The 81,496-nt window shown below is 48.1% G+C and carries 56 protein-coding genes, 2 pseudogenes and 2 riboswitches; of the genes and pseudogenes, 26 read left to right on the forward strand and 32 right to left on the reverse strand.

Annotated elements, in window-relative coordinates; all coding sequences use genetic code 11:
- The first annotated feature begins 600 nt into the window (after positions 1-600).
- From ACYQ2M_RS16115 to thiC, 3 genes are all read left to right on the forward strand, one after another.
- Positions 601-2,025 carry a trimethylamine methyltransferase family protein gene (locus ACYQ2M_RS16115; RefSeq protein WP_459917391.1) on the forward strand — a complete coding sequence of 475 codons (1,425 nt, stop codon included), beginning with the start codon at positions 601-603 and terminating at the stop codon, positions 2,023-2,025.
- A 240-nt stretch (positions 2,026-2,265) separates the two neighbouring features.
- Positions 2,266-2,366: riboswitch (TPP riboswitch) on the forward strand.
- 313 nt (positions 2,367-2,679) lie between these two features.
- Positions 2,680-3,360 carry a thiamine phosphate synthase gene (thiE, locus tag ACYQ2M_RS16120; RefSeq protein ID WP_459917392.1) on the forward strand — a complete coding sequence of 227 codons (681 nt, stop codon included), beginning with the start codon at positions 2,680-2,682 and terminating at the stop codon, positions 3,358-3,360.
- 3 nt (positions 3,361-3,363) lie between these two features.
- Positions 3,364-4,650, forward strand: a complete 1,287-nt coding sequence (gene thiC / locus ACYQ2M_RS16125) for a phosphomethylpyrimidine synthase ThiC (RefSeq protein ID WP_459917393.1) — start codon at positions 3,364-3,366, stop codon at positions 4,648-4,650.
- A gap of 71 nt (positions 4,651-4,721) precedes the next feature.
- On the opposite strand, the gene ACYQ2M_RS16130 is transcribed toward thiC, so the two are convergent.
- The 9 genes from ACYQ2M_RS16130 to ACYQ2M_RS16170 all read right to left on the reverse strand — a co-directional run bounded on the left by ACYQ2M_RS16130 (position 4,722) and on the right by ACYQ2M_RS16170 (position 17,871).
- Positions 4,722-5,087 carry a hypothetical protein gene (locus tag ACYQ2M_RS16130; RefSeq protein WP_459917446.1) on the reverse strand — a complete coding sequence of 122 codons (366 nt, stop codon included), beginning with the start codon at positions 5,085-5,087 and terminating at the stop codon, positions 4,722-4,724.
- 50 nt (positions 5,088-5,137) lie between these two features.
- On the reverse strand, positions 5,138-5,452 hold the full coding sequence (locus ACYQ2M_RS16135; RefSeq protein ID WP_459917394.1) for a hypothetical protein: 315 nt from the start codon (positions 5,450-5,452) through the stop codon (positions 5,138-5,140).
- Between the two features lie 115 nt (positions 5,453-5,567).
- The gene (locus ACYQ2M_RS16140) at positions 5,568-7,562 is read right to left on the reverse strand and encodes a methyl-accepting chemotaxis protein (protein ID WP_459917395.1); all 1,995 of its coding nucleotides are present in this window, start codon (positions 7,560-7,562) and stop codon (positions 5,568-5,570) included.
- A 526-nt stretch (positions 7,563-8,088) separates the two neighbouring features.
- Positions 8,089-9,804: a sigma-54 dependent transcriptional regulator gene (locus ACYQ2M_RS16145; protein WP_459917396.1), complete on the reverse strand. Its 1,716-nt coding sequence runs from the start codon at positions 9,802-9,804 to the stop codon at positions 8,089-8,091.
- Positions 9,779-11,257 carry a GAF domain-containing sensor histidine kinase gene (locus ACYQ2M_RS16150; protein WP_459917444.1) on the reverse strand — a complete coding sequence of 493 codons (1,479 nt, stop codon included), beginning with the start codon at positions 11,255-11,257 and terminating at the stop codon, positions 9,779-9,781. The genes ACYQ2M_RS16145 and ACYQ2M_RS16150 overlap by 26 nt, the downstream gene beginning before the upstream one ends.
- A complete protein-coding gene (locus ACYQ2M_RS16155; RefSeq protein WP_459917397.1) occupies positions 11,254-11,607 on the reverse strand; it encodes a hypothetical protein in 354 nt (117 codons plus the stop codon). The genes ACYQ2M_RS16150 and ACYQ2M_RS16155 overlap by 4 nt, the downstream gene beginning before the upstream one ends.
- 537 nt (positions 11,608-12,144) lie before the next feature.
- Positions 12,145-13,974, reverse strand: coding sequence for a sigma 54-interacting transcriptional regulator (locus ACYQ2M_RS16160; protein WP_459917398.1), 1,830 nt, complete (start codon positions 13,972-13,974; stop codon positions 12,145-12,147).
- A gap of 316 nt (positions 13,975-14,290) precedes the next feature.
- The gene (locus tag ACYQ2M_RS16165; protein ID WP_459917399.1) at positions 14,291-16,093 is read right to left on the reverse strand and encodes an acyl-CoA dehydrogenase; all 1,803 of its coding nucleotides are present in this window, start codon (positions 16,091-16,093) and stop codon (positions 14,291-14,293) included.
- A 407-nt stretch (positions 16,094-16,500) separates the two neighbouring features.
- A complete protein-coding gene (locus tag ACYQ2M_RS16170) occupies positions 16,501-17,871 on the reverse strand; it encodes an acetyl-CoA hydrolase/transferase family protein (RefSeq protein WP_459917400.1) in 1,371 nt (456 codons plus the stop codon).
- A 441-nt stretch (positions 17,872-18,312) separates the two neighbouring features.
- On the opposite strand from ACYQ2M_RS16170, the gene ACYQ2M_RS16175 reads away from it, so the two are divergent.
- Complete coding sequence (locus ACYQ2M_RS16175) at positions 18,313-19,134, forward strand: Rossmann-like domain-containing protein (RefSeq protein WP_459917401.1); 822 nt, start codon at positions 18,313-18,315, stop codon at positions 19,132-19,134.
- 493 nt (positions 19,135-19,627) lie between these two features.
- Here the strand turns inward: ACYQ2M_RS16175 and ACYQ2M_RS16180 are convergent, their stop codons facing one another.
- The 17 genes and pseudogenes from ACYQ2M_RS16180 to ACYQ2M_RS16260 all read right to left on the reverse strand — a co-directional run bounded on the left by ACYQ2M_RS16180 (position 19,628) and on the right by ACYQ2M_RS16260 (position 45,598).
- A complete protein-coding gene (locus tag ACYQ2M_RS16180) occupies positions 19,628-21,895 on the reverse strand; it encodes a TRAP transporter permease (RefSeq protein ID WP_459917402.1) in 2,268 nt (755 codons plus the stop codon).
- 26 nt (positions 21,896-21,921) lie between these two features.
- Entirely contained in the window at positions 21,922-22,413 is a 492-nt protein-coding gene (locus tag ACYQ2M_RS16185) for a DUF1850 domain-containing protein (protein WP_459917403.1), read from the reverse strand.
- 64 nt (positions 22,414-22,477) lie between these two features.
- On the reverse strand, positions 22,478-23,449 hold the full coding sequence (locus ACYQ2M_RS16190) for a TAXI family TRAP transporter solute-binding subunit (protein WP_459917404.1): 972 nt from the start codon (positions 23,447-23,449) through the stop codon (positions 22,478-22,480).
- Between the two features lie 347 nt (positions 23,450-23,796).
- Positions 23,797-27,126 (reverse strand): transporter substrate-binding domain-containing protein, encoded by a 3,330-nt coding sequence (locus ACYQ2M_RS16195; protein WP_459917405.1) that lies wholly within the window; start codon positions 27,124-27,126, stop codon positions 23,797-23,799.
- Between the two features lie 465 nt (positions 27,127-27,591).
- Positions 27,592-28,095, reverse strand: a complete 504-nt coding sequence (locus ACYQ2M_RS16200; RefSeq protein WP_459917406.1) for a tetratricopeptide repeat protein — start codon at positions 28,093-28,095, stop codon at positions 27,592-27,594.
- Positions 28,092-30,392, reverse strand: coding sequence for a penicillin-binding protein 1B (gene mrcB / locus ACYQ2M_RS16205; RefSeq protein ID WP_459917407.1), 2,301 nt, complete (start codon positions 30,390-30,392; stop codon positions 28,092-28,094). The genes ACYQ2M_RS16200 and mrcB overlap by 4 nt, the downstream gene beginning before the upstream one ends.
- A 155-nt stretch (positions 30,393-30,547) precedes the next feature.
- Positions 30,548-32,863: a response regulator gene (locus ACYQ2M_RS16210; RefSeq protein WP_459917408.1), complete on the reverse strand. Its 2,316-nt coding sequence runs from the start codon at positions 32,861-32,863 to the stop codon at positions 30,548-30,550.
- 103 nt (positions 32,864-32,966) lie between these two features.
- Positions 32,967-34,052, reverse strand: coding sequence for a chemotaxis-specific protein-glutamate methyltransferase CheB (gene cheB, locus ACYQ2M_RS16215; protein ID WP_459917409.1), 1,086 nt, complete (start codon positions 34,050-34,052; stop codon positions 32,967-32,969).
- Positions 34,053-34,068: 16 nt separating this feature from the next.
- Positions 34,069-36,408, reverse strand: coding sequence for a hybrid sensor histidine kinase/response regulator (locus tag ACYQ2M_RS16220; protein WP_459917410.1), 2,340 nt, complete (start codon positions 36,406-36,408; stop codon positions 34,069-34,071).
- Positions 36,409-36,422: 14 nt separating this feature from the next.
- Positions 36,423-38,579: a methyl-accepting chemotaxis protein gene (locus tag ACYQ2M_RS16225; RefSeq protein ID WP_459917411.1), complete on the reverse strand. Its 2,157-nt coding sequence runs from the start codon at positions 38,577-38,579 to the stop codon at positions 36,423-36,425.
- Positions 38,580-38,643: 64 nt separating this feature from the next.
- A complete protein-coding gene (locus tag ACYQ2M_RS16230) occupies positions 38,644-39,267 on the reverse strand; it encodes a chemotaxis protein CheW (protein WP_459917412.1) in 624 nt (207 codons plus the stop codon).
- A complete protein-coding gene (locus ACYQ2M_RS16235; protein WP_459917445.1) occupies positions 39,257-40,021 on the reverse strand; it encodes a tetratricopeptide repeat protein in 765 nt (254 codons plus the stop codon). Before ACYQ2M_RS16235 ends, ACYQ2M_RS16230 begins: the two co-directional genes overlap by 11 nt.
- 12 nt (positions 40,022-40,033) lie before the next feature.
- Positions 40,034-40,795 (reverse strand): annotated as a pseudogene (locus ACYQ2M_RS16240) (CheR family methyltransferase); the annotation flags it as partial.
- Positions 40,795-41,271, reverse strand: a complete 477-nt coding sequence (locus tag ACYQ2M_RS16245; RefSeq protein ID WP_459917413.1) for a chemotaxis protein CheW — start codon at positions 41,269-41,271, stop codon at positions 40,795-40,797. The pseudogene ACYQ2M_RS16240 and the gene ACYQ2M_RS16245, both read right to left, overlap by 1 nt.
- A 595-nt stretch (positions 41,272-41,866) precedes the next feature.
- Positions 41,867-42,523, reverse strand: coding sequence for a response regulator (locus ACYQ2M_RS16250; protein WP_459917414.1), 657 nt, complete (start codon positions 42,521-42,523; stop codon positions 41,867-41,869).
- On the reverse strand, positions 42,510-43,955 hold the full coding sequence (locus tag ACYQ2M_RS16255; protein ID WP_459917415.1) for an ATP-binding protein: 1,446 nt from the start codon (positions 43,953-43,955) through the stop codon (positions 42,510-42,512). The genes ACYQ2M_RS16250 and ACYQ2M_RS16255 overlap by 14 nt, the downstream gene beginning before the upstream one ends.
- Entirely contained in the window at positions 43,952-45,598 is a 1,647-nt protein-coding gene (locus tag ACYQ2M_RS16260) for an ABC transporter substrate-binding protein (protein WP_459917416.1), read from the reverse strand. The genes ACYQ2M_RS16255 and ACYQ2M_RS16260 overlap by 4 nt, the downstream gene beginning before the upstream one ends.
- Positions 45,599-46,025: 427 nt before the next feature.
- Between ACYQ2M_RS16260 and ACYQ2M_RS16265 the strand changes: the two genes are divergently transcribed.
- The 3 genes from ACYQ2M_RS16265 to amt all read left to right on the forward strand — a co-directional run bounded on the left by ACYQ2M_RS16265 (position 46,026) and on the right by amt (position 51,136).
- Positions 46,026-46,712, forward strand: coding sequence for an MBL fold metallo-hydrolase (locus ACYQ2M_RS16265; protein WP_459917417.1), 687 nt, complete (start codon positions 46,026-46,028; stop codon positions 46,710-46,712).
- A gap of 114 nt (positions 46,713-46,826) precedes the next feature.
- Positions 46,827-47,102 carry a hypothetical protein gene (locus tag ACYQ2M_RS16270; protein ID WP_459917418.1) on the forward strand — a complete coding sequence of 92 codons (276 nt, stop codon included), beginning with the start codon at positions 46,827-46,829 and terminating at the stop codon, positions 47,100-47,102.
- A gap of 545 nt (positions 47,103-47,647) precedes the next feature.
- A complete protein-coding gene (amt, locus tag ACYQ2M_RS16275; protein ID WP_459917419.1) occupies positions 47,648-51,136 on the forward strand; it encodes an ammonium transporter in 3,489 nt (1,162 codons plus the stop codon).
- A gap of 40 nt (positions 51,137-51,176) precedes the next feature.
- Here the strand turns inward: amt and ACYQ2M_RS16280 are convergent, their stop codons facing one another.
- On the reverse strand, positions 51,177-52,145 hold the full coding sequence (locus ACYQ2M_RS16280; protein WP_459917420.1) for a SphA family protein: 969 nt from the start codon (positions 52,143-52,145) through the stop codon (positions 51,177-51,179).
- A gap of 523 nt (positions 52,146-52,668) precedes the next feature.
- On the opposite strand from ACYQ2M_RS16280, the gene ACYQ2M_RS16285 reads away from it, so the two are divergent.
- The 12 genes from ACYQ2M_RS16285 to ACYQ2M_RS16340 all read left to right on the forward strand — a co-directional run bounded on the left by ACYQ2M_RS16285 (position 52,669) and on the right by ACYQ2M_RS16340 (position 66,097).
- A complete protein-coding gene (locus tag ACYQ2M_RS16285; protein WP_459917421.1) occupies positions 52,669-54,042 on the forward strand; it encodes a TrpB-like pyridoxal phosphate-dependent enzyme in 1,374 nt (457 codons plus the stop codon).
- A gap of 128 nt (positions 54,043-54,170) precedes the next feature.
- Entirely contained in the window at positions 54,171-54,431 is a 261-nt protein-coding gene (locus ACYQ2M_RS16290; RefSeq protein WP_459917422.1) for a hypothetical protein, read from the forward strand.
- Between the two features lie 129 nt (positions 54,432-54,560).
- The gene (locus tag ACYQ2M_RS16295; protein ID WP_459917423.1) at positions 54,561-55,910 is read left to right on the forward strand and encodes a 4Fe-4S dicluster domain-containing protein; all 1,350 of its coding nucleotides are present in this window, start codon (positions 54,561-54,563) and stop codon (positions 55,908-55,910) included.
- A complete protein-coding gene (locus ACYQ2M_RS16300; RefSeq protein WP_459917424.1) occupies positions 55,907-57,058 on the forward strand; it encodes an NADH:ubiquinone reductase (Na(+)-transporting) subunit B in 1,152 nt (383 codons plus the stop codon). Before ACYQ2M_RS16295 ends, ACYQ2M_RS16300 begins: the two co-directional genes overlap by 4 nt.
- Complete coding sequence (locus ACYQ2M_RS16305; protein WP_459917425.1) at positions 57,051-57,755, forward strand: FMN-binding protein; 705 nt, start codon at positions 57,051-57,053, stop codon at positions 57,753-57,755. Before ACYQ2M_RS16300 ends, ACYQ2M_RS16305 begins: the two co-directional genes overlap by 8 nt.
- A 322-nt stretch (positions 57,756-58,077) precedes the next feature.
- The gene (locus ACYQ2M_RS16310; protein WP_459917426.1) at positions 58,078-58,719 is read left to right on the forward strand and encodes an NADH:ubiquinone reductase (Na(+)-transporting) subunit D; all 642 of its coding nucleotides are present in this window, start codon (positions 58,078-58,080) and stop codon (positions 58,717-58,719) included.
- Between the two features lie 9 nt (positions 58,720-58,728).
- Complete coding sequence (gene nqrE, locus ACYQ2M_RS16315) at positions 58,729-59,337, forward strand: NADH:ubiquinone reductase (Na(+)-transporting) subunit E (protein ID WP_459917427.1); 609 nt, start codon at positions 58,729-58,731, stop codon at positions 59,335-59,337.
- Positions 59,338-59,413: 76 nt separating this feature from the next.
- Positions 59,414-60,628 (forward strand): NADH:ubiquinone reductase (Na(+)-transporting) subunit F, encoded by a 1,215-nt coding sequence (nqrF, locus tag ACYQ2M_RS16320; protein ID WP_459917428.1) that lies wholly within the window; start codon positions 59,414-59,416, stop codon positions 60,626-60,628.
- Between the two features lie 542 nt (positions 60,629-61,170).
- The gene (locus tag ACYQ2M_RS16325; protein WP_459917429.1) at positions 61,171-63,324 is read left to right on the forward strand and encodes an LOG family protein; all 2,154 of its coding nucleotides are present in this window, start codon (positions 61,171-61,173) and stop codon (positions 63,322-63,324) included.
- Positions 63,325-64,203: 879 nt separating this feature from the next.
- Entirely contained in the window at positions 64,204-64,701 is a 498-nt protein-coding gene (locus ACYQ2M_RS16330) for a Crp/Fnr family transcriptional regulator (protein WP_459917430.1), read from the forward strand.
- A 359-nt stretch (positions 64,702-65,060) separates the two neighbouring features.
- The gene (locus tag ACYQ2M_RS16335; RefSeq protein WP_459917431.1) at positions 65,061-65,528 is read left to right on the forward strand and encodes a universal stress protein; all 468 of its coding nucleotides are present in this window, start codon (positions 65,061-65,063) and stop codon (positions 65,526-65,528) included.
- A gap of 17 nt (positions 65,529-65,545) precedes the next feature.
- Entirely contained in the window at positions 65,546-66,097 is a 552-nt protein-coding gene (locus ACYQ2M_RS16340; protein ID WP_459917432.1) for a GAF domain-containing protein, read from the forward strand.
- Between the two features lie 133 nt (positions 66,098-66,230).
- On the opposite strand, the gene ACYQ2M_RS16345 is transcribed toward ACYQ2M_RS16340, so the two are convergent.
- Positions 66,231-68,054: an aldehyde ferredoxin oxidoreductase family protein gene (locus ACYQ2M_RS16345; RefSeq protein WP_459917433.1), complete on the reverse strand. Its 1,824-nt coding sequence runs from the start codon at positions 68,052-68,054 to the stop codon at positions 66,231-66,233.
- Positions 68,055-68,376: 322 nt separating this feature from the next.
- Here ACYQ2M_RS16345 and ACYQ2M_RS16350 point away from each other — a divergent pair, with 322 nt between their 5' ends.
- A complete protein-coding gene (locus ACYQ2M_RS16350; protein ID WP_459917434.1) occupies positions 68,377-69,264 on the forward strand; it encodes a sugar phosphate isomerase/epimerase family protein in 888 nt (295 codons plus the stop codon).
- A gap of 105 nt (positions 69,265-69,369) precedes the next feature.
- Here ACYQ2M_RS16350 and uvrA read toward each other — a convergent pair whose 3' ends face one another.
- The 3 genes from uvrA to ACYQ2M_RS16365 all read right to left on the reverse strand — a co-directional run bounded on the left by uvrA (position 69,370) and on the right by ACYQ2M_RS16365 (position 75,120).
- Positions 69,370-72,291 carry an excinuclease ABC subunit UvrA gene (gene uvrA, locus ACYQ2M_RS16355; RefSeq protein ID WP_459917435.1) on the reverse strand — a complete coding sequence of 974 codons (2,922 nt, stop codon included), beginning with the start codon at positions 72,289-72,291 and terminating at the stop codon, positions 69,370-69,372.
- 282 nt (positions 72,292-72,573) lie between these two features.
- A complete protein-coding gene (locus ACYQ2M_RS16360; RefSeq protein ID WP_459917436.1) occupies positions 72,574-73,776 on the reverse strand; it encodes a trans-sulfuration enzyme family protein in 1,203 nt (400 codons plus the stop codon).
- A gap of 96 nt (positions 73,777-73,872) precedes the next feature.
- Entirely contained in the window at positions 73,873-75,120 is a 1,248-nt protein-coding gene (locus ACYQ2M_RS16365; protein WP_459917437.1) for a methyltransferase domain-containing protein, read from the reverse strand.
- Positions 75,121-75,517: 397 nt separating this feature from the next.
- Here ACYQ2M_RS16365 and ACYQ2M_RS16370 point away from each other — a divergent pair, with 397 nt between their 5' ends.
- The 3 genes and pseudogenes from ACYQ2M_RS16370 to ACYQ2M_RS16380 form a co-directional block, all read left to right on the forward strand.
- A complete protein-coding gene (locus ACYQ2M_RS16370) occupies positions 75,518-75,895 on the forward strand; it encodes an ArsR/SmtB family transcription factor (protein WP_459917438.1) in 378 nt (125 codons plus the stop codon).
- 59 nt (positions 75,896-75,954) lie between these two features.
- Positions 75,955-77,025, forward strand: a complete 1,071-nt coding sequence (locus ACYQ2M_RS16375) for an SO_0444 family Cu/Zn efflux transporter (protein ID WP_459917439.1) — start codon at positions 75,955-75,957, stop codon at positions 77,023-77,025.
- A gap of 65 nt (positions 77,026-77,090) precedes the next feature.
- Positions 77,091-77,375: pseudogene (locus tag ACYQ2M_RS16380) on the forward strand (ArsC family (seleno)protein); the annotation flags it as partial.
- A gap of 315 nt (positions 77,376-77,690) precedes the next feature.
- Here the strand turns inward: ACYQ2M_RS16380 and ACYQ2M_RS16385 are convergent.
- Complete coding sequence (locus ACYQ2M_RS16385) at positions 77,691-78,872, reverse strand: BaiN/RdsA family NAD(P)/FAD-dependent oxidoreductase (protein WP_459917440.1); 1,182 nt, start codon at positions 78,870-78,872, stop codon at positions 77,691-77,693.
- A 395-nt stretch (positions 78,873-79,267) separates the two neighbouring features.
- Here ACYQ2M_RS16385 and ACYQ2M_RS16390 point away from each other — a divergent pair, with 395 nt between their 5' ends.
- The 3 genes from ACYQ2M_RS16390 to ACYQ2M_RS16400 all read left to right on the forward strand — a co-directional run bounded on the left by ACYQ2M_RS16390 (position 79,268) and on the right by ACYQ2M_RS16400 (position 81,473).
- Entirely contained in the window at positions 79,268-79,501 is a 234-nt protein-coding gene (locus ACYQ2M_RS16390) for a glutaredoxin family protein (protein ID WP_459917441.1), read from the forward strand.
- 197 nt (positions 79,502-79,698) lie between these two features.
- A riboswitch (TPP riboswitch) is annotated at positions 79,699-79,810 on the forward strand.
- A 188-nt stretch (positions 79,811-79,998) separates the two neighbouring features.
- Positions 79,999-80,733 carry an ABC transporter ATP-binding protein gene (locus tag ACYQ2M_RS16395; RefSeq protein ID WP_459917442.1) on the forward strand — a complete coding sequence of 245 codons (735 nt, stop codon included), beginning with the start codon at positions 79,999-80,001 and terminating at the stop codon, positions 80,731-80,733.
- Positions 80,730-81,473 (forward strand): ABC transporter permease, encoded by a 744-nt coding sequence (locus tag ACYQ2M_RS16400; protein WP_459917443.1) that lies wholly within the window; start codon positions 80,730-80,732, stop codon positions 81,471-81,473. Before ACYQ2M_RS16395 ends, ACYQ2M_RS16400 begins: the two co-directional genes overlap by 4 nt.
- Positions 81,474-81,496 lie beyond the last annotated feature (23 nt).

Raw genomic sequence — 81,496 nt, forward strand, 5'->3', positions numbered from 1 at the left:
CCCCAAACTGATAAAACAAAAAATTGAATATGGAATAAGACTATTGGGAATCCCCATCATTTATATTTTTCAAACAACCGCTCAAGAGTCCCAAATGACGGGCGTTTCAATCAAAAAATAAACTTGCACAAATGCATATCAGTAAAAAAAAAATTTGACAAGCACAAAAAAATATGTATGTAACTATTTATGAGTATAATCCTCAATAACAGGAGTTAATCAGTAGGGGGCGTTGGGCAATGAAATCAAATTTCGTCACCATTCATTCAAAACACTTAAATTGTAGTGGTTATAACGGATTTTTTTGGGAGGGACTGGGCATAAATTTTTAAAATAATTGATGTGGTAAATAATGGCCTGATACGCCCAAAAGCCTTTGAATGAATTATTGGTCAATTTTAAATGGCAGCTTATCCATGATTATATGGCGTTTTGCCTATTGAACCAACCCCTCCCTCAAATCCGTTATAATCAGAAATTTTAATGTTTATATGTGATATATTAATTTAGTATTTACACGCTATGGTGAACATAGTAGTTATGCTCCATTATCTGGCTCTTTGGTTAACGCAAAAATTGCTTTAAATGGAGTATTGTGCAATGGCACACAATCAATATCCGTCAAGTTCCGCCGAGGAAATCCTGGATGATTCTCGATTTCGGCTTATACACAATGCCACCATGGCCATCCTTGAAAAACGGGGGATCCGGGTAGAATCCCCGAGACTGGTGGAATTTGCCACCCGACACGGCATCAGAAGTGATGGGAATATCCTTTTTTTCACCGAAGCCCAGGTGGAAACGGCCATTGCCCAGACTCCGGGCAGCTTTACCTTGCTGGCCCGTAATCCGTCTTTCCATGTAAACTTTGATCTGGATTCTGTTTTTTACGGCATGGGCAGATCCGCTCCTTTTATCATGCCCCCCACGGGAAAGCGACGTCAGGCCACCTGCCGGGATTATGTGGACACCATGAAGCTGGGGCAAATGCTGGATGCCATTGCCCTGGTCGGGACCCTGGTTTATCCCATGGGCCTTCCCACGGAACGGCTTTACGAATTCATGATGGCAGCCCAGATCCTTTATTCTGATAAGCCTTACATTGTGTCGTGCATTGATGATTTGAAATTGCTGTGTCGGGCCTTTGACGTAACGCTGGACGAGCTTCAAAGTTCTCCTGACAAGGTATTTGCCCAGGCAACCATTAATACCCTGTCTCCCCTGGCCCTGGCCGGGGATCAGGGGGAAATGCTCATGGCCATGGCCCGTCATAACATTGCCATATGCATATCTCCCTGCCCGTCGGCGGGCATGACTGGTCCCTGTTCCGTCATGGGGAATGTGGTTCTTAATAATTGTGAAGTGTTAAGCACACTTGTTCTGATTCAGTTGATTCAGCCGGGACTGCCTGTTTTTTATGGCGCGTTTCCCTGTGGTACGGACATGCGCTCCATGTGTGTTACCCTGGGAGGACCGGAGAGCCGAACCATGGCAGATCTGGCTGCGGATGTGGCCAAGCGCTATGGGCTCCTTACCCGGGGTAATGTGGGCATGAACGATTCCCAGGAGTGTGATTTCCATGCCGGCGCGGAGTCCATGTTTAACTTTGTGTGTGACACCCGGAACCGCATCAATTTCCTCCCCGGCTGCGGTATCCTGGCGGGTTTTGCTTCGGCCTCCCGGGAGAAGCTGATCATGGATGCGGAACTGGCCGATTATGTCCGGGGGTACACGGCATTTAGAGAAAGCCGACTGGATTCCCTTGATAATGTGGTGGATCTGCTTGTTAATTTAGGACCCCATGATAGTTTTATGACAAGTCCACACACACTTGCTGGATTTAAAACCGAACTGTTTCATCCCCGACTGTTTCCCCGGACCAACTATGACAAATGGGCTGCCCGGGAAAAATCCCTGGTTCAGCAGGCCTCGGACCGGGCAGATGAAATGCTGGCGGCCTATACCCTCCCGCCCATTGATCTGAATCTGAAAAAAGAATTGGAACAGATTGTGCTCAATTCTTAGACAATCAAAGGCAGTCTGAATATAAATACCTTTGCCAACCGGATAAGACCCTGGAATCCGATATGAGCCTTATATCTTTGGTTAGTTCATCAGGCATATGATGCGTTTTTTTAATCATAAATATACTGTGCCCTGTGATCCTTATCAAGGTAGATTGTAAAAATTGGCCAAGGCCTTATAGAATAACGATTTTAAAAAAATATTGACAAATTAGACTGAAAATTTCATACTTGTTGAAATTTTGTTTGCTGGGGGGGCTGTAAAAAGCTGAGAAGGTTAAAACCTGACCCTTGGAACCTGATACGGTTAATGCCGGCGTAGGGAAGCTATGGACATCTCGCAAGTCACTTCATATATTTTCCAAGAGAATTCCATTCCATTCCATTCACATCGTCATTTCCTGACCTGACAAGGCCAGATCCGTAGAGGTTCTTTTTGTTAACCGGCAGGGAGAGTTGTATCCGGGCGGGGGCAGCCTTGTATTATGGGCATTATTATCAAAAAATTCCGATTTTTATGGATATGGATGAATAATGTACATGCCGAACCCGTTGGTTTCGCCGAATAGGATGCCTGGCCCATAAAATAACTAAATCCCTCGTTTTTATAAAAATAAGGTCCGGAAACTGGATACTTGAGTCAAAGGATAGGGAAATGAAAGATACTGAAAATGTTAATCCTCAGGGAAAAATGGCCTTGCCCCAGGGAATTTATGGTATATTGGCGGAAAAATTTTCCCGGGGAAGGGACAATGTCACCGTGGCCCGACTCATGATTGAGGGGGGCATTGATATCATACAATACCGGGAAAAGCGCCATGAAAAAACCATGCAGAAGATGTATGAGGAATGTATGGCCATCCGGGAAATTACCTGGCAGGCGAAAATTCCTTTCATCGTCAATGATTTTGCCGATCTGGCCATGATGGTAAAGGCCGATGGGGTTCATGTGGGGCAGGATGATCTGCCGGTGAAGGCGTTGCGAAATCTGGTGGGGACTAAAATGATGATCGGGTGTTCCACCAACTGCCCGGATCATGCAAAAAAAGCCATTAAAGATGGGGCAGATCACATCGGGGTGGGACCGATTTTTGCCACCCGGACCAAAGAGGATGCCGCTGATGTTGTGGGCTTGTCCTATCTTCATCATGTTGCCACCCGGTATACCATTCCCTTTGCTGCCATTGGCGGGATTAAAAAGGACAACCTTGCAGAAGTCGTGGCAACGGGTGCCCGGTGCATCTGCCTTGTAAGTGAGATTGTGGGGGCAGACGATATTCCTGCCACCATCCGAGAAATAAAAAAAATATACAATGACTCAATTGAAGGAATATAAAAAATGAGCACATATACCACCCAGATGGACGCTGCCAGAAAAGGCATTGTAACCCCCCAGATGACAGATGTACTTGCCATGGAAAGGATTTCCGAAAAAGACCTTCTGGCGGGAATTGCCGCAGGAGAGATTACCCTGCCTGCCAATATTCACCATAAAAATCTCAAGGGCATTGCCATTGGCAGGGGATTAACGACCAAGGTGAATGTCAATCTCGGGGTGTCAAAAGACTGCTGTCATTTTGACCTGGAGCTTGATAAAGCCGACATGGCCGTTGCCATGAAGGCGCATTCGGTGATGGATCTTTCTGTCTCGGGGGATACCCGGGCCTTTAGAAAAAAGCTGGTGGAGAAAATGCCCGTGATGATCGGCACGGTTCCCATATACGACACCCTTACCCGTACGGGAAAAAAGGGGGAAGAGATCACCCTTGAAGAGTGGTTTGAAACCGTTGAGATACATGCGGCGGACGGGATTGATTTTATCACCATCCATGCAGGTTTAACCCAGAAAGTGGTGCAGAGTATCCACACCAATCCCAGACTTACAGGGGTGGTGAGCCGGGGCGGGGCCATTCTCATGGAATGGATGATTAAAAATAAAAAAGAAAATCCCTTTTATGAGCATTTTGACAGGCTTTTGGATATCTGTGAAAAAAATGATATCTGCATCAGCCTTGGCGATGGCCTGCGCCCTGGCTGTCTGAAAGACGCCACGGACGGTCCCCAGATTGAAGAGTTGATTACCCTGGGGGAACTGACCAAAAGCGCTTGGAAAAAGAACGTACAGGTAATGATCGAAGGGCCGGGCCATGTGCCGTTGAATGAGATTGAAATGAACATGAAGCTTCAGAAAAAGCTCTGCCACAATGCTCCTTTTTATGTGCTGGGGCCCCTGGTGACGGATATTGCACCGGGATATGATCACATCACCTCTGCCATTGGCGGCGCTTTGGCTGCCATGCACGGGGCAGATTTTCTCTGTTATGTCACCCCGGCGGAGCATCTGCGCCTGCCTGAGCTTTCCGATGTGAAAGAGGGGATCATGGCTTCCCGCATTGCAGCCCATGCTGCTGATATTGCCAAGGGCATCCCCGGGGCCATGGAGCCTGATATCAAAATGGGCAAGGCTCGGTTTGAACTGGATTGGGAGGGACAGTTTGAAGTTGCCATGGACCCTGAGAAGGCCCGGGCATATCGGGCATCTTCCCAGCCGGAAGAGGAGTCTGTGTGCACCATGTGCGGGGAATTTTGCGCGGTTAAGCGAAGCCGTGATATGCTTGCTTCATAACGGTCATGGCCTGTTTGGCCATGTTCTGCAGAATATCAATGTCGGGGCCCCGGAACTGTGCCTTATGCTTTTCATTGAGGTGAAGGGGATTTCGAAGGGGAGGACTCGATGGACCTGTTGTCAAGAATATTTCGAATAGTTATTAATAGATCGTCATTTGATACGGGTTTCATTAAAATTTTGTCAGGTTTAGTCTGACCAGCCATTCCGTTGAGGGCTTTGATGCTGTTGGCATAGGAACTGACCCGATAACCATAACGGCTCAGTATCTGCTCAAGCATCACAAGAATGGTTTTTTCATCATCAACCACAAGAATGCTCTCTTGCCCATTAAGTTGATGGCCGGGATGATGCTTGGCAGACAGTCTTTGTTTGGTGGGGCTAATTTCAGGAAGATACACAAAAAAAGATGTGCCTTTGTCGGGTTTGCTGTGCACTATGATTTCACCATGATAATTTTTCACAATACCATGAACAACGGCAAGCCCTAACCCGGTTCCTTTACCTTTTTCCTTGGTTGTAAAATAAGGTCAAAAATCCTTTTAATTGTATGAGTATCCATTCCTTTACCCGTGTCTGTAATTTCAAGGCAAATTCTTGCATGTTCGTGAATAACAAGCTCCCTTTTTTCAAGGTGATTTTTGTAAAAGGTCAGTTGCTTTTCCACTTTTTTTTGTTTTAATACGATTTGTTTTTGTTCTAATTTTTGAAATGCTAATTTGGACAATTGGTTTGCCATTAAGAATAGCATTTCGCCGAATATACTTGTAACAAGATCTTTGCCAAATTTAAAATTTAGCACCCTTCACATCAGCCCCCAAAGTACGTTGCATTTTTGGAGCAATCGTTCCTGAAAGATTAGGATGATTGCTCCAAGAAGTGTAAACTGGCAAGTGAGGCAAGTGAAGGATGCCCCCTTAGAAATTGGTAAAATTCTCATCCTCGTCAAAAGGGATCACCTCATTTGGCTTGACCTCATTTGAACCATGGCTCAGCATTTTTCCTTTTTGCTGTTGAATTGTGCGGGGATTGTTGCTGGTGGGTTTCATCTGTCTTGGGCGGGCGACAGGCTGATTTAATGCGTTGCTCTGGTTACGGTTGCCCGTAACAATAATGACCAAATCCTCCACATACTTTTTGAGTTGTTCTGCCTGGGCGCTCATTTCCTCTGATGCAGACGCAGACTCTTCGGCATTGGCTGCATTTTGCTGGACGACCTTATCCATTTCGGTGATGGCAATGTTGACCTGACTGATCCCATTGGATTGTTCCCGGGATGCTTGACTGATTTCAGATACCAGGTTGGCGACTTTTGTAGTGCTGTTTGCCATCTTAAGAAAGGCTTCATTGGTGGTGGAGACCAGAACAGAACCATCGTTGACTTTTTTAACGGTCCCTTCGATGAGTTCCGAGGTGTTTTTGGCCGCTTGGGCGGCTTTCATGGCCAGATTTCTTACTTCATCGGCCACCACGGCAAAACCAGCACCGGCTTCACCTGCCCGGGCAGCTTCCACAGCTGCATTCAGGGCCAGAAGATTAGTCTGAAATGCAATTTCATCAATGGTTTTAATAATCTTGGAAGTGTCTTCACTGGCCTTTGAGATCTCCTCCATGGATTGGATTAAATCGTGCATGGAGGTGTTCGCGGTGTTCACCACATGGCCTGCCTCTTCCATGAGAGAATTGGCAATACCCGCGTTTTCTGCATTGCTTTTTGTCATGGAGGACATCTCTTCCATGGACGAAGAGGTCTCCTCAATGGAGGCTGCCTGTTCAGATGAACCTTCGGCCAGGGACTGGCTGGCAGAGGAGACCTGGCCCGAGGCCGAGGCAACTTGGTCGGAGCCTTCATTTAGACCTGCAATGATGCGATTAATTGGTTTTGTGATGCTGCGGGTTATGACAAATGTCACAAGAATACCCAGTACAAGGGCTATGATAAGTCCGATTATCATGATGGTGGAGGCAAGGGAAAGGGCGCTCATGGTTTCCTTGGCAATTGTTTGTGTGGATTCCATGCCTGTATGGGCTACGACATCACAGGTATCGGTGACACTATTTCCTGCAATGGTTCTTTGTTCTGCCAGTTTTTCCAGTGTAAGCCAGTTTTCCAGGAAGTCGATCATGGCCTGATTGTAGGAAGTTCCGGCCATTTTGATTTCATCAATTCGCTTGTGATCCTCGGAACGGAAGGTTATTTTTTTCAGTGCTGCAATTTCGTTGTTTATTTTTGGAAAATATCCCATGGCATCTTTCATTATTTCAGGGCTGCGCAGGGCCTGGGATTTGAAGGCTCCGATTCTGGCCTCATGTCCATAATCAATGACATTGTTGATCATGGTTACTTTGGACAGTCTTTCAAGGATAGCCTTGCTGTTTCCTTCATTTCCAGCGTTTATTTCCTCTGTCAACTTCTCATTTTGACCAGACAGATAGGCTTTGCAATTGTCCATGTATTTCTCGGCAGATGCGTTCAGCGCTTCTCTGTTGGCGGCTATTTGTTTATTGAGATCAAAGGTTTGCTGGATCAGGGCTTCGTATGTGTCAAGGGCTTTGGTGCCATCCTGAAGAAGGATTCCCAGTTCTTTTAAATGGGGTGATGCGGTCTGAAGGGTGTGACCTTTTTCCAGAGATGCGTGCGTCTTTTTGAGATTTTCCTGGGTTTTTTTGTAGAAGGTTTCCTTTGCTGTATATCCATATCCCCTCATTTCAAACATCACGCCATTGACAGCCCCTTTTAGCTCCATGGCCACAGCCACCTCCGGCACATACTCACGACCCAGCGTGGTGGCTTGATTTCCCACTTTATCCATGTTCCAGATGGCCATAGAACCCAGTGCCATGGCAATTATTATGAGAAGGGCAAAACCTGAGGCAATTTTTAAACCTAAACCTAAACTGAAATTTTTCATTGGAATCCTTATTAATTTGAATTGTTCTGAAAAGAAAGGCTCATTTCGTGTTTCAGGGGTCTTGGATGCACAGTGGTAAGTTCTCAATAAACCAGGGCAATAAAGCATGATTAGATCTTTACTTACCCGGCATCATTAAGATTTGGATCTTGAAAATATCTTGTTTGCCCCAATTTATTGAGAGCTTATGCTCATAATTTTTAACCTCTTTAAATTATTGTAAATTTTTGTGACATTCACCTGGTCGCCTGCATGATCGGATAATTTTAAATAGTTACATGTGAGTTTAAAAATAAGACCCCTAATTTAACAAAGCCAAAAACAAATATCTTGAATTTGCAATTTGTATGCAAAACATAGGAAAAATATTTAATAAAGTTTTTTATTTTTTTTGTCAGATTGTTGAGGTAGCTATAAGTAATTGTAAGTGGTTATAGGTATCTATATGGGAGGCATGTCCTGGGGAGGGGGGGTAAAAAGTGTGCGCGGCACACCTGTGCGCGGCACATAACTGTGCACTGCACAGTTATGTTATTTGATATTCCTCAATCTTTCGATAGATTGTTCTGCGGCCGATGCCGAGCAGACGGGCCGCTTTGGATTTATTTCCGTCCGTTTGTGCCAATGCGTTACATATGTCTTCTTTGGTGACAGTTGATTTTTTTGAGCATAAGGTTTGTTCTTTGTTTAAATGTTCTTTTAATTCCAAAGGTAGATGTTCTACCAGCATGGTCTCCCCCTGACATAAAACAAAACCATGTTCTATTGCATGATTCAACTCTCTTATGTTTCCGGGCCAGGAATAATTCATAAAGGCAGTCATTACCTCATTGGACAGTCCGTTAATCTTTTTTTTGAACCGGGAATTGAACACATCCAAAAAGTGTTGTGACAAAAGAGGTATATCTTCACGTCTTTGGGCAAGTGAAGGAATCGGAAGCTCCACAACCTTGATCCGGTAATATAAATCTTCTCTGAACTCGCCATTTTTAACCTTTTTCTTTAGATTGCAATTTGTAGCAGAAATAATGCGTACATTAATTTTTATCGGGATTGAATCCCCAACCCTTTCGATTTCCTGTTCCTGGAGCACCCTTAATAGTTTAAGCTGGATTGAAGGAGAAATATCGCCGATTTCATCCAGAAAAATTGACCCCTTGTCTGCCATTTCAAATCGACCCTTCTTGTTATTAACAGCACCTGTAAATGCGCCTTTAACATGTCCGAACAATTCACTTTCAAGAAGATTTTCAGCAAGGGCACTGCAATTTATTTTTACAAAAGGGCCTTTTTTAAGGATACTGTTATAATGAATGGCATTGGCCACAAGTTCTTTGCCTGTTCCGGTTTCACCGGTAATCAAAACGGTACTGTCGGTTTCTGCTAGATTGTCCAGGATGGTATAAATTTTTTGCATTCGGCTGCTTTTTCCGATGATACGGTGAAACTGATGTCGCTCTTTCAATTGGGATTCAAGATGGGTAAGTCTTGTAATATCCCTTACAACAAGGACAGCTCCAAGGGAGTTAATCCCGTCATCTTTGAGGGGTGAACTGGTTAAAAGCACTACCTGCTGCGGGTTGTCGGAATGCCTGCATTCAATTCGAATTTCCTCGGTTGTTTTTTTTGTTTTCAACGTTTCTTTTAAAAGTTCAATGCAGGATCTGCTACAATCTGTTGGAATCTCTTCAATATTTTTCCCAATGATATTTTTCATGGAAAATTTGCAGATATGATTTGCCGCCTCATTGACTTCAATCACCTGTAGGGTATTGTCCACCGTGATAATCCCATCTTTTAAACTTCTGAAGATGGCCTCCATATTACGACGAACCCTTAGATTCTCCGATTCCAGCTGCCTTTTATTGTCCAAAAGTGTTTTGTGTCGAAGTCCATGATGGATGATGCGTAAAAGAGTCTCCTTTCGAATGGGTTTGGCAATATAGTCAAAGGCACCAAGTCGGACGGCTTCTGCTGAGGTTTCAAGATTGGGTTCCCCGGTTATCATGATAACCGGGCAATCAAACCCCTTGTTTTTTATTTCATGGAGAAGAGCAATGCCGGTGTGGCCCCCAAGGATAATATCGGTAATTATCAGATCCGGCTTAGTGTTTGAAATGATTTTAAGCGCTGAATCATAGTCCATGGCCGTCATTACCTCATAGTCCTGTTCCCCAAGAATCATTTCAAAGGCAAAACGGATATTTTCTTCATCATCAACCACAAGAATTTTGGATTTCACATTTCCCCCTTGATGGCCATTTGGTGTTGTTGATCGGCAGGTCGATCATGACTTTTGTATACTGATTTGATTGGCTTTCAAACCTGAGTTTTCCTCCATGGGCTTTGATGATGCCATGGCTGACGGAAAGCCCTAATCCTGTTCCCTCCCCATGGGGTTTGGTGGAAAAAAAAGGATCAACAACGCGATTGATATGGTTTGGAGCAATTCCTGTGCCCCTGTCATAAAAGGTTATGCGGACATATTCATTGTTCCCGATCTTAATGATTTCTCCAATTATTTCGAGAGTTTTATTTTTATGAAAGCCTGTGTGTCTTGTATTTAACGCATACCGGGCATTGCTGAGAATATTCAAAAAAACCTGTTGAATTTCCTGGCTGCGCGCTTTGATTTTCGGCAGATCAGAGGGAATGTTTACCGATAAATGTATACCATCCTTATGGATTTGTTTTTCCACAAGCTCAAGTGCCGCTTGCAGGATATCTTTTATATGGACTGGACCATGTTCTTCTTTTTTATCCCTTGCAAATGAAAGCAGGTTTTTGACAATATTTCCAATGCGTTCTCCTTCGTGGATGATTCGTTCGGGAATTTTCTTGTCTCCGCCAAGTTTGTGGAATTTATCCGTAAGAATTTCAGCAAGACTTATAATGCTGGTAATTGGATTATTGATCTCATGGGCAACACCGGCGGCAAGTTCACCCAGGGAAGCAAGACGGTCTGCACGCAGGGTCTCTGCCTGAATATATTTTTTTTCGGTAATATCTCTTATGGCGACGACAGATTTCATAACTCCGTCTGCTTCCTGGAAGGGAGAAAAAACAACATCATATTGTTTTTGATTTAAAGGAGGTGTCTCCAGTTGGTGAATACGATTCTTACCCAGGGTCTTTTGCATAAGGCAGAATTCGCAAGGTTTTTTCCGTTGAAAAATGCCTTGATAACATTTTTTGCCGGTCAGCTTTCCAAATGTTTTTTTGGAAACCATATTTTGAAATTCAATGAGGTAGTCCTTGTTGACAATGTACAGACTGTCTCCAATGGCATTTAAAACACTTTGGAGTTTTTCATGTTCGGTACGCAAGAAATTTTTAGCCTGGCGAAGATTTTTCTGGGCACGGATTGCCATAATGCCATGGGATATATCATTTGCAAGCTCCTCTAAAAGTTCTGCCTCTTCAACACCAAAGGCATCCTCTTCGGCAGCATAAATACACAAAGAGCCAAAGACTTGACTGTCGAACACCAGCGGTAAAGCAATGCCTGAAAGGAGTCCTTGCTCTTTTGCTAATTTTTCCCAGGGAATAAAATTAGGGTCAGACGAGATTTTAGGGCAGATAATCGGTTTGCACTCCCGAATTGACCTCCCTGCAGGGCCTTGCCCCCATTTTGTATCAGCCCAGGTAACCTGCAGGTTGTCAAGAAACTCCTGTCCAAAACCATACCGGGCTATGGGCCGTACGTTTTTTCTTTGTCATGGACGGCATATCCTATCCATGCAAACCTGTAATTTCCTTTTGTAACAAGGAGATGGCAGATATGATTAAGAATTTGAGTTTCATTTTTTGCGTGCCCGATAATTCTGTTGGTTTCGGTGAGCAACCTCAATGCCCTACTGGTTTTACGTACAGCTTCCTGGGCCAACTTATTTTCGGTGATGTCCCGCAAAAGTGCATGGGACAAAGAAACCCCATTCATTTCTATTGATGTAAGCATCACTTCTACAGGAAATTTTTCGTCATTGGCACGTTTCCATGTCCATTCAAATCGATGATTTCCGTGGATATAAGCCCGTTTACTCATTTCAATATATTTATCCTTTGATCCATCAACCAATCTATTTCAATGGTAGACCAAAAACTTGTGATTCCTTTATTTGTTGTAGAGGTTTATTATCACAGTAAAATAAAAAAATGAAGCCTGCCTCTGACACAAGGTGGCCGACACTGTGATCAAGCTCAGCTTTTCATTGAGTTAAAAGGGATTCTAATAGTGGCGGACAAAGATAGCTTTGATACTCAACGTTCGGGCTTCATTTCAAGGCTGGCGTTTTTATATGCGCCAACGGGGTCAGGCTTGTGTTATTGTGTTTTTGACAATATCCTGTGCTTCAAGACAGAGTGTTACAAAAGCGCTAATAACGCAAGCCTGACCCCACCACGAAAGGCGAACACCGAGAGTTGAGTTTGATGTTAAAAATATCTCGGATAGTTTTGCCCAATGCCTGTGGCAAATTCATGTGCTAAGGGAGTTAGCCGTTTTTAAGGATGATGGGTCAGGGCAAATGGAGGAGAGAACAGCACGGTCATTTGGGAAGGGGGGCAGGGATGGAAGGTGATATTATTCCAGATTGTATTTTTTCATTTTGGTGAAAAGGGTCTTGCGGTGGATACCAAGGTAAGCAGCGGTTTTTGATTTAAGCCATCTATTATCTTCCAGTGCTTTGGTAATCAGGCGTTTTTCCACAGTGTCCAGCATGGCGTTAAGATTCATCTCCCCTTTGTTTGCATCCATGTCATGGGTGGCAAGTGCCATGTCTTTTTTATGCTCGGGCTCTGAAAATGTGTCAAGAAATTCACATTCGTTTAAGGTTACATAACGGTCCAGGGTATTTTGCAGTTCCCGAACATTGCCCGGCCAGCTATGGTTAATAAAGGCATCCATGACATGTTTGTCTATGGTGGGAATAAGATTTTTATCGTATTTGGATAAAAAATGGTCAATCAGCAGGGGCAGGTCCTCTTTTCGTTCCCTTAAGGGGGGCAGTTTGATGGGGATAATATTAATCCTGTAGAAAAAATCCTCCCGCATGAGCCCCTGTTGTACCAGCTGCTTCAGATTCTTATTGGTGGCAGCCACAATGCGTAGATTTGGTTTTTTCAATTGATTGCCACCCACCGGGGTAAAACCACCTCCTTCAATGCTTCTTAACAGCTTTACCTGTATATTCAGGCCGATGTCCCCGATTTCATCCAGAAAGAGCGTTCCCTTGTCGGCAATGTCCAGAAATCCATTTTTATCCTTGTCCGCGCCGGTGAAAGCACCCTTGCGGTATCCGAAAAATTCACTTTCAATGATATGTTCACTGATGGCGGCACAGTTTACCGGCACAAACCGCTGACTGGAACGGGCGCTGAGTTTATGTATGGCACTGGCAACCAGCTCTTTACCCGTGCCGGATTCACCGGAAATAATAACATGGGCATCGCTGGCAGCGGCCCTTAAAATAAGATCGTATACGCTCTGCATGGCCGTACTTTTACCGATGATGTCTCCGAATCTGTAGCGATCCTTCATCACGGAACGGAGAATTTTATTTTCGCTTCGATAATAATTGACATTTTCAGCAATTTTTTCTTCCCGCTGCTTGCGGTCGGTGATATCCATCATGATGGTCTGGACACCGGAGATTTTATCAAACCGGCTGTAGCTCGGGGATTGAATCACCGAGTACCAACGGCCGTCCCGGGGGCTTTTATCTTCTCTTTTGGACACCTCCCCCATGAAGACATCCTTTAATCGACACCAGGGGCAGGGAAACTTCAGTCCATGCACCACCCGATAGCATTTTTCCCCCACAGCATTGTAGCCCACCCGGGCCGTCAGTGTGGTATTCATGAAGGTGATTTTGTAATCCCAGGAAAGGGTGAAAATAAAACCTTCAAAGGCACTGACAATGCCTTTTAGCCGGGATTCACTCTCGCTTAATCTTTTTTCTGCTATTTTACGCTGGGTGATATCCATGAAGGAGGCAATGCTCCGGGTGGTTTCGGGAATCATGCCCACTTTCATGTATATATTTTTTATGTCCCCGTCTTTATTGAAGATCCGGCACTCGTACTCGGTGGGGATGTCCGGGATTCCTTTTCGACGACCATAGTGATAATACTGCATTTTTTTATTGTCTTCGGGAATGACAAATTCCGACCATCGCATGGCATTTTCAATCTCATTTTTATCATAGCCGGTCAGAGCCGCGAACTGGGCATTGGCAAAGAGGATCAGCATGTCCTTGTCAATGATGATGGTGCCTGAACCCGTGTTTTCAAAGACACTTCGATACATCTCTTTTTCCTGGCGAATGATTTCCAGCTGTTCATTCACCGCTGTATCAGGGGCAGTATCCAGGGCACACGGCATGTTATTTTCATGATTTTTGGAGGTATTCATGGCCAACATCATTAGCATGGTATTGTAAAAAATCAAGTATAAACAAAAAATTAGGTTTTATCCCAACTACTGGGCTTGATAACTAGATAGAGCACTCATCACAACCGCTGTAGCAACGGGATCAGGCTTGTGTCATTGTACTTTTGAAAAGCGCAGGGTATTTGAGGATAAACCTGTCCGCATTTTCTGCGCTTTAGACCGGCAAGGGCCGCCCCACGGTCCGGGGTCGGATCCACTGATCGTAGGGGGCGGCTTAATACCCGTTTTAGTATTCGTTGCTTCAACGGTTGATATGCTATTTTTTTGAAAAAAAGTATTATTTGCCGCCAAAGGCCGCATCATCCATTTCTGCTGCAACGGCATCGCCTTTTCGGATGGCCTCCAGCCGTCCCCGGGTGATGGGCAAAATGGTGTTGATAAAAAATCGAGCCGTCTGCACCTGTCCCTGGTAAAAAGCGGTGTCTTTTTTCTTTACCCCTATTTTGGGCGCGGCCACACCGGCCCGCCACAACAGCATCCAGGCCATGACCAGATCCCCGGTGACCTCCATGAAGGGATGGGAGAAGGCAAAGGCCTCCAGCACTTTTCCCGACTGGGGCATGTGGGCAAGGTGGTTTGCTGTTTCCTTATATGCTTCAAAAAATATTTCCAGGGATTGGGCCAGACCGTCAACCTGTTCCACGGTTTTGGATACCGTGATCACCCGCTGAATCTGATCCAGAAAATGCTTGAACGGTTCCCCGTTGTACATGGTCAGTTTGCGGCCCATGAGATCCATGGACTGGATGCCGTTGGTGCCTTCATAGAGCATGAAAATTCTGGAATCACGCAACAGCTGGGCTACGGGAAATTCCTCTATGAATCCATAACCGCCGTATATCTGGATGCCGTGGTTGCAGACTTCAAAGGCCTTGTCTGTGACATATCCCTTGATGATGGGGGTTAATACCTCAAGCAGGGTGGAAATCTGCTGTTTTTCCGTTTCATCAGCAGCAATGGCCATACGGTCGTGGCATAACCCGCCATAATACACCAGGCTTCGCATGCCCTCCACCCAGGCTTTCATCATGAGCAGCTGCCGTTTTACATCGGGATGATTGATGATGGATACGGCCTTGGCGCCCGCAGGGTCGGTGAGGCCCTTGCTTTGCACACGGTCTCTGGCATAATTGACGGCATATATATAGGATGCCGAGGCATTGGCAAATCCCTGTAGCCCCACCATTTGCCGGGCCTCGTTCATCATTAGAAACATGGCGGCCATGCCCTTGTTTTTTTCCCCAAGCAAGGTGGCCTTGCATTGCCCCTTGCCTCCCAGTTCCAGGGAACAGGTGGCAGAGCCATGGAGTCCCATTTTTTCTTCAATGCCTGTACAAACAACATTGTTGAATTCACCGGGGGTGCCATCCTCATTTAATCGAAATTTGGGTGCCAGGAAAAGAGAAATACCCTTGATGCCCGCCGGTGCATCTTCCAGACGAGCCAGTACCGGATGGATAATATTTTCTGTCAGATCATGCTCGCCGCCGGAAATGAAAATTTTATTCCCTTCAAGTGAGTATGTGCCGTCGCCATTGTCTTTGGCAATGGTGGAAACCGCTGCCAGGTCTGATCCTGCATCGGGCTCGGTGAGCAGCATTGTACCTGCCCATTTGCCGGACAGCATATTTTTAAGATAGGTTTCTTTTTGATCCTCGGTGCCGAAGGCCTTCACCAGCATTGCGGCCCCATGGGTCAACAGATTGTACAGCATAAATGAATTGCAGGCCCCGTAAAAATACTCGTTGGCGGCCATGGCCACGCTTTTGGGCATGCCCTGTCCCCCCCATCGGGGCTCATCGGTCATTGCCAGCCATTCGCCATCATTGTATGTTTCCATGGCCTTGTGAAACCCTTCGGGAACTTTTACATCACCATTATTAAAGGTACATCCCTCATCACTGGGTTTTTGAAGGGGCAGCATCTCTTTCACCGCCAGATTTCTGGCTTCAGATACGATGAGATCAATGGTTTTTCTACCAAATTCGCTGAAGTGTTCTGCCTTTGTTAAGTTTTCAACTTCCAGTTGTTCGTGGAGTACAAAATCAATGTCTCTTCGATCTGCAATGAGTTGTGCCATTTTGTTTTTTCCTTTTATTTTTATATGAAACTCCGTCCAACATCCTGTAATGATAAGCGTTTCAACTTTCGCTGTGGCAGGTGGTTACTGCCATGTATGTTCTATGAAACTCCGTACAAAAGTTTGGAATTATAGGGGGATTTTTTTTCGTTATGGCTGATCTTTACAGCCATGTGGCTTTATATGAAAAGGTAGCCTTCAAGTCTACCTCAGCAGAGCCTGCGGCGGGCGATGAGACCGGCCCGTTCGGACCCAAAGGCGATCAGTCCATTTGCCCTGCCGGGCGTTAAGAAGCGCAGGCTGTTTGAGGACAAACCTGCCCGCAGTTTCTGCGCTTTAGACCGCCAGAGCTAAAGGGCCCCCGACGGTCCTCCGGGGTCGGTCCGATCGTTCGCCGTTAAATCAGATCAGGCGGCCGCGTTGATACGATTCTTCCGGTTCTGGTTTACCCAGATGTTCATTTTTTCAGCTTCCCGGATCAGTTCGTCCCGGAAATCAGGATGGGCAATGCTGATGAGAGCTTCGGCCCGTTCCCAGGTGGATTTTCCCTTGAGATTGACTTTGCCGAACTCCGTCACCACATACTGGGTAATGGTGCGGGGCAGGGTGACGATGCTGCCGGGATCAAAAACCGGTCGGATGCGGGAACTTACCGTGCCGTCCTTGGCCGTCACCGTGGAGGAGAGACAGATAAAGGATTTTCCGCCCTGGGAATGGAAAGCCCCGTAAGCAAAATCAAATTGTCCCCCGGTACCGGTGATGTGGCGAAATCCTGAAGACTCGGAAGAGACCTGACCGTAAAGATCCACTTCAATGGCGTTGTTGATGGAGACCACATTGTCATTGGCGGAAATATGGGCAAGGTTGTTGGTGTAACCCACGGAATAGCTGGCACATACAGGATTTCTGTCTATGAAATCATAGAGTTCCTGGCTTCCAAGGGCAAAGGTGTAGACCATGCGTCCCGGGTCCAGAGTCTTTTTTAAATTGGTGATCCTGCCTGCCTTGAACATCTCCAGATAGGAATCTGCAAGCATCTCCGTGTGAACTCCCAGATCCTTGAGATCCGACTGTGAAATCAGTTTGCCCACAGCATTGGGCAATCCGCCGATGCCAAGCTGGATGCATGCGCCGTCCCGGATCTCTGAAACAATGAAATCGGCAATTTTACGGTCGGTTTCGGTGATGGGGGGTGCACCGATGGTTAAGATGGGCTTATTATCCGATTCCACAACGTAATCCACTTCAGAGATGTGAAGAGATTCTCCTGTGCCGCCCAGGCAAAGGGGAAGGGTTTCATTGACCTCCACAATGACGGTTTTCGCGTTTTCAATGATGGCTCGCTGGAAAGAGTTTGCCACACCAAAATTAAAATTACCAAACGCGTCCATGGGGGTGGTGCGAACCATGCAGACGTCGGTGACAAGGTTTCCTTCATAATGGGAGGGCCCTTCGTTGTAAATAAAGGGAATATAATGGCAGTTGCCGTTGTCGTGGTTTTTCCGGTCTCCGCTGCTGAAGTGCCAGTTGTTATAGATCAACCGGCCCTGGGCCTTGTCTGCCATGGCCACCTGGGCTTTGCCGGGGAATGCCAGTGCCCTTATTTTAACATCCTGGAGTTCGTTCACTCGCTGTGCCAGGGCGGCATCAAGGGTTTCCGGGCTTGCGGCAAAGCCACCATAGTCAATCCAGTCCCCTGATTTCACCACCTGAACTGCTTTTTGTGCACTTGTTGTTTTTGCCTGGTATTCTCCATAAATTTTTGATAAAAAACTCATCTGGATAACTTCCTCCTGTTACGATGCGAGTGTTCAGAGTTGGATGCAACCCACAGAATGCCCTGTTCCGGAGTTGGCGCTGATTTTTTTATGATTCTGTAATGCAATAGGAATGCCATGTGGAAATATAAATTTTAAGCTATTGTATTTAAAGGATAAATAATATCTGGTGGTTTTGTCCTGTTTCCCCGGGCCAATGCAATCATCCAGGTAGAGGCGTGGTGAAATCACCACATTAAAAATGATTGGTTGATACAAACTTCTGATATTAAAAGGTATATGATTGAGTGTGGTGATATCGCCACGTTTTGAAGAGAAATGGCCCCATGGTACAAAACGAACAGTTGTCAATGGTGCTGGGGCTCGACTCGTGGAGAAAAAATCGTTAAAATCAATGATCAAGTCAAATCGTCATTCAGGTGAAAACAAGGAGTTGGTGTCATGGATATGAAAGATGAGTTTAAAAAAATTGTAACCACCATGGCCGAGAGGTTTACCCTGCCGCCCATTGAACGGATGTTTTTTCCACCGCTCTATGCCGGGGGGCAGCCGAGAAATGCCGAGTTCATGGCCATGGGCCTTGAAGGGGGAGCTGCCGGCATCAGTTTTGTCTTGATCGGGAATGAAAAATCGGCAGCAGCATACAATAAACTTAAGGAAGAGGATTTCCTGGGAAAAGATCCGACCTCTTTTGCCCTTGAGTTTGGAACCGATGATCCTGTAAAAGAAATGGTGGGCCTTGCCGCCATCAATGCCATTTCCCATTTTGCCATGGAAAAGATGAAGGTGGAGGTGGATACCACCAGTGATTCTCTTGGTCTTCTTGATCTTTCACCGGAAGATAAAATCGGCATGGTGGGGCTTTTCATGCCCCTCATGGCAGAGGTTAAAAAGACCGGGGCAAAACTTGTGATCCTTGAAAAAAAGGCGGCCCTGATACAAAAATTTCCCCAACTGAACATCACTCTGGACCCTTCAGAACTCAAATCCTGCAATAAAATTCTCTGCACCAGTACCACGGTGTTAAACAATTCCCTGGATGAGATTATGGTCCATTGTGCACCCGATGCCTTTGTTTCCATAGTGGGTCCCACTGCCGGATATTTTCCTGATCCTGTTTTTGCAAGGGGGGTGGATGTGGTGGGGGGCCGCATGGTAAAAGACAGTGAGGTTTTTTTTGAACTGTTGGCCCGGGGAGAAAAATGGGGGAATGCCACCCGGAAGGTCTGTTTTCAGAAACGTACTTATAGGTCCGTCATTTAAGATGGGCTATGGGCAACCGTCCTGGAATGCCAGCGGGGGCAGCACAATGGGGCGCACTCCCATTTTCCCGCTTTGCTCACAATATGGTTTATTTGTCATAATTGGCGAGACCAACGGGGTCAGGCTTGTGTTATTGTGATTTTGTCAAGAACCTGTGTTTAAAGGCAAATTTAAACAAGAGCGCCAATAACGCAAGCCTGACCCCTCCCTGTTAAGCAGCGTCAAGCCGGGAAAATGGGAATGCGCCCGCACAATGTTAGCCTGAGCCCACCCCCACTGATCCGGCCAAGTCAGCACCAAACAGGTTTGCTGAGTTTCTTGCCAAAATAACACAAAAATCAGAGATAAGAATCTAAAAAATCAATGGGCCATGAACCGGTCAACTTCCGGCCATGACCCATTTTCAGTTTTAACTGGTACGCCCCCCTGGTTGCTTCAATCCATCGGAAAAATTTTGCAGGTGAGCAGGTCAGATCCCATGCCAGCCAAGGTTTTATCCTTCAACCGCAGTTGGCAATGGCACACTCTCCTCCTTTAAGAATTTGGGAATGAGCACCGATAATACCAGCACTGCACCCACGATGATAACCTTTATATCGTTGGAGACCAGAAGAAGCCCTCCGATGGTGAGCATGGATTTGCCGAGGAAGCTGATTTCACTGCGGAAATGGCCGATGTAGGCCGCAGACAGGGAAATTACGCCAAGCACGCCGCTGACCATGGCAATGGTGAATTCGGTCCAGGTGAAGTTGATGAACAGCATGCTCGGGGCATAGACAAACATGAAGGGCACCAGGGCCTTGCCCATGGAGAGTCGGAAGGCTGTGACACCGGTTTTCATGGGATCTGCCCCGCCGATACCGGCACCGGCATAGGCGGCCAGGGCCACAGGCGGTGTGACGTCGGCAAGCACTCCGTAATAGAATACAAAAAAGTGGGTGGCCACCAGGGGAACTCCAAGGTTGTCCAGGGCTGGTCCTGCAATGGATGCCAGGATGATGTAACAGGGGGTTGTCGGGATGCCGGCCCCCATGACGATGCAGGCAATGGCCACCATGATAAGGCCAAAGAACAACGTGGACCCATGAACGGTGATTAGACCAAAGGGCACCCAGGAAGAGAGGGTCTCTCCCATGGACGAGGCGATCTGCAGCACTGCACCGGAGAACTTAAATCCCATGCCGGTGAGGGTGATCATGCCCAGAATAAATCCCACGCAGGCACAGGCGGCACCAATGGCTAGGGCATAGCGTGCACCTTCGTCCAGGCCATTGGCAATACGTTTGGGGGTCAGGGTGTTGCTGTCGTCCAGGTCGCCGATGCCCATTTTCTTTGTTATGGGGGGAATCCAGGAGCAGACAATGGTGAGTATGATACCCCAGAAGGCCGCAAGATAGGGGGTAAACTGCATCAACAGCAGGGTCACCATGACGGTGAGGGGAATCATGAGGTGCCAGGAACGTTTGAGCACATTGAGAAACTGGGGAATCTGTTCCTTTGCCATGCCCTTGAGCCCCAGACGTTTGGCTTCCATGTGCACCATGCTGATGCAGGCAAGATAGTGAAACATGGCCGGGATGATGGCAATGAGGATGATCTCGTTGTAGGGGATGCCCAGCATTTCGGTCATAACAAAGGCCGATGCGCCCATGATGGGGGGTGTCACCTGGCCACCGCAGGAGGAAGATGCCTCAACGGCCGAGGCAAATTCTGCGGAAAATCCGTTCTTTTTCATCATGGGGATGGTGAAGGAGCCGGTGGTGGCGGTGTTGGCAATGGGAGATCCTGAGATCATGCCGAAAAAACCGGAGGAAACTACGGATACCTTGGCAGGGCCACCGGCATATTTCCCGGCAAGGATCATGGCAAGATCAATGAATAGCTGCCCCAGGCCCGATGCCTGGGCCATGACGCCAAATAGCACAAAATGGAAGACATAGGTGGCCACAACACCCACAGCCACGCCGTAGATACCCTCGGTGCCCAGGTACAGATGTTCCACAATGCGTACAATGTCGTAGCCCCGGTGGCCGAGAACCCCGGGAAGCCAGGGACCCAGAAGTCCGTAAAGCATGGCAAGACCGCCGATGACCGGAAGGGTGTTGCCCATGACCCGGCGGCAGGCCTCGGTGACCATGATGATGGCCAGAAGGCCCATGACATACTCTTCAATCTGGGGGAAGCCAATGTTGACGATGAAGATCTGCTTGAAAAAAATGATGAGGTACAGCGATATACCGCCAGCAGCAATGGCCAGGGGCCAGTCGGCAAAGGAGAGTTCATCGCCTTCTCCCTTGAACTGGCGCAGGGGAAGAGCCGTAAGGGCAATGAAAAAGATAATGGCCGTGATGCCTACTTCCAGGCCCAGGGAGATTTCGCCTGCAAACCGGTTGATGAGCTGCCAGACCAGAAACAGGTAAAAAAGGGCAAAACAGGTGCCGAATCCCCAGTCATGGATGGGGTTACCTGGTTTTCTTCTGGGAAACACCAGAAATACCAGTCCCAGTACAAAGGACAGATGCACCGTCCGGTGTATTACCTCGTTGAGCAGGCCAAAACCCGCCGTGTAAACATGGAAAAGACTTAACAGGATGCATAGCACTCCGGTTATCTTTGCGGTAATTCCGCTCAGATTCCGAAAGTTGGACTCCGCATCGTATTTTTTGACAATGGCCTCCACGTCTGCGGCATCCATCTGCCGTTCTTCTTCCTCTGTCGGTGGCCTGTCTGATTTCAGATGATTATCAACATCCACAGTCATATTATTTTCCTCTTGATTGTTGGTTATCACCGACAGGTGCCGGCAGGGGTTATATCCAGCAGGAGGGCCTGATCCTCCCATTGGTTTAAATCAATGACCCGGTCCGGAAGGTGCAGCCGGTTTTTGTAATTTCGGTCTGTACGCACCACCAGCCTTGGGATTTTTCTTTCCATGTGCAGGATGAACTTGCCGTCCCGCTGTTCCCATCTGGTGGCATTGGTTTCCTGGTCGCTGTAGGGGAGACCGGCACAATGGGATTCAAAAATTTCGGACGTTTGGCAGATGCCCCCGGTGTCGATCCGATAGATGTCCTGAACCGGGGTTCGGGTCACCGAATGAATAAAGGACAATGAAAAGATGTCAGATTTCGCCATGTGCACGGCTGCCAGAAGGGTCATGCCGGGGTACTGCCGGATGGTCAGGCAGTATCCCGGTGAGTGGGGTGTCTTTGTTTCCCCAGATGAGGGAATACAGGCGCTGACCATGGGCATCATTATCAGCAGCAGGATCAATATCATCAGAACCTGCGATCCTGACAACGAGTTTGTATGGAATAAGACGCCTGTATGCCTGGATCTCATTTTACTTGATGAGCCCTTTTTCACGGTAGTATTTTTCAGCACCGGGATGCAGGGGTACAGACACGGACTCCAGAGCCGTCTCAAGGGAAATTTCTTTACCCTTAACATGAACCTTGGCAAGGGTTTCCGTGTTTTCATATAATGCCTTTACCACATTGTAAGCCGTGGCATCGTCCAGACCTGCATGGGTGGCCCAGATGGCGCGTACGGCAATTGTTTTCACATCTTCGGTTTGACCTTTGTAGGTGTTGGCCGGCAGGATGGTGTTGGCATAATAGGGCTGAACCTTCTGCAGTTCCGCAATGGCAGGGCCGGTGAGGGGAATAATTTTAATCTCATGGTAGTTGGCAAGCTCCAGGATGGAGGCAGTGGGGGTACCAGCGGTGATAAGGGACGCATCCAGGTTCCCGTCTTTGATTTTTTCAACGGACTGGGAAAAGGATGAGTAGTCTTCGGCAAGGGATTTACGATCCATTCCATGGGCTACCATGAGATCGCCCAGGAGCTGCCACTGACCGGAACCGGGGGAACCGGAAGACACAGAATGTCCTTTGATGTCGGCGAAGGTGTTAATGCCGGAGTTGGCACGCACAACTATCTGAACGGCTTCGGGATAAAGAGCTCCCAGTGCACGGAGGTTTTTGAGATCTTTGCCTTCAAATTGTTTGATGCCTTTGTAGGCGGCGTCCAGGATATCGGCTGCCACAAAGGCGGACTCAATGCCGCCACGGCTTAACAAGGTGGCGTTGGCCACGGAGGCGTTGCCGGTTTCTGCTGTGGCGGACAGTTTCTTGTCACCAATGACCACCTTGTTGGAGATCATCTGGGCTAGCATACCACCCAGGGGGTAGTAGGTGCCGCCGGTACCGCCGGTGGCGATACCAAAAAAGATTCGATCAGCGGAAAAGGCTGTTGCCGAGGTCAAAAGGGTCATGCAGAACAGTGTGCAGATAATGAGACTGATTTTTTTCATACCAAAAATTCTCCTGTGTACAATAATGAATGGTTAACTGCAAAATCGGACTTGTCTGTATGTAAAACGTCCTGTTTTATATATACAGAGACGAGTTGCCGCTGGATTTTCAGGGTTTGGTTCGGCCCCCCCGATGAATTAATCATCGGGGCTAAGCTTGCTATATATGCATAGTAAGGTCGTTGCGAAAAATATAGGCTGGGAATTATCCTACTTTTTCAGCACCACGGAGGGTGGCCGAATCTTCTATTTTGATCCTTGCATGTAAATTACATGAATTGGACATCCATTGTAAATTCCCCAAAAGGATAAATCTCATGGGGCCATTAGTGTTTAAAGACTTATGGTCACAAGTGACTATATTTTTCCTGATCCAGAACCTGGCGTACCGTTCGGGTTAACTGCTCAAACCCAAGGGGCTTTTCCATGTAGTGCCTTGCGCCGATACGAACAGCCTCCTCTTTGCTCATTCTTTCACTGAATCCTGTGCAGACAATAATGGGCATTGTCGAACGAACGGCCAGAACGGCTTGGATCAATTGATCTCCGGTCATTTGCGGCATGGTCATATCCGTGATCAGAAGGTCAAAAGAGTCCGGACTCCGGGTTAGGAGCTCCAGCGCTTGAACGGGATCTTCTTTTATGGTGATATCATAACCCTTCCTTTCAAGCATCTTTTTTACCAAGTCAAGGATCATCCGTTCGTCATCCACCAGCAAAATTCGTTCATTACCATCTGGAATGCCCTCATCCAGAGGAGGCGTTGTAATCTGGGCCGTACCGGTAAAAACAGGGAATTGAATCGTGAAGGCCGTTCCGTGATCCGGTTCACTTTTAACTGTAATAAAGCCTTTATGAGCCAGGACCACTCCGGAGACAATAGCAAGTCCCATGCCGGTTCCCTTACCAACCTCTTTGGTCGTGAAATAAGGGTCAAATATTCGTTTCCGCATCTTTGAAGGCATTCCTGTTCCGGTATCTGCAATCACCAGTTGTAAATATTTTTTCGTCGGCAAATGTTGATATTTCAGGACACCTTTTCCATTTTTATCCGTATGGAGACTTAATTCATTAGAATCAATAATTGAGTCACCTGGAGTAATTTGGGTTTCACCCGGAGTAATATCTGATTCTTCCCGATCAATGGTTGATAAGTGGACGGTTAAGCGCCCCCCTGCCGCCTCCATGGCATGGGCCGCATTGGTACACAAATTCAGCAGCAACTGATGGAGTTGCGTGGCATCTGCAAATATCATCTCATTATGCGTCGTTATTTCCGTCTGGATATCGATGGTGGCAGGAAGAAGGGATCGGATCAGTTTCAAAGAGTCTTTGACCAGTGTCTCCATGCAAACAGGTTCTTTCTTTTCTTCCGTTTGCCGGCTGAAGCGAAGCAACTGCTGGACAACCTCTTTGGCCCTATTACAGCCTTCCTGGGCCCTTGAAAGTCTGTCATAGACTACTTCCGGTTCCGTTTTTTCTTCAATGGCCAGATCAATAAACCCCATGATAATGCCTAAAATATTGTTGAAATCGTGGGCAATTCCCCCTGCCAGGGTTCCGATGCTCTCCATTTTTTGAGATTGATGGAGCTGGCGTACCAATTTTTTTTTTTCACGGTCATTTAAAATTCGTTGGGTTTCATCGCTGTAAACCATTGCAATCTCATCTGCAGGTAAACAATAAATAAAATATTTTCGCCATCCGGATATTCTGTCATCTTTATAATAAGATACCGGAAGGGTCCGGGGCTCTCCGGTTTGGTGAACCTGTTGAAAAAGAGAGATTAATCCCATCTCTTTATATCCGGGAAATATGTCGGAAACCCGTTGTCCAATGAGTGTCTCCCTGGAAATATTTTCAATTTGCTCGACAGATCGGTTACACTTCGCAAAAATAAAATCGCGTCCGTCGTCCACGACAGTGTAAACAACTACACCGTTATTCGTGAATTCAAAAATATCACGGTATCGTTCTTCACTCTCTTTTAAGGCCTTCTGGGCTTTTTTACGCTCATTTACTTCAAGGGAAAGACGACGATTCCAGAGGAGTATCCCGCCAATAATAAGGGCAAAAGCTGCACTGCCGCCTAATATCCACTGTCTTAGAATCTGCCAGTCGATTCCTTTTTCATAGCGAACCGGGCTCCATTTCTGGTTGATCTGTTCATGTTGTTCCGGGGTGATCGAGTTAATGGCCTTGTTCAATAGACCTAAAAAGGTCAGTTCTTCTCCGGTTACCCCCAATCGTATGGAGACTTCAGGAGCCTGAAAAGGGGCTGCAATTTTCAAATGGGGCAGCTGCTTGTCAGCGATGAGGTGTCCGGCAATTTTCAGATCGCAGATGGTTGCAGCAGAGGTACCGTTGGATGTCGACAGCAGGGCGTCAAGTGGCGTTGACGCAGGGAGAATACGGATATCTGGATAAACAGAATGAATATGATCGGATATGATGGAATTTTTAACCGTGGAAACGGTTTTTCCCATTAGTTGACGGATCCCCTCAATATAGGGCGTTTCAACCCGGTTGACGATAACATGGGATGCTGTATACAATTTTTCGCTGAAATGGATGTCTGGATAGTGTTCCGGTATTGCCATTCCGATAAAAAGATCAAAATTTCTGTTTTGAAGCGCATCATTGATGTCTCTCTGGGAAATAAAGTCCGGTTTGAAAAACACACCGAGGCGTTCGGCCAGGATGTCAAGGTAATCAAAGACAATACCGGATAAGCGACTATCATTTTTAAAGACATAAGGTTGCTGATGAAGGGCCACCGCCAGGTGGCGGACAGGATGATCCCGGAGCCACTCTTCCTCCATGGGGGTCATGCGGATCTGTCTGTTTCGTTGACTAAATACCCGTTCTTTAGGATTTGGAATCCATATCTCTTCAATGGAGACCAACTCCTGGTGGGAAATTTGCCCAAAGCCTTTATCCACTTCTTGCAGCAGATCCCCATGTTGTTTTAAAACACCCGCTCTGAATTTCTGACGTCCATGCCTTTCGTTCATTCGATCATACTTACCGGTCAATCCCATGTTTGAGAGTATTCTTGACGTCATGTAGGGCACGGCAAAAAACGCATCGATTTCCTGTTTTTCAATGGCATCCACCATGTGCTGGGTTGTCTGGTAGGGGAGAACGATCAGGCCGGGATAATTTTTTTTTAAATAGGATTCATGAAAGGTTTTATTTACGACTCCGACTTTTTTTCCGTTAAAACCCTCAATCCGGCTAAAAGAGGGACCTTTAGCGGGAAAATACAGGCTGGCATCGCTTTCATAATAACTTTGTGAAAAAGCCATCCAGCCCGCCCGCTTATTGGAATAATACAATCCGGCATGAATGTCCGCTTTGCCGTTTTTTAGCAGTTTGAGCGTATCAACCCAGTATGTTGGTAAAAATTGGATTTTTCTTCCGGTTTTTTCGGACCAGAGCCGCCAAATGTCCACCAACAATCCCACAGGACGACCTTCTCTGTCCAGAAAAGTGAGGGGGGGCATGTTGTTATGCATCGCTATTTTTAACACATTGGGGAGGGTCTCTTGGGGTGAAAAAGTCCATTTTTTCTCGATGAAATTACGTTCATCGGCTGAAATCATCTCCATTCCATCTTTGGTGATCTCTGGGATGTCTGCTTTGTTTTTTGACACCCCGATGACAAGCCCTTTCATATCCTTAATCGTGCTTTTCTGTGAAGCGCCAACAGGGAGTATGCATATCCCCAAAAGAGTGCCAACAACAAAAGCCGTAAATACAAAGGAAAAACATCGGGCAGACATCGCTCTTGAGAGAACCAAGGAAAACAGATTCTGAATACATCTATACAACATGGCACAGCCTTATTTGTTCACCGGAAGGGCGACAACTTGAAGATTTTTCTTATATCATAGCCCATCTTTTTGACGGCGAGATGTGCTTGCTATAATTTCAATGGCTTATGATTATTGAATGGTGTGTTGTGGCACTGCATCTGTTGAATTTTCTTCATAAATCATTGAAAATGATAAGCTTTTATTACACCATTTTTTCAAAATAATCCATCTATTTTAATATATGGGAATCTTGTTGCACGACCTTGTGGCGTAGCAATGTAGTCGTCACGGACAGAGGGCTTTTTCAGATGATTTGAAACATTTTTACCAGGATGTCATGGCCGCTTCCTGGGTCCGTCCTTGTTTTTCCAATGCATTGGCAATCACTTGCCAGTTCTTTTTTTTAAGGGATGGGCTGCTGGCTGACAGGGAGTTGGATTTTCTTGCCAGGGACTCGGCCTGGCTGTATTGGCCCTGCATGGCCCTGGCCTTTGCCATGAGGTGCCAGACCAAAGGATCCTGGCCGTCAACATTCAGGGCACGTTCCAGGGTCTGGAAGGCGGCTTCTGGCCGGCGGAGGTTCAATTGTTTTCGGGCCTTACCGATAAGCGTATCCAGAATGGGCGGTCGCCTCTTTTCATGGGGAGCCAGAGGCTTTTTTTTACCCATCTGGGGAAGGCTTTCAGGTATGGTTTGGGGGGGTGGGCTACCGATTTCCGGAGGCAAATGGGTCCGGGGAATAGATACCACCCGGTGATCGGCACATGATGCCGTAAAAAATAAAATTATTAATAGAATAATCCACCGGATGGATGAAAACAGTTTCATTTAAAAACCTCCTTTAACCAGTTCATAATATTCCCGGGCTTCAGTTTTTCGGGAAATAGTGTTTCTTTCTTTTCCCGGAACCGGGAGTCCCGGGTACAGGGACGGTATCCCTCCGGCACCGACCCCCGGATAAATGGAACAGACATGGCATTGGGGCAGTCTTCATCCGTTCGCATTCCGGTTTCAGGATCAATGATTCCCCATTCAACATTTTCCGGAACGGCCAGGACCAGGGGGGAGTTGGGAATCGTTGACATGAGTCGGCCAAAGACCTGCAAGGCACCGGTGGCACCGGTGAGACCGCAGGAGCGGTTGTCGTCCCGGCCAATCCAGACCACGGCCAGGCGACTACCTGAGAATCCTGCAAACCAGCTGTCCCGGAGGCCATTGGAGGTCCCGGTCTTCCCGGCAAAGGCAAGATTCAAAGATACCCAGCTGGCCAGGGATTTCCCGGTTCCCTGGGAAACCGCGCCCTGGAGTATTTTGTTCAATAAAAATACGGCTCCGGGATCCAGGCGCTGCTCAATTCTCAGTTGATACCGCTGAAGACGCTCACCGTCGGGCCTGTAAATTACCCGGATGGCCCGGGCAGGGGTGAAAAATCCCCCTGAAGCCAGGGTATGATAAATTCGGGCCACCTGGACCGGTGACATTTCGATACTGCCCAGAAGCATGGAAGGCAACCAGGGCTTTGGGGGGGGCTGTCCCATTTTTTTCAGGGTATCTGCAATTGCATCAAGGCCCAGGTCCATGCCCAGTCTCACAGTGGAGATATTATAGGAATTGGCCAGGGCCCGATAGAGATTAACATTGCCGTGGGATTTTTTGCCATAATTTTCCGGTTTCCAGAAACTGCCGTCGGAATTCTTTATTTTTATGGGAGCGTCACTGACTGGGGTAAGCATGGTAAACATGTCCGGCTGGGCCAGGGCAGTATAATAAATGGCTGGCTTAACAAGAGAACCTATGGGACGCATGGCATCCAGGGCACGGTTAAAGCCCCCATTTCTGGACTGCCTTCCCCCCACCAGTGCCTGGATTTCGTTGGAGGCCCTGGACGTCACAACCAGGCCGGTCTCAAGGTGTTTGTCCCTTTTTGTAAGGAATCCAGCCACCGCCTGTTCAGCGGCCAGCTGAACCTGGGGATCCAAAGTGGTGAATATCCGCAACCCCATGCTCCCAAGATCAGCTTCATTATACTCTTTTAAAAGTTGGCGTTTGGCTAGGTCCAGATAATGGGGAAACGGAGAATATCCAAAGCGTGGTTTTTCAATCACATTCAGCGGAGCTGCCAGGGCATTTTTAAGGCCCTTTGGGGAAAGCAGTCCCTGTTCTGCCATCAGGGTCAAAACAAGGTTTCGCCGTTTTTTTGACCGGTCTGGATAGGCCCTGGGATTATAACGGGATGGCCCCTTTAGCATTCCCACCAGCAGGGCCATCTCATGGGGGGCAAGGTCAGCCAGAGACTTGCCGAAATAAAAGTCGGCAGCTAGGCCAAATCCGTGGATGGCCCGTTTTCCATCCTGTCCCAGGTAGACCTCGTTTATATATGCTTCGAGAATCTGCTCCTTGGAAAAGTGAAGCTCCAGGGCCGCGGCCATGAAAGCTTCATTGATCTTCCGAACAAGGGATTTCTCCCGGGTGAGGAAAAAGTTTTTGGCCAGCTGCTGGGTCAAGGTACTTGCCCCCTGGGTCAAACTTTGGTTTTTCAGGTTGACCATGATGGCACGGAAGATGGATTTTGGATCAATGCCGTGATGGGTATAAAAATTTCTGTCCTCCACGGCAATAATGGCCTTACCCAGCAGGGAAGGCAGGCGGTCTTGGGTGACCAGAACCCGGTCTTCCATGGACGAGGGGTAAAACCGGCCAATCACCACCGGATCCAGGCGAACCATTTCCCTGAATGCCCCGGTCACAGGATTTCTCACATCAACCACCTGATTGGTTTTTATGCGGATGCGGAGGCGGTGCCTGTCAACTTGCTCATCCCCGAAATCAAAGGACCGGCAGAACAGGTCAAAGGTATTCTGCCTTCGAGTATAGGTGCCAGGGGTTTTGAGGCTTTTTTGATTCTTCCTCTGCTGATACCCCATGAGGATCAACTCCTTTTCAAACAGGTCCGGTACCAGATGCATGGCGGGATAAATTTCCAGGGGCCTGGCATAGACCAAGGCTGGAAGTTCCCATAACCGGCCCTGGAACCGTTCCTGGACCAGGCCATCGAATTTATAAAAATATCCCATAAAAAGGGCAGTACAACCCATCAGAACCAGTATTAAAATTATCTTTTTCATTTTTGCCCCATATTCTTATCCCATCATAACAACCTAAAATTCATAGATGGGTATCAGAATATGGCCATCCAGGCAACATTGAACTGTTCATCCGTCTGGCTCACTTTCTGTGGTATGCCCCATGACCCCCAGGGGTAAAAGCCCGATTGAAAAATCTACTCGTATAGAACCTTTCTGACAATTATTGCCAGATCTTTTTGGGAGAATGGTTTCTGAAGGAAGTGCACCCCTTCGTCAAGAACGCCATGGTGGGCGATGGTATTACTCGTGTATCCGGACATGAAGATGCGCTTGAGGTTCGGGTAAATGGATTGCAGCCTGTTGGCCAGTTCAAGGCCGTTCATTTCAGGCATGATCACGTCCGTTACGACCAAGTGTATTTCTCCGGCATATTCTTCGGCCAGCCTGATTGCCCCTTCTGGTGTGTCTTGTGTCAACACGATGTAGTTCAATTTATCAAGTATTAGTCGGGCAAGTTTTAGAATTGATGGGTCATCCTCCACAATCAGGATGGTTTCTCCGTGGCCTGCCAGAATTTTTTCTGTGTTTTCCTTCGGGATATTGACGGCATTGCCTTTATGGCGGGCCAGGTAAATTTTGATGGTTGTCCCTATGCCCGGTTCACTATAGACGTTAATGAACCCGTTGTTTTGTTTGACAATGCCGTAGACCGTCGATAATCCAAGCCCCGTGCCTTTATCCAAATCCTTTGTGGTGAAAAATGGTTCAAAAATATTGTTCAATATTTCTTTGTCTATGCCGCAGCCATTGTCGCTTACGGCCAGCATGACAAACTCTCCTGGAATAAAACCGTGATGATCGGCACAGTAGGCTGCGTCAAAAGACATGATTTTTGTTTCTATGGTAATCTTGCCTACTCCAGTAATGGCGTCCCGGGCGTTGACGCACAGGTTGACCAGTATCTGGTCAATCTGGGATGGATCCATTTTGATGGACCACAGATCCGCCCCCGGGGACCAGGCAAAATCGATATCCTCACCGATAAGACGCCGGAGCATTTTAATCATATTTTCCACATTCTTGTTCAGGTCAAGGACCTTTGGGGCAATGGTCTGCTTACGGGCAAAGGCCAACAGGTGCCGGGTGATGTCCGTTGCACGTTTTGTAGCCTTGAGGATTTCTTTGAGGTTGGTACGTACTGGCTCGGTCAGGTCCTCATCCACCATGGCAAGTTCGGTGAAACCCATGATTACGCTGAGTACATTGTTGTAATCATGCGCCACCCCGCCTGCCAGACGTCCCACGGATTCCATCTTTTGAGTCTGGCGGAGCTGATCTTCGAGGCTTTGGCGCTTTTTTGCCTGTTTATCCCTTTGCAGCGTTGCGTTCAGGAGAGGCGCAAGATGGCCGGCGATGGCCTCCATTAACCGGACATCGCTCTTGTCATAGTCCGTCTCTTTATTGGCAACCAGCAGATTGCCGATGACGTTTCCACTGTGAATTATGGGGACATTCAGCGTTCTTGTTATTTTAATATGGCCTTCTGGCACCTGTAATGGTTCGTTGGAATACAATGGCTTTTCCTTGATAAGAGATTGGCCCCAGATCCCTGTCCATGACTTGCGGGAGAACTTGATATCCTTCTCCTGGATTTTGCACTCTTCCCAGATGTCCTTTGTTATGGAAGGGCACACCAATGCCCCATCCTCGTCGATGTACCCAAAGATACCATACTTGCTTATTAAAGCCGTTAATACAATATTTAAAACATCTTTGAACAACTCATCGTCGGGCGAAGTAATAAAGACTTGGGAAATCTGATTCTTGATGGCCAGCTCATTTTCGGAACGCCGCAGCGCTTTTTCAATGCTTTTTCTCTCCTCGATTTCTTTTTGCAAGTGAAGGTTGGATTTTGAAAGCTCAGAGGTTCTTTCCAGTACCCGTTTTTCCAGCTCTTCCTTGATTTGTTCAAGCTCCTGGTTGGCCTTTTTAAAATCATTGTTTTTTTGAATGGCGGCTTCATAGGTGGAGAGCAAAAGGTCGATCATCTGTATTCGTTCGGAAGATAAAAAATATTCTTTCTTCCTGAAAAATATTTTAACTCCCATCTGGGACGTGACACCTTTTCTCATTTCCATGTTGATGATGGTGTATTTGATTTGGGAAAGCATTAATTTTTCGTCAAAGGGCTTGATAATAAAATTGTTGGCCCCGCAAACCAGTCCGTTGATAACATCCTCCGGTTCGGAAAGGCTTGTCAAAAGAATCACCGGGATATCTTTCAGCTTATTGTTATTCTTGATCTTTTCACAAAGTTCGTACCCATTCATCCTTGGCATGATAATGTCTGATATAATGATGTCGGGCCTGAAATCATTCAACATGGCAAAGGCCTGCTCACCGTCTTCAGCAATTAAAACCTTGTAGCCGTTATGTTCCAGAAAATATTGAATTTCCATAGCCTGGGTGGGGCTGTCCTCTACTACTAATAAAGAGACATCATTTTTCATAATTCACTCCTTTCTTGGAGGTTCAGCTTGTTGCATTTTTATCAGGGCCTCAGATGTTTTTGCATTTATTGCTTATTTTTTAATATCAAGAGATATCAGCTTCTCAGCCGGATTTGAAGGCAAATTGATTGGGTCTGATTTCCTTATCAACCAAACTTGTCAGTGCTTTGGCGATGTGTTTTGGAGAATATACATACATGGCAGCATCACGTTTTATCGCCTCTCCCGCCATGCCGTGTACCAGCGAGCTTTCTTTGTTCTGGGCAAAGGTAACGGCTCCTTTGTCCCTCATTATTTTCAGCCCGTCGGCCCCGTCTTTACCCATGCCCGTAAGCAGGACACCTGCCGCAGACGGGCCATATATATCTGCTACGCTCCGGAAGAGAAAGGATATGGAGGGTCGGGAACTGTTTTCCGGTTTGGCGCTGCTCAAACGTATCCGGTCTGGGTACTGGACTCCCATGTGATAACCATCCGGTGCAAAATAGATGTGACCCGGAAGCAGAATCTTTCCGTGGGAGGCAAGGTGAATGGCAGAACCCGTGGTTTGGCCAAGCCAGTTTACCAAGCAGTCTATGAACCCCCTTGATATGTGCTGGACAATCAATATGGGGATGGGAAAATTTTCAGGTATTTTCAAAAGAATTTCTTTCAATACAGGGGGACCGCCTGCGGACGCACCCATGGCTATAATACTTATGTTGCTATGCTTTGCCGCGGGCCTGATCTCTGGCTGTTTCACCCTTGGCCTTTCTGTCATTTCCTTCATGGGCTTATGACGCCTGACCATGGTTATTTCCGACATTAATTTTACATTTTGAAGCAGTTCTTCATAATCACGTTCATGGTCCGGATGGTCTATCCCCCATGGTTTATTTAAAATGCTGACCGCACCCGCTTCCATGGCGCGGAATACCACGGTAGTCTCTTTAACATCGTGGATTGCGCTCATAATAATGATGGGCACTGGGTTACTTTCCATAATTATGCGGGTTGCCTCGAACCCGTCCATTTGGGGCATATCAATGTCCATTAAGATTACATCCGGATGCGTTGTTTTTGCTAAGGCCACCGCCTCTTTGCCGTTTTCGGCAATTCCCACGATCGTGGTTTCATCGTCTGAATCCAGCAGATATTTTAGATACTCCATGGTTGTGTGTGAATCATCGGCTATTAAAACTTTAATCATGGCAATTTCCTGATTGCTATATATATTTTTTAATTACGTCCAATAGATTGCTCTGGTCAAAGCTGCTCTTGACAATGTATGCATTCGCACCGACATCAATTCCCCGCTCACGGTCTTCCCGGGAATGAAGCGCTGTCACCAGTATTACGGGCAAATTACCAAGTGTCTTGTCCTCACGGATTTTTTCGGTGAGCACAAGCCCATTCATCCTGGGCATGTCAATATCCGATACTAATAAATCGTATTTAGTTGCCTTGAGTTCTGTGAGCGCCTCAAGGCCGTCTGTTACTGTCTTTACCTGGTACCCAGCTGACTCCAGAATGCTTTTTAAGAGCATGCGTGAGGTAATGGAATCTTCGGCAACCAGCACAGATATCTGTGCTGCTTCCGTGCTTACAGTTACCCTTGCTGCCATGGGGCTCAGCTGCATTGCAGATTTTATCAAGTCTGTGACGTTCAGGATGGGTACCACCTTTCTGTTTCCCAGAACCGTTGCTCCGTGGATGTTTCTGACCCGGGAGAGTTGATTTCCAAGACTCTTAAACAGGATTTCCTCCTCACCCAGGACATGGTCCAGGCTGAATGCAATCCGTTTCTCCCGGGTTCCCAGAACCATTGCCGGAATTAATTTTGATGGGGATGCTTTTTTTCTGTGCGGGATTTCCAGAACCTCATCAAGGCGAACCATAGGAACCGTTTGCCCGTTTAAGGGGATGGTCTCCCTGTTTTCAACGGTTTTAACATCATTGGCATTGATTCTTACCACCTGGCCAATATTTGCTGTGGGAACAACAAATTGCTGGTTGCCTGCCTCCACCAGGATTCCCCTGAAGGTGGCAAGGGTTATGGGAAGAAGCGCCCGGATTGTCGTCCCCTCACCGGGGCGGCTTTCAACGGATACCTCACCGCCGAGCCTTTCAACTTTTTCGCGAACGATGGCCATACCCAGGCCCCTTCCAGAAATATCCGTTACGATTGAGCTTGTGGTTACCTCTGATTGAAAAATAAGATTAACGGCCTCTTTTTCGGAAAGTCCACTTGCGACCTGCCTGGATATAATTTTTTTCTCAATGGCCGCTTCTTTTAATTGTTCTATGTCAATTCCCCCGCCATCATCGGAGATTGAAATTTCGATCCTGTCACCCTTTACCTGGCTGATTATGATCTTAATGGTTCCCGTTTTCGGCTTTTTATTTTTCTTTCTCAACTCGTATTTTTCAATTCCGTGATCCACGCAATTGCGCAATAAATGTATGAGCGGGTCTTTCATCTCCTCTAGGATTTTCCTGTCAATTTCAATCTCTCCTCCCTCCATTGAGACCTTGACGTTCTTGTTTTGATCCCGGGAAAGATCCCGCACGATTTTGGGAATAATTTCAAGAAAACTTGAGAAGGGCAGCATCAACACCGTTTTCATGTCTTTGAGCAGCCTGTCCACCAGCTCACCGATCAGTCGATTATCCTGATCGGCTGACTTGGCAAGAGAAAAGAGCCTGGCTTCAAATATGCTGGACTGATTTTGGTTGGACTCGACAAGCTCCATCAGCTTGGATGCAGACTTCATAGCCGATTTTTCCTGGCTGCCCGACTCCCCATATTTTTTAATAATCTGCGTTAAGACACGCGTAGCATCTGTAATTTTGGTCCAGTCCTTTTTCCATAACTCCAGCATTTCAATGATGTTCTGAAGTTCATTCTTGTGTTGATTCGCCAGAAGCTTCGCCTGAAGCATTTCCTCGGCTTGCAGCATGAGCAAATCCAGTTTCCTTAAGGAGACCCTTACCGTTTGTGCCTTGTCTTTGGGACGGTCAGTTTTTTTTAAAGTTTCTTCGGAAGATTTCTGGAGGGGAGGGATGTCTTCTTTATGGCTCTCTTCCATTTTCATGGGCGAAATAGTCTCTTTGGCAGGATCGGGTTCCTTGTCAACAGGTTGAGTTTCACCCACGCTTGTTTCTGAACAGAGAGCGTTGATTTGTTCCACAATTTCCATTGCCTGATTCTTATCAACCCTTGGAGCTTTGCTGCCAAGCCTGCCAGCAAAATTGGCCAATGTGTCGGTTGCATAATGAAGCGTATCCATCATTTCAGGTAAGATTTTTATTTTTTTTCTTTTCAATGCCGAAAAGACATTCTCAAGGGCTTTTGTGATTTTTTCTATCTCCGGCAGACTGGCCGAGCGGGAGGCCCCTTTCAGGCTGTGAGCCTGTCGGAACATGGATTCAATCACTTCATCCCAGGCTTCACCGGCAGGCATTTTTTCCAGCTTGATCAGGTCGGAGCTCAGATCCCTCAGACGTTCTTCAGCTTCGATTTTAAATGCCGCCTGAAGTTTTTTCAGCAGATCGATATTGCCCATGCGGTTTCCCCGTTTTATGCATCAAATTTATACCATTCCATTACCTGCTTAAGTTTCTGACCAAGCTCGTTCAGGTTCTGGACCGCCGTTTCAAGCTGTCTGGTGCCGGCGTCGTTTTGGGCGCAGGCTTCTTTGATGTCCATCATTATAGTTCCTATCTGGTCCATTCCCACCAATTGCTGCTGACTCGACGCCGCGATTTGAATGGCTGACTGAACCGCTTCTGTAATACTGCCGGTAAGAGTAGAGATTGCCAGTCCTGATTGCTTGGCCTGCTTTACTCCCGTTTCAACGGTCTTGCTTCCCTCTTCGGTTACCATGACCGCCTTTCCGGTGGCCCTTTGAATTTCATTGAGTATGACACGTACCCTTTTTGTGGCCTGCTTGGATTGTTTTGCCAGATCCTTGATTTCCTGGGCCACAACGGAAAAGCCCTTGCCCATATCACCGGCTTTAACCGCTTCAATGGAGGCGTTAACCGCCAGCAAATTTGTCTGCTCGGCAATGTCGTCCACCGTGGCGATAATCTCCCCGATGGCCTGGCTCTGTTCGCTCAAAATTACAATGGACTCTGCAATGGAGGTCATCTGGACTTTTATCCGGCCCATTCCATCAATGGTTTCATCCGTGGCCTTTTTGCCGTCAATTGATATTTGCTGGGCCTTTTGTGCACCCTCGGAAACGGCCTTTGACTTTTTATTGGTGAGATTCGCAGTCTGCCTTACCTCCTCCACGGTGGTGGTGGTTTCATTGGCCGATGTTGCCGTCTCCGACACACTGGAGGCAAGCTGGGTTACCGTGGTGGCAATTTCAGAAGTGGAAGAGGAAAGGACATTAACCGCTTCCTTTAATGCGCCGGTCTGTTTTTGAAGATTTCTGGTCATGGCAGCCAGGGCATTGCCCAGCACATCCTTTGTTGATTTAGGAATTACTTCAATATTTAAATAGCCTTGGGATATCTTTTTTGCCACTTCAGCCTGTTCCTGAATATTTTTGATCATATCGACCAGTGCGTTGCCCAGCACATCCTTTGGGGATTTTGGCCTTACTTCAATATTTAAATGGCCTTGGGATATCTTTTTTGCCACTTCAGCCTGTTCCTGCATGCTTTTTTTCATGTTCCTAAACGCATCTGCCAGTTGCCCGATCTCATCTTTTTGTATAATTTTCATCTCATGGTCAAGGTCGCCATTGGAGATTTCCTGTGCGATTACAGTAATTCTATCGATGGGAATAGCGATGGCTCTGATAATGATATATGAGATGAATATTCCTAAAATAATGATGACAACGGTGCCGCCTATCATCAGATTGATTGCCAAGTTCATCTCATTTAGCATTTTAGCCTTCTGGTCAGTCCTTGCATCGGCACAAGTATTCTCCACCGATCTTGCGGCGTTCACCATTATCTCTAAATTTGCATTGAGTCTTTTGTTCAGTTCATTGTAGGTTAAAAATGCATCTTGGTACTTCTCGGCATTAACGATAATTTGCTCGACCATTTTCTTGTTTTCTTCTTTATTAAAATGGGTTTTAAGGGCATTTGCCTGTTTGATGATGCTTTCTATGTTTTTAATTACCTGTTGAGACGATATTATGTCGTTGCTCAAGATGAAGTCTTTTTCATTCTGCCTGCATTCAAGCATCCACTCGATTATCCGGTTGGCAGCATCCGCCTTGCTTGCATTTTGCACGCGTAACTGGGAGTATTCTTTTCTTTCGTTTTCTCTTAATGCAATGGCTATTTTTTCAAGTTCATGGGCCACTTGGACCATATTGGCTTCTTGTTCTTTCTGCTTTATTTCAATATCCAGGTAGCCATGAAAGGCTTTACCATAATTATCAACGGCAGCTACCACTTCCTCCATCTGGATTTTGTTGGCATCCTGTGTAAATTTTGCTTTGGTCTCCTTGGCTTGTTTCCTCATTTCCTCCAGTCTGCTAAAAACATCATCTAAATCCTGCTGATTATGCCGCAGGATATAGTTCTTCTCTGACCTACGCACCTCAAGATTATATTTAACCAGACGGTTGACGTCGTCCGCCTTGTTAACTCGGTCCTTCACGGCAATCAGTCCGGAGGAACCTAAATACGCCACCCCTGCCGCAAGAAGCATAATGATGAAAAACCCAAATCCGATTTTCATGCTTATTTTCATGTTTTTGAACATTTGCTCCTCTCCTTTTTTAAAAATTAGAACCGGCAAGCAACAATCCTGGGAATGCACCCCAATCCTAACCAACCTCTTCGTGCACGATTATTTTGGGATCGGATATTATTTTTGCCGCATCAAGAACAATGATCCTGTCCTCTAAAACGCCCTTGAGATATTCCCTGCCGATTCCGGTTAACGTCGGCAGCGGGGGTTGAATTTCATTTGCCCGGACGGAGCGAATGCCTATTATGCTGTCAGATAGAATACCGAACCTGTTAAACTCTGAATTTATGATGATAATTTTATTGAAGTCGGCAATTCCCTTGTCGGGCAGGCCAAAGAATTTTTTGAAGTCTAAGATTGAAAGAATACTTCCACGTAGATTGATGATCCCCAGGACAAAGTCCGGAGTGCACGGTATGGGGGTGAATTCCTTTAACGGATAAACTTCGCTGATGTATTTGGATTCAATTGCATAATTCTCATGGGCCAGGATAAATTCCACCACTGCAATTTCCTCCTCTTTTTCCTCAATGGGTTTTGCCTTCCTGGAGAGCACTTCAGCTCTTTTTTTAAGGATTTTGATTCTTTCCTCCGGGGCCACTGCAAATCCTTGTTCAATGGCAGTCTTTGACACGTCCAGGCGGCGATGGAGTTGCTTCCAGTGTGTTTTTTTAGAATTTATATCATCATCATTGGTCATTTACTGCCCCCTGACTGGATAAGGATTTGAGAATTTTTTTGAGCTGGCCTGCTGTTATTCCCCCTGATTCAGGCAATATCTCCTCTGTTTGCAGTTTGCCCAAAAGTGAAGTGGCAGTATCAAAATTTTTTTTTGATTCTTTCAGCTTACCCAGCTGGCGGTTGATATTTCCCAGGGAGAAATAGGCAAGCACGAAGTTATAGTCGAGATAGAGTACCTTTTTCAGCGCGACCACCGCCTCCTCCACCCGGCCCTGCTCGGCCATGATGGTTGATAATAGATAATGGAAGGACGGATTAAGTTTATCAGCGTGGATCGCATTCTCACACCACTTGGCTGCTTTGGCAAGGTATCCTTTATTGGCGTATGCCCGCGCTAACAAGATCATGGCATTGATGTCGTTTGGGCGGTGTGACAATAATTCATGGAGAGATTCGACGGCCTCAGTATAATAGCCCTTCTCAAATAGTTCCAGGGAATGTCCACAGGAAGGCTGCTCGAGCCCCATGGATTTGGAAGATTCCAACTGAACTTCCATGGGCTGGGCTATGATTTCATCAATCGTCTCAGTCTGTTCCGGGAAGACAATTTGCTGCTGAAAATCTTTTTGAGAATCAAGGCAAATTTCCGGGATAGGGAATATTTGTTTTGTTTTAAGATTATTTTCTAAAGGCGTTTGATAGCTATCTTTTTTGTATAAAATAGCATTGTAAAGATGTTCAGTGGTAAATGGTGAACGAAATTTGAGGGGCATTTCTCCCGGGCTTACCACCAACCACCCACCATTGACGTGGGCTCGGTATATGCGTCTGATGACCTGTTTGGTATATTTCAGGGGAAAATACATGAGCACGTTTTGACAAAAAATCACATCCATGGCATTGGTATTGTTAGTCCTTGAGGGATAACAATCATCCATAAGGTTAAGGTATGAAAATTTGACCATATTTCTGATCAGTGGATGGATTTTGAGATAACCGTCTTTTGTTCTTATGAAGTACTTGTTTTTGACCCACTCGGGGGTACTTCGGAAGGACCATTGGGTGTATACCCCGTTTGAAGCGCTTTTCAAAGATTGAAGATTGATATCCGTAGCCAAAATGGTGATATTCCAATCACTCAGATCAGGGATCATTTTTGAAAGTAATATGGCCAGGGAGTATGGCTCTTCACCTGTTGCGCAGCCTGCGCTCCAGAATCGCAATTGTTTGCCGGTATTGCACCGCGCGTGGATCAGCTTAGGAAGAATGTGCATTTCAAGGGCGTTAAAAACGTTTTTGTCTCGAAAAAAATAGGTTTCTCCCACGGTGAGATGAGTTGCCAGTATCCCAATCTGATCTTTTGTAAGTGGTGAGGATGTCAGCCAGCGAATGAAAGATTCCGGGTCTTTATGATTGAATTCAAGGGTGGCGGACGCGATACCTCTTTTAAGATCATGCCACCGTTCTTTGGGAAAAGAAATGCCCATCTTATCGGAGATAAACTCACTAATCAAGAAAAGTGATGATTTTGAAATCGAGTGTATCATTAGTGTTTATTGGTTTTGTTTTCTTTTGTCATTGCATTTTCCAGGGCTTTTTCTTCATCAAGAGATAGAAATGTATCGAGATCATGGATGAGGATCATGCCATTCTTGAAGCTGGTTACGCCTTCAATGTATTCCATGCCCGGGATGATTTTTTTTGCTTTGGTAATCTCCTGCTTTGAACATTCCATGACTCCGGTGACGCTGTCCACCAAAAGAATCACCGTACGTCTTATCGTGGAAGCAATAATCAACTGGTCCGTCACATCAATTTCCTTGTCCGGAATCCCAAAACGCTTTCTGATATTAAAGACCGGAAAAATTTGGCCTTGAACATTAACTACACCAAGAACGCTCTCCGGGGCCTTGGGCAATGGAGTGACATCCACCGAGCGTACCACCCTGTCAACGGATTCAAGATGTAACGCATATTGGAGACCGGCGAGGGAAAATCTAAGTAGTTTAACAGGAGCACCCATGATTTTTATCCTTTCGCAATTATTATGGAAGGATTTCCGGACAACGGCGTTGTCGTTCCAACAAGTCTACATTGGAAATAAGGCCCCCCAAGCGGGGTATTTGAAATATTTGGCAACATTGTTTGCATATTGCCATTCAAATATCTTATTGTATGTTATGGCTTAAAATAAATCAAACCAAATGTAAAGAATCCACATTCGTTTAAGAATTAAGAAAATTGGAACACAGATCAAAACTGGATATGGTTCAAAAAAATTTCAGGTCATTGGGGCTTGGTCACAACATGGGCCACTCTTGGGGGGGGGGCAGGATTACGTTATTGACACTTTTGCTGAAATTTTAGTTTAAATACGAGCTTGTGTCAAAAGTGTCAATAACACACGCATGACCCCGTTGGGCCCATCAAACATGATAAATGGCCCATGCAATGAACAAGTACGGTCATTGCACCGGTATGCGCAGGATTATATTCGTATTGTTAAGTCCGCCTGCAGTGCACCTAATGCCGGGTTGAGAACGGGTTTGACCCGCGTTGCAGCATCCTGAACAAGAGCTGAAGCAGCCAAGCCAAGTGAGTCCCTCTTCACCTGGGCATTATCCCGAAGTGGTCAATCCTTTGCGAATGGCATATTTTACAAGGCCGGCGGTTTTTCGGATATTAAGCTTTTTTTTGATGGCGGCCCGGTGGTGTTTCACCGTGGCCAGGCTAATGTTCAACAGTTCCGCAATGTCCTTGTTGGATTTCTCTTCTGAAATGAGTTTAAGCACTTCCCGCTCCCGCAGGGTAAGGGGCTCAAAGGGGGTTGAGGATTTACCCGTACGGTAGGATTGGGCAATGTCATTGTTGAGTTCTTTGCTCATTAAAGGAGAAATATAGGTGTCATTATTGCGGATGGTGTCAATGGCCGAGGCAAGCTCCCGGGGGGCATCCTCCTTTAAAAGATAGCCGTCCACCCCGGCGGACAGGGCATGGTGAAGGTATTGAAGGCTTTTGTGCATGGATAGAATGAGAATCTTGATTTCCGGATGGAGCATCTTTATTTCAATGGCTGCTTCAATGCCCCGCAGCTTTGGCATGGCAATGTCCAGAACAATCATATCCGGGATGTGGGTGGCCAGGAGTTTTAAAAGCTCCAGCCCATCACCGGCTTCGGCAATGACTTTGATTTCCTGGTTTTTTTCAATAATCTGCTTGATGCCGTGGCGCAGCAGCTTATGGTCGTCGGCCAGTATGATTTTATAAGTTCCCATGCTTACTTCCTTTATCAACGGGCACGGTAAATTGCAACCGGGTTCCGCATCCGGGGCTGGTTTTTATTTCAATGCTGGCCCCCAGCATGCGTGCCCGTTCCTGCATGGTGGCAAGTCCCAGGCCCCGTTCTTCATATCCTCTGCATCGAACATGGCCCATGTCAAAGCCTTTTCCGTTGTCTTTAATGGAAAACATAAGTTCGTGCTGTGCCTGGCTGGCGGTAAGTTCAAGCCGGGTGGCCTGGGCATGTTTAACTGCATTGGACAGGGCCTCCTGGAAAATACGATACACCAGAAGCTGTCTTTCCAGGGATAATATCTCATCCACATTGTTAAGGTCAATATCTGCTGCAATGTCAAAATGGTGCTCCATGTTTTCAATGAGCCACATCAACGCTGCCGCCAGACCCAGATCGGCGATCACCGTGGGGGTTAAATCCCGGCACAGTCGTCGGACATTTTCAATGGTCATGTCTATGTACTGCACCATTTCTTCACATTCTTTTTTTGCGGCATGATCTTTGGACGTAAGTCCTTCTTCCACCATGATCATTTTAAGCTTCATAACGGTGAGGGATTGCCCCACCTCGTCGTGGAGTTCTGTGGATATTCTTTTTCGTTCATCCTCCTGGGCCGTCAGCAGTTGAGAATTGAGATAATGGAGTTGCTGTTCCGATGTTTGAAGGGTTTCCAGGTTTTTTTTCAACTCCTGGGCCATGGCATTGAACACCCGGGAGAGATTGCCCATTTCATCGGTGCTTTTTATGGGAATTTGAATGTCCAGCTTGCCTTGTTTTACCATCTCCGCACCTTTTACAAGTAGCTGGAGGGGGTTAAAAATTTTTCGTGTCATCACAACAATAAAAAACGAGATGAGTATGGACCCCCACAGGGCCATGCCCAGGAGATAATCCCTTGTCTTGTTAAGCGAACCATAGATTTCGTTGTAGGGGTCTGTTGCTACGACAATCCATCCCCAGGGTTCAAAACAGTCAAATTTCCCCAGGTGCTTTTCTCCCTGCCAGGTATAGTTAAGTTCGCCTTTTGTTTGTTGTTGAACAAGGGCAAACCATGGACTCTGACCCATGGAAGTGCCAATGTGTTTAGGATCGGGATGGAACAAGATATCTCCTTTTTTATCAAGGATATAAACATAGCCACGCTTTCCGATTTGAATGGCCGCAAGTCCTCGTTTGGCATCGTATTGGGCCTTGTGGGTACCTGCATGGATGTTGGTGATGCCGTACATTCTAAGGAAGGTTTCCTGTTGATGAATGACGTGGATTGCCTCATCGAGACGGGTTTTAAGCCAGCGCTGGGCGATCTGGTGCAATGCCTGCTGGGAAAGATGAAAGGTGACATAAGATCCCATAAGAAGTGCGATGAGAGCGATGGGCAGGGTGACCCCCAGTAATTTGTGATGGATTTTCATTGCAGGGTGCCCCGCTGGATTTGAATGGTTGTTTTTTCGGTGAACTGTGGGTAAAGAGCTGTGGTGGAAATAATAGGATGGCCATAATCCACGGTGTCCCAGCGGACATAGATTTGATTTTTTTGGTGGAGGGGGTATACCACCATCTCTTCTAGCAGCTTTATTTGGGCATATTCCCACAATTTTATCTGCCGGGAGGTGAACCGTTCCAGGCGGGCCTTTTCAATGAGTTCATCAATTCCCTTGTAATGGCTGAAATTGGTGGCAGGCGTTTTCCCGGAAGATATGGTGGCGCTGGAGTGGAAAAAACGACTTAAAAATTCGTCGGTGTTGGGCCTGAATGCTTCGTAAATCACAATGGGATTAAAATCTTGTCTGATGAGGCGGTGCATGGTGGCATGGTCCACCAGGTGCAGGGTCATGGTGATATTGATGGCGGCCAACTGGGTTTGAAGGGTACGATAATTATTGGAAAAAGAGCCCACCTCTGACACCACCACATCCATCTTAAATCCATGTGTTAATCCTGCTTCGGCCATTAATTGCTTTGCCCTGTTAATGTTTGCGGCATAATCCAGCCCCAGGGTTTTTATCTCCTGTTCCTTTAATCCACCCGGCATATAAGGCGGAACCGGGGAAAAAACAGAATAAACCAGCCCCGGGCCAAAGGGGGCCAGAAACTGATTGCGGTCCACGGCATAGGCCACGGCCTTTCTCACCCGGATGTCGGAAAAAGGGGGGGTTGAGGTGTTGAAATAGATGTTGACGATTTCCGATACCCCGAAACTGTCCAGCCTGAGATCTCTTTTATCTTTGATCCGCTGAAGCCATCGGGCGTCGGCCTCTCCCACAATGACGTGCATTTTTTTGTCCACAATGGCGGATAACCGCTGATCTGCATCGGGCAAAAAATGTATATCCACACCCCCCAAAAGGGGCCTTCCCCGGAAGTAGTCATCATGGGGATTAAGCAGAAGATGGCGGTCATCGGGGGCGTTGATGAAGTAAAAGGGACCTGTGCCCTTGAGGCGCAGCATTCCCCTTTCATCAACTGTCTCCTTGACAATGAATCCACCGGCATAATTGGCCACCTTGGGAAGAAAGAGCAGGGGAGACTGGGGCGGGTCCACGGTGAACCGAAGGGTATGGGGGCCTGTTACCACCACAGAAATGCCCTCATACCCACCGGCGTAGGCAGATCTCTGGGGATCAGCCGCTTTGATAAAGGACTTGCATACTTCCAGGGCTGTTAGTTTTTCGGGTGATTCTCCGGGGTATGCCTGGAAAAAAATATTTTCTTTTAATTTAAAGGTCCAGGTCTGTTTTCCCCGAACCATGACGGGTTCCGGAATTTCAACTGCCAGATCCGGTTCCATCTGCCGGGAGTTGCCGGGCTTAAAACGAACCAGCCCGTTGTACAGCATGTCCGCCAGAATTCGATCACTGGTGGAGGCTGCCCTGTGCGGATCCAGGGTATTAAATTTTGATACATGGATTCCCATGTGCAGGATGGGGCGGGCGGGGTTTCCCTGGATTGGGTGGTGTGGAATATTTTCTGCCGGGGTATTCCCTGCCGTTACACGATAAGGGTATGCTCCTAAGCATACCAGTATAAAACATATGAGTCTTAAAACATATCTCAATAATTTCTCCAAGGTCGTGAGTTATATTGATATAACTGCGACGGGTTGACCGACCGTATTCTGATCCGGTTTTGCCCGCAACGAAGATAGAAAATGGTATTATGCCGCCGTCCTCCCCCCGACGGGCAATGGGCCCGGACCGGAACTGTAGACAGCTCAATTGTCCGGTTCCTATTGCCCATCGGGGGGGGCGGCTCTGCTGAGGTTGCCTTGGAGGTTGCCTTTTCATATAAAACCCACATGGCTGTAAATACCAGCCACAACGAAAAATGAAACTATAATAATTGCAGTTCTTTAGACGGAGTTTTATATAAAAAATTGCTGCGGGCAGGCTTCAACCGTCCATGGGAGCTAAATTTGCATTATGATGGTTTTTATGCAAAAATCAACCGCAGTTTTGAAATTAATTGTATTTATGGAGGAGAGAATGAAGGTAATTCAGATGCTGTCCCGGGATGGGTGGGCCAATTATTCCTATGCAGTTGTGGGAGACAATAAAAAGGCCTGGTGCGTGGACCCCTGGGATGGGAAAGAGGTGTATGATCAACTGGATGGACAGTCCATAACCATTGAGGGGATTATCAATACCCATACGCATCCGGATCATACCCGGGGCAATGACGAGTTGGCAACTCTTTCCGGTGCACCCATCCTGTTCCGGGAGGCGCTTCTGGAAAAAACCCTTATCCCTCTGGATATTCACACCACCATTGAGGTGAAAGCCGCCAACGGACACACCATGGATCATCTTGTGTTTCTGCTGTGGGAACGGGGCGTTATCACCGGTATTATTGCAGGAGATGTGCTGTTTAATTTCGGGGTGGGAAACTGCCATAACGGCGGGGATGTGGTAACATTGTTTGATACTATCCAGAGCCTTAACGATATTTTGCCCGATGAGTGCATCCTTTATCCTGGCCATGATTACATGGAGACCAACCTGGGGTTTGCCATGGCCAATGGTAATGAAAAGGCAAGTGTGTTCATGTCTCAATTTGAAGACTGGGGCGGTAAAAATACCACCATGGGCCTTGAGCGGGAAATAAATCCCTTTCTCCAGGCCCGGACCCTTGGGGAATTCACTGCATTGCGGGCATTGCGGGATAAATGGTAGCTCTAATGCGCCCATTCTAATTGGATTCAGGGTTGGCTTATGAGTGTTAAGCAGTTACATTGGCGTAACTGTGGGCGGAGCACTCCTGGGACTGGGGTTTGCCGTGGCCGGTTATTGCCCCGCACAAGCCTGACCGCCCTGGCGGATGGACGCAGGGATGCCCAGTTTTTTTCTGTGGGTGGCCTGTTGGGTGCCCTCATTTATACGTTGGTCTATGGCAGCATCAAGGATTCCTGGCTGTTTGACACCATTGCCGGCGGCAAGGTTATGCTGGCCACGGGGTCTGAAAAATTCCAGGCGTTGCTGCCCATGGTGCCGGGGGTTTTTCTTGCCGCCGGCATCGGCGTGGTGTCTATGCTCATTGCCAGGAAATTATCTGATAAAATTTGAAATGGAGAGGCTTGCTCATAACACGAGCCAATGCCCTTTCCAAAGTGGCACATTTTGTGAGTAAGCCCCATCTTGAGGCTATCTTGTGTTTAGATTCCTGTCTTTTTTACATAAATGTGATTTGATTTTGCAGAGAATGCAATAATGTTTTTATTGGATTGGATCTTGACGCATTACAACTGATAAATTTAAACTTCCTGATTTTTTATAAAACCCTGAAATTACGAATGTCATAAGTGGGTGCTGTGCCCCATAAAACCGTACCATATCAGGCATTGTCAGGATAAAAAACTGGATCATCCCGTGTTAAAAGGTTCAGCCCTCAATACAAATATCTGCCCCTCCCTTCCGGAATAAGCCTTCAAAATTGAATCATCAATGTTGTGGTACATTCATTGCTTTTTATAAAAAAAATGCAGCATCTTAGTGGTGACAGGCGTTGTCTGTCATATCAGTTATAAAAAGCAATAATGGTGGCGTTTTGTGAACTCTTTCATACAAACGTTGAAGAAAGGAATTTCATAGAAAAAGGGAATTTGATGATCATGGGCAGTTCTGTTCTGGATAATTTGTGGGTGATTGTTTCATCAGTCCTTGTTTTTTTAATGCAACCGGGATTCATGTGCCTTGAATCGGGTCTGACTCGATCCAAAAACAGCATCAATGTCGCCATTAAAAATCTTGCAGATTTTGTTTTTTCCGTCATGGGATTCTGGCTCCTGGGGTTTGGTTTGATGTTTGGGATGTCCCAGTCCGGACTCATCGGTATTTCTGGGTTTATGGCTGATTTCGGCGATGACTTTCATCTTTCCTCCTTTTTTCTTTTCCAGACCATGTTCTGTGGTACCGCCACCACTATTTTTTCCGGTGCAGTGGCGGAACGCATGCGTTTTTCCGCTTATCTCATTGTTGTGATACTGCTGTCTGTTTTTATCTATCCCATTTTTGGCCATTGGGCATGGAATGGAATTGATTCCGGCAATCCTTCCGGGTGGCTTGGTGCTGCCGGGTTCATTGATTTTGCCGGCTCCACAGTGGTGCACAGTGTGGGCGGATGGGTGGCTTTGGCCACCCTTATTGTGGTGGGGTCCCGGAAGGGACGATTTGATGGAAATGGCAAGCCTGTGGAGATCCATGGCAGCAATTTACCCCTCTCGGTGCTGGGCACACTTTTGCTGTGGATCGGCTGGATCGGTTTTAATGGGGGCAGCACCTTGACCATCGACCGGAGCGTACCGGGGATCATCGTTAACACCGTGATGGCAGGGGCTGCAGGCGCTGTCTCTGCACTGTTTGCAGGCCTTCTTTACAATCGTATTGCAAAGACCTCTTATCTGATCAACGGCTCCCTGGGAGGTCTTGTGGCAGTGACGGCATGCTGTCATTGCGTGACCATTCCCCAGGCTATTTTCGTCGGTGCCATTGCCGGTGGCGTATGCCTTGTGGTGGAGGAGGTGCTGCTTTACTATGGCATTGATGATGCGGTGGGGGCGGTCCCCGTGCATCTGGGATGTGGTGTCTGGGGTACCCTTGCCGTTGCCCTGCTGGGAGCGCCTTCGGTTCTCCAGACAGGGCTTGATTTTTATTCCCAGTTATTGGTGCAGGTGGAAGGCATTGCAGCGGCATTTGTGCTGGCCTTTGTGATTCCTCTGTTTATTATTCGTAGAATTGACCGGATGATTCCGCTGCGGGTTTCCGCACATAGCGAGGAGATCGGGTTGAATATCTCCGAGCATGGAGCAAAGACTGAAACCGCTGATTTTTTCAGAATCATGCAGCTGCAGGAGGAGACCGGAGATCTTTCACTTCGGGTGCCGGTGGATCCTTTTACGGATACCGGTGTCATTGCCGCAAGATATAACAAGGTGATGATGGCCCTTGAAAATGCCATTGCCGGTACGGAAGCCATCGTTTCCGTGGCAAAGGATGCCATTATCACCTTTGCCGGGGATGATTTCAGGGTGATGAGCATGAATCCCAGCGGATGCGCCATGTTTGGGTATGATGGTACCAGTGAGGTGTTTTCCGGATTGCGTATGACCCATCTCTTTGACACCGATTCAAGGGGATTCAGGAATGCTGGAGAAGATCCATTGAACAGCGAGGGTAAAGCATACAATCATCTTGATGGTTCCGGCAGGGAAAACCATGGAGAGGAGAATGCTTTGATGAAAGCCCTCCTTTCAGGATGCCGCATGGAGATTACGGGTAAAAAATACAATGGAAAAACCTTTCCCATGGATGCGGTGGTGACCCGGGCCGTTGTGGGAGATGAGTCCTTTCATGTGGGTATTTTTAGAGATATCACCATTCCCAGACAGAAGGAGGAAGAGATATCAAGGCAGAAAGCCTATTTCCAGCAGCTGTTTGATGGGTCCCCCCAGGCGGTGATTTCCACAGATATTAATGGAAATATTATCCGGGTTAACAGGGGGTTTGAGTTGCTTTTTGGATATTCGGCCCATGATATTTCCCATCAGAAGAATTGCCGCATCATTGTGCCCGATGACCTGCTTCTGGAAATGACGAGCATTCGTCAAACCATTCTCTCCGGTAACACCGTCCACAAGGAAACCCGGAGAAAACATCGTGAAGACAGGGCCATCCCTGTATCTCTTCTGGGATTTCCCATATTGATCAACGGTATGATTGAAGGACTTTTTTTTGTATACCAGGATATTACCCAGAGAAAAGAGCTGGAGGCTCAGCTCTATCGAAAGGCCTTTTACGACAGTCTCACAGGGGTTCCCAATCGTATTCTTTTCATGGAGCGTCTGGGCCAGGCCGTGGCCCGCCAGCGGCGTAAACCCAATTTCCACTTTGCTGTATTTATGATTGATCTGGATCGATTCAAATGGGTCAATGATACGTTGGGCCATTCTGCCGGAGATATTCTTCTGGAAAAAACAGCCCAGCGTTTTCTCACCTGTGTCCGTTCCATGGATACCGTTGCCCGCATTGGTGGTGATGAATTTGCAGTTCTTCTGGAAGATATCGGTGATTCAAAGGAAATCATGAACATTGCCAGGCGAATGAAGGAGCAGGCGGCGGCCATTTTTAATATCAATGGCAATGATGTGTCCATCAGCTCCAGTATTGGTATTGTGATCAATACCTCCCTTTATCACAAATCAGAAGATATTTTAAGGGACGCCGATATCGCCATGTACCGAGCCAAAGCCATGGGAAAGTCCAGATGCAAGGTGTTCAGCAGGAAACTTCACAAGATAACCCACGATGCCCTGCAACTTGAAAATGATCTGAGAGAAGTGGTGGATCGCAATGAACTGGTTCTTTATTATCAACCCCAGGTGTGTGCAAAAACCGAGAGAATAAGGGGATTCGAAGCCCTGCTGCGCTGGGATCATCCCCAAAGGGGGCTGGTTTCTCCAGGTGCGTTTATTCCCCTGGCAGAAGACACCGGCTTAATCATTCCCATTGGGCAATGGGTGATCCAACAGGCATGCCGTCAGCTGAAAACATGGCACACAAAACTACCGCAGGCACAGGGGTTAAGCATGAGTGTTAATATTTCACCCCGGCAGTTCATGCACAATGATCTGGGAGAAACCCTGCGCAACGCCCTTGAAAGCGTTGATCTGTCCCCCCATTTTCTCATTGCTGAACTCACGGAAAGTGCTGTGATGGAAAAACCAGAATCGGTGATTGGACAGCTCAATCGCCTTAAAGAAACCGGTATCCGCATTGCCATAGATGATTTTGGCACCGGATACTCCTCCCTGGCTTATTTACGACGATTTCCTTTGGATTATCTGAAAATGGATAAACGCTTTGTGGATGACATTAACAAAGATCATGAAAACCTGGCCATTGCAAAGGCCATTATTGCCCTGGCCCATAATCTGAACCTTGAAGTCATTGCAGAAGGCATTGAACGCGTTGAACAGCTTGAGACCCTCCGGGGATTGAAATGTGACTATATTCAGGGCTTTTTCTACTCTCGTCCGGTGGATGACATCCAGGCTGCCCAGATTATTAAGAGCAGGTTCCATGGGCTTAAGGGCCTTGGATAGGTCTTTCTCCCATGGATTCATGGGAGAAAAACAGAGGCGTTTAAAAGTGGTGAACCCACCGAACATTAAACCGATTTCCCTCGGGTCGGTTTTCCGCAGCGGTTTCAAAATAGGTGTTAAAAATCAGGTGATCATTCTGGGAGAAATGGTAGATCATCCCCGGCCCCATGGCAAAGACCTGCTCTTTACTGTCGGCCACATCCCTGCCATCCATCTGGGTGGCTGTCATCTGTTTCAGGTAGTATCCATTGATTCCCAGCCTTAAACGGTGGGGTAAGATTTCATATGCCATGGCAAAGTTGGCATGGAAGGCCTGTCCAGCCTGGGTGTCATCCGCCCCCAGGGCCTGGTACCCCCGGCCGGGATCATCGTTTTTCCCGTTCCACAGATAGTGGATACGTCCACTGGCAGTGAATTTAGGCCCCAGAAAGGCGGTGAAGGCCCAGTAGGGGTTAAATGAGAAAAAATTGCTGCCGGGGTTGAGTTCTTTGTCTTCGTCGTATTCCCCCGTGGGGAAAATCATCTGTAATTCGATGCGATGCATGAACAACGGCCCCCTGGCTCCCATGACGGGATCCCACTGTAGAAAGGGGCCTACCAGAATATCGCCGATGCCGTTGCCGTTATCCTGGGGGAAGTTGGCATTGTCTGTTCCATAATCCAGATTCAGCCCCACTTCCGGAATCATCACATTCACCCCCCATTTCCCCCCCAGCAAAAGCGTTTGATTGGATTGATATATAAATTGGGAAATGCCGATCCAGGCCCTAAGATCTTCGTCGGCAAAGGGAGGAAGTGCCGCATCCCCATCAACGTTGGTGAAATTGTCGGATGTCCACAACTGTAAATACTGGGAAAAATAAAAGCCTGGCCCGGCCGGGGGCCCCCCATCCAGAAAGCTTGTGAATCCAAGGTTCACCGAGGGCAGGTCATAGGCCCGGGCCATCCCGGTGGGGATAATGAGGGTACAGCATAACAATAGTAAAACTGGCAGAAAAAGTCGTTTCATTGGAGATCTCCTTTACTGAAAAAATCGAGCTTGATTATAACCCACATGTCCTGTCGGACACAACGAAGATAGGGTCGTAGACGCGGAGCCAAATGGCATTATGCCGCCCCTCCCCCGACGGGCAATGGGCCCCGGAACTGTAGACAGTTCGATTGTCCGGTTCCTATTGCCCATCGGGGGAGGGGCTCTGCTGAGGTAGACTTGAAGGCTACCTTTTCATATAACATACATGGCTGCTACCAGCAGCCACAACGAAAAATGAAACTCTAATAATTGCGGTATGTTAGACGTAGTTTCATATAAAATATTATTCACACTGGGGGGCATGCTTGCGCTATTGACGTTTTTGTTGAAAACACAACAGGGCAAGCTTGAGCCCGCTGGTCCATGAACGATGTCGGGTGTCAGATGTTATGATCATACCCCAAAAATCATCTTGACAAAAAAAGTGAAAACTGAGATTTTGTTTCTACCAAAAGAAACGTTGGATGTATAGATAATTTTTTATTTAAAGGAGAGCAGCGTGGCCGTAAAAATTTTTTTGGATGAAACAGACATCCCCAAACAATGGTACAACATTGCAGCAGACCTGCCTGGAACCCCCAACCCGCCCCTGGGACCTGACGGTAATCCCATCAGCCCGGATATGCTGGCACCTGTTTTTCCCATGAATCTCATCGAACAGGAGGTAAGTCAGGAACGCTGGATTGATATCCCGGAAGGGGTTCTGGATCTTTTGTACCGGTGGCGTCCATCTCCTTTGCGCCGGGCTGTTCATCTTGAAAAGTACCTGGGTACTCCGGCCAAAATATTTTTTAAGGATGAGAGTGTCTCCCCGGCGGGCAGCCATAAACCCAATACCGCCGTGGCCCAGGCCTGGTATAACAAAGAATTCGGCATTAAAAAACTCACCACCGAAACCGGGGCAGGGCAGTGGGGCAGTGCACTTTCCCATGCCTGTGCCCTGCTGGGCATGGAATGCAAGGTATTCATGGTGAAAATCAGTTTTGACCAGAAGCCCTTCAGAAAGGCCATGATGGAAACCTGGGGGGGCACCTGCATTGCCAGCCCTTCCATGGAAACCAATGCGGGCCGGGAGATTCTGGCTAAATACCCGGACACCCCGGGAAGTCTTGGCATGGCCATCAGCGAGGCGGTGGAGGCAGCCGTAACCGACACCACGGGCCAGACCCGTTACTCCCTTGGCAGTGTCATGAACCACGTGATGCTCCACCAGACCATCATCGGCCTTGAGGCCCAGAAACAGCTGAAAATTGCAGGCATTAAAAAAGTGGATACCGTCATCGGCTGTGCAGGTGGCGGCAGCAATTTCGCCGGTCTTGCCTTTCCCTTTACCCAGGATAAGATCAACGGCCAGGACATTGAGATCATTCCGGTGGAACCGGCCTCCTGTCCCACCCTGACCCGGGCTCCCTTTGCCTATGACCATGGCGATGTGGCAAAAATGACCCCCATGCTGGCCATGCACTCCCTGGGACATGATTTTGTACCAGCCCCCATCCATGCCGGCGGGTTACGCTACCATGGCATGGCCCCTCTGGTTTCCCAGGCCGTGGCCCACGGATTGATGAGCCCCATGTCCATCAAGCAGCTGGAATGCTATGAGGCGGCCATGATCTTTGCCAGAACAGAAGGCATGATCGTGGCCCCGGAGACCAGTCACGCCATTGCCGCCACCATCAGAAAGGCAAAAGAGGCCAAGGAAGAGGGAAAAGAAAAGGTCATCATCTTTAACTTGAGCGGCCATGGACTCATGGATCTCAATGGGTACAGCCGTTATATGGCCGGGGAACTGGTTAATCTTGAACTCTCCCAGGAAGAGCTTGATGCCACCCTGGAAAGAAGCATCAAGGGCAATCCTGTTCCCAAACTTTAATATTGGGGGGCAGGTCTGGTTTATGGGTGTTTTTGTAACCATGTGCAGGAATGCTCGGGTGATTTGATTTTGGGGCGGCCGGTGGGTCGCCCTTGTTTTTTATGGCATTTCGCAGGAGGTGTGTTTACATGGATGAAGATAAGTATGATATGGAACGGGGATATTGTCGACGTCTGGGCCATGATGTGGATTTTTCTTATTGTCGCATGGCAGGTCAAAGTACTCCCTGTTTTAAGATTTTTGACTGCTGGTACGAACGATTTGACATCAAGGGGTTCATGGAATCCCATTACACACCAGATGAGATCAAAGCCCTGTTGACCCCTCCCCAGGATAAGGTTTCCACACTTTACGATCTCATTGAAAAGGCCAGGAAGGCCAGCCGGTAATATTCCGGGGAGGATTAAATCCCATTTATTGTTTGACCGTGTTGTTGAAAAAGGTATACTGCATGGAATGCGTTTAAGTGATGACATTTGCAGCAACCTCACAAACAGATAAAAAGCGGTCCAGGGTGTATGAAACGATTAAAACTTGCCAAGACTTTTCACTCACAACTCAACGGCGTACCGGATACAACGCTGACCTCCCTTGGTTCGCCGGACACAGTGGCCCTGGTACCTGATACAGCCCCTTTTGTAAAATTAAAACTCCTGGTGCGGGAAAATGATGTCGTTCAAACAGGCACTCCATTGCTTAAGGATAAACGAGATCCAATGGTTCAATGGGTTTCCCCCGGTGGCGGAACCATAGAGCGCATTGTTCGCGGGGAGCGACGGGTGGTGCAGGAAATTGTTATTCGTCTGGACAGCGAAACGAAACCCGCTGATACCTTTGCCCCCATTACCAGAAAAATGCTTGATGCCATGCCCCGGGAAACCCTTGTTGATTTACTGAAACAGCGGGGTGTCTGGCCCCTTATCCGGCAGTTTCCTTTCATGGATATCCCCGATGCCCACTCACCTTTTCCCCTGGCTGTGATATCCCTTCACACGGGTGATCCTTTTGCCCCGTCACCGGCTGTTTATTTAAAAGAGCAGCAGGCTAGCTTTCTTCATGGGCTTGCCATTCTTGAAAAACTTTCCGAAAAACTGGTTGTGGGGACTCCCCAACAATTTCTTTCTCCCCTTAAGATAATGGGCCTGTGCCATGAAGTGACCCATGTCACCCAGGAGCACTATCCCGCCGGAGATCCCGGTGTGATGCTATATCAGATCAAAAAAAGTGCTGCTGATAATCGTGCATGCACCATGGCACCCCAGGATCTCATTGCCATGGGCAGTCTTTTTTTAACAGGGCAGTATTATACAAAACGTATTTACGCGGTTGCAGGCACATCCGCACGGCCCCCGGCCCATTATATAACCCGTGCGGGTAGCCCGGTTGCCCATCTTGTGGGGGATATCCAGACTGTCAGGGGGGTGATTACCGGCGGCTTGTTCACCGGTGCCCTTACCCGGATGGATGCTCACATGGGGATCAGTACTTCTTCGGCCATTGTGATGGATGCCGTGGACAAAGATGCCTTTTTCGGTTTTGCATGGCCGGGGCGGGATTTGCTGACGGAATCTGCCACCTTTGTCTCCAGTCTGGGATCAGCATCCCTTTCCATGGATGCCACCCTCCATGGCGAAGAGAGGGCCTGCATCAACTGTGGCTGGTGCGATAAAAAATGCCCGGTGGATCTGCTGCCCCAGTTCATCATGAAGGCTGCGGGGGCAGGGGAGATGGACGAGGCCCTTTCCCTTGGATTGCTGGACTGCACCAGATGCGGTCTTTGCACCTTTGTGTGTCCGTCAAAAATTGACCTGGCCGCCATCATGGACCTGGCCGCACAGACCTGTTATAGAGATCGGATGATGTCATGAATCCATTAAAAAGTTTGTTTGAAAAAACAGATCCCCATTTTAAAACCGACGGGCGATTTTCCCGCTTCAAGGGGATATACACGGCCACCCGCACCTTCTTTTTTCTACCCTCTCCGGTGACACAAACCGCCCCCCATGTCCGGGATAACATTGATCTGAAGCGATTCATGAGTTTTGTTATTCTGGCCCTGCTGCCACTGACGCTGTTTGGCATGTTCAATGTGGGATACCAATATCACGGGGGCCAAGCCAGTTTACCTGCAATGTTTTTAACCGGTGCTTCCCATGTGCTTCCCATCATCGCGGTGTCCTATGGGGTGGGGTTTTTCTGGGAGATTCTCTTTGCCACGGTGAGGGGGCATGAGGTTACAGAGGGGCTTCTTGTCACAGGGTTGTTATTTCCCTTGACCCTGCCGCCCACCATTCCCCTGTGGCAGGTGGCGCTGGGGATTTCCTTCGGGGTGGTCATGGGAAAGGAGGTGTTTGGGGGGACGGGACGCAACCTCTTAAATCCAGCGCTGACGGCCCGGGCCTTTGTGTTTTTCTCCTACCCGGTTTCCATGTCCGGCAATGCCGTGTGGCAGGTGACGGCCCCCGGGGTGGATGCAGTTAGTTCTGCCACGGCTCTGTCCGTGGGGGGGACCGGTGGACATATCCAGGAGATGATTGTTAACGCCGGGTTTTCCCTGGAGCGATTATTTTTTGGTCTGCATCCGGGAAGTATCGGCGAGACCTCGGCTTTTTTGTGTTTTGTCGGTGCTGTATTTCTCATGGTGACCCGGGTGGCAAGTTTTCGGATTATCCTTGGCGGCATTGCCGGGGTGATAAGCACTGCACTGGTTTTTCAGGGCTTGCCCGGACCCGCAGATACCTGGTTTTCCGCAGGGCCCTTGTACCATCTTTTTTCCGGGGGCTTTGCCCTTGGCATTTCATTCATGGCAACGGACCCGGTGTCCGCTCCGGGTACGGACAGTGGGCGGTGGATTTACGGGTTTCTCATCGGATTTTTCACGGTACTCCTCCGGGCGGTGAATCCTGCTTATGTGGAGGGGGTGATGCTTTCCATTTTGTTCATGAATGTTTTTTCTCCGTTGATAGATCATGTGACAGTGAAGATCAATGCGGCCCGGAGGATTCCCAATGTCTGAAAACTCCGAAAAGGCCAAAAGAATCCATGCCGTTAAATTTGCAGCCCTTGTTGCTGTGGTGTGCTGTCTGCTCATCACCGGGGCCTCCACGGGATTGAAGCCCTTTCAACAGGAGAATCGAACCCTGGACCGGCAGAAAAATATTCTCCGGGCCGCAGGAATCGTGAGCATGGAGACCACACCCTCCCGGGGGCAGATCCAATCGCTGTTTCAGGATAAAATTCATGAGGTTACGGTGGATGCCAAGGGAAATTTCATGGAAAAGGGGACGGGAGAGGGACTCAACCTTTATCTATATCAGGAAGATCAGACCCTGAAGGCCTATGTTATCCCCATTGAGTCCAGGGGATTATGGGGAAAAATAAAGGGTTACATGGCCCTGAAAGCCGATGGGGAAACCGTTGCCGGCTTCACTGTGTACAGCCATTCAGAAACCCCGGGTCTGGGGGGAGAGATTGAAAAGGCATGGTTTCAGAAAAACTTCATCGGCAAGAAAATTTTTAATGCTGCCCATGAATTTGTATCCATTGGCATTGCCAAAGGCAGTGTGGATGCACTGGCCGAAGATGCCCGGGCCAACCATGTGGACGGCATCAGCGGTGCCACCCTGACGGGGAAATATCTCACCCAGGGTATTAAACAAAACCTGGAGCGGTATGAGGCGGTGTCGGTGAGACTTCGCCAGAGGCAGCAATAGGGGCAATATAACCTGCATCTCCTGGTAGACACAACGAATAATGGGTCGTAGACGCGGAGCCAAATGGCATTATGCCGCCGCCCCCCCGACGGGCAATGGGCCCGGACCGGAACTGTAGACAGCTCAATTGTCCGGTTCCTATTGCCCCATCGGGGGGGCGGCTCTGCTGAGGTTGCCTTGGAGGCTGTCTTTTCATATAAAAAAATGGACAGGGCCTGACGGATACATCAGAAAATGGGTCGTAGACGCGGAGCCAAATGACATTATACCGCCCACCGACGGGGGGCTGGTGTGGAGATTTACATAAAAGGAAATACAAGGTATGGGCAGTGAAAATCTAACGCTGAAAGAGACGTTTTTCCGGGGGATATGGAAGGAAAACCCAGTGGCGTACCAGGTGCTTGGCATCTGTTCGGCTCTGGCTGTCACCGTACAGATGAGGACAGCCATTGTCATGGGGCTTGCCTTGACCGTGGTGACGGGCATGTCAAATTTTATCATCTCCCTGTTGCGTAAACAGATTCCTTCCACCATCCGCATCATTGTGGAGCTGACGGTGATCGCCTCCCTTGTCATTGTCATTGACCAGGTGCTCCAGGCCTTTTTATATGATATCAGCAAGCAGTTGTCTGTGTTTGTGGGGCTGATCATCACCAACTGCATTGTTCTGGGCCGGGCCGAGGCCTTTGCCCTGGCCAATCCGCCGTTGCCCGCCCTGCTCGATGGTCTGGGAAACGGTCTGGGATATGGTCTGATCCTGGTAGCCGTGGCCTTTGTGCGGGAACTTCTGGGGGCCGGGAAAATAATCGGTATTTCTGTGGTGCCCCAGGTGTGGATGGATGCAGGCTATGCTCACATGGGTTTGATGGTGCTGGCCCCCGGCGCTTTTTTTATTATCGGGCTTCTGGTGTGGCTGAAAAACAGTCTGCCCGGCGCCTCCCATGAAGAAAAAACCGGACAGTAGGTGTATTCAATGATTGATCTCATCAGCCTGTTTATAGATTCGGTGTTCATCGGTAATATCCTGCTCTCCTATTTTCTGGGGATGTGTTCTTTCATTGCCGTGTCCAACAACATTGAAACCTCCGTGGGGCTGGGGTTTGCGGTGATTTTTGTGCTCACCATCACGGCCCCCGCCAACTGGGCCATTTACCACTGGCTGCTGGCACCGGGGGCATTGTCCTGGGCAGGTCTGGGAGATCTTGATTTAAGTTTTCTTAAATACATTACCTTTATTGCCGTTATTGCCGCCATTGTCCAGGCAGTGGAGATGATCATTGATAAATATTCTCCGGTGCTTTATTCAGCCCTGGGGGTTTTTCTGCCTTTGATCGCTGTTAACTGCGCCATTCTGGGAACTGCCCTTTTCATGGTGGAACGGGAATATACCCTGATTGAATCCATTGTGTTTGGAGCAGGCTCCGGCACGGGCTGGATGCTGGCAATCACGGCCATGGCCACCATTAAGAAGAAGATGCGCTATGCAGATGTCCCCCAGGGGCTTTCTGGCTTTGGGATTACCATGATTGTGGGGGGACTTATGGCCATGGCGTTTATGATGTTTTCCGGTATTACGCTTTGAGTGGGGGGGCGGCATAATACCATTTTCAATATTCGTTGTGTCCGATAGGACATGCCCGTTATAAAGGGGGATTGATGTGATTTACCTGGTCAGTCTGATTGTTTTTTCCATGGTGATTTTGCTACTGGTGGGCATGCTTTTGTTTGTGGATGCCAGGGTCTCGTCCACCGGAGAGAAAAGCATCACCATCAATGGAAATACCCAGAACCGCTTGACGGTGATGGGCACCCCGTCTCTTTTGTCCGCCCTGGGAAGCAATGGGATTTTTCTGCCATCGGCCTGCGGTGGCAGCGGTTCCTGCGGCATGTGCAAGTGTGTGGTACAAGAGGGCGGTGGGGCCATCCTGCCCACGGAGCTGGCCCATTTAAGTCCCAGGGATAAACAGATGGGCCGACGGCTGTCCTGCCAGCTCAAGGTAAAAAATGATATGAAAATCCAGGTGCCGGAATCCATCTTCGGCATCACAAAGGTGGGGGCCCAGGTGGTATCCAACAACAATATTTCAACCTACATCAAGGAACTGGTACTCCGGCCCGATGACCCCATGGTTTTTAAAGCCGGAAGTTATATCCAGATTGACGTACCCGAGTATGAGTTGTGTTTCAAGGATTTTTGCATTGACAGCCGGTATGTGAGTGAATGGAAAAAGTACAATCTTCTGGAGCTGACATCCACCGGCATGAGTCCGGGATTTAGAGCCTATTCCCTGGCCAACCCCCCCCATGAGAATGATATTTTAAAGATGACGGTGAAAATCGCCACTCCCCCTGCCGGAACCATGGGGATTCCCCCGGGATTTGGTTCCTCTTATGTGTTTGGTCTTAAACCCGGAGATCGTGTGTCCGTCAGTGGTCCCTATGGCGATTTTTTTGTTAAAGACACGGACTGTGAAAAATGCTTCATGGGCGGTGGTGCCGGAATTGCCCCCTTGAGAAGCCATGTGCTGGATCAGCTGGAGGGAGCCAAAACCACCCGCAAGGTGAGTCTGTGGTATGGGGCCAGGACCCGCAAGGATATCTGTTACCATGACACCTTCACCAACATGGAGAAAACCTACCATAATTTTTCCTACCATGTGTGTCTTTCCCGGCCCGACCCGGAAGCGGGCTGCTGGGAGGGATTGTGCGGCTATGTCCAGGATAATCTGGCAAAGGAGTACCTGGCCCAGCATGAAGATCCTTCCGAGATTGAGTTTTACCTGTGCGGCCCCCCGGCTATGGTGGACTCCATTGTGGAGACCCTGGACAGTTTCGGGGTGGATGAGGATATGATTTTTTATGATAAGTTTTAAGGGAATGCGCCCGTAAAATGTCGGCTTGCCGACACAACGAATAATGGGTCGTAGACGCGGAGCCAAATGACATTATGCCGCCGCCCCCCGACGGGCAATGGGCCTTGGCCCGGAACCGTAGACGGCCCAATTGACCGGTTCCTATTGCCCATCGAGGGGGCTCTGCTGAGGTAGCCTTGAAGGCTACCTTTTCATATAAAATATACATGGCAGTAAGCACCTGCCACAATGAACAATGAAAAAGCAGTTGCAGTTAACACCCAGTACCCAGCACCTTCTTTTTCATATAACTCGCATGTCCTGGCGGACACAACAAAGCATGAAACGCGATAGCAGAGGTGACCGGGGCAGGTATTGCCCGGAGCGGATTAAATGGCAGCTTTTAGCATGGACGCTGAAAAAGCTGCCATTTCCATCGGAGCAGCCCATGGACGGGCTGCGAGGCTCGAAGAGATGCGCATGCATACATGAGCGGAGGGTAATACCTGACCCGGTCGCCGGAATGGCACGAGTTTCATATAAAAAAAAGAAAGCAAATACCCATGGAAATTCCCCAGATAATAAGCCCGGACGGGCACATATTTACCATAGAACCCCGGGAAGAAAACCAGGAGGTTCGCAATGCAGTATTTCATTTCACCGGTGTGTCCGATTATATGAGAGCTGCCGTCAATGAGAAAAAGCCCTTCTGTTTCACCGGCAGAAGCGGCAATGCACAGATCGGCCTTAACACCATACCCCGAACCCCGGAAACCCTTCCAGTGGTGGACGGGCAGGATGTGCTTCTGGACGGTTCCATTCACAATCTCAATCCCCTGCTTGGCAATGTGCTGGATCAGTTTCACAAGGGAGATGAGATCGGCCGTCTGGTGATCATGGACCCGGATTTGAGAATTCAGGATGTGCGCCATTATCTCCACAAGCGGCTGTTTGTGGGTCGGAAGGTCCGAAAAGGATATTATGATGGATTTGAGATTCAGCAGGAAATTGATCCCCTTACCGGCAAGGCCTGCGATTATATTTCTGTGGCTCTGGAGCCCTACCAATATCGGTTTGAACCCCATGCCATGAACCCCTCCAGCATCAATGCCGTCATTAAAAAAGGGCGTATTGCCCTGAATCGCATTCGTTCCAGAATTCCCCTGAACCTTAAAACCGCCCTGCTGCATCCCGGAGAGCTGTTTGTGGGGGCTATCAAGATTTCTCTGGGGGATATCTATGCGGTGATTGATCCTGTGATTGAGTCTGTGGCCCAGGCCGGGGGGGAAGCCGGTGATACTCCTGTTGACGGGGGCGTGCACCATTTGTCAGCCATGGTGCTGGACCCGTTCCGAACCTTCCGGGACCGCCAAGTGGAACTATACAATTATGGCGACACGGACATGGAGCTGAACACCATCAGAATAAAGATTCGGTTTTTCCGCACCCAGAATCCCCTCACCGTTCCCCTGGAAAAAAGCAAGGTAAAAGAGGGCTATCGGCTGTGTGATCTGTTAACCAACGCCGAGGTGAGTAACCTGCTTCAAACCATTGAGCCCGATTCCCTGGGCATGATTTTAAACAAGGGCAACTTTGTGCCCATCCCCAAGGCCCTGAATCCCCATGGCGAGGCCCAGCTGGAGATGATCAAAAACTGCGTGGTGGAAAGTACCCACCGGAAATCCCACCCGGTGCATCCCATTGACGGCAACGGAGCCTTTAAAAATACCCTGCAGAAATTGTCCGTCCTGGGGGGTGTGAACAGCCGGGTGTTCATTGGTCGATCTTTCCCTGAAACCGAGGTGATGGACGCATTAAAGCGAAGTGGGTTGAGAACTTTTCTTATCAATGCCGACACCCCCTCCTTTGAAGATGATTATGTCAAAAAGATGATCAAACTCACCCATGCCGATCAGTCGGATTGTGAGTTTCTGCGGTATGACACCCAGATTGATAAAATCTACACCTTTTACCACGGCTGCTTCATGGAGCCCGACGACAAGGAGCGGTTTGACCGGGTAAGGTATTGGTTTGCCTTTTACGGATCCCACAGCAATGAGGCCGATAACCGCTTGACCATAGATCTCTTGAACCGGCTGGCCGCCCGTCTGGGGGACGAGATGGGCATCGTCCACGGCGGGGGACCGGGGCTGATGAAAGAGGCCAATGATCTGGCCCGGAAACACAATATCATGAGTGTGGGGGTGGCCATTGATCTGGAGGGGGAAAACCAGGCATCGCTGACCACCTGTGACGGATTGATGAAGTATAAAGAGGGGCTGAGACTGCCCCGCCAGGACCATATCCAGAAACTGAGTAATCTGCCCATCATCAACACCGGCGGGTATGGTACGGCCGAAGAGCTGGCCATTTCCATCACCTCCATGAAGCTCCATGAAAATCCCCTGGCCCCCATTGTGCTGCTGGACCCGGATAATCTGTGGGAGGATGCCCGGAATCAGACCATTAAAATCGCCGAAAAAAAATATGGCCCGTCCTTTGCCCCAAATTTGATTCATTCCTGCGGCACCGCTGTGGATGCCGTGCAGGTGGTGATTCAGTTTCTGGAAGACCCGGATAAATGGTATTCCCAGAAGAAAATTCCCATGGATATTGTTCAAAAAACACGTATTAAATCCAGACGGATTCGCAAAGAAACCCTGTGGCAGAATTATGTTGAGGTGTTTGATCAACCCAACTATCGATTGAAGTCATAATCCTCCACCTTTACAGCTCTGTATGCTTTCACTTGATGATTAAATGTCCGGGAGGGGTCGGCGTATCCGACCCCTTTATTGCGACACCTTTTTAAAATATGATTTTTTGAGTTTTAAGGGGCTGTTCCGGGTATTGGGTCTGTGGTTTTTTAAATCCGAATTGCGGCCCTGCCTAAATCTTGCTTGACACCACCCCTGTGTCACGATATCCTTTATTTATACATGCCGGTTTCTTCCTCTTCTCATCATTAATATTCTAAGGCTCATCTCGGATTCCAGGGGCTTATCCGGTTGGGGTCAGGCTTGCGTTATTAGCATTATCATTGGGGGCTTTGGTTTGTATAAACAGATGGCGATAACGCCAATAACACAAGCCTGACCCCGTCGCACTGACCCCGTCGCAAAAACCATTTTAATAAAAGACCCTGAAACACAATATGAGCCAATTCTAATATGTTAAGTGCTTCTGATTGTTTCTTCTCCTTCTCCTTCTCCTTATCCTTATGATTTCGTATTAGAATTATCCGGGTTGATCTGCAATAAATATTCAAATTTTCTGTTTAAACACCGGGCATCGAAGAATCAACAGCACTCCTTTGGTTCGCGCTTTATGGCATTGTTTTTTACGGCTGTGACCTGTGGTTCCAGGATGCCCGGTTTTGATCATAACATATAGTGGACGATGTCGTGTCGGGGGGGCTTGATCTAATTTCGGCCATTTAAATTGATTTTTTTAGAATTTAATAATGTTATAAGTTCGATATGCAATCTACATGAGCCGTCATATGACCCCATCCCAAAGTGGCCCATGTTGTGAGCAAAGTCCGGGGATTCACCCTTAGTTTGTTTTCTATTCACCTGAAAATGAGGAGGGAAATTATGTTGAAACTTGAAATGATTGAGGATTTGAGTATTTTTAAAGACTTTGAAAAATCGGAATTAAAAAAAATTCTCGAACTCTGTACCATTGAGGAGTATCAAAAAGGAAACAGGCTCTTTTGCGAAGGCGATGCTGCCAAAGAAATGTGGATCGTCAAAGAGGGGGAGGTTCAGCTTCGTTTTGAAATGCCAGATTCAAAACCAAGTAGCACAGAGCAGTCCATGTCGTCCCATTATAATGAAAAACCGGAATCACAGGTATTCGGGTGGTCCTGCTTTATTCCGCCATATAAAATGAGTTTGTCCGCCTATTGCGTGTCGCGTCGGTGCCAAGTGGTTAAAATTAAAAGTGTTCTGCTCAAAAATCTCATGGAAGCGGATCCGTTGATCGGCTTTAAAATAATGACATACCTTGTCCAGGTGGTGGGCTACAGGTACAAACAGATGCAGGAAGAAGTCGTTAAATTTGTGGGTATCAATATGATGAATTCGTGGTGATCTGTATAAATAACTCAATGATCAAGTTTTTTTATCTTGATATATAACGAGGAGGGGTCAGGCTTGCGTTATGGGCATTATCGTTGACGTTTCGGTTTCGCCCCGGCTTTGGGCGATAACGCCAATAACACAAGCCTGACCCCATTCTCGCACTTCCGGTCAGCAGGTGGAGGACCTTGGTCATTTTTCTGCCGGTCGGGACTTGTGACTCCACGGCGCCTGGCAATCTTTCAATGGGTCAGACTTGGCGGGTGTTCTGCCGGGCATCGTGGCTTTCAGGAGTCTTCATGTCACTGCATACAGGGTGTTCATCTTAAAAAGAGGTTGTGGCAATTTTTCATTGAAGAAAGGAGGACAAGATGATCAATAAGAATATTCTCATTCCTTTGAGTTTGACTCTCAACGATGAAAAGTCTTTGAATTTTATCATTAATCGTTTTTCCATGGACACAGCGGTTACACTCACCCTTTTTCATGCCTATACTCCTGTTCTGGAAATTGATGTACGAAATAACCCCATCATGGAGAAAATGAATCAAAACTTGAGCTATCAAAGGGGGGTTTTGGATGATAAGAAAGCAGCACTTCAGCAGACAAAGGTCAGGCTTTTGACTAAGGGGTTCAACAAGACACAGGTACAGTGTGTTTTCATACCCATTAAAATGGATGTGGCCCAGGGAATTCTAAGATTTGCAAAGGCGGAGGGTGTGGATTTGATTGTTCTGAGCAGAACCCCCAGCCGGGTGATCCGTTTTTTCAGTCCCAGTGTTTCAAAAAAAGTGGCTGGCAGTATTGGCAAGGGCGTTGAAGTGATTATTCTGACTTGATTTAAAAGGAGGAACCCATGTCGTCACATAATAAAATTGATCTGGATATTTACCAGTTTATTCTGGAAACAGTGACATCGTCCAATACTTTAGATGCCATGAGTAATCAGCTCATTCAGCTGCTCATCGGCAGCATGAAAGTGAAAGGTGCCACGTTGTTTGTGCTGAACGCCATGGAAGGCGAACTGGAAATTGTGGCTACCCAGGGGCTTAGCGCCGATTATCTTAATAAAGGTCCCATCCTGGTGGATAAGAGTATAGAGATTCCCTCCAACCGGGAGACCGTGATCATCCCTGATACCCATGCATCTGATAAACTTCAGTATCCTGAAAAGGCAAAACAGGAGGGAATTCGTGCCATTGTTTCTTTGCCCATTAATGTAAAGGGCAAAACCATTGGGGCATTACGCTTGTATCATTCTGAGGTGTGGACAATCACCCCACTTGAAAAAAGCCTGCTGGAATTGCTGGCCTTGAATCTTGGGATGGCGTTGAAATATTTTCGTCTGATCACCACGGTTGAAAGCATCAGAGAAACCCTGGCTGATGTGCATCCGGTGTGGCTGTGAACTTATATTCTTATCTTTGATTTTTGTGTTATTTGGGCTACAGAATCAGAAAACCTTTTTGGTTCTGGCTTGTCCAGGTTAGGGGTTGGTTGTTCCAATCCTATGATGTTGATGCCCTAACCCAGGTTTACATTTATTCCAGGTCATCCGGCGGAACGCCGTTGCTGTCCCAGCCCATGGCGCTGTAGAAATCCTGGACCATGCCCTGAACCGTTTTTTCTGAAAGGATGCTTTTTTCTGTGTTGAAAAACATTTCCGGCAGGGTGTCTTCCGCCTTTTCCGGGGCATGGCGAAGGTTGAATTTTCGTTCCAGTGCCGCCACACGGGCGGCGGCACTGAAAAGCGTCTCCGGTGTTATGGTTTCTCCGATGAGTCCTGACACCAGGGATGCTTCATATTCCAGGTTAAATGTGCCAAGCAGAGACAGCACCGGTACCTTGCAAAGCCCCAGACAATCCACCATTATATTAACCAGAACTGCTCGTTTCACCAGCGCACCTTTGCCACCTGGCAGGGTGATATCCACGGCATCTGCCGTGCCAAATGCCTCCATTGCTTTTTCCGGCGGCCATCCATACTCTAAGGATGCATATACATTGTTGTAATCTCCGCCCCTGCTTGAAATGGCATATCCCAGGGCTGACCCCATGATGGCCCCGGGGTTGTAGGCGGTGAGTTCCAGCCCCTTGACATGGGCGGCAAATTTTTCCGATCCTTTCCCGATGATTTGGGCGGCCCTCATGACTCCCTGGGAGAGCAAAGTGCCAAGTGGCCCCTGGTTTCTGGCCATCTGCCGGATGATGCTTTCCATTGCGCTGGCATTGCCCCAGGTCAGGTCCAGTCCGTCTGTATCATTTTTTGTTAAAATTCCCCGTTCAAACAGATCCATGGCAAAGGCGATGGTGGTGGCGGCGGAGGTGGAGTCCATGCCCAGCCGGGTGCACAGATTATCCAGATGTACCACCGCGTCGATCTCCTTGAGTCCGCATTTGGAACCCAGATTAATCATGGGCTCAAATTCCGGGCGGTGGGCGGTTTCCCCCTTATGATTTCCTTTGGATAAAACAAGCTGGGCTTTGCATTGCACCGGGCAGCCAAAACATCCTCTTTTTTTAACCACATCTTCCACCAGATGCTTTCCATCCAGCTGATCCATTTCCTGAAAGGTGCTGTCACGGTAGTTGTAGGCGGAAATGATACCCTTGTCATTGGCCCAGTTTACATATCCGGCCCCCCCCAGTCGGGAAAAAATATCAAAATTAGATGTGGCTTTCAAGGCATCCACGTAGGCCTTGTTGGCCCGGCGGAAGGCCTCGGCATTGGGGTTTTGAAGTTTGCGGTGCCCCTTTTCAATGCCAATAACCTTCAGGTTTTTGGCACCCATCACAGCCCCCATACCTGTGCGGCCAGCGGCGTGGTCATTGCCGCTGATGATGTTGGCAAATCGGCATCCGTTTTCGCCGGCCGTGCCGATGGTGAACATTTTGGGCTGTTTTCCTTTTTCTGTTGCCAGCCGTTCCTGGGTCTCCATGGCATCCAGTCCCCACAGGGACGCTGCATCCCGAAGTTCGGCCGTGTTTTCATTTATGTGGAGCCACACAGGGGCTTTACTTTTACCGGTGATGATAAGGCTCATGATACCACAGGATCTCAGCCAGGCCCCTGCCGATCCACCGATGTTGGAACTGCCCAGCATGCCGGTCATGGGGGATAGGGCATTGATGTGAAGCCGGGCACCTGTGGGGGCGGAGGTACCTGTGAGCATACCGCAGGAAAAAATAAGAATGTTTTCTGCATCCAGGGCATCAATCCCCTTGGGGAGGTGATGGTACAGGTGATGGACATTGAACCCCCTTCCGGTGAGAAATCCATAAAAGTTTTTTTCTGGAAAAGGGGTGGTCTTGATTATACCTGTGGTTAAATCAATGTACAGTATGGTGCCGAAGTAAATACTCAAGGTATTTTTTCCTTTATGGTGTTTTGATCAAGTTTCTCCTGCCATTTAAAACAGTGCCGGAACATGTCAATGAGATTCAGGTGGGAAATTGAAAAATTGATGTTATTTTTTTAAAAATCAATATACACATTAATCATGATTTTTTGAATATTAAACCCTTTTTTTAATGGAACCATTAGTTCGTAAATATTCGGGTTGCTATTGTATCTGTCTGGGCAGTGCCCCATATTTACCACAATTATTTATTTGCCCATAACATGTTTATCCATGGCTGTCCCTGTTACGATCAAGCCCTGATCATAAATCAAGAAAGGAAATAAAAATGAAAATCGGCTTGCACACCTATAGCCTTAATCTGCATGGCATCGGCCAGGACTGGGCCGGATTCGAATGGCCCTGGCCCCGACAGATATCCACATTTCAATTGATGGACATGGTGGTGGATCTGGATCTGGAGGGTATTCATCTGGATGACGGGGTGCTTGAAACCCTGGATATAAATTTTCTCAAAGAGGTGGGGGCCGCGGCCCGGGAGCGGAATCTCTATCTTGAATATAATTTTTCCATGGATTTTGGGAAATTTGGCATCGGTATCCAGCACGATTTATCAGAGGCCCTGCACACGGCCCAGGCCATGGGGGCGGATATTGTCAAGGTGAGCATGGATATTAAACGGCCCCGGCCAGTGTCTGCCAGTCGATTTCATCCGGACGTGGTACAGCAGATGACGGCCTTTTCCAGCCAGCTCAAGCAGGTGGCCCCCCTGGCACGGGACATGGGCATCCGCATTGCCGTGGAAAACCATTGCGACAGTTTTTCCGAGGAAATCCTCTGGCTCCTGAAGCAGGTGGATCATCCCTCGGTGGGGGCCTGCATTGACACCGTCAACGCCCTGCACGTCACCGAAGATCCCATGACCGCCATTGCAAATCTGGCACCCCGGGCCTTTACAAACCATTTTCGGGATGACCGCATTGAGTTCCAGCGCTGGGGGTTCAAGCTGATTGGTGAGGCCGTGGGTGAGGGCGACATCGACATGAAGCGCGCCTATGAAATTTTCCGGGATCACTCGAGCATGGATCGCATCAACATTGAGACGGAGCTTGAGACACCCCTTGATGACATGGAAAAGGCCATGGAAATGGAGGTGGATGCCATCCGCAGGAGCGTCGTCTATTGCCGGGAGGTACTGGGTATCCGACGGGAGTAACAGGATGCGTCCGGGTATGGTTACTACATGGGGCATCCATCACTGCTGTGGAACCGCAGTCCCAACCGGATGAATAATCCCCATAAGGCAAGCCAGACCCCGTTTTTAGAGCACTTGATTCAGGTAATATCCGGTATGGCTTTTTTTTGATTTTGCCACCTTTTCCGGTGCACCCTGGGCCACGATTTTACCCCCCTGGCTGCCCCCTTCCGGACCCAGATCAATGAGCCAGTCCATGGTTTTAATGACATCCAGGTTGTGCTCAATGACCAGTACCGTGTTTCCCGAATCCCGCAGTCGCTTTAACACTTCAAGCAGCATGCGGATGTCCCTGAAATGCAGCCCGGTGGTGGGTTCATCCAATATATACAGGGTCTGCCCCGTGTCCCGCTTGGCCAGCTCCCGGGCCAGCTTGATGCGCTGGGCCTCCCCGCCGGACAAGGTGGTGGCCGCCTGGCCCAATTTAATGTAGGAGAGCCCCACATCCATGAGGGTCTGCAGTATCCGGGTGATTTTCGGGTGGCTGGCAAACAGTTCCATGGCCTCCACCACGGACAGTTCAAGAATATCGGCAATGGAGTGGTCCCGGTATTTGATCTCCAATGTGGCCTGGTTAAACCGTTTGCCCTTGCACACCTCGCAGGGGACAAATACGTCTGCCAGAAAATGCATCTCCACCTTGATATATCCATCTCCATGGCAGGATTCGCAGCGTCCCCCCTTGACATTGAACGAGTAGCGCCCTTTTTGATAGCCCCTGGCCCGGGATTCCGGGAGCAGGGCAAACAGATCTCTTATGGGATCAAACACTTTGGTGTAGGTGGCCGGATTGCTCCGGGGGGTTCGGCCGATGGGTTTCTGGTCGATGTTGATGATCTTGTCCATCAGCGACAGACCCGTGATTTTTCTGTGTTTGCCCACCTCCAGGGTGGCGTTGTGCAGTTTTCTTGCCAGGGCAGGGTAGAGGATCTGGTTGATGAGGGTGGATTTGCCAGCCCCGGAGACCCCGGTGATGCCAACCATAAGTCCCAGGGGTATTTTTACATTAATGTTCTGCAGATTATTTTCGGCGGCCCGGTGGATGGTGATCCAGTGATCATTGTCTTTTTCTGGTTTTTTTCGGGTTGCGGGGATCTCAATCTTTTCACTGCCGTTTAAAAAGGCACCGGTCACTGAAGCCGGGTTGTTGCGGATCTCCTCGGGGGTGCCCTGGGCAATGACCTGTCCCCCAAGTCTGCCAGCCCCGGGGCCGATGTCCAGAATCCAGTCCGCCTGTTGCATGGTCTCTTCATCATGCTCCACCACAATGAGGGTGTTGCCGATGTCCCGTAAATGGCGCAGGGTTTTCAAGAGCTTGGCATTGTCCCTCTGGTGCAGGCCAATGGAGGGTTCGTCCAGGATATAAAGCACCCCGGTGAGTTCCGATCCCACCTGGGAGGCCAGGCGGATGCGCTGGGATTCCCCCCCGGACAGGGTGGGACCCTTGCGATCCAGGGAGAGATAATCCAGCCCCACATTCACCAGAAAGCCTAATCTATTGGTGATCTCCTTGAGAAGTTCCCCGGCAATGAGCTGTTTGTTGCCGGAAAGTTCAAGGGTGCGGATGAAATCATGGGCCTGGCGAATGGTCATCTCGGTGATGTCAATGATGGATTTTCCCTCAATGAACACATGGAGCACCTCGGGCTTTAATCGTTTTCCCCCGCAGGCGGTGCAGGTGCGTTCCGCCATGAAGTTGGCGTAATATTTTTTGGCTCCTTCGGACTGGGTCGTGCGGTAGCGGCGCATCAGGGTGTTCATGACGCCTTCGTGGGTTCTTTCCACTTCGCCTTTTATCTTCTCCGAGTTCCAGGTCACCGTCAATGTCCTGTTACCGGCCCCTCTAAGGATCAGATCCTGCTGTTTTTTTGGGAGATCCTTCCAGGGCGTATCAAATCCAATGCCCCACTGCTCTTCCATGGCCAGCAGCTGGCCCAGGCCCCAGGCATTGTTGTGGTCGTTGTATTTGCTTTTCTTTAAAAAATAGTTTTTCCAGGGCACCACAGCTCCCTGGCGGATGGTGAGCATGGGGTCCGGCACAATTTTATCCGGGTCCATGGACAGCAATGTACCGATGCCGTTGCAGGCAGGGCACATTCCCAGGGGGGAGTTGAATGAAAACAGGCTGGGTTCGGGTTCAGGGTAGGCAATGCCGCAGCAGGAGCGGGCCTCGCTCATCTTCATGTCTTCCCTGCCGGGTATGTGAACGATGAGTTCACTGTTGCCAAGCTTCAGGGTTGCTTCCACGGAGTCGGTGAGGCGTTTTTTAAACACCTCGTCTTCCTTGATCACCAGGCGGTCCACCACCACTTCTATGTTGTGCTTTTTATGCCGGGCCAGGGTCTGGACATCTTCAATGTTTTGCACCACACCGTCAATGCGGATACGGGCATAGCCCTCTTTTTTCAGGTTTTCCAGCATTTCCTTGTGTTCGCCCTTGCGGTTTTCCACAATGGGGGCCAGCAGCATGATTTTAGAAGATCGGGGAAGTTCAAGAAGCTGGGTGACCATGCTCTGGGCATTACCCCTTCCCACCTTTTTACCGCACTTTATGCAATACTGCTCTCCGATGCGGGCAAATAGCACCCTGAGATAATCATAAATTTCGGTGATGGTACCCACGGTGGACCGGGGATTTTTACTGGCTGCCTTCTGTTCAATGGCAATGGTGGGGGACAACCCCCTGATGGTTTCGTACCTGGGTTTGACCATCTGGCCGATGAACTGCCGGGCATAGGCAGACAGCGATTCCACGTAGCGTCGCTGCCCTTCGGCAAAGATGGTGTCAAAGGCCAAGCTGGATTTTCCAGAGCCTGAGACACCTGTGAACACTATGAGTTTCTTTTTGGGGAGCTCCACATCTATGTTTTTCAGGTTGTGCTCCCGGGCACCTTTTACGATGATGGCATTGAGTTCCCGGCTGCTGTACGCCTCATTGAATACATCGGTTTCGGGGACGGTATGGATGGAAGCAAGATTTCCTTTCATGTGCGATATAGGCTCCTGTTCTATGGGATACTGGTATGTGGTCATGTCAGGAAAACATGATAATCACATCCCAGGAATTGTAAAGATGACCCCAGGTAGGCAGGAAGAGATGCAAGATGCGGTATGTCAGTGATGTTGATGGGTAGAATTAAGGGCTTTTGATATATATTTTCAATGGGTTAAATATTGAGATTCCCAGAAAGTTCATGCCTGAGCATCTGGCCTGATTTAACCCATTTTAAATATATTAAATAATACTGTGTGGTACTTTGGGGCAGAATATCAGGGCATTATTGCAAGGGCCTGGTCAAGATCGGCAATGATGTCATCGGGATGTTCAAGTCCCACGGACAGGCGAATTAGCCCTGGAGAAATTCCCGCTTTTTTCAAATCCTCCGGCGAGTAGGTGGCGTGGGTCATGGAGGCCGGGTGCTGGATCAGGGTTTCGCAATCTCCCAGACTGACAGCAAGGGTACACAGCTTCACCGCATTGAGTACTTTTTTCCCAGTTTCCATGCCACCTTTTACATCAAAGGACATGATCCCGCTGAATGCTTTCATTTGTTTGACGGCAATGTCATGATTGGCATGGGAGGGTAAACCCGGGTAATAGACCCGGCTGACACTGGGATGGGTATCAAGCCATCGGGCAATGGTCATGGCGGACTGACAATGCCGTTCCATACGCACCACAAGGGTCTTGATGCCTCGAAGAACCAGCCATGCATTAAAGGGACTCATGGATGGACCAAAATGATTGACATAGGCTTCACGGATTCTGGTGGTCATGGATTTTTCTCCGGCAATGACACCGCCGATGATATCCCCATGCCCCCCCAGGTATTTGGTGACGGAGTGGACCACAATATCCGCCCCCAGTTTTATGGGTTTCTGCAGCCAGGGGGATGCAAAGGTGTTGTCCACCACCAGGGGGATACCATGGTTTCCGGCAATGGATGCCCACAGGGCAATGTCTATGATATCAAGGGTGGGATTGGCAGGGGTTTCCATATAAAGTAGTCGGGTTTTTTCATCGATCAGGGGCAGAATGTTGACGGTGTCATTACTGTCCTTTGGCGAAAGAAAACGGGTTTCAATGTTAAAGTTGGTAAGGTGATTGTGGAACAGGGCAAAGGTGCCGCCATACACCGCATTGCAGGCAATAATATTATCCCCGGGACGGGCAAGGGACATGACCACCGATGCCACGGCGGACATGCCGGAGGATGTGGCAATGGCATCCTGGGTACCTTCAAGCAGGGCGATTTTTTCCTGGAGTTGATCCACGGTGGGATTGGAGATGCGCGAATAGAGATATCCCTCCCGGCTGCCTGCAAATACCTCCTGGGCGTGGGGCTGGTCTGTGAATTTAAAGGTGGATGTCATGTGAATGGGAGGAACCAGATCCATGCTGGTAGTGTGACATTGGCTGATGCCGTGTACGATGATGGTTTCTTCTTTTGCGGTGCTATGGTTTTTTGACATAACATCCTCCTTATATTCGATGCTCAAGTTTTTTCTGCCAATTTTACGAGAATGGGGTCAGGCTGGTGTGCTTAAATATCGATTGCTAAATACTGCCTAAGCATTAAAGAAACAGCCGGTATGGTGCCCGAATTCTCCCGGGAGATCCTCATTGAAAATCAAGATCCAGATATCTCCTTCCATCTCCTTGCCTCTTTCCTTTCGGATGCATTCTGCTTTAATGGCCTTGCATTCAAAACCATAGGTATTGGCAATTGTTTTAATGTATTGTCTTGAATGGGCGTAGCGGCCGCTGGCCTGAAGTTTATATCCTTTTCCAGCAAGGCTTTCTGTGGAAAAAACAAACAGTGTTCGGGGACGGATACATTGGCTGATGGCGGTAAACAGGGGCGGCAACTTTCCTATGTAAACCAGCACATCAGATGCAATAAAAAGGTCAAATGTCTCGTTGCAGATGCTGGGCAGTTCCAGGATATTACCCACATGCAATGCATCGTAAATGGATTTCTGACGGGAGATTTCAACCATTTTAGGGGCCAGATCAATGCCCGTCAGGCGGTTGCATTTTTTTTTAAATACCGTGCCGCCAAGGCCGGTACCACAGCCCAGGTCCAGGGCATTATCAAATTTGCGATGGGACGCATCTGTGGTATTTAACAGATTCACCATCAACTCCGGTACCCGATAATCAAGACCCTTTAGCATGTGACGGTCATAGGCGCTTGACCCCGGATCAAAAAGAGCTTTTACATATGTTTCGGGGGCGGCATCTGTGTTTTTTCCTTCAAGGGCGGCCAGCATGTGTTTTGCCCTCATGTTTTGTGGTTCCATTTCACAGAGCACCTGGAAATTGAAAATGGCGGATTGGATTTCCCCCAGTATGCTTTGCAGGGTGCCAAGTTTGAGATAGAGTTCCGGAAGGGAGGGGTTGATGGTGATGGCCCGGCTGAAACATGCCGCTGCTGCCCGGATGCGGTGCTGTCCTTCCATGAAATTGCCAAGGTTTATAAGGATATCGATATTCCCCGGCGCCAGTTGCACTGCTTTTAAAAATGCGTTTTCCGCAGGTTTGAATTTTTTCATTTTTATGAAAGTTTTTGCCAGGGCAAAATAATCGCTTGCCTTGTCTTCATGTTTTTTTAATGCCCGTTGAAAATATCCTGCTGCCTGGGCAAAATTTTGTTTTTCAAAGGCAATGTCTCCCATCAGGTGCAGGGTGTCTGCATGGCAGGGCCATTGCTGGAGTATCTCTTTGCAGCAGCAAAGGGCCTGAGCCTGATGATTATGGGCGAAAAGGTCTGATGCGTGTTGATAATTTTTTTGCAGGGTGTTGTGTGTTTTCATGGATGAGCCCTCCGTTGAAGGGAAGCTGTTGTTGATCAGCATATTGATTTAATTATAGGGGAATGGGGTTAAAAAGACAACTTTTAAGCTACCATGCCTTCCGGCATTTACTATGTGTTTTTTAACTGTTCTTTTACATCGCCGTAAAATAATTGTTGATTATATGAATAAATGTTCATATAATATTTTAATGTTTGGACAGTATTGATTGTTGGAGTCTATCTCTGATTTTCGTGTTATTTTGCAAAGAGAATCAGAAAACATGTTTAATTCTGGCTTGTCCAGGTTGATGTTTGACTGTTTATTTAGTGGACTTGGTCACAAGCCTGACCCCGTTGGTCCAGCAATTGTGACACGTGGTCCATGTTGTGACCAAGCCCGATTTAGAGGAATAAAAATGAGAAAGATCAAGGATGTAAGATCGGAGCTATGCCAGATTCAATGTGTTCATCCGGAAGCCGTGGAACGGGTAAAAGAAAAAATGCCAGCCCGTCAGGTTTTAATGGATCTGGCTGATTTTTTTAAAGTTTTCGGAGATCACACCCGTATTCGTATCCTCAATGCCCTGTACGAGCAAGAGTTGTGTGTGTGTGATCTGGTGGAAGTGCTGGGCATGAATCAGTCGGCGGTATCCCATCAGCTTAGAGTGTTGCGGGGGGCAAAGGTGGTGAAATTTCGCAAAGAGGGAAAGATGGTTTATTACAGCCTGGATGATGACCATGTGCGTGAACTTTTAAGTGATGGATTGGCCCATATTCAGGAAGAGCAAGCCTGACCCTGTTTTTTTTTACGCTTTTCATATGAATGTATTATCATATATTGATTGGAGAGATCATGGTTGACACAATTTATAATATTATAACCGCATGTTGGGGCATTCTTCTTGAATCCTCCCCATTTATTTTGTTTGGTTTTTTCATGGCAGGGCTGCTCAAGGCATTCATTCCCAATGATTTTATCCAGAAACATCTGGGGCAGGGGAAAGCCTCAAGCGTTCTCAAAGCATCGATGTTTGGTGTACCCATTCCCCTTTGCAGCTGTGGGGTGATTCCTGCAGCGGCGGGATTGCGGGAGCAGGGGGCAAGTAAGGGCGCCACCGCCTCTTTTCTGATTTCCACGCCGGAAACGGGGGTGGATTCCATTGCGGTGACCTATGCTCTGCTGGACCCTGTAATGACGGTGATCCGGCCGGTGGCGGCATTTTTAACGGCACTCATCACAGGCATCGGGGTGAATCTGCTGGACAAAGCGCCCCCAACCCCCAAAGCCACGCCTTTTACCATGGCACCATCCTGCGGCTGCGGATCTCACAAGACAGAAAAGAAAACCATGGGGATTAAGTTAAAAGAGGGCATGGGGTTTGCCTTTGGGGATCTTCTGGAGGACATCGGCACCTGGCTGCTGGTGGGCATTGGTCTTGCCGGGGTTATAACGGTGTATATTTCTCCCCATTTCATTGAATCATATCTGGGGGATGGGCTTTTTTCCATGCTCGTCATGATTGCTCTGTCCACCCCCCTTTATGTGTGCGCCACCGCATCCACTCCCATTGCAGCGGCCCTGGCTTTAAAAGGGCTTTCACCAGGAGCTGCCCTGGTGTTTCTCCTGGCGGGACCGGCCACCAATATGGCCACCATCACCGTGGTGTCAAAGTTACTGGGGAAAAAAACCATGGTAATTTACCTGTCGGCCATTGTAATATGCTCCCTGGTTATGGGGTTACTGGTCAATGGAATCTATGGGTTTCTGGGGCTTGATATCAGTTCCTGGGTGCAGTCCCAGACCCATCAACACCATGGCCCGGTGGCCATATTGGCAGCGGTGACACTGCTGTTTCTTATTTTAAAACCCCTGGTGAAAAGGCTTGTGGCTAAGTCCACACACAAGGGGTGCAGCCATTGTTGATTCAGGAGGACAAGATGGACATAGAGTGGGCATATATTCGTAAGGGCTGAGCCTCATGTAAAAACGCCCAGGAGGTTCTTGGGGAAAAAGAAGTAACCATGAAAACGGTTGTGGATGCAAGAAAAGAGCGATTTGATGCCGATGCTGCCTGGGAAATGATCAAAGGCGCAGATATGGTTACAACGGCAAAGGGAAAAAAAGTTCAACATTGGAATCCGGCCACGGACGATAAAGATAAAATTTTAAAACAGGTGATGGGACCCAGTGGAAACCTCAGGGCTCCGACCCTTCGCCTGAAAAATCGTTTTATCATTGGCTTTAATGAGGATTTGTATAAAAACGGGTTGTAGCTGTTATGCCTTCGCCAATTTTTAAAATGTGGGCTTGGTCATAAGATGGGCCTTTCATCACAATTGGCGGAGCAACGGGGTCAGGCTTGTGTTATTGTGTTTTTGACAAGTGTCTAAGAATAAAGATAATTTTAAACGAAAACGCCAATAACGCAAGCCTGACCCCTCCCCAGGGTGGCCCATGTTGTGACCAAGGCCTAAAATGTGCTTTGGTCAGGAGGATAAGATTGAATATGTTGTGTGTTTATGATTTTGAGAGCACATCATATGCCTGATAAATTGATCCAGAATATAATTGGCGGAGGTATTTATTAATTAAACATATTGCCCCGCACACCATCCCGAAGACCATGCCCATTGGAGATTATACCCCCCCAGCCAGCCGGTGACATCCAGCACTTCACCCGTGAAAAATAGCCCCTTAACCTGACGGGTCTCCATGGTTTTTGAGGAGATCGCATCACAGTCCACTCCGCCCAGGGTCACTTCTGCTGTGCGGTATCCTTCGGTACCGCCGGGTTTTAGCTGCCATTGGTGAAGACTGTGGGCAATGGTTCTAAATTTATTATGGGAAAGGCCGTGCAGGGCTTGATCTGCCAGAGATTCATTCACCATGACTGTCACCAGCCGTTTTGGCAGGAAATCTGCCAGCAGAGACTTTACCTTTCGTTTGGGGGATGTTGACTGGGCCTCTATTAAAGTTTTTTCAAGATCAATGTCCGGCAGCAGGTTAATGGTCAGCTCTTCTCCAGGATGCCACAGGGAAGAAATCTGGAGAATGGCCGGGCCACTTAAACCCCTGTGGGTAAAGAGGATGCTCTCCCGAAAATGGTGTTGCCCCACCGTCACCGTGGCATCCACACTTATGCCGGGCAGATTTGACAATTTTGCTTTGTCAGGTGGTTGCAGGGTAAACGGAACCAGGCCGGCCCGGGTGGGCCACACCTTGATATTAAATTGTTCGGCAATGCGATACCCCAAAGGCGTGGCCCCGGCTCCGGGAATGGAAAGCCCACCCGTAGCCACCACCAGGGATTTCCCCTGGAAGACTCCCTGATTTGTTGAAATTGCAAAACCCCCGGATTCCATTTGACGGATTTTATCAATGGTGATCTCCAGCTGGATATCCACTTTGGCTTTTTTACACTCCTTTAAAAGCATCTCCATGATGTCTCCACTGCTGTTGTCGCAGAAGAGTTGACCATGATTGCGTTCATGATAAGGAATGTGGTGGGCGTTTATCATCTCCAGAAAATCCCATTGGGAAAAACGGCTCAGGGCTGATTTTACAAAATGAGGGTTGTGGGAGATGAAATTATCTGCCTCCACTCCGGTATTGGTGAAATTGCAACGTCCTCCGCCGGACATGAGAATTTTACGTCCCGGCTGTTTGCCATGGTCCAGCACCACCACCCGGCGTTGACGTCTGCCTGCTGCTATGGCACACATCAGGCCAGATGCCCCTGCCCCGATGATGATTACGTCTTTGTCTGTCATAAACTGTTTCCTGAATGTTTTTTAAAAATGAGGGGATTTCCTTTATGATTTACCCGATGATCTGGCATATATAGGGCTTGATCATAACATGGGCCAATCGTCATAAGTATTGGGTCAACGAGGTCAGGCGTGTATTATTGGCGTTATTGACCACAAGCCTGCGCAAACGCTAAAACCACCGATAATCCCAATAACGCAAGCCTCACCCCTTCCCAGGGGGGACCATGTTGTGACCAAGGCCCATATATAACATAGAACTTTATGTTTCAGAACTGGAATTATCCATGGGAAAACGTTATGGTATACCAGAATGGCAAATCTTGTGATCAGTCTCTCATGGTACAACGATGTCTGAATCATAATTACCCCATAATGATTAACTCAAGAGGAATTAAATGGCTGAATTGAAACTTTATATGACCTCCACCTGTCCCTATTGTAAAAAAGTACTTAATTTCATGAAACAAAATAACATTTCCATTCCCCTGGCAGATCGAGATTTCTCCCCTGAAAATCTACAAGCCTTGCTCGATATCGGTGGTAAAGCACAGGTACCGTGTCTTATTATAGATGGAACTGCCCTGTATGAGTCCGATGATATCATTGAATGGTTGAAGAAGAATAAATAACTGGCGTTGACAATCTTGTTGTGGCCATGATATTTCACAAAAACCAGTGCAAAATGCGTAAATATTCGGCTTTGCTCAGTAAATGTTTGGACAGTGCCCCATCTTCACCTGTTTGGGGCTGCGTAGCATACTAATGCTATGTGAGTAGGCCAAAACAGGTGAAGATGGAGTGCGGATCGAATATTTACCAAAATTCGATAGTAGGCTGGGGGAGCCGGTGGCAATCGGCTGAGAGGAGACTTGTATGTGTCTCGACTCCTGGAACCTGATCCAGATAATTCTGGCGAAGGAAAGTCTTTTTTTTGTTTTCCTCCCCTGTTCCTTCCCTTTGAAGTTTTCATATGACGACAATGTCGGCCTGCCGATACAAATAATGATGAAGATGGCATGATGCCGTCCTTAAAGGTCCGCCGTTCCGGTTCCCATGTGGCCCATGTTGTGACTAAGCACAAAAATTGCCATGGCCAGATTTTGTTTTTATCAGGTTCGAGGGGTGTATGCTTAAAATTTCAGGTGCAGCAAAAACATATGGGGCGCAGCCAATTTTTTCCCAGTTCTGCCTGACAGTGGGGCAGGGGCAGTTCAATGTCCTTGTGGGGCCTTCGGGGTGTGGAAAAAGTACCCTGTTTGACGGGTTGACCCATGTGATAAGCTTGGACCGGGGAGACATTTCCTGGAAGGGAAGTCCTTTGCCCCATCTGGGTAACCATGCCGCTTACATGCAGCAGAAAGATCTGTTGCTGCCCTGGTTTTCCCTGCTTGACAATGCTTTGTTGCCAGCAAAAGTCGGAAAAGCACCCATGCCTGAAATGACAGCAAGGGCAAAATTCCTTTTTAAGCGCATGGGACTTGCCGGTTATGAAACCTATCTGCCCCATGAGGTGTCCGGTGGGATGCGTCAGCGGTGTGCCCTTGTGAGAACGCTTATGTTTAATCGGGATCTGATCCTGCTGGATGAACCCCTGTCGGCCCTGGACGCCATCACCCGGCGACGGCTGCAATCCCTTCTTTTGCTGCTCCAGACAGAATTTAAAAAGACCATTCTTATGATCACCCATGACATTGAAGAGGCACTGCTTCTGGCCGATGAGGTGTATCTGCTCAGCCATTCCCCAATGGAGATTACCCGGCGGTTTGTGCTGGATCAAAAAAAACCCCGAAAGTTCACCGATCCCGGACTTATGGCCATCAAGGAACAGGTTTTGATACAGCTGGAGGAGAAAGAACTGTGACATCATCTGATTATCTTTCCCTGACCTTGGTGGTGTTGATTCTGGGGGTGTGGGAAGCTGCCACCCGGCTCATGGACATCCCGGTGTTCATACTGCCGCCGCCTTCCGTTATCCTGGTCACGGCGGTGACCCGGGCGTCGTTGATTTTTCCCCATGCGGTCATCACGCTTCTTGAAATAGTTCTGGGAATCGTGCTGGCCCTGTGCACGGCGGTACCCCTGGCCACCCTGATGTTTTCAAAACCGTCACTGGAAAAGGCGTTGGCTCCCTTTCTGGTGGCATCCCAGGCAGTGCCTGTTTTCGCCCTGGCGCCGCTTCTGGTGGTGTGGCTGGGATATGGTATTGCCTCCAAGGTGTTCATGGCCTGGATTATTATTTTTTTTCCCATCACGGTGAGTTTGCTGTCGGGGCTGAAAAATTGTGATCCCGCTTATCGGGTGTTGTTCCGGCTCATGGGGGCCTCTTTTTATGACACCTTCATGCGGCTTTACTGGCCCTGGGCATTGCCCCAGTTCTTTTCCGGTCTCAGGGTGGGAGTCTCTGTGGCCACCATCGGCGCGGTTATCGGTGAATGGGTGGGTGCCCAGCAGGGCCTGGGGTTTCTCATGATTCAGTCCAATGCCCGTCTCCAAGTGGATCTGGTGTTTGCCGCCATTCTCTGGTTGTCTGCCATGGGGCTTGGCATGTGGACCTTGGTGGGACTTGTTGAAAAAAGAATTGTAAAATGGAAACCAATATAACCCATATGGCAGACTATCCTGTT

The sequence above is a fragment of the Desulfocicer niacini genome (assembly GCF_054657595.1).

What these genes read in the sequence shown, in the direction of transcription:
- nqrE (WP_459917427.1), top strand. Translation starts at nt 58,729, where the DNA reads ATGATTGATCTCATCAGCCTGTTTATAGATTCGGTGTTCATCGGTAAT.
- ACYQ2M_RS16340 (WP_459917432.1), top strand. Translation starts at nt 65,546, where the DNA reads ATGTCGTCACATAATAAAATTGATCTGGATATTTACCAGTTTATTCTG.
- ACYQ2M_RS16330 (WP_459917430.1), top strand. Translation starts at nt 64,204, where the DNA reads ATGTTGAAACTTGAAATGATTGAGGATTTGAGTATTTTTAAAGACTTT.
- ACYQ2M_RS16350 (WP_459917434.1), top strand. Translation starts at nt 68,377, where the DNA reads ATGAAAATCGGCTTGCACACCTATAGCCTTAATCTGCATGGCATCGGC.
- ACYQ2M_RS16225 (WP_459917411.1), bottom strand. Translation starts at nt 38,579, where the DNA reads ATGTTCAAAAACATGAAAATAAGCATGAAAATCGGATTTGGGTTTTTC.
- ACYQ2M_RS16375 (WP_459917439.1), top strand. Translation starts at nt 75,955, where the DNA reads ATGGTTGACACAATTTATAATATTATAACCGCATGTTGGGGCATTCTT.
- ACYQ2M_RS16220 (WP_459917410.1), bottom strand. Translation starts at nt 36,408, where the DNA reads ATGGGCAATATCGATCTGCTGAAAAAACTTCAGGCGGCATTTAAAATC.
- cheB (WP_459917409.1), bottom strand. Translation starts at nt 34,052, where the DNA reads ATGATTAAAGTTTTAATAGCCGATGATTCACACACAACCATGGAGTAT.
- ACYQ2M_RS16235 (WP_459917445.1), bottom strand. Translation starts at nt 40,021, where the DNA reads ATGCCCCTCAAATTTCGTTCACCATTTACCACTGAACATCTTTACAAT.
- ACYQ2M_RS16190 (WP_459917404.1), bottom strand. Translation starts at nt 23,449, where the DNA reads ATGAAAAAAATCAGTCTCATTATCTGCACACTGTTCTGCATGACCCTT.
- ACYQ2M_RS16245 (WP_459917413.1), bottom strand. Translation starts at nt 41,271, where the DNA reads ATGGGTGCTCCTGTTAAACTACTTAGATTTTCCCTCGCCGGTCTCCAA.
- ACYQ2M_RS16115 (WP_459917391.1), top strand. Translation starts at nt 601, where the DNA reads ATGGCACACAATCAATATCCGTCAAGTTCCGCCGAGGAAATCCTGGAT.
- ACYQ2M_RS16385 (WP_459917440.1), bottom strand. Translation starts at nt 78,872, where the DNA reads ATGACAGACAAAGACGTAATCATCATCGGGGCAGGGGCATCTGGCCTG.
- ACYQ2M_RS16325 (WP_459917429.1), top strand. Translation starts at nt 61,171, where the DNA reads ATGGAAATTCCCCAGATAATAAGCCCGGACGGGCACATATTTACCATA.
- ACYQ2M_RS16360 (WP_459917436.1), bottom strand. Translation starts at nt 73,776, where the DNA reads ATGTCAAAAAACCATAGCACCGCAAAAGAAGAAACCATCATCGTACAC.
- ACYQ2M_RS16290 (WP_459917422.1), top strand. Translation starts at nt 54,171, where the DNA reads ATGGATGAAGATAAGTATGATATGGAACGGGGATATTGTCGACGTCTG.
- ACYQ2M_RS16200 (WP_459917406.1), bottom strand. Translation starts at nt 28,095, where the DNA reads ATGAAACTGTTTTCATCCATCCGGTGGATTATTCTATTAATAATTTTA.
- ACYQ2M_RS16170 (WP_459917400.1), bottom strand. Translation starts at nt 17,871, where the DNA reads ATGAGTTTTTTATCAAAAATTTATGGAGAATACCAGGCAAAAACAACA.
- ACYQ2M_RS16295 (WP_459917423.1), top strand. Translation starts at nt 54,561, where the DNA reads ATGAAACGATTAAAACTTGCCAAGACTTTTCACTCACAACTCAACGGC.
- ACYQ2M_RS16185 (WP_459917403.1), bottom strand. Translation starts at nt 22,413, where the DNA reads ATGATATTGATCCTGCTGCTGATAATGATGCCCATGGTCAGCGCCTGT.
- ACYQ2M_RS16165 (WP_459917399.1), bottom strand. Translation starts at nt 16,093, where the DNA reads ATGGCACAACTCATTGCAGATCGAAGAGACATTGATTTTGTACTCCAC.
- ACYQ2M_RS16180 (WP_459917402.1), bottom strand. Translation starts at nt 21,895, where the DNA reads ATGACTGTGGATGTTGATAATCATCTGAAATCAGACAGGCCACCGACA.
- ACYQ2M_RS16335 (WP_459917431.1), top strand. Translation starts at nt 65,061, where the DNA reads ATGATCAATAAGAATATTCTCATTCCTTTGAGTTTGACTCTCAACGAT.
- ACYQ2M_RS16390 (WP_459917441.1), top strand. Translation starts at nt 79,268, where the DNA reads ATGGCTGAATTGAAACTTTATATGACCTCCACCTGTCCCTATTGTAAA.
- ACYQ2M_RS16280 (WP_459917420.1), bottom strand. Translation starts at nt 52,145, where the DNA reads ATGAAACGACTTTTTCTGCCAGTTTTACTATTGTTATGCTGTACCCTC.
- ACYQ2M_RS16365 (WP_459917437.1), bottom strand. Translation starts at nt 75,120, where the DNA reads ATGAAAACACACAACACCCTGCAAAAAAATTATCAACACGCATCAGAC.
- thiC (WP_459917393.1), top strand. Translation starts at nt 3,364, where the DNA reads ATGAGCACATATACCACCCAGATGGACGCTGCCAGAAAAGGCATTGTA.
- ACYQ2M_RS16370 (WP_459917438.1), top strand. Translation starts at nt 75,518, where the DNA reads ATGAGAAAGATCAAGGATGTAAGATCGGAGCTATGCCAGATTCAATGT.
- mrcB (WP_459917407.1), bottom strand. Translation starts at nt 30,392, where the DNA reads ATGAAAAAGATAATTTTAATACTGGTTCTGATGGGTTGTACTGCCCTT.
- ACYQ2M_RS16255 (WP_459917415.1), bottom strand. Translation starts at nt 43,955, where the DNA reads ATGAAAATCCATCACAAATTACTGGGGGTCACCCTGCCCATCGCTCTC.
- ACYQ2M_RS16140 (WP_459917395.1), bottom strand. Translation starts at nt 7,562, where the DNA reads ATGAAAAATTTCAGTTTAGGTTTAGGTTTAAAAATTGCCTCAGGTTTT.
- ACYQ2M_RS16160 (WP_459917398.1), bottom strand. Translation starts at nt 13,974, where the DNA reads ATGAATACCTCCAAAAATCATGAAAATAACATGCCGTGTGCCCTGGAT.
- ACYQ2M_RS16265 (WP_459917417.1), top strand. Translation starts at nt 46,026, where the DNA reads ATGAAGGTAATTCAGATGCTGTCCCGGGATGGGTGGGCCAATTATTCC.
- ACYQ2M_RS16300 (WP_459917424.1), top strand. Translation starts at nt 55,907, where the DNA reads ATGAATCCATTAAAAAGTTTGTTTGAAAAAACAGATCCCCATTTTAAA.
- ACYQ2M_RS16230 (WP_459917412.1), bottom strand. Translation starts at nt 39,267, where the DNA reads ATGACCAATGATGATGATATAAATTCTAAAAAAACACACTGGAAGCAA.
- uvrA (WP_459917435.1), bottom strand. Translation starts at nt 72,291, where the DNA reads ATGAAAGGAAATCTTGCTTCCATCCATACCGTCCCCGAAACCGATGTA.
- ACYQ2M_RS16210 (WP_459917408.1), bottom strand. Translation starts at nt 32,863, where the DNA reads ATGAAAAATGATGTCTCTTTATTAGTAGTAGAGGACAGCCCCACCCAG.
- ACYQ2M_RS16195 (WP_459917405.1), bottom strand. Translation starts at nt 27,126, where the DNA reads ATGAAAGGGCTTGTCATCGGGGTGTCAAAAAACAAAGCAGACATCCCA.
- amt (WP_459917419.1), top strand. Translation starts at nt 47,648, where the DNA reads ATGGGCAGTTCTGTTCTGGATAATTTGTGGGTGATTGTTTCATCAGTC.
- ACYQ2M_RS16395 (WP_459917442.1), top strand. Translation starts at nt 79,999, where the DNA reads ATGCTTAAAATTTCAGGTGCAGCAAAAACATATGGGGCGCAGCCAATT.
- ACYQ2M_RS16175 (WP_459917401.1), top strand. Translation starts at nt 18,313, where the DNA reads ATGGATATGAAAGATGAGTTTAAAAAAATTGTAACCACCATGGCCGAG.
- ACYQ2M_RS16310 (WP_459917426.1), top strand. Translation starts at nt 58,078, where the DNA reads ATGGGCAGTGAAAATCTAACGCTGAAAGAGACGTTTTTCCGGGGGATA.
- ACYQ2M_RS16155 (WP_459917397.1), bottom strand. Translation starts at nt 11,607, where the DNA reads ATGAGTAAACGGGCTTATATCCACGGAAATCATCGATTTGAATGGACA.
- ACYQ2M_RS16305 (WP_459917425.1), top strand. Translation starts at nt 57,051, where the DNA reads ATGTCTGAAAACTCCGAAAAGGCCAAAAGAATCCATGCCGTTAAATTT.
- thiE (WP_459917392.1), top strand. Translation starts at nt 2,680, where the DNA reads ATGAAAGATACTGAAAATGTTAATCCTCAGGGAAAAATGGCCTTGCCC.
- ACYQ2M_RS16250 (WP_459917414.1), bottom strand. Translation starts at nt 42,523, where the DNA reads ATGGGAACTTATAAAATCATACTGGCCGACGACCATAAGCTGCTGCGC.